Annotated in this window: 85 protein-coding genes and 1 pseudogene (1 of these 86 only partly in view); 47 read left to right on the forward strand and 39 right to left on the reverse strand. The window is 53.7% G+C overall.

All coding sequences use genetic code 11. The annotated features are described in order from the left end of the window. From ACR0DE_RS20420 to ACR0DE_RS20465, 10 genes are all read left to right on the forward strand, one after another. Positions 1-159: the final stretch of a hypothetical protein gene (locus ACR0DE_RS20420; RefSeq protein ID WP_480755077.1), read on the forward strand. 288 nt of this gene lie to the left of the window's left edge; only the last 159 of its 447 coding nucleotides appear in the window; the start codon falls outside the window, past its left edge; it ends in the stop codon at positions 157-159. Between the two features lie 10 nt (positions 160-169). Next, positions 170-295 (forward strand): entericidin A/B family lipoprotein, encoded by a 126-nt coding sequence (locus ACR0DE_RS20425; protein WP_480437183.1) that lies wholly within the window; start codon positions 170-172, stop codon positions 293-295. 149 nt (positions 296-444) lie between these two features. Beyond that, positions 445-810 (forward strand): VOC family protein, encoded by a 366-nt coding sequence (locus ACR0DE_RS20430; protein WP_480437181.1) that lies wholly within the window; start codon positions 445-447, stop codon positions 808-810. A gap of 173 nt (positions 811-983) precedes the next feature. Continuing rightward, positions 984-1,808 (forward strand): VOC family protein, encoded by an 825-nt coding sequence (locus tag ACR0DE_RS20435; RefSeq protein WP_480755080.1) that lies wholly within the window; start codon positions 984-986, stop codon positions 1,806-1,808. Positions 1,809-2,215: 407 nt separating this feature from the next. After that, positions 2,216-3,160 (forward strand): aldo/keto reductase, encoded by a 945-nt coding sequence (locus tag ACR0DE_RS20440; protein ID WP_480437177.1) that lies wholly within the window; start codon positions 2,216-2,218, stop codon positions 3,158-3,160. Between the two features lie 291 nt (positions 3,161-3,451). After that, positions 3,452-5,422: an alpha/beta hydrolase gene (locus ACR0DE_RS20445; RefSeq protein WP_480437174.1), complete on the forward strand. Its 1,971-nt coding sequence runs from the start codon at positions 3,452-3,454 to the stop codon at positions 5,420-5,422. A 27-nt stretch (positions 5,423-5,449) separates the two neighbouring features. Further along, the gene (locus ACR0DE_RS20450; RefSeq protein ID WP_170768558.1) at positions 5,450-5,746 is read left to right on the forward strand and encodes a hypothetical protein; all 297 of its coding nucleotides are present in this window, start codon (positions 5,450-5,452) and stop codon (positions 5,744-5,746) included. Positions 5,747-5,797: 51 nt separating this feature from the next. Next, positions 5,798-6,823 (forward strand): hypothetical protein, encoded by a 1,026-nt coding sequence (locus ACR0DE_RS20455; RefSeq protein ID WP_480755083.1) that lies wholly within the window; start codon positions 5,798-5,800, stop codon positions 6,821-6,823. A gap of 235 nt (positions 6,824-7,058) precedes the next feature. Beyond that, the gene (locus ACR0DE_RS20460; protein WP_480437170.1) at positions 7,059-7,985 is read left to right on the forward strand and encodes a DMT family transporter; all 927 of its coding nucleotides are present in this window, start codon (positions 7,059-7,061) and stop codon (positions 7,983-7,985) included. Between the two features lie 534 nt (positions 7,986-8,519). Beyond that, positions 8,520-10,598: an autotransporter family protein gene (locus ACR0DE_RS20465; RefSeq protein WP_480437168.1), complete on the forward strand. Its 2,079-nt coding sequence runs from the start codon at positions 8,520-8,522 to the stop codon at positions 10,596-10,598. An 88-nt stretch (positions 10,599-10,686) separates the two neighbouring features. Here the strand turns inward: ACR0DE_RS20465 and ACR0DE_RS20470 are convergent, their stop codons facing one another. Continuing rightward, the gene (locus ACR0DE_RS20470; RefSeq protein ID WP_170684154.1) at positions 10,687-11,619 is read right to left on the reverse strand and encodes an SdiA-regulated domain-containing protein; all 933 of its coding nucleotides are present in this window, start codon (positions 11,617-11,619) and stop codon (positions 10,687-10,689) included. 182 nt (positions 11,620-11,801) lie between these two features. Here ACR0DE_RS20470 and ACR0DE_RS20475 point away from each other — a divergent pair, with 182 nt between their 5' ends. Continuing rightward, on the forward strand, positions 11,802-12,560 hold the full coding sequence (locus ACR0DE_RS20475) for a DUF4956 domain-containing protein (protein WP_010443773.1): 759 nt from the start codon (positions 11,802-11,804) through the stop codon (positions 12,558-12,560). Here ACR0DE_RS20475 and ACR0DE_RS20480 read toward each other — a convergent pair whose 3' ends face one another. From ACR0DE_RS20480 to ACR0DE_RS20500, 5 genes are all read right to left on the reverse strand, one after another. Further along, complete coding sequence (locus tag ACR0DE_RS20480; RefSeq protein WP_480437163.1) at positions 12,561-13,502, reverse strand: metallophosphoesterase family protein; 942 nt, start codon at positions 13,500-13,502, stop codon at positions 12,561-12,563. It abuts the gene before it with no gap. Continuing rightward, positions 13,492-14,925, reverse strand: coding sequence for a hypothetical protein (locus tag ACR0DE_RS20485; protein WP_170684158.1), 1,434 nt, complete (start codon positions 14,923-14,925; stop codon positions 13,492-13,494). Before ACR0DE_RS20485 ends, ACR0DE_RS20480 begins: the two co-directional genes overlap by 11 nt. Before the next feature lie 1,360 nt (positions 14,926-16,285). Continuing rightward, positions 16,286-16,900 (reverse strand): hypothetical protein, encoded by a 615-nt coding sequence (locus ACR0DE_RS20490; RefSeq protein WP_171239162.1) that lies wholly within the window; start codon positions 16,898-16,900, stop codon positions 16,286-16,288. 55 nt (positions 16,901-16,955) lie between these two features. After that, the gene (locus ACR0DE_RS20495; protein ID WP_480437156.1) at positions 16,956-17,375 is read right to left on the reverse strand and encodes a hypothetical protein; all 420 of its coding nucleotides are present in this window, start codon (positions 17,373-17,375) and stop codon (positions 16,956-16,958) included. Positions 17,376-17,618: 243 nt separating this feature from the next. Further along, on the reverse strand, positions 17,619-17,918 hold the full coding sequence (locus ACR0DE_RS20500; protein ID WP_170684163.1) for a hypothetical protein: 300 nt from the start codon (positions 17,916-17,918) through the stop codon (positions 17,619-17,621). A gap of 562 nt (positions 17,919-18,480) precedes the next feature. On the opposite strand from ACR0DE_RS20500, the gene ACR0DE_RS20505 reads away from it, so the two are divergent. Further along, positions 18,481-18,996, forward strand: coding sequence for a DUF805 domain-containing protein (locus ACR0DE_RS20505; protein ID WP_170724953.1), 516 nt, complete (start codon positions 18,481-18,483; stop codon positions 18,994-18,996). A gap of 75 nt (positions 18,997-19,071) precedes the next feature. Beyond that, entirely contained in the window at positions 19,072-19,842 is a 771-nt protein-coding gene (locus ACR0DE_RS20510) for a hypothetical protein (RefSeq protein ID WP_480755091.1), read from the forward strand. 187 nt (positions 19,843-20,029) lie between these two features. Here the strand turns inward: ACR0DE_RS20510 and ACR0DE_RS20515 are convergent. After that, a pseudogene (locus ACR0DE_RS20515) lies at positions 20,030-20,483 on the reverse strand (IS6 family transposase); the annotation flags it as partial. A 276-nt stretch (positions 20,484-20,759) separates the two neighbouring features. On the opposite strand from ACR0DE_RS20515, the gene ACR0DE_RS20520 reads away from it, so the two are divergent. From ACR0DE_RS20520 to ACR0DE_RS20545, 6 genes are all read left to right on the forward strand, one after another. Continuing rightward, positions 20,760-21,815, forward strand: a complete 1,056-nt coding sequence (locus ACR0DE_RS20520; protein ID WP_480755093.1) for a tyrosine-type recombinase/integrase — start codon at positions 20,760-20,762, stop codon at positions 21,813-21,815. Between the two features lie 362 nt (positions 21,816-22,177). Next, on the forward strand, positions 22,178-23,362 hold the full coding sequence (gene repA / locus ACR0DE_RS20525; RefSeq protein ID WP_480437368.1) for a plasmid partitioning protein RepA: 1,185 nt from the start codon (positions 22,178-22,180) through the stop codon (positions 23,360-23,362). Continuing rightward, complete coding sequence (repB, locus tag ACR0DE_RS20530; RefSeq protein ID WP_480437366.1) at positions 23,362-24,330, forward strand: plasmid partitioning protein RepB; 969 nt, start codon at positions 23,362-23,364, stop codon at positions 24,328-24,330. Before repA ends, repB begins: the two co-directional genes overlap by 1 nt. 177 nt (positions 24,331-24,507) lie before the next feature. Continuing rightward, the gene (locus tag ACR0DE_RS20535; RefSeq protein ID WP_480755095.1) at positions 24,508-25,563 is read left to right on the forward strand and encodes a helix-turn-helix domain-containing protein; all 1,056 of its coding nucleotides are present in this window, start codon (positions 24,508-24,510) and stop codon (positions 25,561-25,563) included. A gap of 154 nt (positions 25,564-25,717) precedes the next feature. Then, a complete protein-coding gene (locus ACR0DE_RS20540) occupies positions 25,718-26,896 on the forward strand; it encodes an ATP-binding protein (RefSeq protein ID WP_480755097.1) in 1,179 nt (392 codons plus the stop codon). A gap of 430 nt (positions 26,897-27,326) precedes the next feature. Further along, positions 27,327-29,105, forward strand: a complete 1,779-nt coding sequence (locus ACR0DE_RS20545; RefSeq protein ID WP_480755099.1) for a caspase family protein — start codon at positions 27,327-27,329, stop codon at positions 29,103-29,105. 41 nt (positions 29,106-29,146) lie between these two features. Here ACR0DE_RS20545 and ACR0DE_RS20550 read toward each other — a convergent pair whose 3' ends face one another. Both ACR0DE_RS20550 and ACR0DE_RS20555 read right to left on the reverse strand, forming a co-directional pair. Next, on the reverse strand, positions 29,147-31,009 hold the full coding sequence (locus ACR0DE_RS20550; protein ID WP_170465212.1) for a CHASE2 domain-containing protein: 1,863 nt from the start codon (positions 31,007-31,009) through the stop codon (positions 29,147-29,149). A gap of 44 nt (positions 31,010-31,053) precedes the next feature. Next, positions 31,054-31,704 (reverse strand): DUF928 domain-containing protein, encoded by a 651-nt coding sequence (locus ACR0DE_RS20555; RefSeq protein ID WP_170465210.1) that lies wholly within the window; start codon positions 31,702-31,704, stop codon positions 31,054-31,056. Positions 31,705-31,941: 237 nt separating this feature from the next. On the opposite strand from ACR0DE_RS20555, the gene ACR0DE_RS20560 reads away from it, so the two are divergent. After that, positions 31,942-33,702, forward strand: coding sequence for a caspase family protein (locus ACR0DE_RS20560; RefSeq protein ID WP_170465207.1), 1,761 nt, complete (start codon positions 31,942-31,944; stop codon positions 33,700-33,702). Between the two features lie 136 nt (positions 33,703-33,838). Further along, positions 33,839-35,536, forward strand: a complete 1,698-nt coding sequence (locus tag ACR0DE_RS20565; protein ID WP_170465205.1) for a caspase family protein — start codon at positions 33,839-33,841, stop codon at positions 35,534-35,536. A gap of 743 nt (positions 35,537-36,279) precedes the next feature. On the opposite strand, the gene ACR0DE_RS20570 is transcribed toward ACR0DE_RS20565, so the two are convergent. From ACR0DE_RS20570 to ACR0DE_RS20590, 5 genes are all read right to left on the reverse strand, one after another. Further along, a complete protein-coding gene (locus tag ACR0DE_RS20570; RefSeq protein WP_480435938.1) occupies positions 36,280-36,912 on the reverse strand; it encodes a tyrosine-type recombinase/integrase in 633 nt (210 codons plus the stop codon). A 394-nt stretch (positions 36,913-37,306) separates the two neighbouring features. Beyond that, positions 37,307-38,260 carry a BMP family protein gene (locus ACR0DE_RS20575; RefSeq protein ID WP_480435940.1) on the reverse strand — a complete coding sequence of 318 codons (954 nt, stop codon included), beginning with the start codon at positions 38,258-38,260 and terminating at the stop codon, positions 37,307-37,309. Positions 38,261-38,349: 89 nt separating this feature from the next. Further along, positions 38,350-39,282 carry an ABC transporter permease gene (locus tag ACR0DE_RS20580; protein WP_480435942.1) on the reverse strand — a complete coding sequence of 311 codons (933 nt, stop codon included), beginning with the start codon at positions 39,280-39,282 and terminating at the stop codon, positions 38,350-38,352. A 3-nt stretch (positions 39,283-39,285) separates the two neighbouring features. Continuing rightward, positions 39,286-40,371, reverse strand: a complete 1,086-nt coding sequence (locus tag ACR0DE_RS20585) for an ABC transporter permease (protein WP_480755101.1) — start codon at positions 40,369-40,371, stop codon at positions 39,286-39,288. After that, complete coding sequence (locus tag ACR0DE_RS20590) at positions 40,368-41,897, reverse strand: ABC transporter ATP-binding protein (protein WP_480755104.1); 1,530 nt, start codon at positions 41,895-41,897, stop codon at positions 40,368-40,370. Before ACR0DE_RS20590 ends, ACR0DE_RS20585 begins: the two co-directional genes overlap by 4 nt. A gap of 163 nt (positions 41,898-42,060) precedes the next feature. Here ACR0DE_RS20590 and gcvA point away from each other — a divergent pair, with 163 nt between their 5' ends. The 7 genes from gcvA to ACR0DE_RS20625 all read left to right on the forward strand — a co-directional run bounded on the left by gcvA (position 42,061) and on the right by ACR0DE_RS20625 (position 49,812). After that, positions 42,061-42,987: a transcriptional regulator GcvA gene (gcvA, locus tag ACR0DE_RS20595; RefSeq protein ID WP_480435950.1), complete on the forward strand. Its 927-nt coding sequence runs from the start codon at positions 42,061-42,063 to the stop codon at positions 42,985-42,987. Between the two features lie 97 nt (positions 42,988-43,084). Next, positions 43,085-43,768: a DUF1989 domain-containing protein gene (locus ACR0DE_RS20600; protein ID WP_480755106.1), complete on the forward strand. Its 684-nt coding sequence runs from the start codon at positions 43,085-43,087 to the stop codon at positions 43,766-43,768. Then, a complete protein-coding gene (locus tag ACR0DE_RS20605; RefSeq protein WP_480755107.1) occupies positions 43,758-45,269 on the forward strand; it encodes an amidohydrolase family protein in 1,512 nt (503 codons plus the stop codon). The genes ACR0DE_RS20600 and ACR0DE_RS20605 overlap by 11 nt, the downstream gene beginning before the upstream one ends. 15 nt (positions 45,270-45,284) lie before the next feature. After that, the gene (locus ACR0DE_RS20610) at positions 45,285-46,172 is read left to right on the forward strand and encodes a polysaccharide deacetylase family protein (RefSeq protein ID WP_480435957.1); all 888 of its coding nucleotides are present in this window, start codon (positions 45,285-45,287) and stop codon (positions 46,170-46,172) included. Continuing rightward, the gene (locus ACR0DE_RS20615; protein WP_480435960.1) at positions 46,169-47,440 is read left to right on the forward strand and encodes an amidase family protein; all 1,272 of its coding nucleotides are present in this window, start codon (positions 46,169-46,171) and stop codon (positions 47,438-47,440) included. Before ACR0DE_RS20610 ends, ACR0DE_RS20615 begins: the two co-directional genes overlap by 4 nt. 95 nt (positions 47,441-47,535) lie before the next feature. After that, positions 47,536-48,195 (forward strand): FMN-dependent NADH-azoreductase, encoded by a 660-nt coding sequence (locus tag ACR0DE_RS20620; RefSeq protein WP_480435962.1) that lies wholly within the window; start codon positions 47,536-47,538, stop codon positions 48,193-48,195. Between the two features lie 270 nt (positions 48,196-48,465). Then, positions 48,466-49,812 (forward strand): dihydrolipoyl dehydrogenase family protein, encoded by a 1,347-nt coding sequence (locus ACR0DE_RS20625; RefSeq protein WP_480755111.1) that lies wholly within the window; start codon positions 48,466-48,468, stop codon positions 49,810-49,812. Between the two features lie 64 nt (positions 49,813-49,876). Here the strand turns inward: ACR0DE_RS20625 and ACR0DE_RS20630 are convergent, their stop codons facing one another. Together ACR0DE_RS20630 and ACR0DE_RS20635 are read right to left on the reverse strand one after the other, a co-directional pair. Next, positions 49,877-50,089, reverse strand: coding sequence for a hypothetical protein (locus ACR0DE_RS20630; protein WP_480435966.1), 213 nt, complete (start codon positions 50,087-50,089; stop codon positions 49,877-49,879). A gap of 14 nt (positions 50,090-50,103) precedes the next feature. After that, positions 50,104-51,024, reverse strand: coding sequence for an SMP-30/gluconolactonase/LRE family protein (locus tag ACR0DE_RS20635; protein ID WP_480435968.1), 921 nt, complete (start codon positions 51,022-51,024; stop codon positions 50,104-50,106). Positions 51,025-51,150: 126 nt separating this feature from the next. Between ACR0DE_RS20635 and ACR0DE_RS20640 the strand changes: the two genes are divergently transcribed. After that, positions 51,151-51,432 (forward strand): winged helix-turn-helix transcriptional regulator, encoded by a 282-nt coding sequence (locus ACR0DE_RS20640; protein ID WP_480435970.1) that lies wholly within the window; start codon positions 51,151-51,153, stop codon positions 51,430-51,432. A 177-nt stretch (positions 51,433-51,609) separates the two neighbouring features. Here the strand turns inward: ACR0DE_RS20640 and ACR0DE_RS20645 are convergent, their stop codons facing one another. The 3 genes from ACR0DE_RS20645 to ACR0DE_RS20655 all read right to left on the reverse strand — a co-directional run bounded on the left by ACR0DE_RS20645 (position 51,610) and on the right by ACR0DE_RS20655 (position 53,709). Beyond that, positions 51,610-52,518: a sigma-70 family RNA polymerase sigma factor gene (locus ACR0DE_RS20645; RefSeq protein WP_480437359.1), complete on the reverse strand. Its 909-nt coding sequence runs from the start codon at positions 52,516-52,518 to the stop codon at positions 51,610-51,612. Then, on the reverse strand, positions 52,515-52,976 hold the full coding sequence (locus ACR0DE_RS20650) for a carboxymuconolactone decarboxylase family protein (protein ID WP_480437357.1): 462 nt from the start codon (positions 52,974-52,976) through the stop codon (positions 52,515-52,517). Before ACR0DE_RS20650 ends, ACR0DE_RS20645 begins: the two co-directional genes overlap by 4 nt. A 238-nt stretch (positions 52,977-53,214) precedes the next feature. Further along, positions 53,215-53,709 carry a MarR family winged helix-turn-helix transcriptional regulator gene (locus ACR0DE_RS20655; protein WP_480437355.1) on the reverse strand — a complete coding sequence of 165 codons (495 nt, stop codon included), beginning with the start codon at positions 53,707-53,709 and terminating at the stop codon, positions 53,215-53,217. Between the two features lie 78 nt (positions 53,710-53,787). Between ACR0DE_RS20655 and ACR0DE_RS20660 the strand changes: the two genes are divergently transcribed. After that, a complete protein-coding gene (locus tag ACR0DE_RS20660; protein ID WP_480437353.1) occupies positions 53,788-54,696 on the forward strand; it encodes an EamA family transporter in 909 nt (302 codons plus the stop codon). Continuing rightward, positions 54,693-55,334, forward strand: coding sequence for an NAD(P)-dependent oxidoreductase (locus ACR0DE_RS20665; RefSeq protein WP_480437351.1), 642 nt, complete (start codon positions 54,693-54,695; stop codon positions 55,332-55,334). Before ACR0DE_RS20660 ends, ACR0DE_RS20665 begins: the two co-directional genes overlap by 4 nt. A gap of 556 nt (positions 55,335-55,890) precedes the next feature. On the opposite strand, the gene mgrA is transcribed toward ACR0DE_RS20665, so the two are convergent. Both mgrA and ACR0DE_RS20675 read right to left on the reverse strand, forming a co-directional pair. Continuing rightward, the gene (mgrA, locus tag ACR0DE_RS20670; protein WP_480489078.1) at positions 55,891-56,922 is read right to left on the reverse strand and encodes an L-glyceraldehyde 3-phosphate reductase; all 1,032 of its coding nucleotides are present in this window, start codon (positions 56,920-56,922) and stop codon (positions 55,891-55,893) included. A 320-nt stretch (positions 56,923-57,242) separates the two neighbouring features. Next, positions 57,243-57,836: a TetR/AcrR family transcriptional regulator gene (locus tag ACR0DE_RS20675; protein ID WP_170733120.1), complete on the reverse strand. Its 594-nt coding sequence runs from the start codon at positions 57,834-57,836 to the stop codon at positions 57,243-57,245. A 103-nt stretch (positions 57,837-57,939) separates the two neighbouring features. Here ACR0DE_RS20675 and ACR0DE_RS20680 point away from each other — a divergent pair, with 103 nt between their 5' ends. Next, on the forward strand, positions 57,940-58,365 hold the full coding sequence (locus ACR0DE_RS20680) for a VOC family protein (RefSeq protein ID WP_480437349.1): 426 nt from the start codon (positions 57,940-57,942) through the stop codon (positions 58,363-58,365). A 383-nt stretch (positions 58,366-58,748) separates the two neighbouring features. Further along, the gene (locus tag ACR0DE_RS20685) at positions 58,749-59,519 is read left to right on the forward strand and encodes a VOC family protein (protein ID WP_170683951.1); all 771 of its coding nucleotides are present in this window, start codon (positions 58,749-58,751) and stop codon (positions 59,517-59,519) included. A gap of 299 nt (positions 59,520-59,818) precedes the next feature. Here ACR0DE_RS20685 and ACR0DE_RS20690 read toward each other — a convergent pair whose 3' ends face one another. Together ACR0DE_RS20690 and ACR0DE_RS20695 are read right to left on the reverse strand one after the other, a co-directional pair. Next, on the reverse strand, positions 59,819-60,049 hold the full coding sequence (locus tag ACR0DE_RS20690; RefSeq protein WP_170565561.1) for a hypothetical protein: 231 nt from the start codon (positions 60,047-60,049) through the stop codon (positions 59,819-59,821). 97 nt (positions 60,050-60,146) lie between these two features. Next, positions 60,147-61,739, reverse strand: a complete 1,593-nt coding sequence (locus tag ACR0DE_RS20695) for a tetratricopeptide repeat protein (protein ID WP_170683955.1) — start codon at positions 61,737-61,739, stop codon at positions 60,147-60,149. 163 nt (positions 61,740-61,902) lie between these two features. Between ACR0DE_RS20695 and ACR0DE_RS20700 the strand changes: the two genes are divergently transcribed. Continuing rightward, positions 61,903-62,214 carry a hypothetical protein gene (locus ACR0DE_RS20700; RefSeq protein ID WP_170451072.1) on the forward strand — a complete coding sequence of 104 codons (312 nt, stop codon included), beginning with the start codon at positions 61,903-61,905 and terminating at the stop codon, positions 62,212-62,214. Between the two features lie 20 nt (positions 62,215-62,234). Then, positions 62,235-62,834 (forward strand): HdeD family acid-resistance protein, encoded by a 600-nt coding sequence (locus tag ACR0DE_RS20705; protein WP_170451070.1) that lies wholly within the window; start codon positions 62,235-62,237, stop codon positions 62,832-62,834. Between the two features lie 67 nt (positions 62,835-62,901). Here the strand turns inward: ACR0DE_RS20705 and ACR0DE_RS20710 are convergent, their stop codons facing one another. The 5 genes from ACR0DE_RS20710 to ACR0DE_RS20730 form a co-directional block, all read right to left on the reverse strand. Next, positions 62,902-63,399, reverse strand: coding sequence for a DUF6653 family protein (locus ACR0DE_RS20710; RefSeq protein ID WP_480755121.1), 498 nt, complete (start codon positions 63,397-63,399; stop codon positions 62,902-62,904). A gap of 93 nt (positions 63,400-63,492) precedes the next feature. After that, positions 63,493-63,870, reverse strand: a complete 378-nt coding sequence (locus ACR0DE_RS20715; protein WP_480755123.1) for a nuclear transport factor 2 family protein — start codon at positions 63,868-63,870, stop codon at positions 63,493-63,495. Between the two features lie 39 nt (positions 63,871-63,909). Beyond that, positions 63,910-64,566, reverse strand: coding sequence for a hypothetical protein (locus ACR0DE_RS20720; RefSeq protein WP_480755125.1), 657 nt, complete (start codon positions 64,564-64,566; stop codon positions 63,910-63,912). Then, on the reverse strand, positions 64,551-64,838 hold the full coding sequence (locus ACR0DE_RS20725) for a hypothetical protein (protein ID WP_480755127.1): 288 nt from the start codon (positions 64,836-64,838) through the stop codon (positions 64,551-64,553). Before ACR0DE_RS20725 ends, ACR0DE_RS20720 begins: the two co-directional genes overlap by 16 nt. Next, positions 64,838-65,788 (reverse strand): glutathione S-transferase family protein, encoded by a 951-nt coding sequence (locus ACR0DE_RS20730; protein WP_480437338.1) that lies wholly within the window; start codon positions 65,786-65,788, stop codon positions 64,838-64,840. The genes ACR0DE_RS20725 and ACR0DE_RS20730 overlap by 1 nt, the downstream gene beginning before the upstream one ends. Before the next feature lie 115 nt (positions 65,789-65,903). Here ACR0DE_RS20730 and ACR0DE_RS20735 point away from each other — a divergent pair, with 115 nt between their 5' ends. Beyond that, entirely contained in the window at positions 65,904-66,824 is a 921-nt protein-coding gene (locus ACR0DE_RS20735; protein ID WP_480437336.1) for a LysR family transcriptional regulator, read from the forward strand. Between the two features lie 376 nt (positions 66,825-67,200). Here the strand turns inward: ACR0DE_RS20735 and ACR0DE_RS20740 are convergent, their stop codons facing one another. Together ACR0DE_RS20740 and ACR0DE_RS20745 are read right to left on the reverse strand one after the other, a co-directional pair. After that, positions 67,201-69,726 carry a cation:proton antiporter gene (locus ACR0DE_RS20740; RefSeq protein ID WP_480755130.1) on the reverse strand — a complete coding sequence of 842 codons (2,526 nt, stop codon included), beginning with the start codon at positions 69,724-69,726 and terminating at the stop codon, positions 67,201-67,203. 269 nt (positions 69,727-69,995) lie between these two features. Beyond that, positions 69,996-70,334, reverse strand: coding sequence for a cupin domain-containing protein (locus tag ACR0DE_RS20745; protein ID WP_480437332.1), 339 nt, complete (start codon positions 70,332-70,334; stop codon positions 69,996-69,998). Between the two features lie 126 nt (positions 70,335-70,460). On the opposite strand from ACR0DE_RS20745, the gene ACR0DE_RS20750 reads away from it, so the two are divergent. From ACR0DE_RS20750 to ACR0DE_RS20765, 4 genes are all read left to right on the forward strand, one after another. Continuing rightward, positions 70,461-71,387: a DMT family transporter gene (locus ACR0DE_RS20750; RefSeq protein ID WP_480755132.1), complete on the forward strand. Its 927-nt coding sequence runs from the start codon at positions 70,461-70,463 to the stop codon at positions 71,385-71,387. Positions 71,388-71,729: 342 nt separating this feature from the next. Next, positions 71,730-74,231: a phosphotransferase gene (locus ACR0DE_RS20755; protein WP_170683969.1), complete on the forward strand. Its 2,502-nt coding sequence runs from the start codon at positions 71,730-71,732 to the stop codon at positions 74,229-74,231. A gap of 353 nt (positions 74,232-74,584) precedes the next feature. Next, complete coding sequence (locus ACR0DE_RS20760) at positions 74,585-74,890, forward strand: ArsR/SmtB family transcription factor (protein WP_370644467.1); 306 nt, start codon at positions 74,585-74,587, stop codon at positions 74,888-74,890. 220 nt (positions 74,891-75,110) lie between these two features. Next, on the forward strand, positions 75,111-75,443 hold the full coding sequence (locus ACR0DE_RS20765; RefSeq protein WP_170683971.1) for a YegP family protein: 333 nt from the start codon (positions 75,111-75,113) through the stop codon (positions 75,441-75,443). Positions 75,444-75,809: 366 nt separating this feature from the next. On the opposite strand, the gene ACR0DE_RS20770 is transcribed toward ACR0DE_RS20765, so the two are convergent. The 4 genes from ACR0DE_RS20770 to ACR0DE_RS20785 all read right to left on the reverse strand — a co-directional run bounded on the left by ACR0DE_RS20770 (position 75,810) and on the right by ACR0DE_RS20785 (position 80,044). Beyond that, positions 75,810-77,507 (reverse strand): adenylate/guanylate cyclase domain-containing protein, encoded by a 1,698-nt coding sequence (locus tag ACR0DE_RS20770; protein ID WP_480755136.1) that lies wholly within the window; start codon positions 77,505-77,507, stop codon positions 75,810-75,812. A gap of 387 nt (positions 77,508-77,894) precedes the next feature. After that, a complete protein-coding gene (locus ACR0DE_RS20775) occupies positions 77,895-79,169 on the reverse strand; it encodes a DUF2254 domain-containing protein (protein WP_480755138.1) in 1,275 nt (424 codons plus the stop codon). Positions 79,170-79,208: 39 nt separating this feature from the next. Then, positions 79,209-79,496: a sll1863 family stress response protein gene (locus tag ACR0DE_RS20780; RefSeq protein WP_171106037.1), complete on the reverse strand. Its 288-nt coding sequence runs from the start codon at positions 79,494-79,496 to the stop codon at positions 79,209-79,211. Between the two features lie 47 nt (positions 79,497-79,543). After that, positions 79,544-80,044: a Dps family protein gene (locus ACR0DE_RS20785; protein ID WP_480437321.1), complete on the reverse strand. Its 501-nt coding sequence runs from the start codon at positions 80,042-80,044 to the stop codon at positions 79,544-79,546. 211 nt (positions 80,045-80,255) lie between these two features. On the opposite strand from ACR0DE_RS20785, the gene ACR0DE_RS20790 reads away from it, so the two are divergent. Continuing rightward, a complete protein-coding gene (locus tag ACR0DE_RS20790; protein WP_152456637.1) occupies positions 80,256-80,474 on the forward strand; it encodes a hypothetical protein in 219 nt (72 codons plus the stop codon). Positions 80,475-80,589: 115 nt separating this feature from the next. Here the strand turns inward: ACR0DE_RS20790 and ACR0DE_RS20795 are convergent, their stop codons facing one another. The 3 genes from ACR0DE_RS20795 to ACR0DE_RS20805 form a co-directional block, all read right to left on the reverse strand. Continuing rightward, positions 80,590-81,921: an MFS transporter gene (locus ACR0DE_RS20795; protein ID WP_480437318.1), complete on the reverse strand. Its 1,332-nt coding sequence runs from the start codon at positions 81,919-81,921 to the stop codon at positions 80,590-80,592. A 121-nt stretch (positions 81,922-82,042) separates the two neighbouring features. Then, entirely contained in the window at positions 82,043-82,768 is a 726-nt protein-coding gene (locus ACR0DE_RS20800) for a CorA family divalent cation transporter (RefSeq protein WP_480755149.1), read from the reverse strand. Positions 82,769-83,376: 608 nt separating this feature from the next. Beyond that, positions 83,377-84,228, reverse strand: coding sequence for a LysR family transcriptional regulator (locus ACR0DE_RS20805; RefSeq protein WP_480437311.1), 852 nt, complete (start codon positions 84,226-84,228; stop codon positions 83,377-83,379). Positions 84,229-84,486: 258 nt separating this feature from the next. Here ACR0DE_RS20805 and ACR0DE_RS20810 point away from each other — a divergent pair, with 258 nt between their 5' ends. From ACR0DE_RS20810 to ACR0DE_RS20820, 3 genes are all read left to right on the forward strand, one after another. Next, positions 84,487-84,735 carry an EF-hand domain-containing protein gene (locus ACR0DE_RS20810; RefSeq protein WP_480437309.1) on the forward strand — a complete coding sequence of 83 codons (249 nt, stop codon included), beginning with the start codon at positions 84,487-84,489 and terminating at the stop codon, positions 84,733-84,735. Positions 84,736-84,753: 18 nt separating this feature from the next. Then, entirely contained in the window at positions 84,754-85,119 is a 366-nt protein-coding gene (locus ACR0DE_RS20815; RefSeq protein ID WP_480437307.1) for a hypothetical protein, read from the forward strand. Positions 85,120-85,330: 211 nt separating this feature from the next. Then, positions 85,331-85,780: a CBS domain-containing protein gene (locus tag ACR0DE_RS20820; protein ID WP_480437305.1), complete on the forward strand. Its 450-nt coding sequence runs from the start codon at positions 85,331-85,333 to the stop codon at positions 85,778-85,780. Between the two features lie 195 nt (positions 85,781-85,975). On the opposite strand, the gene ACR0DE_RS20825 is transcribed toward ACR0DE_RS20820, so the two are convergent. Together ACR0DE_RS20825 and ACR0DE_RS20830 are read right to left on the reverse strand one after the other, a co-directional pair. After that, entirely contained in the window at positions 85,976-86,542 is a 567-nt protein-coding gene (locus tag ACR0DE_RS20825) for a hypothetical protein (RefSeq protein ID WP_480437303.1), read from the reverse strand. Between the two features lie 137 nt (positions 86,543-86,679). Further along, complete coding sequence (locus ACR0DE_RS20830; protein ID WP_480437301.1) at positions 86,680-87,357, reverse strand: ankyrin repeat domain-containing protein; 678 nt, start codon at positions 87,355-87,357, stop codon at positions 86,680-86,682. A 54-nt stretch (positions 87,358-87,411) separates the two neighbouring features. Between ACR0DE_RS20830 and ACR0DE_RS20835 the strand changes: the two genes are divergently transcribed. The 3 genes from ACR0DE_RS20835 to ACR0DE_RS20845 all read left to right on the forward strand — a co-directional run. Further along, on the forward strand, positions 87,412-87,810 hold the full coding sequence (locus ACR0DE_RS20835; protein WP_480437298.1) for a WGR domain-containing protein: 399 nt from the start codon (positions 87,412-87,414) through the stop codon (positions 87,808-87,810). 471 nt (positions 87,811-88,281) lie between these two features. Further along, entirely contained in the window at positions 88,282-88,686 is a 405-nt protein-coding gene (locus tag ACR0DE_RS20840; protein WP_480755145.1) for a DUF3768 domain-containing protein, read from the forward strand. A gap of 253 nt (positions 88,687-88,939) precedes the next feature. Beyond that, on the forward strand, positions 88,940-89,701 hold a 762-nt coding region (locus ACR0DE_RS20845), incomplete at its 3' end, for a ParB/RepB/Spo0J family partition protein (RefSeq protein WP_480755147.1).

Here is an 89,701-nt window from a genome sequence, read left to right on the forward strand (position 1 = left end):
AGCAAGGACGAGAACTACACTTTGACCGTCTCCACTGACCAGATACGAACCTTCTACCCTAAAGGAACAAATTCTGATGAGGTGTCGGTTGATAGCGACGTATTCTATCAGGCGGTTGTGACGGCATTTGCTGACAACGTCGCTTCAAAACTGAAATGAGGGAATAACAATGCGAAGCCTGGCAGCACTCATAGCAATTTTGACGCTGACGGCATGTGAAACAGTTGAAGGGTTCGGGCGAGACGTATCTAACGCCGGAAACCAGATCAGCGAAGAAGCACAGGAAGCACAATAGATTTTGCCGGCGTCCCACTAAGACAAACAAGCCCGGGCTGCGCCCCGGGCTTTCTTGCATCATGCGCTGCTTAGCCCAAGTAAAGATATCCGTGGTCCATCGATTCAGTATATTTTGTGATCAGGGTTTTAAGTTGCGGAGGCAAAAAAATGGAGAAAGTACTTGGCTTTGGCGGATTTTTCTTCAGAGCGGAGGATCCGGCCGCGCTGGCAGATTGGTATTTCAAACACCTCGGTATTAGCCCAGTTCCCACCGACTACGATACGCCTTGCTGGACGCAAGAAGCTGGCGAGACGGTCTTCGCGCCGTTCGAAAAGGTCACCGAGTATTTTGGCAATCGTGAAAGGCCTTTCATGTTGAACTTCCGTGTTCGCGATCTCGATAAAATCATCGCCCAGCTGGAAGCGGAAAACATAGAAGTGCGCCCTGATCCAGATTCTCCGTATCCCAATGGAAAGTTTGCATGGCTGAACGACCCTGAAGGCAATCCAATCGAACTTTGGGAACCGGCATGACAGGCAGCTGGGCGCGGTTTTCATGTTGCTGAGAGCCCATGTGGCACCTTTGCGGCAATGCTGCTCGTTGCACTAATCCACAGACCGTTTTTTTGAATACTCTATCCATGCCGCATGACAGTTTTGGACCAGCGGGATGCCTTTGAAGATTCGAAAAGCATTGACTCAAATCAATGACCAAACAGAACAAACACCGGTACCACGCACTCATGCTGACAGGTACTGCTATGAAATCAAACAAGACGGGTCGGATTGTTTGGCATGACTTGTTTACAGCCGATGCACACTTGTCCCAGCGCTTCTACGAAAGAGTCGCGGGCTGGGGTTACGTGGTGGAACACGCAACCAACTTTGCATGGGGCGGAGGCGAGGGAGACTATATTCTAAGCTCATTGTCGAATGAGACAGGTGCCGGGATCTTGGACCCCAAAGCGTCGCACCTATGTGACTGGGTTCCGTATGTTGAGGTTGATGATGTCGACCGGGCCGCGGAAAAGTGCGCCGGCCTTTACGGCAAAGTTGTAATACCTCCCTTCGAGGTCCCAGGCGTCGGGCGTAACTGCCTTTTGTGCGATCCCAATGGAGCGTTCGTTGGCATTTGCTTTTCCCGACACGCCTTTCCGGCGCCAGCCAAGCAATTCGGTCCCGAAGTCTACCTATCGCGAAGCAATGACTATCCAGACGATTACTACGATGAGTTGTTCGGTTGGAAATGCCACTCAGAGAGCAGCCGTGGAAATTCAACTCATTCCATTATGCGAGCTGATGCCAATGTCGGTGTGCATCATACAATAGTGATCGATCTTAAGAGCCCAATGTGGGTTCCCACCGTTCGGGTTGGGAACCTCTTCGACGCGCTGGATCAAGTGCGCGAAATGAATGGATATGTCCTTGAGCAGCAGAAGTGCAGGTTTGAAAAGCATGACATGGCACTGATACGCGACACGAACGGTACTTACTCATACCTCCTTGATCTGCACGAAACCGGAAGCGGTTAGAGTTCGGTTTGCATATGCGTTGCAGGTGAAGAGCGTTTTTAAGTCGGATTCCCCATCTGTGCACGATTATCGCATCCTTGATGATTGTTCCCGGTGCCTTTGAAGAACCACCTACTGACGCGCCTTCCGGCGAATTTCGTGTTGTGGACGAGTGATAAGAACATCCATAGAGCATTCGACTGAAGCCCCGAGACGTTTCGCAGTGCCGCGCTCAGCTGGCTGTTAAGCAGAATTCAGTGAATGTCTGCATTGTGGACACTTCTACCATTCGCGAAAAAGCTTGGTGAATTTGCGGTTTGAACAATTGCGTTGAGGCCAGAGAGTAACTCCAGCGACAAGCCTGACTTGTTTTCAATAAATTACTCGCGCAACATCCGTGAATGTCCGGAACCAATTGGGAGGTTGGCATGGCAGAGCTACGCGAAATTGGTAAGACAGGGGTACGGGTCCCTCGCATCGGGTTTGGATCGACAGGGTTGGGAAGTATCCCGGAAATCTATGGGTATGAAGTTGAGGAAGACCGCGCGATTGACACCATTCGGGCAATTCTTTCGCAGCCAAATGCCTTTCTGGACACCTCCCGTTGCTATGCCATGGGACGAAGTGAAGAGCGCATAGGAAAAGTCATTCGTGAGCTTGGCGGTTGGCCGGACGGGCGGGTGCTTTCCACCAAAATCGACCGGGATATGGAAACCGGTGCTTTTGATGCTTCTCAGGCACGTAGGTCATTCGAGGAAAGTCTTGCGGCCCTAAGCGTCGACAGCGTCGATATACTCCACGTCCATGATGTCGAATATGCAAATGATCTATCTGAGGTCAAAGGACCAGGTGGCGCCATTGAAGAGTTGTTCCGTATCAAGGAGGAAGGTCTAGCAAAGGCGGTCGGAATCGCAGCGGGACGTATCGACTTGATGATGCCAATTTTGGAGGGTTGGGATTTTGATGTGGTCCTGACACATAACCGGCATACGCTGGTAAACGATAACGCGGCACCTCTGATAGAACTCGCGAAATCACGAGGCGTTTCGATATTGAACGCAGCACCTTATTCCGGAGGTGCACTTGCCCGAGGCAGCGCGATCCATCGCTTTTATGTCTATCGATCCGCAGATGATGATGTACTTGCGCCAATAGGTGCTGTTGAAGAGGTATGCGGTCACTACGATGTCCCAGTCGGGGCGGTCGCGTTGCAATACTCGTTGAAAAACGACGACATCACTTCGACGGTATGCGGAGTGACATGGCCTCAGCATGTTCAACAGGCGATGGAATGGGCAGAGTGGTCCATCCCTGAAGGCGTTTGGGACGAACTCGCCAAGCTCGAAAAAACTTCGAGCGACCCAGAAGCTTAGAGTCGATTTTCGGATAGAATACTGTTTTGCCAATTGACCGCTTTTGGCTCGGTGCAGACGTTCGCAGAGTTTTCACTAATGACCTCTCTGCGGACAAAGCTGTCGTTGGTTGTTTAGTTTTCGATCTCCGGATTCATCAGGGTGGTGCCCTTTGCAAAGATGCTCTGAAACAACCTCTCAATCCGTAGTGTTTGGATTTGAAGCGACGGAAGGACAACTTTCAATCGGTTCGCAAATGCAGTCCACTGATCTAAGGTTATAGAAAAATCAACAGCCTCATGCGGTGTGACCATGAATCCCGAACAAATATTTGCCGTCCTGTCTGCTTTGCTTGGAGAGCCTTCTGATCCGACGGCTTTTGAAGCTCAATTCGCGGGTGGAGCAGATACGCGCTATCCGGTCGAAATCACTCCGTGCACGCGCCCCGTCGTCCCCGATGAGATTGACGGAGCAACTGTAATCTGCGGTATCGTGGCAGTACCTGAGGACCACAGAGATGCTCAAAGCAGGACCCTGGACCTGAGCTTCATCGTTTTTAAGGCTCATTCGCTGGCACCCGTGGCAGACCCGGTTGTCTACCTTCACGGGGGACCGGGCGGCGGTTCAGTTGAATCTGTGCGCTCGCTCAGTCTGTTTTTTGACCATTTGCGAGGGCGAAGGGACGTCGTGGCGTTCGATCAACGCGGCGTCGATGCAAGCGCCCCGGATATGGATTGCTTCGGGACTCTGGCAAAAAACCTGGAGCCAATCGTCGATCAGTTGGGCGGGGCTGACCTACCTCAGCTGGAGACGGCACTTGTTCGCGACTGCATTTCGGAATTGACCGAACGAGGCTTCGATCTTCCGCAGTTCAACACGACCCAAAATGCTTTGGATGTGCGAGCTGTAATGTCGGCTCTTGGCTACGCTGAGTACAATATTTATGGCGTTTCATATGGCACCAAGCTCGCACTAGAAGTTATGCGCTCTGCGCCAGAGGGTCTGCGTGCAGTCGTATTAGACAGCGTCGCTCCACCCCAAATCGCGCTTTACGACACTCTGTTCGTCCCACACACCGAGGCCATTTTTAATACGTTCGCACCGTGTGAAGCGGATCCTGTCTGTGCGGAGGCTTATCCCGATATAACGCAGCGGTATTTTAACCTCCTTGAGGACTTAGAGGCACGTCCATTGGAGGCTGCGGGGATCGAGATATCCGGGCAAGTGCTTTTCAGCATTTTTTCCGGCAGAAACGATTGGTCCGACCCAACGATCCGGGGCTTCACCACGTACGCGCCCGCACTGGTCAGAGAGCTTGAGGACGGAACGGTCGACCTCATCAAACAAATCGTCAACGGTGACCTTCCACCCCAGCCCTCCGCAGAAACGTTGTTGGCGGGTACGTTGGACCTGAGCGCCGATGAAAAGGCTCTGGCGCAAGCTGCAATCAACGCCATGTCGCAAATGGAAATTGCTTCCGACACCGCGTCCTCGGCTTTGGAGCAGCTTGAAGCGGATCGCGACCGAGATCTAGAACCGGCCTCCTTGGGAGAGTTCTTTGACGATGCGCTTGAAGATGCTCTGGCCGGGTTGCCTGATCGGGCGGATCGTTTGGCGTTTGCGCAAGACTATCTAAACCTACGGTTTGAAACGCCGCGTGCTGGAGCGTTGCTCGACCTGGTCCGCGTCCATTTCAACGAAGCGACAGCAGGTCGGTTGGCCTCATTGATCGCTTTGCTCGGCCCCGAAGATGTCGAGCGCGTTTTCAACTTGATCGCAACAGATAACGCAGCTTTGCAAACCATTATGGAGGGTGAGTTCGAGCTCTTGCTCTACGCTTGCCAGGAAGATTTTGTGGACGGTTTCAACTCAGCGGCGGGATTTGGCGCTTTGGTAGCAGAGTTGGGCTACGGTCCATTGATGACAGCGGCTCTAGCTGAAATTCCGAGCCTATTTGCAGATTGCAGCGAGTTCACACCGGTACCTCGAGACAACTACCTTGAACCCGTGCTTTCCGACATCGCGGTACTGGTCTTGTCTGGTGAGATTGACACACAGACCGCATCTTCCTGGGGTGGGCTAGCGGCAGACACTTTGCCCAACAGTCAGTCGTTCCTGTTCCCGGAAACAGGGCACGGGGCCCTTGTGTTCAGTCAATGCGCCCGCGATATTGGCGAAGCGTTTCTGGAAAACCCCGGGGCAGGCATCGATGGCACATGCGTCTCGGATCTAAGGCTACCGTATTTGATGCCGGACGGCAGCATGCATAGTGTCGAGAATTGAAGACTGCGTAAGCAAATGGAGACTCCAATGAAGGCCCTGATCACAGCAACGATTTTGGCGATTGGCTTTGCATCGTCTGCCCATGCATTTGATCGTCAAACGACTGACGCGCTTCAACTGTGCCACGACTATTTGTGGGATGTACCCGAATATGCTGACCTGCCAAACGCCGCGATTTCCGTATTTCCGGGCATTTTGAACGATCAAAGTATCGTCGTTTTCTGGAATGTGTATTGGGACGACCCAACAATACGCGCGGCAGGTAACTGTACGATCATTGACGGCGCGGTGAAGGGTTTTGAAGATTATCTGGCGCAGGAATAGGACAAGACCCGTGCCGTCTATTGCAAAAACGTGGCGCGGGTCGGAGACTTCATGAAGCGGTCAGCATTTCTCTGGCTAGCGGCTGCGCTTCTTATAGCGGCGGGCACGACGTGGCTTGTATCTCGCCCTCTTTTACGGATTGAAACACTCAGAGACTTGGCGGAGGCAGTACCGCCTGAACCGGCGCTCCTGAACGCATCAGAGTTGGAGCAACGCCTTCTGGCAGTCGGCCTTCATCCGACCGGTCAGCTAAGCGATCTTGGCGTCGATGACCACCTGGCTCGGCTGGAAGCCGACAAGGTCGACGCAGCTACACTGAGCGCGTATGCCGATGCCATAGGGGAATTGTCGGCAGTCAGCGCGGATCGCGGTCAAGCCTTGCCGCCGACGCTTTGGGATGTGAGCACGCCAGCGCTTCGTGAGGCGGGCTGGACTGTATACACACTCACCGAGGCAATGGCATCAGATGCCGGAGCAATTCACGTCGCACTTCTATCTGATGCTTACGCGGCTTTTCTCGAGCGCAAGCCCAATGCATTGGAAAGCGCATTGGCGCTGCTGCCGCTTTCCCGTAACTATGTCGAAACGCTGCCAGAGAGTGCGCGAGCAGAGCGCGAACGCCATGCCAAGACAGACGGACAGGCCACTCTGTTGATCTGGCAAGCTCTGTTATCAGGCACAAGCAGGTACAATCCCTTAACGCACCGCCCCCTGTGGAGCCACGGCTACATCGGCCACTTTAGTGTGCCGCACATCCATCAATATGCAACGGGCGAAGGCCTTACCGCGAGCCAGGTTTGGGGAGTTGACGGGTTCAATCCAGCGTTCGTCGGCCCCCCTACTAATAGCAATCAAGTGGAACATTTGGGCATTAGCGCATTGCTACAGGGCGTGGCGCATGTGCCGGGCGCAGTCTTAACCGCCACTGAAGCATTCGAAGTCTTCGTCGATCACGATGACCCAGCCGCTGCCCAAGCGGATAGGGCATTGAACGACGTCGTGAGAACAGTACTTCTCCCCCGCATGGAGGAAAATCCGAACGCGCTGGTCTCTGCATTGACTAAAGCACTCCAATAGCGTTGCCACTTTGTCAAGCGGACTTTGATGCCGTTCGCCGCATTTTCGAGTTAGTCTGTTTCTTTACCCTGGGCGGCAGTCCGGAAGCGGACATTCGAAGTAGGTGCAGCAATCTGCTAGTTTGGGCTCAGTGCGGTCGCTCAGAAAAATTCAGTGAACTACCGGTGTGCGGGACAAAGCAGTCTTTCGTAGAGTCTCTGAAGACGAAGATGCAAATGGGTGATAGCTACAGATTATGGCCACGACATCTGCGCGAAATCGAACATCCATTCCTTACGCATTCGCGGTTATTGGTGTTCTTTTTGCTTCAATCTGTTTCGGCCTGGTTCCCTACTTCAGCCGCAGCCTAACCGAACAGGGCGTTGCACCCTATGCAGTCGCATTCTACCGTTACATTATTGCCGCTCTTCTTCTGCTTCCTGTTCTCATCGTGCACCGAAAAGAATGGCGAGAGATCACTTGGGGTCTTTTCGCCGGAGCCGTAATGGGGCTTGGTTGGATCGGATATGTAACGGCGCTGGAGAAGCTGCCCGCATCGACAGTGGGTGTGCTTTACATGACCTATCCAATGTTCACCTTAGTTATTGCTTGGGCTGTGTTTGGAGATGCACCCACGCGACGCGCCATGTTGGCCGCTGGTCTGATTGTGGTTGCAGCTGTCATTGCTGGCTCGCCTGCGTCAGTGGCTGCGGAATACCTACCGACGCTGCTGCTATCCCTTGCCGCCCCATTTGGGTTTGGCTTCGGAATTTGCGTCCTGGTACACAGGTTGTCACGGATTGCGCCGTTGGCACGTATCGCGTCAGTTTCTCTGGGGTCTGTACTGGGCCTCGCACCGCTGATCTTTGGTGCTGAGGTTGGAGAGCTTCTCCCAAGGGAACAGTCCGATTGGCTTTTCATTGTTGGTATTGGTCTGGTCACCTCGTTCGTGCCCCAGCTTATCTACACAATATGCTCGCCTGTTATTGGAGCTTCTCAAACTGCGGTCGTCGGAAGCATCGAATTGCCCACTATGTTTGCCGTGGGATACCTTGCTTTTGGCGAAGCCATCACTTTTCCTCAAGCTTTTGCATGTGCCTTAGTGCTGGGCGCAATCGCGATCACAAGGAGTAGAAAGACGCGCAACGTAACTATCGTGCTCGCAAAATCACCAAGGCGGTAGTACTAGCCTCGGTGCTGCCATTCTCTGAGGTGAGCAAGCTCTGTACGGGTATTTAACGAGATGACGACGGAGCGGTGCGGGTAGTTTAATCGACTGCGCGGAGACCGATGTAGTCCTTCTTGCTCATTAGGATTGTTCAATTGCCACAGAAAATTTCTTACAAAGACAAAACAAACTTAATTTTTCTCATTGAGCTTTAAGGTAGATTTGACTCACGTTTTTTGAGCGAGGATAGGGCAGATGGCAATCGGTAGGCTTGTAAGTCTAAGCCGAGTTTCACGGTGCAAGATTTTGGTGGGCTTCAGCTCAGCTATCTCAACTTATTTGATACTATCCGCCAGCGCACAGGCCCAAAGCGCACAGGGTTGCGTAGAATTGGGCTCTCCTCGGATAGAATATTCATCCGGATCTGAAAGCACTCGCGTTAATCAAACAATTTCAACGACGGAACGCACGTGTCTGCCGATCCCAAACGGACCCATAACAGGACTTACAATTGGCAACTCCTCAATTACGTCCTCAGGTGAAGTTGAGTTGTATGTTCCCGGCCAAAATACCGTTCCAACTAATGCTTCAGTGTTAACTCTTCTGAATGTTGATGTCGCCGCAGGCAGCGGAGACTTTGTATCTAGGGAGGCGTTGGCAACAAACATCAACGGGAAGCTGAGAGTGAACCTCATTGGAACTTCGATTGGTTCCGGCAGATCAATGACGTTCGCTCCCTTCAACGGCGCGAATATCGACCCCACTGAAGTTTACTTCCAGTCAGACCGACCGTTAACCTACGACAACCTGACTGTTATGGGGGCGACCGAAGTCGTTTTCGGGGCGTACTATATCCAAACTCGGGTTGCTGAGGCTTCTGATTTCACGCTGACGAATAGTTCGATTTCTTCAACCAGTGACATGGCGATTGCGGCAGGCACGACTGTTCGGCTTGATGCGGCAAGCAGTTTGAACACCGTAAACTTTGAGAATTTTGGCACGCTGGCCGGAACGGGAACCGTGAACGCATTCAACTTCACAGTTAAGAACGGAGGGGTGCTTTCGCCGGGCTTTTCAATTGGTACGCTTAACAATAGTGGCGGTATCGCATTTGAAACTGGGTCAAGGATCTTAAGTGAAGTCGATCCGACGGCCGGTCAGAAAGCCGATTTGGTGTCATCCAGCGGGCCCGTTACAGGGATTAACCGCGCCACTATACAAGTCGAAGCCGCTCGTCCCGGCCTGACTGCGCAGGACTATGCTGCTGGCAACGACTACACGGTTTTTCAAGCCTCGCGTTTCGATGGAAACTCCCCAACTCTTGTTGCCGGAGGATCTCTGCCCGCCCTATCCAGTCTGAGTATCTCAAACACGCCAACCGCGGACGGTAGAATCGACATAGCGTTTTCGACCCTCCCCGTCTCGAGCTTACCGCAGCATCCAGCAGTTGTAGGATCACCCAATGCAAGCAATCTCGCTGGTGCGGTGGCCAACACTGCAATCAAGTCACCTGGAACCATTCTGACCAACGGCACAACCTTGGGCAATGCAGTTAACACGCTTACCAATTCAGGTTTGGCTGGGTTTAATCGTGTGCACGCAGAGCCCTATTCCTCCAATTTGACCGTTGGGCTTGAGCAACTTGACCTGATAACAAACACTGTGCTGAGCCATGCTGACTGCCGCAAGTATCAAGCGGTTGGCTTCAGCAATGCGGATCAACCCGTTGCAGAAGGCGACATCGACTCGGCCCAGAGCCCAAGCGGCGCAATAGACTGCTCTGATCGGCGCTGGTGGATCGACACGGCCTATGTGAGCGGGGACGTTGATGGAAGCAATGGCCTTGGGACATTCGACTATTCGCTGGGCACGATTTTGGTCGGAGCGGATGTCGCAAGCACCGATAGAGGTGTGGTCGGCGTGTACGCAGGATTTGGGACATCCTCCATGGATGAACACGATCAAGTCGATCAGGACTTTTCGACCGACAGCTATCATGTGGGCGTCTATGGGCGCACAACAACCGGAACTTGGGAGTTCTCCGGGCTGGTCGGTTACATGTTCGGTGAAACCGACGCCAAGCGAAATAACCCTTCTGTTGATGGCTTTACGGGAGGCGAGGCAAAGTCTGATTTGGACCAAGAGGGCATCCATGCCGGTATCCAGGCACGGAAGCTGTTTAACCTGGACAGCGGTGCAAGGGTTTCTACGGTTTTTGGATTGAACTACGGGCGTATCCAACAAGGTTCAGGCACAGAGACGGGCGGTGGTGATTTCAATTACTCGATTGAAAAAGCGAACGCAGAATCGCTGGTCGCTTCTATTGGAATTGACTACCAGCGGGATTTCTTGACAGAGAATGGTGTGCTAACCCCAATCGCTTTTGCTCGTTACGAGTATGATTTTTTTGCCAACAAGGACAGTGAACACGAAATCACTGTCACGAGCCCGATATTTGGGACATTCACGCAAGTCGGACAAAACCGAGGCGCCAATGGTTTCGTTCTTGGGCTTGGGCTGGGCTATCAGATTTCTGATCTGGCGAGACTAACGGCAGGATATGGCTATTCAGTTCGCTCCAATGGCCAAGAACATGGCCTGGGTGCAAACTTAAGTGTTCGGTTCTGATTAGGGTGGACCAACGAAGAGGAGTGGTAAGCTAGCTGCAATAACTTGCGGAAGCTATTGTGGCGATGTGGGCTTCATTCTCTAGCGATCAAAATTTGGGGATACTAAAAACATAAAGCCGCGATTTCTTGGCATCGTCTGTCAGGATATAGAGAAGCCCTCTGGTCTCATCGAGAGCGATCCCTTCGGGATGTTTAACTTCCTTTTGTTTGCCATCTTCTGTGAACGTCAAACTGATAGACTTTACGGACTTGGACTCTGGATTGTAGACGAAGATTTGACGGCCTTTGTCACTCACAATCCAAAGAGAACGTGAGGACGGGGACCATGCTAGGCCACTCAAATCCAGTTCATCATCATCCACACGCTCGGAGATAAAACCTGCATCGCGGGCTAAAGGAATGATCTCAACAATTTCGTCTAGCGCTGGTGATACGACCATTAACAACCTTGGTTGTCCTTCAATGCCAATGAAGACCCTCCCGGATTCCGGGTCGACGGCGATGCCCTCAGGTCCCTTGTTCAAAGGATTACCGACGAGCAATTCAGCGGCGTCCGAGTAGCCTTTGAGAGATGTGAGAGGGATTGTAGTTAGTTGATTGGGGTCAGTCGGGTGAACGACTAGAATTGATCGATCAGTTTCCTGAAGTACTAAAACAGTCCCATCTTTTCGTGATGCGACGCCCTCCAAATCTGATCCTACCAATGCTGGTAACTTGAAAGAGTTTCCTAATACCCCGTCGACTCCGAGTAGGTGCAGTTTAGGTTCGGCATCACTTACAGACCACAAGAAGCCTTCAGCGTTAGACATTGCCAAACCGGAAGGCTCCGAAAATCCCTCTGATTTGTCTGCCACCTTAAATTTATCGACCAGAACCAAACCAGCACTTTCGGCGTAGGCAAAATCGGTCCAAGGCAAAAAGGCTGCCGCAACCAAGCTGGCCGCAAAAGCGAGTCGTCTAAGTTTGCAGAAACACCGTGAAATTTCAGCTTTTGACGAAAACACTCTGTTTTCTGTCATTGGATTCTCTCGCGCTTGGACCACATCCCTGTATCAGCGTTCGTATCACAGTCCGGATACGATGTCCGAAGAATGCACTGTAATCTCTTTACCTGATCCCGCCTGTTGCGATTGAATTGAATAGGGCACGATGTGCCTTTGGTTAAGCGTAAGCCTTTGGCGTGAGCAGGAAGGAAGACAAGTTGAATACGACCCTCACATTTGTGACCGTGTTGTTGATGCTGCTGTTGCCAGGTGCTGCGGTGTCACAAGTCGACCCTGCGACGATGCTAGCCGGGGCTTCGGGGTCGGAAATCGTTATCGAACGCCGGTGGACGCAGTTTCGTGGCAAACAGGAACTGTATTTCTTTACTCTCGATGTGATCGTCACGATCATTCTGGCTGGCTTGATCGTCTATCATCCGGTGAGACGTAAAGCCCGTAGAAGCGTCCGCGACATAGTTATGCCAAGGCTTTTCTTCCTGTATGCGCTTATCGGCATGGCGGTTGGTTTCCTGGTGGTTCAGCACGGGTCAATGATCGGTTTTGTCATATTTGGAATCGGAGCGTTGCTCAGGTTCCGCTCCAATCTCGATGATCCGGTGGACACTGTCGAAATGATAATCGTGACTGTTCTTGGTCTTGCGGTCGGTTTGGGCTTGCCGCTGATGGCCACACTGGTGGCGGTTGTATGTTGGTGTTTCATTTGGCTTGGTGGAAGAAACAAGGGTGTAGAGATTTCCCTCAAGGCCTCAGACGAAGAGCACTCGTTGAATGTCAGCGGCGCCATTGAAGCTATGGCCGCAGACGCTGGATGGAAGCTGGTCAGAAAACACCACGTCCCCGGAAAATCTCGCGTTTCATTGCTGTTCATCACCTCGGGTGGACTTTCAGAAGCTCGGATAGAAGAGATGATAAACGATCTGGTTCCTGAAAAAGTTGAACTGAAACTCAACCTCTAGTCATTTAACAAGGTCTAAACGTTTCAACACCGCGTTCGGGGATCTGATCTCTTTCGGGAGCGACTTGAAGTTTACCGACCTTTCGAAATCAGGCCCTCGATATACTGCTATCCCAAACTCTCCGTTTGGCTGGAACGTAACATGAGTGAAGCTGTGAGGTGATCTGGCTTTTGAGCCAATAAGCCGTCGCGGGCCACCCCCCAAACAAGCTTGAGAGACGTAAGCTACCCCGTCTTTCCAACCGGGATAGAAGGCATGATGGTGGCCTGACAAATGCAGAACGACACCGCTTTCCAAATAGATTTTTTCAAGTGTTGGGTCACCGATGATTTCGCGTTCGCGCTGGATCGCGAACGGCCAAAGTGGGAGGTGACTGAATGTGACAATCGGGTCTCCGACTGCACCCAGTTCCTGTAGGCGGTCCTGCTGGTCACCGGACAGGGGTCCTAGGGTTGTTGCATCCAGAGACGCAAACGTAATGCCCTGCATCTCAAATGCGTAGAAGAACGGGTAGTCATTTGAAACCAGGAAATCGACGTCTGGTTTTCTCGGAGTCCATTCCTCTGCGTATATTTTTCTTTCACGCTCGAACCCACTGTAGGCGGAGGCATCATGGTTTCCAGGCGTGACCGCAAATGGAATTCCGGCAGCCGCTAGAGGATCTGATACGGCCACGTGAAACGCATTCCACATCTCCATGACCTGTTTGTCGGACAAGTTGGGAATGCGCTGTCCCGCAACCATATCTCCGGTCGAAATAACCAGATCTGGATCAATCTCGATTATGCGCTCAATCGCCTTGTCGACGCGGGCATCGTATCTTACCGAACCATAGCTTCCATTCAGATCCGATATGACGATGACATCCAATGCCGCCGCTTTGCAGGCGAGCAGAGCGGTCCAAATGAACACCGCAATAAGAGCAGAACACCTACGGTACATAACAGTCCACAGCCTCTACCTCGGTGCCGTTTCTCAAAAAGAATGCGACAGGATCCAAGTCGAACATCAAATCGCCATTTGAACAATTGCTCTGGAGAATGGACGTTGCCAGCGCAGTATTTTTGACAACTTGTGCAATCTGACTGTCTGACAACCCAAAGCTTTGCGATAGCCAGTCATAGAATGGGCCTTGGGATTGGAGGTCACTATTCAATGCAATCAAGCGCCGATACGTGCTTGGAGAGAAGTGGCGAATTTTCTCCAGCATTTGAGTAGATTTCGCGAAGTTGGCGTATTGGACACGCCCACCAGCATCGTTGTCGTTTAGATTGCTGCGACGGATCAATAATGCGTCGTCGGGAACGTCTCCATCGTTTGGCTCATGGTGCTTGGCTTTCTTATGCTTCAGCTTTCCGTCTTCGACCCAATACCAATAGGGTGTGAAGTCTATGTTTCCTACACGGTCCTGCTGGCTGAAGATGAAGTCGAGTAGAACAATTTCGGTAAGTTCTTGCATCCAAAATGCCATCTGTTGGTCACTGACATCGGGGCCGAGATCCTTGTTGATGATCCGGTCTTTTCGGCCTTCTTTAACGCCCTCTGCAATGGCCTCTGAGATTGGTTTTGAAGACCGCAGAGCCAAAAAAGCTGGCGTTTCCTGAAAATCGAGGTTTTGGCCTTTCCCCCAACCAGATTTGCGGGTGCCGTTGATTTCCGAACCGTATCGATGCCCAGGACTATCAAGCAGTACACCGTATATTTGCGTTCGATCTGCGGTGAATAAATCATCGGTCGGTTGGTATGAGTTCGGATCGGCGTCCGCAGCTGCAAAGACCCGCCAGCCTTCATGGTTCATGCGCCCGCCATGAGAGCCACCAGAAATCGCAAGGCCAGGCTCTGCAACCTCGGAAAAATGCGCCTGGGCGTCCATGCTACGCCAAACGGCGACTGGAACTTTGACAGTCGCGTCGAAATATCTAGAGAAATGATAGTAAAGCAGCGACGAAGTGGAAAACGTTCCACTGGTGCCCTTTTGGTTCATGGTGGACTTGAATTTAGCGACCCTGTCCTTGGCCAGATCCTTCGCCGCCTTCCCCTCTTTGCAAGCGTTTCTCTCGAATTCAGAACGGTTCCCCGTGTAGGGTCCTTCCGAAATATCGTAGACTGCCATTCCTGGGCTGGTGCTCCAGGTTTTTGGGCAAATAGCAATTTCGGAGGCATAGAAATCGATCTCGCAATAGGACGTTTCTTCCTCAAGATCGCTTTTCTTATACTCGCCCGCTGGAACTTTTTCGATCCGAATACAGCGTTCAGTAACGCCGTTGGGACTATCAAATGTCGTGGCTTCACCGAGAACATCGTCGTTAGCCCACAAGACAGTGGGTGCAATTAAAGCAAGTGACCCCAGAAGATTGAACTTCATTTGGATAGTCCTCCCAATATCATTTGGGGCAAATCGCTGCCTGTTGCTCGTTGGAGATCTTCAATTTTGGGTCGACACTGAAGTTGGAAAATTTTGAGTCAATCCACTGGTCGCACCCGCCTGAACAAGGGGCTCCGTTTCGGGCATCATTCCAATATTCCTTGGCCCTTTCTTCTGTCCAACCGCAAAACTGAACGAGCGCCATCGCCGACAAAGCACCTGAGGAATGAACGCCCCACATGCAGTGCACCAGAACAGGGCCCTTTCCAGGGTTTTGAATCACCTCGTGTATGGACGCCATGACAGCATCGGGTCGGGAGGATCTGGCGCTCTGATAGTCAAAGGATCCGTTTCCGCAGATGGTGCGACCGTATTCAGTGTTTTTGCCGAAGTCGGCATAAAACCCTGTTGAAAACCCTTCACTGCACAGAGTTTCGCGTTGACCTTCACTTAGGCCAGTTCGATCCTTGTCGCCGCCCTTGAAGCCGGATCGATACAACACTCCGCTTAAGACTGGGCGAAAGAAAGCGACACCATCAATGCCTCCGTCACCACCCTTTGAAAGCATTTGACTGTTGCTTGGACCGCCATTTCGACTGGTCACGTCAGAATTCGCAGCGGTTGCGAGAACACCAATGAATATGAGGGACGCCAAAAACCGCATGCCAAATCCTTTCTATTCTTGAACCTTTAATGTTCAAACTCTTGCGACCTGATAGTCTCTCGGAAAGGCTAGTTCATGACAACCATATCAAGTGGGTAAATTGCTTTCCGCTGTGAAACTTTAGATTGGCCACACGAGATTGATGATAACGACGACTACGAAGTAGGCTAGAACAACTTTCCAGTTCCATTGGTGTTTGTTTTCTTCGTTGATCACGCCAGCCGATTTCAATGCCAGGTTAGTGATGATTAAGGCGACAACGATGACCGCCGCATGTGCCAAGTCGAAATGCAAACTTAAGCTCCCATTTGCAGATGTTTGATTGATGAAAATGTGTCAGCAGTCACCTGATGGCAGCATAGCTACATCTGAGTACCTTCCATCAGATGTCGAGATCCGAGCACATGCACCAGTATCCTTGTTAAACCAGTACGAGGTCAGCCCTTCGCTTCGGATGAGTTCAAATCCGAGACTTTGGATGCCCATTTCAGCTTGGCCCGCTCTTGCCCCTTCAAATGACGAAAGATCGCTAGAGCTGCCCACAGTTGGTGCACTTGCATCCACTGATCCGCCACTCTCATCGCATGCTGCCAGTGCAGAAATACATACCGCGCCGATCACCATTAGGACATTGGTTCTCATGTGTTTTTTTCCTGGCTGTTTTTGGAACGTGTTCAAGGGCTTCTGGTCGATCACCTATTCAATTCCGAAAATTACGTTGTAGTCGACGGAAGAGTTGCTGCGATTGATAACCTCCACAACATGATCACCAGATTGCCAAAGCTGCCCTCGATACTCCTTGTCCGCCGACATCAATCCCAACAGTTCAGAACCATCGGGGTTGCGAATAACGTAGTCCAAGGAGCCATTTCGCGGAGCAACGCGGACGTAAAGAAACTGTTCGTTTTTCGCACCAAGAACATATTGCTGCGACGCTCCGGGCGCGAGTTCACCAACGAGTTCTGCGCCAGTGGAACCAGGATCAAATTTGACACGCTGGCTACCAGTAGAACCTGCGGCACCTGCCATGGCTCCACCGCCATCATCCATCGCCTCGACAACCGACATCTCTCCAATGCTTCCATCCTTGTACGCAATGCATCGCCAAAGTGTTCCACCTGCATCACGCAGCATGACGAGCGTACCAGCTTCCGAGAACTGAGAGCTTTCAATCGTTCCGGATTGACCGTCTGGTCCACCAACCTGCCGCAAATGGTCGATACACGCGTCGTCGGCTTCTGACATTGCAAAAGCAGCTGTGCTCGCGATTGCGAACATGGGTGTGAGGAGCTTGAGTAAAACGAGTTTCATCAGATTGTTCCCTGTTGGCTTGTCCTTACTGTTTTGTTCCGTACAAAGCGGAACCTCATTTAGCTTCTCGTAACTTTGACAGAAACTCATCGCATGCCTGTGCGCTGCCGACGATCTCGTCTGTCGTTTCAATTCCTTGCAGAGATGCCATCTCGGAATTTACGCGATTGAGGATCTGATCCGCTTGCTCGGCGGTGATAAGGTTCTCGGCTTGTGCTCCTTTCAATGTGGTGCAGACACCCGCGGACAAGCCTGTCGCAACACCGACACCCACCGCGGCCCCGCCACCCAAGGTCATAACCCCAACCACGCCAAGGATGAGCCCGATCACAATTCCCAAGATCACTTTTCCCATGTTTTCCTCCCTTTTGGTGAGACAGAGGTCCGCCTTCATTTCTGGTGTAAACTGCGAGCCCACCTGCAAATGAAAACCAGCGCCAAAATGCTGAGCACCGGTGCAATCGCCGCGAACCATGGCTTGGCGGACTCCGAAACTAAGTCCGCTACAAGTATCCAAGGTAGTCCCAACGGCAGTAGGAACGCTCCGGACAAAGGGTCTCGTTCCTGTCCCAACGAGCCAAATGTGCCCGTCAAGAATGCAACCAACGCCAACAGGTACAGGACCGAGAATACGATGATGGTGGTTCTACAAACCAAGTCGAGCCTCGGCAGATCAAGCCAGTTTTGCGCAGCGGATTTCAGCTACGCAGCAGACAGGTCACAATGCGCCTTCGTCGCCCAGGAACTCGATTCCAGCTGTTGCGCCATCACTGTAAGCAATGCAATTCCAAGGAGCACGATCCTCGCCTACGCCGACTGTGACCTGTGTTCCCGCCTCGCTAAACGCGGATGAGAGCACCACGACTTGCGAGTTGTTCGTCGTGTTGGCTACATCTCGCAAACACGCCTGCTGAGCCAGCGTGAGTTCGGCGGGCGCACTTGATGTACTCGTATCGTCGCAGGCCGCAAGCAGTGCGAAACATGTCGCGCCCGCAATCATCACCATCTTGTTGGTCATCTTCTTCTCCCTCTGGTTCCCTTGAAATTAGTGAAATTGGATGCGCTTGTTTGAAGCTCTCGCGTCTGTGCAGCCAATTGAACATACCTTGATCCTGTGACTACCTTTCCCAAAACTTGCCGCGGTGGGCTTGGTCGGCGGGACGATATTTCGTTGACTATCGGGGCCGACATTAACGTGTGAAGGCCGAATGAAGTCGCTAGCAAATGCTAGAGCGAACTCTGGAAAGAGAGCGAGTACCTTAAGTCTGAGCATCGCGTCCTCCCAGCGCTCAATCATTGTAAAGTGCCTTCCGACCGCTAGCACTCACTCCAGCAGTCGAAAGGGCTCGGCACAGCGAGCAGCAACGACAACAACGGAGGTAAAATAAAGTTGTGTCGAATTCGCATGTTTGAATCTAATTTTTAATAAATCAATATTTTTTCCGCGCGTAAATTTCTCTACGCTCTCGTACGATAGGCCTCTGCGTTCAAACAAAAAAAAGTAAGTGGGAGCTAAGAGTGTGTTCCCCTGAGCGGCGAAGCGATTTGAGGCCGCACAAAAACAATGAAGGGATTGAAAGATGGGATTTGGTGAAGCCGTTAAGACGTGTTTCTCGAAATACTTCCAGTTCTCCGGTCGGGCTATACGCTCAGAATACTGGTGGTTCTTCTTGTTTGTGGTTCTCGTGAGTGCCGCTTTAGCTGTGCTGGATACGATCATATTCGGGACCAACCCCGAAACAGGCCAGGGATCTCGGGTCCTGTCCTCTGTTTTCCAGCTGGCTGTTCTCATACCCATGCTGGCCGCCGGTTGGCGAAGGCTACATGATACAGGACGACCTGGCTGGTATTTGCTGCTGCCGATGGCGCTCAGCATTACAACGCTCTTTGTTATGCTGGGTGGGGTGGCGTTCTTTTCGGTATTGGAGCAAGGGACGGATAACCCCGATGCATTGCGAGGACCCGCGGCCGCCCTGGGCGTGACCGGTATTGTTGTTGTCTCAATTCTTCAATTGGTTCTGTCCATTCTGATGATCTGGTGGCTGACACGACCTTCCCAAGAAGGCGCAAACGAATACGGCGAACCTGTTTCCTGATCTGGCTGTCCGGGCAATTGGCTGGAACTTCTGCTGAACGACAGTGCGAACCGTAACTCAATGGAGAGAAAAAAAATGAGCTGCAAAACCATTTCCATTGGAATGCTACTGATGGCAGTGGCAACCACAGCATCAGCGGAGTGGTCGTTCAGCTTCGGGCCCAACCCCAATGCGTTTATTCAGACAGGGAACATGACGCTGGAACTTCAGTGTGACCGTATTCGCTTTGCTCCGGCTGGATTCGAGGACAGCCAGGACATTGCGGACAAGCAGGGGCTTTCCATTCGTTTTTTGAAGAACGGCACCACCGAAGTAGGAGCATTTCAGGTTGGCGCAGAAAACGCTGCCGTGCAGATCGTCGACAACTATCCCGTCGAGGTCAGTTTCAATAGTCAGCCGGACTATGGTTTTGTTCTGGATCAGCTTGCGGCCAATGCATCGGTTAATCTGTCGATGATTGATCAAGATGTCAGCTACGGAATTTTTGACTTGAAAGGTTCCAGCGCAGCAATTCGGTCCCTTCGTTCTGCGTGCGATTCAGAAGTTAGCCAAGAGACGTCCTACGAAGCGCCCGAAGGCATCGTCTATTGTGGTGGCGGAGCGAAAAAACGCGTGATCGAACCCGTAATTTTGGACAATCCAGAGGGGGAGTGGAACGCGCGAGTAGCGGTTAACGGCGAGTCGATCAGAGCCATGACAGCCTACAGCTACTTCGGAAACTCTGTGCCGCCCGCCGGATTTGTCGTCGCCCTGCTTGGGGAGGACAGGTCCGAGTTTCTGATTTTTAGCAAAGGCTCGGCAAACTGGCTGGAATATGGGGACTACCGGTATGATCAGTGCAATTGATGCAGCGTTCAGTACGGCATTTTTCCGCAAGATGGGATACCCTTCTGCGCATTACTAAATGGGAAACCTACTGGAAACGGTTCCGCGGCAAAATCTTAAGAAAGCTGAGGAGATGGCTCCGGCGAGATAATTATTCCGCCCGTTTAGCAAGTTTCTGAAACTGAGAGAGTCTTTGTGTGAATTAACTTTTGCGGATTATGTTGACCAGTTCGATATCGGCGGTGTTAGCGCCGCTTTTGGCTATCACTATCTTTCTTGGGAGCTCATTTACCTCAAGCGCACATGCGAAAAACTTCGTTGCTGCAGATTTGCTCCGCCGTTTGGACAGCATAAAATCAAGAGCCTTACCGTGTTTTTCGATTGCGCGATACTAGTAGACCCACTCCCCTCTGACGCGCACGGAGGTTTCGTCCATTCCTCAGGAACGATCGTAGCATCTCTTCTTAAGACGCGCCCCGGTCGGCGGCCAGAGGTGGGTATTTGACGATCCAACGGTTCAGCGTCGCATGATCAACTTAAACACGTCGTTCAACCAGAATTCCTGTCAACTCCCGATAGGACACTGAGTAACGAAGTTAAAAGAACACTGCATGTAGTATCATGTCCCTTGGGAAATGAGCGCCGTTGAATAAAACTGTCACTGTCTGCCTCGATCAAAGTCCGAAACGCAATTGACACGAAGACGTCCTAGCCAAAAGTTTGCGACAAAGCCTGTCAGAGGGGCTGAAGCCGAACAATTTACTTACAACAGATATCAGGGTTTGAAAGAAAACAAATTGGATTAACGCGCGTAATGTGCATAATGTGAACGTTTTGATCTTTACATATGCAGAGATCTCGTGGCGGTATTATTCCTGATAAGTATCCCTTATTATGTGTGATTGATTTCCTGCAAATTTAAGCGCAGAATGATGCGTATGAGCAGCCCTGCCCCCTATCTTCCAGCCGCCTCTCCGGCCCTGTCGCAGGCAGACCAGGAGGCGCTCACCGATCTCTATGTGCGCGGCACGCCCGCCAACACGCTGCGGGCATATGAACGGGATCTGCTTTATGTCACCGCCTGGAAGTCCGCACGGTTCGCAGCGACGCTGGACTGGCCGGAATCTGAGGCCACCGCCCTCGCCTTCATTCTCGATCACGCCCGAGATCTGAAGGATGCGCCAGAAACGGATATAGCCCGCCAGACGGCAGAGGCGCTGATCGCGCAGGGCTTGCGCAAATCGCTGGCCTGCCCTGCCCCCTCGACGCTGGATCGGCGCATCGCCTCCTGGCTGGCGTTCCACCGGATGAAGAATCTCGCCAGCCCATTTGATGCGCCGCAGGTGAAACAGGCCCGGTCCAAAGCGCGTCGCGCTGCAGCTCGCCCCCCTGCCCCAAAATCGCAGCACCCGATTACCCGCGATGTGCTGGAACAGCTGCTGTCCACCTGTCGGGGGTCCCGGAGGGATTGCCGCGATCGGGCGCTGCTGATGCTGGGTTGGGCTTCTGGTGGCAGACGGCGCTCGGAGATCACCGGGTTGATGTTTGAAGACGTCTCGCTGAAGGCGTTCGACGAGAAAAGCCTGGTTTGGATCTCACTGCTGGAGACCAAGACCACCACCAAAGGGGAAACGCCGCGCCTAGTCCTCAAGGGCCGCGCGGCCCAGGCGCTGGTGCATTGGATCGAGGTGGGCGGGATCAGCGACGGCCCCCTGTTCCGACCTGTCTCCAAGGCGGACCGGGTGCTGAAACGCCGGCTCAGCCCGGATGCGATCTACCAGATCGTCAAACATCGGCTGGCACTGGCTGGGCTCCCGGCAGGATTTGCCTCGCCGCATGGATTGCGCTCGGGCTTTCTGACCCAGGCCGCACTGGACGGCGCCCCAATCCAGGCCGCCATGCGCCTCTCGCTGCACCGTTCCATGGCTCAGGCGCAGAAATATTATGACGATGTGGATATCGCAGATAACCCGGCGACGGACCTGTTGGGGTGAGATTAACGAAATCAGCCCAACTAACCCCCTACCCTTCTCTGATATCGTCTCACAATTCGTCTCGCTCATTCATGACCTAAGCTTTTGGCAAGAAATGCTCCGCTCAAAGTGGAGCTTGTATAGAAGTTTTACGCGAATGCCTGCTTGATTCGCGGAGGATCTAACTCTGATTTCTGAGTCCACAATTCTCTTCTAACGGGTTTACAACTGTAAACCGCCCTGCTCTGATACAAAGCGCATGTAGTTCATTGGTCCGCGTAGCCCACAATATAGGCGAAAATTCTTGACTTAGGGCAGTGAATCACGGCTGTTTGTCTCAAGTGGCGCGAAAATGACCACATTTTTTAATTTGAGGCAACTACATGATTCCCGTGACACCACTTACGGCAGAGCGACCATCAACACTCGCTACGGAAATTTCTGAGAGATTAAACTCGGCTATCCGAGAACATCTCCTTGCAGCGTTTGCCCCTGATAACACCAAAACACTTCGCAACTTTTCAGCCCCAGAAGCGGCTGAACTCTTAGGTGTCTCTGGTCAGTTCATGCGCAAGGTCCACGCCGAAGGAACGATTCCTGAACCAAAGGAAGTACGAAGTGGTCGGCGTTACTACACTGCCCAAGAGCTTTGGGAAACACGCGAAACGTTAGAGAAAACCTCCCGCAAAAAAGGACGCTATATTCCTCGACGCACTGAAGGAGAAAAGCTCCAAGTCTGGCAGTTGATGAACTTCAAAGGTGGCAGCAGCAAGAGCACCACAACAATTCACCTGGCTCATTATTTTGCACTTCGCGGTTACCGTGTTCTGGCCGTTGATCTGGATCCACAAGGTTCGCTTACATCCATGTGTGGCATTAGTCCCGAAATAGAGTTTGACGGGCTGACGATTTACGATGCTATTCGATATGAAGATCCGGTCGATATGGCGGACGTAGTGCTTCCGACATACTTCCCCGGTCTGTCTGTGGCACCGTCACGGCTTGTTCTTTCCGAATTTGAGACAGAGTCTGCCGTTCACTCCAACCCGGACCATCCGTTCTTTACGAGAATACGGAATGCCTTGGCCCAGGTAGAAGGCGATTTTGACCTTGTTCTGATTGATAGCCCACCTCAACTCGGATTCTTGACAATAGCCGGGATGGCGGCCGCCAGTTCATTGCTTGTGCCACTGACACCTTCAATGCTGGACGTGTCTTCGACGGCTCAATTCCTCGAACTCGCTGGGGCTTACATGGCAGTCATTGAAGATGCCGGCGCTACACTCGAATACGACAACTTCAAATTCCTAATAACGCGTGACGAGCCGACAGATGTACCGTCTCAACAACTGGCTTCCTTCATGCGAGCACTGTTTCAGGATCGCGTTATGTCAGCTACGGCCCTCAAAAGCACTGCAATCAGTGACGCCACAATGCTCAAACAATCAATTTACGAGGTCGTGCGGTCGGAAATGACACGCGCAACTTATGATCGGGCAAAGAACTCAATGGATGCGATCGGCTCTGAAGTAGAGCAAATGATCCACCTAGCATGGGGACGCAGCTAATGGCTAGAAAATCGCTACAGGAGATGTCGGGGATCGCAAACACCATCGCGCGCTCCAGCCCCAAGGCCATCGATAAAACCCCAAAACCTAATGCCCCTGCTCTTGGTGCGCTTCAGGGCTCACTTGCCGCAATCAGGGAAATTGACCCTGCTCTGATCGACGATTGGGGGCCAGCCGATAGGCTTGGTGAGTTTACAGCTGTAAACACTGACGAAGAAGATGATAGTTTTGAAAGCTTGATGTCGAGCATAAAAGACGGTGGCCAACAAGTTCCCATTCTTGTCAGAAAATCGAAATCCGACGGTCGTTACGAGGCAATTTATGGGAGGAGGAGGCTCAAAGCCTGTCGTGAACTCGGTATTAAAGTCCGCGCCAATGTTCAGGATATCGACGATGCTTCAGCGCTTCTCGCCAAAGGGCTTGAGAATGCTGCGAGGCGCAATCTTTCCTTCTACGAGAAAGCACGTTTCGCCGAGGCGATCCTGACTTCCGGACATGACACTGCAACGGTGCGGCAAGTATTGAACGTTTCGAAATCAGGGCTGTCTCACCTGACAAAAGTTACGCAACATGTTCCTGCAAAGATTGGTGACATGATCGGCGCAGCCCCAAAATCTGGCCGCCCAAAATGGACCGTGCTTGCAGAACACTTCGTTGCAGGCAAGCTGGCGGAAGATGAAGCAACCAACTTGCTTGCAACTATTGAGCCATCGATGTCGTCAGATGATCGGCTGGAAATGCTCCTTAAGGCAGCTGTCAAACGTGGTGCTCGACAAAGAGAAGGTGCAGCCGAAGTAAGCCCAATTGATGGCGTTACAATCAAATCCACCAACGGATCACTAACTGTTTCGGTCAAAAGAACCGGAGCTAACGCTGGCTTTGCTAGCTGGTTGGACAAGAACATGGCTGAAATCATCAAGCGCTCACACGCTGAGTTTACAGCTGTAAACACCGAGAAAAAGAACTGAGGACGAGCAGAAAGGAGGAAGGCAAACAAACAAAACCCCCGAAACCGGAGCTTCGAGGGCTGCTGCGCAAAGCGCAATTCTTAGATTAGACACCTAGAATCTAGCAGCACCCGAATCACCACACAAGAAAAAACGCTCTTGAGCGAACGGGTAATTTTTGTCTGCCGATAGATAATCATGAAAACACTAACAGCATTGGCTCCTAATGGAGCAAACTTGTCGGCAACGGCAGGGCAGAGGAGTAGTACGCCCAAAAAGTGGTTTCTTCTTCGCGCCGTTGAAGAGGCCAGAGAACCTCTTGGGTTGAAATCCACAACTCTCAATGTCCTGAGAGCCATGATTTCTTTTGTGGGCGGTGATCAGATTACTGCGGACCAAGATGATCATCACATCTGCTTCGCGTCCAACGCGGCGATCGCCAAACGGACGCATGTCAGCGTGCAGACAGTTGAGCGTCATATCTCGACGCTGGTTGAGCTTGGACTTATCCGCCGCGTGATGAGCGCAAATGGTAAACGTTGGGCACGTCGGAACCGACAGGGCAGGGTGGTCACTGCGACAGGGCTGTCCTTGATGCCATTGTCTGAACGGCATGCTGAGTTCATCCAGGAAGCCCAGAGGCATGCTGATCGCGTTCTTGAGTTCAATATACTCCGCGACAAGGTTTCTACAGCTCTGGCGCGCCTCAGAGACCTCGTGGCAAACGACGCCACGATCTCTGATTTGATGGTCACCGTACGCAATGCTCTACGTCGCAAACCAGATGCGAATGTGCTCAGCGAGCTGCTGTCAGAAATCTCTGTGGAAATCTCCGGGATAACACAGGCAGATACAGAAAATTTGAGGGCCAGTGACAGTGAAATTGAGGGGCACAAAGACGACTCTTTGAATCCGAAAGTTAAGAAAGAAAAATTTTCTCAGCTTCAAGTTTCCCCAGATCAAATGGAGCGCAGTTTTCCCAGGCTGTGCTCGGAACTACGCTTTGCGAAAGATCAGGCGCATTGTGATCGAATTATGGACACCATTGCAGACCAACTACATCTTGGTGACACTTGGTATGCTATGAAGACCATCCATGGCCCAGCCATACGCTTCATGATCCTGGGGTACATTACTCAAAGGGCTGAAACGATACGGTCTCACAGGGCATATCTGATTTCACTGGCAGCCAAGATTGACAAGGGCGACATGACACCCACAGCTATGTTGGCCGGCAAACCGAGCGTTCCATGACGTGGCTCAAATAGGCGTGTGTAGTAGGCTATACGCCGGCGGAATGCGAGATGGGACAGGGAAGGCAGACGATGTTTGATTGCACCGAGCTACAAGCTGATAAGGAAGTAACCCTCGAAGTTTATCCTTGTAAATCTTCCACTGTATGGAATAAATGCAAGGTATGATCGAGCGCGGTGATAGAAAATCAGTTGAAGATTCCCTGGAGAACCAGGCGGGCGTAGTCCTGCTTGGGCCGCGGCAAGTAGGGAAGACAACACTCGCGCAGGATATCGCTGAAAGCCGTGATGCTGTCTATCTTGATATGGAGAGATCTGCCGATCGCCAGGTACTCGAAGAGCCCGACCTTTATCTCGATGAACAGTTCGGCCGCCTAGTAGTGATTGATGAGGTTCAACTTATGCCGGACCTGTTCAAGGCCTTACGTGGTCAAATTGACCGACGCCGAAGGCAAGGGCATCGGACTGGTCAATTCCTACTGCTCGGGTCGGCCTCGAACACGCTTCTGCACCAAAGCGCAGAATCCCTGGCGGGACGGGTCAGTTACCACGAGCTGACGCCTTTCACCTTGTCGGAAACCGGAGCGGACTCGCTCTCCGCGCTCTGGTTGCGGGGTGGGTTTCCCGACAGCTTCCTGGCGAAGAACGACCGAACCAGCCTGGCGTGGCGCGAGGATTTCATCCGCACCTATCTGGAACGCGATGTTCCAGCTTTCGGGTTGCGCATTCCGGCGGAGACATTGCGTCGATTCTGGACAATGCTCGCCCATGAGCAAGGCGGAATACTCAACGCGGCAAAACTCGCGGGAAACCTGGGTGTCTCCGGTCAGAGCGTTGCGCGTTATCTTGACTTACTGGTTGACCTGATGCTGGTGCGTCGCCTACCGCCCTGGCATTCCAATGCCGGGAAGCGTCTGGTCAAATCTCCCAAAGTTTATATACGCGATTCTGGTCTATCCCATGCGCTTCTTGGGATCGAAACGCAGGAAGACCTGCTGGGGCATCCAGTTGTCGGCGGCAGTTGGGAAGGATTCTGTATTGAAAACCTGATTGCTGCTGCACCACGCGGAACAGAAGCAAGCTTCTATCGCTCTTCAGCAGGGGCTGAGGTGGATCTGATGTTGAAATTTCCCGGCGGCGTCCTCTGGGCCATAGAGATCAAGCGGACGACATCGGCGAAGGTAACGCGCGGGTTTCACATCGCAGCAGAAGAACTGGACGTCTCAGAACGTATCCTTGTCTATGCAGACGACAGGGAGGTTCCGGGGCAGGGGGGGGTTAGGGCAATGCCCCTCATAAACGCTATGGAACGGCTGACGTCTGCACAGACGTGAGAGAGGCAGGGCCTACGATAGCGTGTCTAAAAATGAACGTAGTAGACCACCTCTGACAGAGCATTGATGCAGCTGAAAATCATCACGAAGAGCGGGAAGCAGTCATTCGCTGCAGGTGCAGGGTTTGGTATTCGGTTACAAAAATGCTGACATACAAAGCGGAACACTACTTAGTGTCCCTATCACATGTTGAATGGATGCCCTTAAGCCAGCTGGCCGACGGTTTTGGAGAATTTGTGCCGATTGACGATGGTTTGACGCGGATCGGGTAGTCAAAGCAAGTTGGAACTCACACTAAATTATGAAACGGGAAGTTTTAGCGCAGTTAATGGGGTGAAATCGGCGACGCACTCAGCAAATTATTTTAGCCTTATCGCGGTTTGATGTGGATTATGTTAAAGTAACTACGGCTTTTGTGGACGAAGTTGTAATGCTGGTACACCTTGTTTATCTGGTTTTTTCGCGACTTAGGTCTGGCTTCATTGCTATTGTCATGTTCGGACCTGCAATTGTACTGGCGGACATATCTGATGCCAGGCGTATGGCGCTTGTCATAGGAAATTCGAAGTATGAGTACGTTACAAATATTCCAAACTCGGCAAATGATGCGCGGGATATAGCGGCCGCGCTTGGTCGGATAAGTTTTAATGTGACCGAACTATACGATCTCGACTACCGTCAAATGCGGCTGGCCCTTCGGGATTTTTCCGATAAGGCTGCGAAAGCTGACGTGGTGTTGGTCTATTTCGCGGGTCATGGCATCGAAATAGACAACACCAATTACCTGATTCCCACCAACGCGGAACTCAAAAGCGATAAGGATGTGGAATTCGAGGCTATACGGCTGGACTCGGTGCTAAATGCGGTATCTACGGCGAAAGGTCTCAAGCTTGTTCTTATTGACGCCTGCCGAAACAATCCGTTCCTTTCAGATATGGAGCGCACAACCGCAACGCGGTCCATCGGGCAGGGATTGGGCAGTATTGATCCCGGAGGTGTTCTGGTCGGTTATTCCGCGCGCGGCGGAACTCTGGCGTTGGACGGTGATGGCCGAAACAGCCCCTATGCCGAAGCCCTGCTTGAACATATCGAGGTGCCGGGGCTGGAACTTGGCAAACTGTTTCGAAAAGTACGCGACACCGTCTTTGAACTTACCGATGGTTATCAGGAGCCTTTTACCTACGGTTCATTGCCCGGGCGTGATATCTATCTGGTACCGGCGGCGGTGAGTGCCCCGTCGGTCGTGCAGGAAGCCTCGAAGGTCGCGACCGATCCCGTGAACGAGCGTCAAAGTTCGGCCGAGCGGGTTTTGCGCGAAGCCCTGACACTGGCAGACGAAACCACGAAACAGAATGCGCTGAAATTGATTGCGCAGCTCTACCCGGACACGCGCGCCGGTCAATATGCGCAAGGTGTTTTGGATGCCGCCAGCAGCACGAACCGAAATCCGGCAACGCATGTTGCCCCAAAAACAACGGAAGAACCGCTGCGGCAGGACGTGCCCGAGGACAAGACTGCTGCACGGTCAGGTGCAACATCGAATACCGAAGCCAATTTGAATCTAAGCCGCGGCGACTACCGAAACATTCAGCGCGGCCTGAATGTTCTTGGCTTCGCTGCCGGACCTGAAGACGGTATTTTCGGCCCCAGATCGCGCGCCGCGCTTGAGAGATTTCAAAGTAAGAACGGCGTGGCCAGGACTGGCTATTTGACTGCAGAAAGCGTTGCAGTTCTCAGCAGCATTCCTCAGCCGGAACGCCAGGAACCGGTTCAAAAGACAAGTCGGGGTCAGACGCTGGTTGCTCCGGAAGCGGCGTCGGCGACCTCTGCTGCGATTGGATTCAACGGCGAGTATGTCGTTAATATTCGTCGGCGACCGGACCCGCTGGGCACGGATGCCGGTTCCGGGATCGACACGGTGCTTTGGCTGAAATATCGCAAGACCGATGCTGGATTCGCGCTAGTAAATGCGGTCGATCGCTCCAAAGGGGGTGATAGCCGGTCCAAGAAATATCGGGCATCTTTGTCCGACAAAGGGCGTTTGAAAGTTTCCGGACGCACGAATTTTCTGTTCAACAGCGTTTATGTAGTACCCTTCTCGGTCACGCTGGACTTGCCTTCAACTTTGGCACCCAACGCGTCAATACGCAGCAATCAGGGGCGATTTGACAAGAATTGGTACGTCGATGTTGTTGTGACGCGAAAATAGGATTCACCACCAATTCCACGATAGAACTAATTTCGCAGATCTCACGTTGTTGGCGGTGCTTTCACCACCTGAATCTCTGTTCTGCCATCGTCATGAAAAAGCCCCGGTATGACTGGCCAGTTGCGGTCCGGATCGGTCAGCCGCGCAGTTTCCAGCGTCATGCAGATCGGACGGCATCCGTCCTTATCAGGTGGTAGAGTCTTTATCCAGCTTTCCAGACGTGCGGCGATGTTAATCGTGTCGCCAATGACGTTGTAATGCATGGACCCTCTGACGCCTAGGGTGCCCCCAATTGCGTCTCCGCTGTTCAGTGCAATGCGCAGCTTGTACGCAGGTTGGTTTTCAAGTGTTCCATTCAGTGTCGCAACGGCTTTGCGCATGGCATGGGCGCAGCGCAATGCGGCCTGCGCGTCAAATTGTCTTTGTTTGTGCGTTTCGCTGGGAATTGGCGCGCCAAACACAACCAATATGCCGTCGCCAGTGTATTTCTCGACAAACCCATTATGCGCGCGGGAAATTTCACTTAGCCGATCCAGTATGCGTGAGATCCACGCCATGAACGCTTCGGCATCCATCGAATTACCAGCAAGGGTCGATCCTTCAATATCCGCGAGCAGCGCCGTGACAAACAGTTGCCGAGATCGGGGCTTTCCACCCGACATTAGATATTTGCGTTGTTTCCAAATCTCAGCTGCCAGCTCTTCGGACAGATGAGAAGAAAACACCTGCGCGATGGCACGCCTTTGGTTGCGCGAAAAGCCTGAGATGATACCAAAGCCGCAAAGAAATCCAAAAGTCCAACCCAACAGAGATGGCGCGACGGGCATTAACAAAGCGAACTGTTGAAACACGGACAACGCAACCGTTAGCAAGAGGCCACCCATCCCAGCCAACAACACCGCATTGCCGGTAACCCTGACGAAAACAGACACGCAGGCACCTAAGAAGACCGAAGCGAGGATGATGAACGCAGGAATCTGGCCGTCCAAGGCGCGCAGCGGAGTGGCTTGGCCGTTGAAGTAGTCTATCAACTGTTGAACGATCGTGGCGTGGATTTCGGCCCCAAAGGTAAAATTTGACCCGGTTGACCGGTTGAGTGGTGTTAAAAAGTAATCTTTTACGGAATGACTGGTAACGCCGATTATCACAGCGTTTCCTTTAAAGCGATCCAGCCCAGTTTGAGTCAGAATCTCTGCGGCGGGAACACTGCGAGTGATCGGCAATGCATTTTTGTAATCAATGACGATTTGATAGCCTGACGTATCCACGTTGCGGAACAGGTTTGCACCCGTGGCCAAAGGTTTTACAACTGTATCGCCAAACATCAAATAGCGCGGATTGTCGGGAGCGCTTTTCAATGCAGGTTGCCCGGTATGGGTCGCGGCCAAATGCATAGGCAGTGACAGGGAAATACCATCGTGCGTATTTACTAACAACAAGGCGCGTCGGGCAACGCCATCAGGGTCAATTGGAATATCAGCGAACCCCGTGTGCGAGTCCTGCGGCGCGGAAATGCCAGCAGTCTCGCCGTCCTGTAGTTTCGAGATCACGAAAACTCTGGGATCGCTCAGCACCTCAAGCAAGGCGTCCCGACCTTCACCTACCGGAACGTCCCTGTAAATGTCTACACCCACCGTAGTTGCACCAGAGGCGAGCAAATTGCTTACAATCTGCGCCAATTGCAGATCGGGGACAGGCCAGCCCCATTCGCCCAAATCTTTGTCATTGATGGTAGCCAGATAAACGTCTGCTATAGGTTTATCTTCGGCAAAGGCTGATGTCGTCCAATCGTATTGGAGAAGCTCAAGTGGTTCGAGTATGCCTTTTTTTCGGAGTTCGATCAGAGGTATGCCCACAATCAGTGAAATGACACAGACCAAAACCCAGCGTTGCCAAATCGGCATGAGCGATGACGTTCTCTGCCATGCATGCCTTGGACGCTTCAATTTCACGGACCTACGCCAGCTGAATTCAGAAATTTTTCGAGTACGGCTGGGTTCGTCGCCTGCACTCGGCCGCTGAGGCCTATATCCACAAGTTCGGAGAGCGCATCGAACCACAGACCAGCTGCGGCCGGAGTGTCTGATCTAAATTCTTCCGGCAAACGCTCAATCAACCCTGACGACCGTTCGACCACCGCGTCGGTGTTTGGATCGAGCAGCTCAAGTTGCCAAAGGTAAACCTGGTCGGTATCCAGCATAAAACTTGACCTACTGAGGTCCAGACCATAATCGCCGGGCGGGAAAGGACCCATAATGTGTAGTTCTGTTGCAGTCGTCCCGATTGGGTTCAGCTTGACGATTACATTTCCTCGATGGCCGCGGGTCAGCCGCCAGATCAACGGCGGAAAGGCCAGAGTTGTTAACCCACCGTCTGCTGGAACCAGTAGCAGTAGGTCAGAAGCGGCATCCGAAGGTATAGTCCGGGTACCAGCGCCCATTCGATCTTTTGGCGTGCCGATTTCGGGAGGAATGAATACAATTTCTGAGGACTTTTCCGCGTTTTTCTCATCGCCTGAAGCCAGTGCAAAACCGCTGGGAAACAGGCCTGCAGCCAGTACGAAGACAAAAACAGCTATTGATACCCAATTCCACGACACAAGACGCCTCGCGAAGAAAATTGCAAATAAATCCGCTTTTTGAAGGTTTAGCGTAGGCTTGAAATTACGTTGAGTCCAGTTCCTGCTCTATCTCGCTTCAGCTGATCCTAAGCTCGGTTATCAAGCAATTTTATGCTAATATTAGGAACTGTTCGGTTCAGAGTTGAGTCTGTACTTATGATTCCTGAAATCAAATGGCGAAGCGGTGCCTGGTGTTTGTTGGTGGTTTGTTTGCTCTTGACCTTGCCGCTTGCGACAGAGGCTAAGGGCGAGCGCGTAGCTCTTGTTATAGGTAACTCTGCCTATCAATACGTCCCGGACCTGCGCAATCCGGCCAATGATGCCGAGGACATATCCAAGGCGTTACAGCGCGTTGGGTTTGAGGTTACACAACATCAAAACCTGAGTTACACCGATATGCGCATTGCATTGCGCGACTTTGCCGAAGCCGCAGCCAATGCGAAAGTGGCGCTTATGTATTTCGCGGGTCATGGAATCGAAATCGAGAACACAAACTATCTGATACCGGTAAATGCAGCGCTGAAAAGTGACCGGGACGTCGAATTCGAAGCCATTCGTCTGGACGCTATCGTGAATGCCATTGCTGGCTCATCCGCGCTAAATATCGTGATTGTCGACGCATGCCGAAACAACCCGTTTTTAACCCAGATGAAAAAGGCATCGAACACTCGTTCGATCGGGCGCGGTTTGGCCGCGGTTGAACCAGGAGGCGTCGTGGTCGGATACGCGGCCCGCGGTGGGACTCTGGCGCAAGATGGCGACGGTCGGAACAGCCCTTACGCGCAGGCGTTTCTGGAACATGTTGAACAACCGGGTCTGGAACTTGGCAAATTGTTCCGCAAGGTGCGCGATCGCGTGTTCGCGCTGACCGACGGGTATCAGGAGCCTTTTGTTTACGGCTCACTTCCGGGCGAGGACATTTTTTTGGTACCCAAGGTAGAACAAGCTGCATTGCCATTGTTGGGCCCTAAAGAACCTGACGCATCAGGCGTGCAACCGCAGGCAACTGAGAAGAACGCGCTGGCCGCAGCTATGAAGGTGAACACTGTCAGGGGGTGGGATTTGGTTGCCAGATCCTATCGCACAGCAACGTTATCCGAGCCCGAAGTACTGAAGCGGATGGCCCAGATCACACCTGCCTGGACCAGAAAGAGTGGGCAGTTCGATGAAATAGAAGCCGCGCTCTTGCCGAGCCCTACTCAGAAAAAGGAAATACAACAAAATCTTAACAGCGCAGGCTTCGACGTTGGTGTGCCCGACGGAGTTTTCGGGCCGCGGACACGATCAGGCATCAAGGCGCTTCAGGCCAAATTGGGGTTGGAACAATCCGGATACGCCGATCTTGCCGTCCTTTCCGGCCTTGGGATCAGGCCGCAGGCGCAGGATGGCGCGAGTTTTATTAGCAATCCCTTCGCTGTCCGACAGAATATTTCCGAGTTGAAGGTGTTAGGTGAATCTGAAGAAGTCACGCAAATTCTTGGTTGTTTGGGTCTACGTAAAAGTGTCTATGGCACGTTTCGTGGCAACCTTTACGTTGCGCTGGTCTATTCAGGCAGCGTGCAGAGTGCGCGCAGCGAGGCGCAAAAATGTGGATTGGATTTGGCCGCAATCACATCGGCTGCAGAGAATGCGTTCATCGTCAGGATGATTTCAAGCGACCCGGCTTTCTTTGAAATGGGATACGACAGCAAAACGAAAATCAGCTATAAGGCCGGACCTTATTTCGGGTTCAGAAAGGACCCCAAAGAAGACGGTGCCGTCATCGGATGGCGATGGTTCAGCGGAGAACCCGTGACCTATACCAACTGGTTGCCATCCAAGCCAAACAAAACCCACGGCAAGGGCAGTAAATCATTCGCGCAGTTTCAGTACGAAGCGCGAGGGAGACGCGATCTTGACGATGTGACCCCGACAAAATGGTTCGATGGCTCTGGATGGAATGTGCGTTCCGTGGTCTTGGAAGGCTCTCTGAAATAACGCGCTCTGCCCAAGGGGTTTCAGCGAAACCGTATGTTTTTTATGAGGATACGCTGGCAATCGGATCGGAATATTCGATTCAATAAGGTTTTGTGGTAGTGTTAAGGCGTCTCAACTTGTTCCGATCGGGGGCACTTTGTTTTACAGTTCATTTCAATATCTTTTCAGGACATTCTTATGGCTGATAGGCTTTGCGATTTGGTTCTCTGTTTCGCATATTGCGCACGCGGACACCAAACGGGTCGCATTGGTGATTGGAAATGCTGAGTATCAACATGTCGCCAATCTTCCAAATGCAGACAATGATGCCTCGGATCTTGCCGAAGCCTTGCAACGCATCGGTTTCACGGTTTGGCATAATCAGAATCTAGACTACCGTGGTCTTCGCATTGCGTTGCGCGACTTCGGTCGAGCGGCGAAAGATGCGGATATGGCCATCATCTATTTTGCGGGTCACGGGATTGAGATCGAAAACACAAACTACCTCATTCCTGTAAACTCTGAGCTGCGCAGCGATCAGGATGTCGAATTTGAAGCGATACGTCTGGACTCTGTTATCAGTTCCTTGTCGGGTGCCGATGGATTAAAGGTCGTTTTGATCGATGCGTGCCGGAACAACCCATTCCTGAGCACGATGGAAAGAAATGGCGGCACACGCTCCATCGGTCGCGGCTTGGGTCGTATTGACCCTAGCGGAGTTTTAGTAAGCTACGCAGCCAAGGGCGGAACATTGGCTCTTGATGGAGAGGGGCGTAACAGCCCGTATGCCACAGCGCTGCTAAAGCACATCGAAGAGCCTGGGTTGGAACTAGGTAAGATGTTCCGAAAGGTCCGCGACACCGTGTTTAAATTGACAGATGGGTTTCAGGAACCTTTTACCTACGGTTCTTTACCAAGCCAAGATATCTACCTAGTTCCGGTCACAGCGCCCGTTCCGACGAAAGCCAAGCGAGTCGGGCCTGAAAACCGTGAAATCTACGCTGACTTTGAGTTGGCTCGTTCACTCGGAACGCTGGATGCAATCGAGTCCTTTCTAAACCGCTATCAGGAACAGAATGATCACTTTGCGGTAACGCTTGCCCTTTCACTTCGGGATGATCTGCGTGAGAAGGCAAGGCTACAAGCTGCTCATGACAACAAACTTAAAACGAACGACACGGAAGTCGCATTTGTTGCTCCGCAGGACAAGCCGACTGAGAAAGCACTAACACGCAGCCTTGTCCGTGACATTCAGAGCGAATTGAACCGCGTCGGATGCAGTGCGGGCGCGGCGGACGGCGTCGTAGGTCCTCGCACAAGAGCGGCATATACTAGATACCGGAACGCCCGAAAAAACCTAGGGCTTCCGGCGGAAGGTCTGAACCAACAACAGACCCTCATTGCGCTTAAGAAAGAACAGGGTCGCGTCTGCAAGCAAGTTGCGGTTGCTGTAGGTTTTGACGGCGATTACGTCATCTCCATTCGGCGTAGATGGGATGATGACTATTGGCAAACTGCAACGCGCGGCGACGAATCCTATTACCCCGGAAAAATCGAACCACTCGCGTCATTGCGGATCAACCGGAAAGGCAGCAAAGTGACTCTGGTGTCCGCCCAAGCGTTTACCGGAGGTGGTCCGTGGTTCAAGGATTTCCGGGGGTCATTGGATGACAACGGTCAACTGAAACTCCGCTTCACCCTAAGTTCGCATTTTGGTCCACCGGTGACGCCCTACAAGGTTCGAATTGATGTAAAGTTGCCTCAAGGACTGAAACCCGACCGACGCCTCGTGTATGAGCCACGACGTATTGACGGCCAGTTTTTCCTGAATTTCCTAGTCAGGCGTGCAAACTAGCTTCCAACGGAATTCGCAAGATGACTAGGGTTGACAAGAGCGGCATGAATACCAAGCAGCGTGCCGATTGTGGCAAAGTTGTAGAGACCGATTTCTCCTACTTCGAAGTCGGCCGTCGGCTTGAGAGCCGTTTAAAATAGAATTTCCACTGAATCGCCTGAAGTAGTTAAATGTTGTTGTAGAATTCCGTACCCTGCGATGAGGGCGGTGATATCGGAAGGTTGTGGTCGGGATAGTACAAGACAAATAAAATTAGTGGAACTTGATGGAGATTCGCATTTGCACACAAGCAAAATACTTAAGTTTGATAGCCATTCGTTTGAAGCCAAGATGATCACCGATGAAGAAGGTTGGAATCTAATTTTCGTTGTCGATGAAATTCAAAAATAGTGAACGGCAGTATGCGCCACGAAATCCTGCGAGACGCGACGCATTACAATGTTGGCGACCCGCGCGAGATAAATGCAGGCGTGTTGGAAGAGCACATCAAGGATAGCGCAAGTTAGCGTAACTGTTTGGTCAAAACTGGTGGTTTGTGACTGAGCTCGCTACGCGACCTAAAACCAAGAAGTTATTTGACATTAACCTTGGCAATTCCTAGGCGGTTTTGACAGGCCTTTGTCATGAGGCTGATTACAGACTGTTGCACGGTACTAATGTCTGCTTTCTAGAGTGCATTTGCTGCATACGGATTGCATTTTTAGAGTCCGCTTAGGGCCGCCCGCGAGAGCGACCCGCAGGCATTAAATCTCGATGGCTTCGGCGATGGCCAAGGCATCCTCGAGTTCGACGCCGAGATACCGGACCGTACTGTCCATCTTGGTATGGCCGAGAAGAAGCTGAACAGCTCGAAGGTTGCCAGTTTTCTTGTAGATTTGGCTAACTTTCGTGCGCCTCATTGAATGGGTTCCGTAGGCGCTTGCTTCGAGGCCGATCGATGTGACCCAGTCTCGAACAATCCGCGCGTATTGACGGGTCGAAATGTGCAATCGTTCGTGGAAACGACCGGGCCAAAGGTACTCCGAACCGACCATCAGCTCATCTTCCATCCACTTTTCAACAGAGGCACGCGTGCCCTCTGATATCTCAAAGCGCACGGGTTTCTGCGTCTTGCTTTGAAGGACCGAAGCCCGTTCCTTGATCAGGCCCGATGACATGACATCTGCCACCTTCATCTTCACCAGATCGCAGCCGCGGAGCTTACTGTCGATTGCCATGTTGAAGAGCGCAAGATCGCGATGGTTTTCGGCAAGCTCGAGGCGGACTCGGATTGCCCAGACATGTTTTGGTTTCAGCGGTCGCTTCTGGCCGACGATGCGTCCTTTGTTCCATGCTGGGCGAAGAGCACGAATGGCAGGTAAGTTTGGGGTCTCCATGGTTTATCCTCCGATCCGCCATGCCCGCCCACAACGACAACCCGACGTTGACCGAAAAATTTTATCACAGCATGCTGCGCGGCTTCCAAGGTCTGCAGTGAGCCCAGTTCGACCGATGCTGCAATGCGCAGGAATGTCTGGTCACAAATTTTGCAAGGACGGTGTTGATTGAGCGTTTTGCATGGTTGGATCTTGGGCAGTCCTGGAGTTGTTTGTTTTCGGACATTGCAGAACTAAAAACCATCAATAGAAAGCACAGCGACTCCGACGAAATCGGGGGAAACACAGTCCCACGCGGTACAAGCGAAAGGCTTCAATCATTGATTTCTCTGACAAAAAAATGCCCCCAGACTTGGAGGCGAGAGTGAAAGGAGGAGCGACTATTAGGGATGCATTATTGTGGATTTACAACCAAAGTGCCTGACTTCATGGCGTCGATCAGCTTGTTGACTTCATCCACAACGTCCACCGGGATATCTGGGTGGAACGACCCGATCCGCATGGCCAGTTCATTGCCCATATCCGCCCGGTAGAGTGCACCTTCCAGTTTTCCAGCAGCTGCCAGTTCCAGGTAGGACCGCATGTTGCCTCGGACATCCAAAATAGCGGACTGCAGGATTTCCGGCCATTCGTTGATCGCATCACGATAGATGCCGATGCCATAGACACCTTTTTCCTGAACGGCCTGCATGGAGCCCAGCGTCGCACTGTCCATTGTCGGCCAGACGACATCGGCGCCTTGGGAAATTTGGTTCAAGGCAGCTTCTTTGCCCTTGGCGATGTCATCCCAGTCACCGGTCCAGGTAACCAGAACTCTGACCTCCGGATTGGCCGCTTTGGCGCCCGCTTCGTAGCCGGCGACCGTGTCGGTCGTGAATTTGAACTGCTGCGCGGCGATGATGCCGATGGTGCCTGTGTCTGACATGGAGCCCGCGACGTAGCCCATCAGATAAGCGATTTGGCTGAAATAGAAATCCGCGTTGGCAATGTTGTTTTTGGTGCCCAGTCCGTTGTTCACCATGAACATGGTTTCCGGGAAGCGTGCAGCGACACGTTCCACGGCGTCCTGGAATTCTCCGCCGTGACCGATCACAAGGTCATACCCCCGGCGTGCGTAGTCGCTCAGGACTTCGATTTGTTCCGGCTGATGCACGCTTTCGGAAAAGGCGGCTTCAAAGCCGAGCGCTTCACCTGCCTTGGTGAGACCTTCGAATCCGGCTTGGTTCCAGCCATTGTCAGAAATCGATCCGGGCATAACGATCGCGGCGCGTTCGATTCCGTCAGCAGCCGAAGACCCTGCCAACATCAGTGCCGCAAGCCCCGCCAATAGTTTGGACTTCAATTGCATTGTTGTTCTCCCATACTGGATATGTGTTGTCAGGGTGACGGGAGGATCGCGACGTGAAAAACGATGGTTTCTCACGTCACGGCTGAGATTTATCGATGCTCTCGGTCGTAAGGCAGTCCGACGCTTGCAGGTGCGCTGGCCTTGGCTCCGAGGACCACGAGTGCGATGAGCGATGCGAGGTAAGGCAAGATCAGGAAGAGCTGATAGGGAATCTCTGGCGAGGTGAATTGCAGTTTGAATTGCACCGCATCACAGAAGCCGAAGAAAAGCGCCGCGCAGATCGCGCCGATGGGCGACCAACGTCCCAAGATGATTGCCGCAAGCGCAATGAAGCCTTTGCCCGCGCTCATGCCTTCCGCAAACACATAGACTTGCGACAAGACCAGATGCACTCCGGCCAGCGCCGCGAGGGCACCGCTGACTGCAATTGCGAGATATTGCATGCCAAAGACAGGAACCCCGGCCAAGTCCGCAGCCTTCGGGTTTTCGCCAACGGCGCGTAGGTCCAGACCCTTGTGGGATTTCATCAGCCAGAACCAGGCTGCTATTGCCAATCCGATCAATAGGTAGAACAACGGATCCTGGGAAAAAAGGGACGGGCCAACGACGGGAAGATCTGACAAGAAGGGAATATCGATCTGCGAGAACCCGTCTACCCGCGCCCCTCCGGCCTGAGCCCCGAATATCTGACGGGACAGAAAAGCTGTGAGTCCGGCCAGCAGCAGGTTGAGCGCGATACCGCCAACCAACTGGTTGATGCGCAGCCGGATCGACATATACCCAAGCAGCAGGCCAGAGATCAGGCCGCAAATGATCCCGCATCCGAGCCCGATCACGGCGGAGCCCGTTGCGAAAGAACCAGCGGCAGAGCCAAGCGCTCCGGCAAGGATCTGACCTTCGAGGCCGATGTTGTACAGCCCGCCACGTTCCGCAATCACCCCGCCAAGGGCAGCAAAAGCAATTGGCGTACCCAATCGGGCGGTTCCGGCAAGGACGTCGCCCAGCAAAACAAGATCAATCATAGCCTATGCCTCGTTCTTCTGGCGTTGTGTTTGGCGGCGCAGCCGCAGGTTTTTTGCCAGGGGTTTCAGAATGGATGTGGACCTGGTTCGCGGTGTCACGAGGGCGGCGGCGACAAAAACCACAACGAGCCCCTCGACCACTTCGATGACAGAACTGTCGACTCCGACGGCACGTTGCATCGTTCCCGCCCCGGAAGAGAGCCCAGCAAGGAACAGCGCGGTCAAAGGCGCGACAATTGGGTTAAGAGCCGCAAGGAAAGCGACGACAATTCCGTCATAGCCGTAGCCATCGCTAAACAGGTGGAACAGGCGGTACTTCAACCCGATCACCTCGATAGCGCCGGCCGTGCCTGCAAGGCTGCCGCCAATCAACATAGCGCGAATGATGGTCTTTTTCTGGTCCACACCGGCATAGGCCGCAGCGCGGGCATTGCGGCCCACAAGGTCCAGTTGGAAACCCGACGGCGTGAAGCGCAGCCAGAAATACAAGATGATCGTCATGCCCAGCCCGAATACAAAGCCCGCATGGGTATCAGATTGCGGCATCAGAATAGGCAGGCGATAGTCTTCCGAGACTTCCTCCGAATAAGGATATGGCGCGCCTTCAGCCAATAGCGGCCCAGCCACGGCATAGCTGACGATGTGGATCGCAATGAAGTTCATCAACAGCGTGACGATGACCTCATTCGTGCCCCGATAGGCTTTGAGATACGCAGGAATTGCCGCCCAGAACGCCCCGCCAACGGCGGCGGCGACAAATATCAGCGGCACGCCTAATAGACCGGGCAGATCGGGGATCGCCAAAGCAAAGACGGCGCCGAACAACCCACCAATATAGATCTGCCCCTCGCCACCGATGTTGAACACACCGGCGCGCATCGGAATGATCACGGCCAGCCCGGCTAGAAGCATCGGCGAGGCTTTGACCAAAGTATTGGAGAAACCCCAGTAATTCAGGAAGGATTCCATAAACAGAACCTTATAGGCCTCAAACGGGTTGTGCCCGTCGAGCAGGATCAACACGCCGCCAACGCTCAGCGCTAAAAGTAAAGCAATCGCAATCCGGCGTTGCATGGTAAATCTGTTCATTGTACCTCCTCCGGCGCTGCGGTCATCAAGAGCCCGATGTCTTGAAGAGTTGTGTTTTCTGGATCGACAACACCCGTGATCCGGCCAAAGGCCATCACGGCGACGCGGTCAGAGACGTCGAGCACATGTTCAAGTTCAGTGGAGATATAGAGAACCCCCACGCCGCTTTGGGCGACGGCTCGGATCTGGTTCTGAACGAATTCCGTTGCGCCGACATCAAGCCCTTTCGTCGGCTGTACGACGACCAAAAGATTGCGCGCCCGGGCCACTTCACGGGCCAGAACAATTTTTTGTTGATTGCCACCGGACAAAGCCGAGGCGTTCAGTTTTGGGTCAGGGGGCCTAATGTCAAAGGCCGCGACCACGTCGCTTGCGATCTCGTGCATCGCGCGCCGGGAAATCAGACCGCCAGACATGAACCTGTCTTCGCCAATGGATCGAAAGGCCATATTTTCTTCGACACTGAGCGACAGGACCAAGCCTTCGGCATGGCGGTCCTCGGGCACGAAGCCTATGCCATCGGCAATGCGCGAAGCGATGGAGGCGCTTGATATCTCCGTGCCATTAAGGTGGATGGCGCCGCTGGTTTGCCTTTTGAGGCCGGTGATCACCTCGCTCAACTCCGTCTGGCCATTGCCGTCGATCCCGGCGATTCCGAGGATTTCGCCAGCCTTCACGGAGAGGGTCAGATCCCGCAGGATTTCCGCGCCGCCTGGATCGGTCAGGCAAACATCAGAGACAACCAGAGCGTCCGGTGCAGAGCTGGTATCGTTGCGCGCCTTTCTGGCCTTGGGCGTCTCGACCGTTTCGCTGGTCGGTTTTTCTCCCATCATAAGCGCTGACATCTGAGCCATGGGCGTGGTCGCAACCGGAAGAACTCCCTCGACACGCCCATGGCGCATTATCATGACGCGATCGGCAATTTCGCGGATTTCATCGAGCTTGTGGCTGATGAAAAAGACGAGGCAGCCATTGGCAACCAGCTTGCGCACCCCTTTGAGAAACGGCGCGACTTCGGTCGGGGCAAGAACGCTGGTGGGTTCATCCAGGATCAGGATCGATACATCGCGAAACAGCGCCTTAAGGATTTCCACCCTTTGTTTCATGCCCACAGGCATTTCCGTGACGCGGATGTCGAAATCGACGTTAAAGTCAAAATCGCTGCAAAGCTGCCGAATGCGCGCCCGCGCTTGGGCACCCCTCTTTGTGCTGGGCAAGCCGATCAGAATGTTCTCTTCGGCGTTCATCGCGCCGACCAGGCTGAAATGCTGGTGGATCATGCCGATCCCATGCTCAATAGCTTTTGCTGGGCTGGCCACCGAAACAGGTGTTCCGCCCAATTTGATTTCACCGCTATCGGGCTGATACAGACCGATCAGAACACTCGCGAACGTGGTTTTCCCCGCTCCGTTCTCGCCCAGAATCGCAATGCACTCGCCCTTCGAGGCCAGCAGATTGACGTTGTGCAGTGCGCGAACGGCGCCAAACGACTTGTCGATGCCGGTGACCTTCAAAAATGGATCCAAGACAACCTCCCAACTTTCACGCAAATTCAAGAGAGAATGCTCTATCTTCTCAAATTAGATGTTTTCACCTCACAGCTGAGAATTTTGCCCACATGTGAACTGGCAATCGGGTTAGAGTGGAGCGACGAAATAGCATCGCATCAGGAGAGCAAAGCCGCGCGTCATGGCGAAGATACCGTCGTTGAAAAGCATTCAGGCCTTCGAAGCGGCCTGCCGACATCTGAGTTTCAAGGATGCCGCCGATGAGTTATGCGTCACTCCGACTGCCATTTCCCATCAGATCAAATCGCTGGAGGATCAACTTGGGGTGCCCCTGTTTCACCGGCTGACCCGCGCCTTGAAACTGACGGAGGATGGGGCCAACTACGCGCCCCACATCATTGAGGCCTTCAAGAACATCGAAGCCGCCTCGCTTGCGCTGGAGGAAGACGACCTTGCGGGCACATTGACAATCTCAACCACCGGGTCTTTTGCCGCCAACTGGCTGAGCCCACGGCTGCGAGGCTTTTACGAGAAATACCCGGAGATTTCGGTAAGGGTTCTGTCAAGCGATCAGCTGGTGGATTTCAAGTCCAGCGATGTGGATGTGGCCATTCGGTATGGCTTTGGCGATTATCCTGACAGCAATGTGGCTTGGGTCTTGAATGACTGGGTAGCCCCTGTCTGCAGCGTTGAAAAGGCGAAGTCACTGAGTTCCGTCGAAGATGTTCTGAAGTCTCGTCTGATCGAATACCAATGGAGCGGGTTTTCCGATGCGGATCCGAGTTGGGAGCGCTGGATGGACGCGGCTGGCTTGCAGACTGGTGATGTCGAGCCCTATGTCACCTATTCCGAGGAACACATCTGCTTGCTAACGGCAAGCGATGGTCATGGTGTGGCCCTGGTCAGCCTTTTGGCCGCCGCGCGTTTTCTGGAACGCAATATGCTGGTCGCCCCCTTTGACACTGCATTGAAGAACAAGAGCTATTTTCTCGTCTGCCCGGAAACTTACGCCAATCGTGCACGCGTTCGTGTGTTCCGGGAATGGCTATTGGACCAAGCAGATGAGTTTCGCGACAGCGCCGTCGGTCAAAGATTTTTTGAAGATTAGCGCGTCCGCAACGATCTAATCCGTCGCTTGAATTTTTGTCATTTCTAAATTGCCGAGAAGCATGCGTTTCTAAACCCCTAATCAGGAGTTTTTGCGCATGCAATGTTTTGACCCTTCCCAACCCGATGGTTTCAATCAAACTCTGGACAGCGCGGTCTCTGCCGACGGCGTCCCGGTCATTGCAAAACGGTATACAGTGCCAGCACGTTGCGGTGTCGCGGTGCATTTGACAGCCGGGCAGACGTTGACCATCACCAATCCGACCGGCTGGCAAGTCTGCGATTTTTGGGCGTTCAATGCGGCAGAGCTGCAAGAATATTTGTCTATGCCGCATGTGCATACGGATCTTCTGTCTGTTTTCCCAAAGGTCGGTGACACGTTGGTCAGCAATCTGCGCAATCCTCTTCTGACGCTGACCCAAGACACATCACCGGGTGTTCATGACACAACGGTCGCCGCTTGCGATGCCAACCGGTACAAGCAATTGGGCGTCACTGATTACCACGACAATTGCGCCGACAACTTGAGGCAGGCCTTGCTTGCTATCGGGAAAAAAGCACCGCATGTGCCAGCGCCCTTCAATCTGTGGATGAACGTACCAATTCACCCCGATGGCAGCCTTGCCTGGGCTGCGCCAGTGTCAAACGCGGGGGATAACATGACATTCAAAGCTGAGATGCCAGTCTACGCCGTGATGTCGGCCTGCCCGCAAGATATCACTCCAGTCAACGGAGACGAAGGCAAACCCAGCGCGCTGGAATTTGTTGTTCATGACGGATGATGGCGGCGACATATTTTCTGCCCGTTGGATCATCGAAGATGCCTTCCACAGTCACAACGACTTCGCTCTTTATGTTCTAGACGGCAGAATAGGTGGCTTGGCGCCTCAGGCAATATTAAAGTCACGTTATCCCAGCGCAAGGGTGCACTCAGACACAAACACGGCGATCCTGCCCGGGTTTGTGAATGCTCATCACCATTGTTATGGGGTGAACCTGATCAACCAAGGGATACGGGATGACCTGTTAGAGCCTTGGATTTTCGCCTCCGCTGGCGCAGCCGACATTGCGCCGCGCCTCGCCACCGAATACGCGGCAATGCGCTTGCTGAAGAATGGGGTAACGGCTGTTGTGGATGCCTGCACCGCGGGTCAGACAGCGGCCATTGCCGAAGCGAAGATAAGGGGCAAAATCGCCGTATATAATGGGCTTGGCCTGTCCTGTGCCATCGCGCCGGGCGAGAGATGGCACAACCAGCTTGTGCATCCATATGGGCAAAGCCAGTCGTTTCTGACCACCTTGCCCGAGGTTCTGCGATGTAAACTGCAACGCCAGCACGTTGCGCGTACGCGTATTGAACCGCAAAGCTTTGTGCGGCTTCTGTCCCGGATGCATGGCGAATACGCGGCTTCTGAATGCGCTGATGTGTGGTTTGGCCCCACGGCACCGCATTGGACGGGCCGAGAGATTCTTCGCGACATCGCCAGGGAGGTCTGTGAAAGCGGCCAGCGCGTACACACCCATGCCGAGGAGTCTCGGCTGCAGCACCTGTCGGCTACAGCCTGGAGTTTTCAGGCTGCCATCGCAGAATTGGGCGAAGCTGGCCTGCTCACTGACGGCTTGTCCTTGGCGCATATGGTCTGGGCGGACGAAAAAGATCTGGCGCGAGTGGCCGAGGCGCGCGCGCATATTGTCTGCAATCCCAGCTCCAATTTGCGGCTGCGGTCCGGCATTGCACCCGCGGCATTGATGAAGCGGATGGGCATCAACCTCGCACTGGGGATGGATGGGACCAGCCTGGCAGGCGATGACGATATGTTCGCCGAAATGCGTCTGGCGCAAAGCCTTTATTGGTCAAGTGATCGGGCGAACCCTAGCCTGACCGCGAAGGATGTTTTCGACATGGCCACTTTAGGTGGCGCGCGTTTGATGGGTATGGATCACAGCATCGGAAGCCTGTCCGTCGGCAAACGCGCCGACTTTGTGATCCTGCGCCTGGACCGTCTTGAAGGTCCCTGGTTAAACCCTGGCATTGATCCGGTTGAGCTGTTGGTCAGCTCGGCAAAATCCACGGATATCCATAGCGTCTTCACCGGCGGACAACTGGCCGTTTCGCACGGCGAAGCCAAAAAGTGCGACGAAAAGACAATTCTTCAAAACATCACCGACTGCATGCAGCGCGCCGCTGATCAAAGGCTGAGCGACAGTGAATATGCCGCCGTCAAATCCGCATTGCAGCGCTGGTATGACGATTGGCTGACGAACAACGCCCCGCAATTGTGACAGAGGAGCAAAACCATGCAGAAGAAAATAATCTGGCCAAACGGCGCGCGATGCGCCTGTGCGATCACCTTTGATATCGATGCGGACAGCCTGATCCATATCGCAAAGCCGGTCGACGGGCATGATCGCCTCTATCCGATCTCCATGGGGCGCTACGGGCCGACGGTTGCCATCCCTCGGATTCTAGAAACCTACAAACGCCTCGGACTGAAACAGTCCTTTTTCGCACCCGGATGGGTCGTGGAGCAATATCCAGATGCTATGCAAGCCATCTTGAAAGATGGTCATGAAATCGGCCATCATGGCTATTTGCACGAAGCCCCGACAAACCACAGCGCGTCTGAACAAGCCTATTGGTTTGAACGCGCGCTGGAGTCGCACAAGCGGGTTCTGGGCAATGTGCCAAAAGGTTATCGCGCACCGGTTTACAATGTGACGCAAGCCGTCATCGACCTGCTGAACAAGCATGAATTCGACTATGACAGTTCGCTGATGGCGGATGATGTGCCATATCTCATGCGATCCGGCGGGCGGACTTTGGTCGAACTTCCACCGCATTGGGGGACCGACGACTGGCCGCAATTCGCCCATTTTGAGGAGATTGGCTACATGATGCCCGTCGCCGGGCCACGCGCCGGGCTGACCCCATTTTGGGAGGAATTCGAAGCCCAATACGAAGAAGGTGGCTTCTGGATCGGTATTTGGCATCCCTTCCTGACCGGGCGGTTGGCGCGGTGGCGGCAGGTGGAAGACTGGATGGAAACCATCTTGAACAGGGGTGACGTCTGGTTCGCCACTCTAGGAGAGATCGCGCAGCACGTGCGGACGCAATATGAGGCAGACCGGCAAAGCGTACGGGTTGAAGAACTGCCCTATTACAAGGCTCCGGTCCTGACGACATGAATGTCCTTCAACGCGCGCGCGACTTCCTGGCTTCGCTCGACGCGCAGCGCGAGGTATTCCTTGGCGTTGCGCCAGATAGAGTGTTGCAGGATGTCCGATCCGCCGCCGCGCGACAGGCCGCGGGGAAGCTGCTTGGCCCGTTGGACGGCCAGTTTCTTGCAGTGAAGGCCAATATCGACGTGCAATGGCTCCGACGCCATGCGGGATCTTTGGCCATCGATCCTCAACCAGCAGACACCGACGCCCCGATCGTGGCCAGGCTGCGTTCTGCGGGCGCGGTCGTATTGGGCCATGTGAACATGTCGGAGTTCGCCTTCTCGGGGCTCGGAGTTAATCCGCAATTCGGCACCCCTTTGAATGCGTTGGATAGCACACTTGTGCCCGGAGGGTCCTCGAGCGGATCGGCGTCAGCCGTTGCCTTGGGCTTGGCCGACATCGCCCTGGGCACAGACACCTCCGGCTCCGTGCGCATTCCGGCCGCCTGTCAGGGCCTGGTGGGGTTTCGCCCAACTATGAACCGCTATGAAAGCGCCGGGATTTTACCTCTGGCACCTTCCTTGGATACGCCAGGCTCACTCGCCTTAAACGTCAGTCAGATTTGCGCTGTAGATCGCGTTTTGTCGGATTGCAAAGAAACCGGGCACGCCTGCCGTCATATTCTGTGCCTGAGGGAGGATGCCCTGGTGGGATTTACCCCGGAAATTAAGGCTATGTACGAACAGGCCCAGCAGCATATGTCCGAGTATGGCGTCGAATTGGAAAGGGTTGATATCCGAAGTTTTACTCGTGTCACGGAGGTCTTCCAAACCTATGGAACGCTGGTGAGTGCCGAAGCCTTTCGTCTTCTGTCAAATCTGGTCGGAGATCAGCAGGCCAGACTGGACCCAAATGTGCAGGATCGCCTTACTCAGGCGGCTTCAATCCTTGACACAGATCTGCAGGCATTGCTGGAAATCCGGCGGGCACTCATCTCAGACTTTGGCAGGGAACTGGCAGGGAAGATGCTGCTTTATCCGACATTGCCGTCGTACCCGCCATCTGTTCAGGCCGTGACCCGCGATAAAGGGGTCTTTGCACGGGAAAACGCCCGTATCCTGTCGGTATCGATGAAAGCCGCTTTCCTCAATGCCCCTACAATTTCCATTCCATTTGGAGAACGGAGACCGGGGGTCAGCCTATCCTTGAGCGGCGGCGCAAACAGGGACGCGGATGTGCTTGCGACGGCGTCTCATCTGGAGAAGATTTTTTCAACGATTAGAGATGGCTGAGGTCAGTTCACTCTATTCAGAATTCTCTTCATTTGTACCTGTGCGTCTCTGGCTTCACCTTTGAATGGATCATTGCAAACTGACTGGGTGACAAGATGACCACAATCCTGAGAATTGACGCCAGCGTGCGGGGCACCGACAACCCTGTTGCGGCCTATAACTCCATTTCTCGCGCTTTGGCGGACAGTTTCGTGGAAGAATGGAAAACGGTTGATCCGGACGTCGAAATTATTTTGCGTGACGTCGGAATGACCCCGCCGGATTTCATTTCCAACGATTGGATCGCGTCCGTCTTTACACCGGACGAGGAACGCACTCCTGAACAGAGCCTCTTGGTCAGTTTGTCTGATACGCTGATTGACGAACTCGACCGCGCCGACATCCTGCTGATTTCGACGCCCATGTACAACTACGGCATGCCCGCAGCCCTGAAGGCTTGGTTTGATCAGATCATCCGGATCAACAAGACATTTACGTTTGATTTAGCGCGGGGTGACTTCCCTCTGGAACCGATCATGTCCGGCAAAACACTGGTGCTGCTGACATCGGCTGGCGAATTCGGCTTTGAGGACGGTGGCATTCGCAATGACTCGGGTCACCTTTCTGCGCATATCAACACATTGCGCAAGTACCTGGGCGCAGAACGCATGTTCGAAGCTGCGGCCGAGTATCAGGAATTCGCCGATGAGCGTCACAAAGCTTCGGTTGCCTCAGCTCAGGCCCAGGCACGTCATATTGCGCGTGAGCTTGCCTAACCGTTAGCAGACCGGCAACTGGAGATGTCTATGGCCACGACTACAATTCCCGGGGACGCGTCACCGGAGCGTTGCTTGCTCGACTGATCGAAAAACCTGACGCGCATTACTTTTTGTGCGTACCAGTCAGTTTCATGGGCGACGTGCAGGCTGACCTGGAAAGCCAAGGCGTTCCCGCCGAGCAGATCCACACCGAAAGTTTCGGTTCCGCCATGTGATCTCCATAGACAAAGATCCGCAATCGGAAATTAGAACGAGAGGAGTAACAATATGCGCGAGTCATATGATGTGATCATTATTGGTGGGGGCAATGCAGGGTTCGGTGTTTCATCCGTGGCACATGAAGCCGGAAAATCCATTGCCTTTATCGAAGCGCGCGATTTTGGCGGGACCTGCCCCAATCGCGGCTGCACGCCAAAAAAAGTTCTTGTGGCAGCTGCCTATGCAATGCACGAGATCGAACAAGCGCCCATCCACGGGATCGAAGTCAGCAAGCCAAAGCTCAATTGGGCGAAACTGATCGAGCGAGAGAAGAATCTGATTGGTTTCATCCCTGAAGCCATGCAGGCTCTGGCCGAAAAACGCGGGGATGTCTTTCGAGGCATTGCGCGTTTTGTCGGGCCGAACGAGGTTGAGGTCGACGGTCAGATTATTCATGGCAAGGACATCGTTATCGCAACAGGATCGAAGCCAAGGCCTCTGCCTATTCCCGGCAGCGAGCACATGATCACGTCCGACGAGGTTCTGTCCGATGCGACACTAACGAAAGAAGTTGTCTTCATTGGCGGCGGCGTCATTGCCATGGAGTTCGGTCACGTCTTCGCACGAGCCGGTGTGCGGGTGATAATCCTTGAAGCGTTGCCACAGTTGCTGCCACGTATGGACAGCGACGCCGTCTCGGCTCTGCAAGCGGAAACCGAACGGCTGGGCGTAGCGGTCAAAACCGGAGTATCGGTGACGGCAATCGAGAAGACTGCCGACGGGTTGCGCGTTGAATTCGAACATGACGGGAGAAATCAAAGTCTTTTGGCCGAGCGCGTCGTCAACGGCGCAGGCCGCGTCGCCAATATCGACGGGCTTAACCTCGATGCCGCCGGTGTCGAGCATGACGGACTGCGCATTCTGATCGACGATACGATGCGGTCCACCTCCAACTCTTCAGTCTGGGTTGCGGGCGATGCTGTCACCAGCTCCGCTCAACTTTCTCCCATCGCAACGTATGAGGGTCAGATTGTCGGCCACAACATCGTGCATGGACCAACAAAAAGGCCGGATTACAGCGTGATCCCCAGCGCCGTCTACACCGTTCCAGCGCTCAGCACCGTTGGCCTGAACGAAGCCGAAGCGCGGGAAAAGGGTCTCGATGTCTCAGTTACGGTTTCTGATATGTCCGGTTGGTTTTCCACCAAGACCTATGCGGAAACAGCAGCCTGGTCCAAGGTTTTAGTCGACAAGAGTACCGATCAAGTTCTGGGTGCTCATATTCTGGGCCATCACGGTGACGAACTGATCCATCTCTTTGCCATGGCCATGCGTCACAGCATCTCTGCCAGCGATCTCAAGTCCTCGCTTTATGCGTTTCCGACATTCGCTGCGGATATGAAATCCTTGATTTAGAGCAGCTTGATACAAGCTGATCCTTCCCAAAGGAGAGCCGCCATGAACGATAAAGACTGTCTGATTACAGGTGTCGGTGACGGAACCGAGCATCGGTTGCCCGCCGGTTTGCACGGGACGGATACCGTATTGCCTTGCTGGCCCAGAACGCAGTTAGGTCGATGTCATCAGCCATGAACACCCGCGCGTCGATTACCTGAGAGCCGAAGGTATTGGTAACTCTCAATTGTGAGCCTTGGACAAGACGAAACGCGCGGCCCGTTAAGGCCTTCAGCATAGTAGCCTCTGCCATCAGAACAGCAAAGCGCCGGTTGTTGGCAGGAGGACCGCATATACGCTTGTGGAGGCGGTAATGAACAGGCGATTGCGTTTCGGTCCGCCAAAGCAAACATTCGAGACCTCTTCTGGGACGAAAATCTTGCCCAGCAGCGTGCCATCCGCATGGTAACAATGAACGCCGTCCTTTGCGCTCGTCCAGATACGGCCTTGGGTATCGAGCCGAAATCCGTCAAAGACGCCTTCTTCGCATTCAGCAAAGACATCCCCACCTGAGAGCTTGCCGTCTGCACTAACGGAGAACGCCCGGATATGATGCTCTCCGCTTGCGTAACGCGTGCCACCACTGTCAGCGATATACAGCGTTTGCTCGTCTAGCGAAAATGCAAGTCCATTCGGACAGGCGAAGTCAGTAGTCACTTGTGTGACATCGCCGGTGGCCGGATCGAGACGATAGACATGTTCACCGTCAAGCTCTGGGTCTGCCTGAAACCCTTCGTAGTCAGACTCTATCCCGTAGGCCGGGTCACTGAACCAGATCGTGTCATCTGATCGGACCACAACATCGTTGGGGCTGTTGAACCGCTTTCCCTCGAAATGACTGGCCAGAGTCGTAACCGACCCATCATGCTCAATCCGGGTGACACTGCGCGTCCCATGCTCACAAGCCACGATCCGCCCTTGCCGGTCGAGCGTTGAGCCATTCGTGTAGCATCCGAGGCCTGAGCGGATGTCTCCGACTGCTCCGGTCAGTTCGTCCCAGCGGAGCCGTCGATCGTTGGGAATGTCGCTCCAGATCAGGCATCTGAACGTCGGAGAATACACCGGTCCTTCTGTCCATTTACCGCCTTTCCAGATTTTCTCGATCGGCTCATCCAGTTTGATGCTGCGTCTGAACCGATCATCACGGATTTCGTATGTGTCTGTCTTGGTCATTGGCAATACTGGCTCGAATCGCTACAAATTACATAGCAATATAGTGCGCTACAGAAAGTATAGCAAGTGACCAAGATACCGATACCAGGTAAGCCTGTCCGTGGTTCAAAAAGCGGCGCGCCCATAATGGCTCTGTTCGACCTGCTTGGACGGCATTGGGCTATGGGAGTCCTTTGGACGCTGAGCGAGACTGGCCCATGCACATTCCGAAAGCTGCAAGAGGAATGCGAAACAATCTCACCTGCGGCACTAAACACCCGACTGAAAGAGCTTCAAGCGGCGGGATTTGTTCACCGCGTTGCCGAAGGATATGCGTCGACTGATCTGGGAAAACACCTCTATGATCATCTCTGCCCACTCGGAGACTTCAGTAAGGAATGGGCGAAACACCTACACGCTCAGGAATAGGAGAGCGGACGTTCAGAATCATTGATTGAAAGTTCGGTTTGTCCGCAGGATGTCAGTTCGTCGGCGACCAAATCTCGTAGTTGCAGCGAAAGTCTCCTTTGACGGGCCGCAACGCAGCGATAACTGGCTCCGACCAATGTCAGGTGTGGGCCGGTGTTTTCTTCGTATGTAGTCATCCTAGTCAGATAGGCCGCCACTAATGGGCGTGTGTTCGTCGAACGACAGATGACGTGTCTTTTCCGGATTGCGAACAACGTAAACAGCGGTAATCACGTCGTATTCGATCTCCAACGACATCGTTTGCAAAAGGCCGCTCGCTTCATGGCTGAGGATCGATGGCAGATTGTTCAGGCGGCAGAATTGCCATTGCTGGACAGGTTGATCGGAGTATTTACGCGCCAGCCCAGACAATAGCCGCACCACCTTGTCTCGTCCCAAAATCGGATTGAGTGTCGCCAGCACTTTGCCGCCGCCATCCGAAACAAATCTTACGTCTTGCGCAAGCAATTTGGTAAGAACGTCGGTGTCGCCGCTTTTGGCGGCCATGAAAAATGCCTTGGCGATGGCTTCGCCTTGTTGCGGCTCAACCTGTGTTCGAGGTTTGCTGCGCTGCACATGTTTCCGCGCTCGGCTGACAAGCTGGCGGCAGGATTCAGGTGTGCGTTCCAGTGCCGATGCGAGCTCGTCATATGATTGCTCGAACACATCGTGGAGCAGAAATGCTGCCCGCTCGAGAGGTGTCAGCCGCTCCAGCGCCAGTAGGAGTGCCACTGAGACGTCACGGTCCAGTCGCTCGGTGACCTCATCTGTGATTAGTGGTTCAGGCAACCACTCGCCGGGATATGCTTCGCGTCGAGTATGTGCGGCCCGCATGTGATCGAGACATAACCGCGTGACCGTCCGGATCAGAAACCCAGTCGCGTCCCGCACACTGTTATGATCAACCTTCTGCCAACGCAAAAATGCGTCCTGTACTACATCCTCTGCGTCACTAACGGTGCCCAGCATTCGATAGGCGACCGCGAACAAGCGCGGTCGCAGATCGACAAATGTCTGGCCGTTGACGAGTGAAGTCTTGTGACTCATGCAGCCGAGGCCTCCTTGGCGGCAGGATGTGGCGTTGCAAAGCCAATAGCAATGCGGTTCCATGCGTTGATCGTTGTCACCACCAACGTCAGGGCGATCTTTTCCTGGTCTGAAAACTGAGAGGCCATCACTTTATAGATGTGATCCGGTGCACCATTCTGTTCGATACGGGTCAGCGCTTCGGCCCAGGCAAGAGCGGCAGATTCACGCTCGGAATAAAGAGACGACTCGCGCCAAGCATTCAGCAAGTGAAGCCTGTCTTCACTCTCCCCCTGCGCACGCGCGTCATGGGTGTGCATGTGGATGCAGAAAGCGCAGCCATTGATCTGCGACACGCGCAATTTTACCAACTCGATTAGACTGTGCTCAAGGCCGGATGTTTTGAGGCATTCCTCCATGTCGAGCATTGGCTGCATCAGTTGCGGGGCAACGGCGAAGTGGTTGAGACGGGATTGCATGAGCTGCTCCTGTATTCGGGTGTATAGAAACAGGACGCGGCAGACGTGGAGTTTGTGACATGGGTGCGCAACAAATCAGTTTTTATTACGTAGGGTGGACAGTTATATTTCAATCGAGTTGCGCAATGTTCACCAGTGTTTCGCGAATGCTTTACTCGACTGCAGGTGCCCCGTTTCCAAAGTGCGCCATGTTCTGAAAATGTGATGGTTTCTTGGGAGGCGCTTAATTTATCAGTATTTATTCCGTATCTTCGTCAACCGCCTCGCCCAGTGCTTTAAGCAGTCCATTCAAGTTATCGCGCTGCTCGGGCGATAAACCGTTCATAAGCCGATGTTGAGTTTTAACGTGATCTGAGACGGCATTTTCGATTTTTGAGAACCCGTCCCTCGTCAATCGGATCAAGAAGCCGCGTTTGTCTTCAGGATTTGGCACGCGCTCGACCAAGCCTGCCTTGACGAGCTGGTCAATCCGGTTGGTCATTGTCCCCGATGTCACCATGGTCAGGTCAAGCAATTCCCCCGGCGACAGGCCTTCAGGCTTTCCGGACCTGCGCAGGGTCGCCAGTACATCAAAGCTGGCGAGGTTGAGCCCGTAGACCTTCCAGGTTTTGTCCATCTCTTTTCTGAGCTGAGCCGCCAGGCGGGAAAGACGCCCAATCGTTTCCATCGGTCCCACATCGAGGTCGGGTCGGGCTTTGTTCCATTGAGAAATGATACGATCGATGTGGTCCATAGAAACATATTGCGAAGATTTATCTTGACGTCAAGAGAATACAAGATATCTTGACGTCAAGATATATGGAGACCCCTCATGAAACATCATGTCGACATCGCGCTCACTGCCATCGCGCCGCTGGTCTGGGGCAGCACGTATTACGTTACGACTGAATTCCTTCCTGCTGGGTATCCAATCACAATGGCTGCCCTGCGTGCGCTGCCTGCTGGCCTGCTATTGCTCGTTCTGGCCCGGCAACTGCCGCAGGGTATCTGGTGGATACGCGCTTTCGTTCTTGGTGCGCTCAATTTCACCGTGTTCTGGACATTGCTATTTGTGGCGGCGTACCGGCTGCCTGGTGGTGTAGCCGCAACGGTTGGGGCGGTTCAGCCTTTGATTGTCGTATTCTTGGCTGCGATGCTGATTGGTACGACGGTCAAGGTATCTGCGGTGATCGCGGCTCTGATCGGTATCTTTGGGGTTGGACTTCTTGTTCTTGGTTCGGGGGTTTCACTTGATCCGATTGGGTTACTCGCAGGTATCGGCGGCGCAGTCTCCATGGGAGCTGGCACAGTTCTGACCCGGAAGTGGCAAGCCCCCGTGCCCCTTTTGACCTTGGCGGCCTGGCAGCTTTCGGCAGGGGGGCTGTTGCTGATGCCGCTGGCATATCTGTTTGAGCCTGCGCTTCCGCCGTTGAATTCGCAAATTTTCACCGGAATCGTCTATCTCACTCTGATCGGGGCTGCGCTGACATACATCTTATGGTTCCGAGGTGTTTCCCGGATCGAGCCCGGTGCCGTTTCAGCCCTTGGTTTTCTCAGCCCGCTTTCCGCAGTCGTTATTGGCTGGATGCTTCTTGGCCAGGCTCTGACGCCCACCCAGATCGCCGGAGCCGGAGTGGTGCTCATGGCAATCTGGCTTGGGCAACGTGCCGGGCGTATCAGCCCTCCCGTTCTTTCAGAAACTGCCCATTCACACCTCAATCCAAAAGGAGAATGCTCATGAAACTTGTCGTATTTGGTGCAACTGGCGACGTCGGTTCTCGTGTCGTGACTGAGGCGATCTCGCGTGGCCATGACGTTACCGCGGCAGTTCGAAACGAGGCAGGGATCGAAAACCTGCCCAAAGGCGCCAAGCCGATTGTTGCGGATGCTGCGGACCCTGCGGCTTTGGCCGCGGCAATGGCTGGTCAGGATCTGGCCGTAAGCGCTGTGCGCGCACCAGCCGGGCGTGAGGGCGAAGTCGTTGCTCTGACCCGTTCCATTCTGGACGCCGCATCCATTGCCGATCTTCGGGTGATCATTGTCGGCGGTGCCGCGCGTCTGCATCTACCCGATGGTAGCCCACACACCGTCTTGACAGATCCCGACTTTCTGCCCGAGAGCATTGTTCCAACCGCGCGTGCATCCATGGCACAGTGGGAACTCTGTTCATCCGATGCCTCGGCAAACTGGACCTATGCCAGCCCATCCGCATTATTGCAGCCCGGTGAGCGCCTGGGTGTCTTCAGAACCGACACAGATAACCTGATTGTCGATGACGCCGGTAACTCAAAAATTTCCATGGAAGATTTTGCTGTGGCAATTGTCGATGAGGCTCAATCGGCCAAGTTTTTACGCGCCGCCTTTACCGTAGGCTATTGAAACGCGAATACCTAGTCGTTTAGGGAGAGCCCGCCGTCTGCAGTTTGCAAGCGGCGTGTTTTTCCAAATGCAGTCTCCTCACGCGACCTTACGAAAACGAACAACCTGAGCGACATTTTGTCGAATACGCTCTCCGCTTTACAGCGTGCTTACGCGGGCCGACGGGATCAACCGTTAGGACTGCAGGCACAAAGGCAATGGGCATTGTAAGGTTAAGGATTTCATCGATAGTCAATTTCCTGCGCAGACCCTTTTGGCGAATTTTCTTCTGGCTAGTTTTCAGATGGAACAGTTGAGAGGATTGCAGAGTTCGCGACGACAAAACTCACGGGCGAATGACGGCTTTGATGTGCCGGCTGTGGGTTTAGATGGCCATCGATTTCGCACTCGCGGCGAATGTTGGGAAAGCGGGCTGCGACCGCAACGGCCGAGTGTGGTAGTCAACGACTGGTTTGGGCCGTTAGTCTTGATAGTTATTTATCCGAGCTGCAGAAGCTGCAGCCGCCAATGGCCTCAAGTTCCAAATGCTCTCGGGTTTTAGCAATTATAAGATTGGTCATTCTGTTTCTGACGACCGAGCCCACAAATTGATATCTTCTTCCGAACTGATTGCATCGATCCTTGCCAACTCTTCATCACTGAAGGCGAGGTTATCGACTACGCCTGCGCAATCTACGATCTGACCCGGCCGGGACGCACCAATAAGCGCGGTCGTTACGCGTCCGCCCCTTAACACCCAGGCCAGGGCCATTTGCGCCAGAGTTTGCCCGCGTGCCTCAGCCATGTCGTTCAGAGCACGCACACTTGCCAGAGATCGCTCGTTGATCATGCCATCAAGTAGCGACTTCCCTTGTGTAGCACGGCTGCCATCCGGAATATCGCGCAGGTACTTTGACGTTAGAATGCCTTGTGCCAGCGGCGTGAACGCAATCGATCCTACCCCAAGATCGTTCAGGGTATCGAGCAAACCGTCCCGCTCCACCCAACGGTTGAGCAGATTGTAAGAAGGCTGGTGAATCAGGCAAGGTGTGCCAAGGTCGTTGAGAATCTTCACCGCCTCGCGTGTGCGTTGGGAGTTGTAGCTCGAGATACCTGCGTAGAGCGCGCGACCCGACCGTACGATATGATCCAACGCGCCCATCGTCTCTTCGAGCGGCGTGTCGGGGTCAAAGCGGTGGGAATAAAAGATGTCGACGTAATCAAGCCCCATGCGCGCGAGTGATTGGTCACAGGACGCGATCATGTACTTGCGCGACCCCCATTCTCCGTAGGGTCCCGGCCACATGTCGTAGCCTGCTTTGGAGGAAATGATCAATTCATCCCTGTAGCCCGCGAAATCAGTTCTTAGGATTTCGCCAAATGCCTCTTCTGCCGATCCGGGTGGTGGACCGTAGTTGTTCGCCAGATCAAAATGAGTGATCCCATGGTCGAATGCGGTCCGACACATTGCTCGCTTGTTTTCGTGCGTCGAGTCCGCACCGAAATTATGCCACAGGCCCAAGCTGACAACAGGAAGCTTCACACCCGACCGCCCACATCGCCGATAAACCATTCGCTCATAGCGGTTCGGCTCCGGGGTGTAAGGAATGGGTTTTGGCTTTGGTGGTCGTTGAGCTTTGGTCATGCGCTTATAATCAATGGAATGTTGGGCCTGTCAAACGGATCAACTCCGGTAAGATCGACACGAGATTCTGCGCGTCCTAGATGGGTGTTTATGGTTAGTCTTACTCCAGCACCAATGTCTTACGGTTTAATCGATTGCGTTCGGTACCGCCGCATAGACGCCGCGAAAGTCTGCAATGCGGGCTGAAACCGCAGCATCAATATGGCGGGTTGGATGTCGGCTCTGGGCCGAGTAACTCACGGAAGAAAGGGTAGGGACCCATACTGCGGGGCTTCCGAGGTCTGCTAGTTGCCCTTGAGTACTTCACCAATCAAATGGTTCATAACCTCCTTGTAGACCTCCGGATCGCCCCCATAGGCGATCTCAAGAGCGGCGCGATCAAACGCGGCCGACAACAAATTAGTCAAAGCATCGATCTGTTTTGGTGAATGCTTAGGAAGAGCCCGCGAAAGCCCTTCACGAAGTTCCTCTGTTCCATTGGCCCGGGTCAACGCGACAGCGGTGCTGTGCCCTAATACCGCTGGGGCCTCTTCCATCAGGAGGCGCACCCGACCTGGAACCAACATCGCATCAAAAAAGGCATTCGATCCTGTCACCATGGCCTGTTCGGGATCGGCCACATTGCGCGTTTCCTGGTCAATATGGTGTGAGATTGCTTTGGCCTCCTCTTCTGCGACGGCGCGGAAAAGGTCAGCCTTGTCCTTGAAATGATGATACAGCGCGCCGCGGGTTACGCTGGCCCTACGCACGATGTCTGGGGTTGCAGTATCGGCAAATCCCGAATTCACAAACAGTTCTCGGGCAGCTTCTACGAGTTTGGCACGCGTTTCGGCGCGTCGGTCTGCCTGGCTGCGTCGGGCGGGTTTTTCTGTGGGCAAATCTAGCGGCTCCGAATATCACTACAAGCACCTTACATACATCTTGCATGTATTTGCAAATCTATGATACATACAAAGTGCATGTAAGTTAGGGAGATCAAAAATGCGTGTCACTCAATATTATCCGGTCATTCAGTCTGAAACGGTTTCTGAGACGGCAAAGTTCTACAAACGTCACTTTGGCTTCCGCTCGGCATTCGAGGCGGATTGGTATGTGCATCTACAAAGTGAAGTGGATTCGTCGGTCAACCTCGCGATCGTCCAGTCGGACCACGAGACGATCCCGGAGATTTCCCGCGGTGCGTCTACGGGCATGATCCTTAATTTTGAAGTCGAGGATGTCGACAAAGTGGATGAACGACTTCGGTCGGAAGGAGTTCCGGTGGCAAAGTCACTTGTGAGCGAGCCGTTTGGCCAACGCCATGCGATATATCGCGATCCAAACGGGGTACTGATTGATGTTATCACTCAGATCCCACCCTCAGAGGAATTCCTGTCTCAATATGCAGCCGACGCGGTACCGTCGTAATTCGTGGTGCCGGATGGCCAGGTTGGTTCGAAGCAGTTGGAACGATTTGCCCGCGTGTAAAGCGACCAATTCTGGACAGATCAGTGACCCTTGCCGAGTTGGCCACCTTTGATACTGGGGCGGCCTTGTTATCTGTGCCCTTGTTCGAACGCTAAACCGAACTCGGCCGCCTGATACAACCCTTCAGTGAAGCCGTTAACGCTGGTAAATACTGCTTCGCCTAGCCTTCGGATCGCCCCGCAACGGATGCTATGGGTAAATTTGCAGAATGGCTGACCGCCAACGGAGCCACTGAATTGAGTGACTTCACGGACCAGAACCGCGCAAATTGATCTGCATCAATATTTGGACCGCAAACGAGAGTTATGGCGAACGGAAACAGTTTGGATGAAGTCGCGGTGACAAAAGAAAAAGTTGGCCGAGTTGTCTGGCACGATCTTTTCACGCCTGATGTGGAAGCTTCCAGGTCATTTTACGAAAGCGTGGCAGGTTGGAGCTATATTGTCGAACACGCCACAGATTTCGCATGGGGCGGCGGCCATCGAGATTTTGTCCTCGCAACTCTCGATGGAGAGGCAGGGGCCGGGGTCGTTTCTCAAAATCAGGTGCTCTTTGAAGGGTGGATTCCTTATGTTGAAGTCGAAGATGTAGATCAGGCCGCCAAACTCGCCGTCAAGCTTGAAGGATCAGTAGTGAAACCTCCCTTTGAAGTTCCGGGGGTTGGCCGGAACTGCCTCTTACGTGATCCGCTTGGCGCATTCTTCGGTATATCAGTTTTGCGTCACGACTATCCTGTCCCCGCTCGTCAGTTTACGCACGAACACTACCTATCTCGCGGCGGCGCATTCCCGGACAACTTCTACCACCAAATGTTCGGATGGAATCTCTCACCTGCTAGAAACGTACCTTCGTCACAGAGACCAATTAGTCTAAAAGACGAAGTGTTGGCGATATGTGCAGCGGAACCTGCAGTTCCCAACAACAACGTGGCGTGGGCGCCGGGTGTTCGCGTCGACTTTCTCGAAAACGCGCTCAGCAAGATCAACTCAGGCTCAGGTTCCGTGCTTGCTCGTCATCAGAAAAATAAAAATACTTTTGAGAAGGGTCTGGTATGCGATGCAACTGGGGCATTGTGCTGTGTCGTCCAGAATTGATGCTCGGTCGCAAGGTTCGCAGTCTATTGTCTATAACGGCATCCTCAAGTGGGTCAAAAATCTCAAATCTGACTTTAGTACAAGTGTAACCCAATTCCACTTTGCCCCGTTAGAGATAATACATTTAGCGCCAGTTTTCACAATCGCAGCGAAGGCAGGAAAGCGCGCTGCTAGCGAAGTGTGCGAGAACCATACTTGAGGTTCGGGTCGGGGCGATTGCACTTGATAGTTGTTAGAATTGTGAGCACGCAACATCCTGATGCGAAACGGCATTGTTTGGCCTTGAAAACAAGGACCGGCTATTCCAGAAATCCGTCGATGGTCGAGGCGACGTCAACGGCGGTTTTCACATCAGACATGCTGGTGTTCTCAAAGGCGCTGCCGCTTTCGACACTTGGCCTGAGCCTCTCATAAATGGATAGGATTTCCTCTTCCAGTTTGGTCGGCTTTTCTTCGGACCAGCTGGCCTTGGTTTTTGCGATATCCGTCGCAAGTTTCATCAGATCAAGGCGCTGAGGCAGAGTTAGCATTGGTTGGTTCCGGGTCTGTTTGCGATGTCAGGACCAGCCTACGCACAGTGGTCGAACGGGCAGAGTGAGTCACCGTTAAATTCCTGACGGCCGGACCTCAGTCCAGCGCCCCGGTTGCGCGCAGCGCCTCAGTCATTTTCTGTGAGATGTCAGATGGCACATGCCAGATCGCGTAGAGCGTCTGGATAAAACGGTCAACATCGGGAATGTTGGTCTTCAGGGCCAACAGGGTTGAATCCAGGTCGGCGTCCGGTTCCGTGTAAGGGATGCACATAAGCTCAAGCACTTCAGAACCATTCCACATGCCACCACCGACTTTGCGCGCCGCTGAACGCGCGCCGCTGTAATCATCTTTCATGAAACAGATCAGGAACGTGCTTGCGTGGTACCAGCCGGGCGGGTTGGGGCTCAGCTCGATCGCGCGGGCGCTCAGTCTCGCGGCCTGTTCAAGATCGCCGCGCAACGCAAAGCAGGCCGCCAGATCGGCCAACATGTCTGGATAATTCGGATTGGCCCGCAATGCTTTAGCGGCCGCTTCTTCAAAGCTTTCGAACTCTCCACGATGAAAATGGGTCAAAAACAACGCGTGCTGGCCGGTTGCGTTCAGCGGATCCAGAGCGACCGACCGCTGTGCGGCCTCCAGCGCGCGATCAAAGGGCGGGGGGGACTTGCGAAAATTGAACCCGCCGCGCAGTTCGTCGCCGTACACAATCGCGAGCATCCCCCAGGCGCCGGCATATTCGGGATCAATCTCAACCGCGCGCTCCAGCAGGTCGCGGACCTTCTTGTGTTTTTTAACCGTGGGTTCACGCCAGTATTCGGTGGCCAGCAACCTGCACTGATAGGCATCCAGCGTGTGCGTCTGTGCCCTGCGCTGCACTGCACCTGTTCGATGGATCACTCCGTGGGGTTCCGCGATTTCCGTGGCGATCCGGGCGGCGATATCGTCCTGAATTTCAAATAGGCTGTCCGCGCTCAGGTCGCGGTCATAAGTGTCCGCGGAAACCTGTTGGCCGGTTTCCGCGTCAATAAGCTGGGCGGTGACGCGCAGCTTGTTGTCCCAATGTCGCACGCTGCCTTCGACCAGATATTGGACGTCGAGTTCGCTTCCGACCGCGCGCGGATCGCGGCCGCGGCCGCGAAAGCGAAAGGTGACGTGCCGGGACAGCACGCTCACCTCGCGAAACCGGGCGATGGCCGAGATGATTTCCTCGGTAAACCCATCGGCCAGATATTCCTGCGACGGGTCTCCGCTCAAGTTGTCAAAAGGCATCACGGCCACCGCGACCCGTCCGGTTGCCGCCGGGGGCGTTTCGGCATCGGTCCGGCGTTCGGGGTCAAACGCGATCTCAAAAACCGGGGCGTAGGACCCCTTGGGAATATGTATTCGAACCGGGTCCTCGCGCCCTTCCTGAGCGTAATAGAGATCCAGCCGGCTGCGCATTTTATTGGCCTGAACCCGAACGATCGTGTCGATGGTGGGGTCGAAATCCTCGGGCTTGTCGAAAACGTCAATGCCGATTGCATAGCCTTTCAGCGTCTCGGACCGACCCGCTAGCGCTTCGCCGACAATATGCGACAGAAAGCGGTTCAGGCGCGTGGTATCCGCGAAATGCGGACTGACGAGGACGCGCTTCAACTGTTCCTGAATAGCGCTTGGATCGATGGCAGAGCTTACTTCGGCAAGCATGTTTCCCTCCGTCGCTCAACTTTGTCCGATGACGAGCAGCGCCACAAGACAGCGCGACGGTTTAACCGTGACTCACTCGGATGCGGGCCGTGGATCTGCGAGGGTCTGGGCCATGGCGCTCAAAAGAGCCCAGCAAACATATGACCCATGAAAGGACTGAACCATGACAACATTTTCCGAATTCGTACAGAAAGCCAAAGACGACTATACCCGTGTCGAGGACGAGCTGAAATCGTTCGAACAGAAGGTCAAGGACGCGGGCGACGCGACCGACAAGTGGACCCAGGAGCAGGTGACAAAGCTGCAATCCGATCTGCAGGAAGCAAAAGACAAGGTCACTGACCTTGCCGATCGCATCCAGAAAGAAGGCGAAGACGCTGTGACGGACGCGCATGATCAGGCGAAGAACCATTGGGAAGCCTTGCACGCCGCCGTTGCCGCCTATCGCGATCATCTCGACAAGTCGGTCGCTTGACCCTGATCCTGGAGGTCGACATGACTGATTCAGTTAATGAAACCGTGCCGAAACCCGCGCTCATGGAAGAGGTCGCCGGTTGGCAGCCTCGACCGGTCTGGCTGATTGTGCTCGGCGTCGCCATGCTCTGTGTAGGGCTGTGCGCCGTAGCCTTCCCGCTGATGTCCACGCTCGCTGTCGAAGCCTTTGTCGGCGTGGCCCTGCTGGGCGGAGGCATCGTCACAGCGATTCAGGCATTTGCGGAAAAGGCGTGGAAAGGGTTCTTCTGGCTGTTGGCCATCGGTGTTCTGAACGCGCTTGCGGGGCTTGTTCTGTTGCTTGATCCGTTCGGCGGCGTTCTGGCACTGACCCTTGCGCTTGGCGCGGTTTTTCTGGCCGAAGGTGTGTTGCGGATCGTAATTGCCATTCGGTCGCGTCAGGAGCGGCCCATGGCGCTGATGATTGCGTCCGGCGCGATGGCCATCCTGCTTGGCGGCCTGATCCTGACCGGTATCGTCAATGGCTCGTCCCTTGTTCTGCTGGGGGTTCTTGCCGGCCTGAACCTGATTTTCGCCGGTGTGTCCCTGATGTCTTTGGGGCTGTCGCAGCGGTCCTCGGCGCATGGGGGTCCACAAGCTTAAGCGTGTCCTGGCAGACCCGGAATGGCAGGGGCATCTGATGCTCCTGCTTTCCGTTTTCACAGCGCCGCTATTTTCCTTGCCAGGTGCTTGATGCCCGAGTGTCTTCAAACAGCCAGACCATGCGGTCCAGAAACCACAGCTTCCCACCCATAACCAGCAGCAACCCCAGAAGCGTCGGCCAGAATTGAAGCTGCCAAAGCCCCCAGACCAAGGGGCCGATTCCGACCGCGCTGACTGCGGCCAGAATAAGAGTCATCCGGCGGTGCCTTGCAGGGATCGGCGATTTCGCGCGCGCAAGCCAGATCCGTTCCCCAAGTACACCTTTGGACATCCAGTTTTCCGGATTGCCCGTTTTGCGGAAGGCGCGGGGGTTCCACCATGTCCAGAATACAACAACAACGACCGGAACAAGGCACCACCAGCCCAGCCAAACCCGGCTCCAGACGGCCAGTACGAACAGGGGCGGGATGCTCAGGCAGCTCCAGCCGCTCCAAGGGTTGGTGTGCCGGTCCCAGACGTCGTCGGACATCGTCATGAGCTGTTCCAGAATGCTGCGATCGGTCATCGAACCCTCTTCCGAAGCTGGATCGCAATTATGGCCGTTTCTGCCCGTGTCGGCCAGAGCGGCAGGCAACGCGCGCAGCCCTGGCCAAAGGCATCAAAGACCGGAGATATCCACATACACCCGGTAATCCGCGGTCCTGTCCTCGCGAAAGTTGAACCGTGCAGCAAAGCGCACGTCGTGCGTGCTTTGGTCCTTGCGCGTATAGTGAACGGTGCCGTCGCAGAACGCAGTATCGCCGCTGGACCAGATGCCGGTGATGGTATGTTGCATACCCTGGATCGTGGCAAAGAACCCTGCGTTCGCGGCTTGCACGGCTGTGCGCCCGTCAATCTGTTCGAAATTGCCAAGCTGGAACTGCACGTCTTCGGTGACATGCTCGACAACGCCGGCTTCGTCCAGCGCGTCAACAGCGGTGTAAAGGGATGCGATCCGGGGCGCGTGGGCCGCTGTGGTGGGGGCAGTGATTTGCATGTTTTGGTTTCCTTTTCTGTTTAAAAGTTATCGGTGGGTCTAAGTCTGGTTGGCCTGTGACCGACGGTGCAGGACCGGCGGGAGTTTCAGGTGACCGTTGGTGACGGCTAGCCCAAGGAACAGGATTGCGAGGGACCCCAGCAGCCCAAGGCCAAGAGGTTCCCGAAAGACAATTGCCCCGATTGCGATGCCGGAAAGCGTGGCAAAATAGCCGACCTGGGCGAACCCAACGCCATCCGTGCGCCGCTGTACTTCGAAGGTCAGCGCATAGCTGAGCGCAGTGATGGATCCGATGCCGAAGATTGCGCCAAGCAGGGCAGGGGGCACCGAGACGTCGCTGATTGTGGTGCCGCGTCCCAGTATTAGGGCGGAAATCAGCAACAGCTGTGACAGAAGCGTTCCGGTCACCAGCCCCAACGGATCGCCGCCGGGCGGGTAGGCATAACTGCGAAAGACGTTGCCGCAGGCCAGAAACAAGGGCCCCAAAAGCGACAGGGCAATCCACGCCGGCTCGACTCCCGACAGGTCAAACCCACCCATGGTGGCAAGGCTGACCCCGGCAAGGCCGATCAGAATACCAACCAGGCGGTGCAACGGCAGCATCCTGCGCGCGATCAGTGCCGTTATCGCAAAGGTAAACAGCGGTGACAGCGTGACGAGGGCGGAATAGAACCCAAGGCTCACATGCTCCAGCACCAGAAACCCATCACAGCGGGGCCGCTGACACCGAAAACTCCGGCGCCGACATTATAGGGAATGTGCCGCGCGTTGAGCGCCACGCGCTTCTGCGACAGCAAACACAACGCCAACAGCGCGATGCTGGCCAGCAAAACCTGCCAGAACAAAGCGGTCAGAGCTGATATTCCTGCCATCGAGACGAATTTGGACAAAGTGAAACTGACCCCCACCAGGACACCGATGGCCAAGATCAGCGCGGATACAGGGGATCTTCTGACAATATCAGGCATCACGCGGCCCCCATTTCCGGCACATCGGTTAAGCGCAGAGAAGCCGGGCCGATCGGGATAATTCTGCTGGGGTTGATGTGCCGATGGCTGAGGAAGTAGTGCTGACGGATATGGGCCATGTCCACAGTGTCAGCCACGCCCGGCAACCGCATGATGTCGGCCAGATAGCGGGACAGGGCAACATAGTCGCTGATGCGTTTGTAGTCGGTCTTGAAGTGGGTCACATAGACCGGGTCAAACCGCAGAAGTGTCGGAAACAGCTTCAGGTCAACCTCTGTCAGCACGTCTCCGGCTAGGAACCGGCGTTGGCCAAGCGTTTCTTCAATCGCGTCGAGGCAGGCAAAGAGCGCCGTTACGGCCTCGCCATACGCGATCTGGCTGGTTGCAAACCCGGCGCGATAGACGCCTTCGCGGATCGGTGACTGAATTTGTTCGGCGATCCGGTCGATTTCGTCGCAAAGATGGGACGGGCGAAGATCGGGTCCCGCGGCATCGGGAAACGCCGTCTGAAGCATGCGCATGATCTCGGCCGACTCGGTGCTGACGATCCGGTCCGTCACTTTGTCCAGCAGCACAGGCACGCTGATCGGGCCCGTGTAATCCGGCTTGGCGTGCTGATAGACTTCGTAAAGGAAGCGGGTGCGTTCGACACCGCTTTGGTCGTTGAACAGGGTCTGGTCGATGACCCAGCCGTTTTCCGACATGATCGGATCCATCCAGGTGATGCTGAACGCATCGCGCAGGGCCTTCAAAGTCAGAACCAGATCGACGCCGTTACACCAGGGGCAGGCTTTGGACAAGTAGAGGTGATACCGGCCCGCCGTATTCGGGAAAGGGGTGCCCGGCTGCGCGCTGATGTGGCTCCTGAATGGGCTTTGCAGGCGGTGAAAACGGCCGTCCGAGGCCGGCGGTTTATCACGCAGTGTTCCTTTGATGAGCATCTTGGGCATGTCAGCCTCCGGCGTTAACAGGACATGCCCACAACCTATTTACCTTTTATTTCGATGATAATCGTGTGATACGGAAACTTATAGGCGAGAAAAACTCGCCCAAAGGAACTTAAACATGACTGAAATTGGCGCTATCCCCGTTTTTGTTGCTGTGGCGAACCAAGGCGGGTTCGCAGCCGCCGCCCGGCATCTGGGCCTTACAAAATCAGCGGTCAGCAAGCGGATCGGCGTGCTGGAGGCCCATCTGGGAACGCAGCTCTTTCATCGGTCGACGCGGTCCATTTCCCTTACCGAGGCGGGCGAAATCTATCTGGCCCACGCGGCGCAGGCGCTTGGCGCAGCGCAGGACGCCGAAGACGCAGTTGCGGCGTTGCAGGGGCAACCGGTTGGATTACTAAGGCTCAGTACACCCATGTCCTTTGGACAGCTGCATGTTGCGCCTATGATTGCTGCATTCCTCAGGCAATATCCGGGGATCAGAATTGACCTGACGATGGATGACAAATTTGTCGATCTCGTCGAAGGTGGCATCGACGTGGCCTTACGCGCCGGAACGTTGCCGAACTCGGCCCTGATCGCACGCAAACTCGCCCCGATCCACGGCGTGATTGTCGCTGCGCCGGACTATCTTGCGCAGTCCGGAACGCCAGAATCACCTGAGGATCTTCTGGCGCATTCCTGCCTTCACTACGCCTATTCGCGCGACCCTTCGGAATGGCGCTTAACCGGGCCCGCGGGTGACATGCGCGTTCAGACATCTGGTGATCTGCGCGTGAACAACAGCGAAGCCCTGTGCACCGTGCTGCTTGACGGTCTTGGTATTGGTCGCCTGCCGACCTTTATTGCCGGAGCCCACTTGACCAGTGGCCGTCTGGTCAGGGTGCTGCCCGAATATCGCCTGCCTGAACAGGCGCTGTACGCAGTCTTCCCTGAACGAAAGCACATGCCAGCGAAAGTTCGCGCGTTTTTGGATTTCGTCGTGGAACGCATCGGGCACGACGCACCCTATTGGGATTTGGATGCAGGTCCGCTTTAGGGACAAGGGCCGATGATACTCTAACATTAAACCTGGACCGACCAAGAACACCCAAAGTGCGGGGCAGTCCGGCAATGTCTTCTTCGGGGAATGCTGTAGTGCAGAGTCGGATATTCTTGAACGGCTGGATTGGGCCGAACCTGTCACAGATCGCGTACCCATCCTTCTCATAAAGTCGCACTTTGTGGCTGATGCTCTTAGATTTGGAGTTAGGAAACTGGGGCGATTGTCCGGGATGTTGATAGCAGTGACGGTTTTTTGAGTGAGCAAGCCTTTGATAGGAGTAGACCATCGACAAAACAGAACCCGATTGGTGCACATGAGACAACACCGTTGTTTCCGCGACTCCTTTCCAATGGATGATCTTTCAAGACAATTAACTTTGTTCAGAAGGCCTTGCACGCTGATCCAGGTCCAACACCGCAGGGTCAATCATGCGGTTTGTTGCGCTCATCTTGACAGAATTCCGCATGGCTTCGCTTCGCCGGAGTAGCCGCCGGAATCGCGCTTCGTCGAGCTCAAGCAATGTCGAAGGTGCCAACGCCCGAACATTTACGCGACGGGGCCGTTTTAAGAGCATGGCCAATTGCCCAAACATTTCGCCACGACCCAACCGCGAAGTATGTCTGCCGAGCTCCACCTCGACTGCCCCGGAAGCAATGAAGAATACGCTCCGGGCGAATTCATCTTGGGCAATGATGGTGTCACCCGCGTTGGCATAACGGGTACGCAGCGCTCTACTGAGTTTCCTCAATGAAGCTTTGTCGAGATCAGAGAACAGCGGGAACTGCCGGACCAGATCGCGTCCTTTGAGGGCTATGTCCAGAACCGGACGCCCTTCAGACAAAGCGCGTCGGGTCGCAACTTCCTGCATCAATACCGAATAGAGCTCTTCGCCCACCAGGCCGTCCTCGCGCATGACCGCGTATTCACGCTCTTCCAGTCGCAGTGCCGTTCGCCGGATGAACCGCCGCTCAAGCTTTTCGGCGTAGCCGGGGTACTGTAGCCGCAAGCCGTCAAGCGCTGTCTCAACCGCCTCGGATCGACGCGCCAACAGATCATCAAGCAATTCCGCAACCCGGCGGCCGTGGATTCGGCGTATGCGGCCACGGACGAACCCATCGAGATCCCGCAGGATCAGGCGTTGCATGAGCAATCTTTCAAACCGATCCGTTGTAATGCGAGTGAGTGGGAACGAGATTTGAAGCCGGTTGTGCAGAAACACGGCGATCCGAAAAGATCTGCCGTAAACGACGGATCGATTTGCCGCGCGCTGATAGCCGATCCGACCTCCGGTTCGTGCGCCTTCAATCAACCGATCAGCGTCGGACAGGATCTTCTCACTCAGAACCGATGACATGGTGCGCTCTCGCAGTCGGGCCAACACGGAATCCCGCTCTGCACCGGCCAGCGCAATAAGGCCCAGCGTGATCCGGTCACGATCAAGGATCTGCGCGTTGTCTTCGGCGGCCTTCACAGCCTCGTCGAGGCGTTCGCTAAATTGTTTGGCTTCGTTTCTGACGATATCGTGGGTCAAATCGTAGTTTTCTGCGGTACGGGACATGTCCTCGCGAACCGATTGCAAGGCAACCGCGATCACTTGGCGTGACAGTGCCGTATCAAGCGGAGAGAGCTTGTCGAGCCCCAGTTTTGTGATCACCGAGCGCAAGGTTGTTCCCTGAACAATCAGTGTAAACAGCGTAAAGCCTGTGGCCAGTATGCCGACCAGTCGCTTGGTCTCGAGCGGGATATGCGTGCTTTCTGTGACGGCCAGCGCCAGCGCAAGAGTTACAGCACCCCGCAGCCCACCCCACAGCATCGCGGTGCGATAGGGGCGTTCCACAGCTGGCGACAGACCGATTGTCGTGAGCAAGGGCAACAAACCGTACAAAACCGCGGCTCGCGCGAGTGTTGCGGCAAGAACCACGACGACCAGCAAGACGAAATCAGAAGGCCGAACCCCTTCCAGCAACCGTGGTATCAGCAACGCGGCAAGAATGAAGATCAGCGCTCCTGCCCAATGGGCTAGAAGATCCCATACTTCTTGCAGGTTGGTCCAAGCGAACGGGGACAATCGACCGGGGCCTGTCAGATTGAGAGTAAGGCCTGCCGCCACAACAGCGATGACGCCCGAAGCACCGATACTTTGTTCAGCAACGATATAGGAGAGATACGGTAGCGCAACGGAAACTGAAATCTGCGCCATTACCCAAAGGTCTACGAAAGCCATCAGCCAAACCGCCATGCGCGCCATGAGCCAACCGGTGAGTACTCCGCCCAAGATCAACAGCGGAAATTGCCCCATGGCCTCACTGAGTAAGGGATCGGGTCTTCCGAGCATGACAAAGCTCATGAATAGCCCGAAAAGAGCAATCGCTGCAGCATCGTTAAGAAGGCTTTCGCCCTCGATTATTCGCGAAAGCCTGCGTGGTGCGGAGATGGATCGAAAAATGTTGACAACCGCCGACGGATCAGTCGTCGACACAATAGCACCAATCAACAAGCAAGCGGCCAGTGGCAACGTACTTACCCAACTGAGCGCGTAGCCAATAGAAAGTGTAGCCACAATCACTGCCACAACGGCCATCATCATGATGGGCATCCAGTCATCCAGCATCCTGCGAAGGTTCATTCCGAGTGTGGCCTGAAAGAGCAACGTTGGTAGAAAAACATAAAGAAATACGTTGGATCGGATCGGCAGATCAATGATCGCTTGCGCCCCAGGGTTAAGCGCATCCGTCAGGTCAGTGTTGAGAAAAAAGGTCGCGCCAAGTCCGATCACCACCCCCAGGACAGCGAGAATAACGCTGAAAGGCAAGCGCAACCGAGCAGCCAGTGGCTCCGCCACGCCGATTACAACAAAAAGCGAAGTGATGATGGTCGTAATGACGACTATATCCATCAATACCTATTACCTGAGAACTCGAACTAAGGGAATCCAACCTTCAAACCGGATCGACCCTTTGGGATCAAAGTGTGACCTTATACTCGTCCAGAATGTGTGGTTGCAGCGAATGTTAGGAATGACGGGTGCAGTACGACACCTGCAAGGTAAGTGAACGGCAGGTTTGGGCCGTCCGCATCTGTGTGCGATTCACAGGCTCAAAACGCTGCGTTCGCTCCTACGACGGCTCCGAGCCCTTCAGTCCACACTTTGGGAAAGGGATAGACTCATTCAAGGATATCCATCGTAAACTTGGCAGACACATGGACGCTAATGATCTCAAAGGGCCCTGTTCCTGAAGTCAAAACCTTATGCGGGGTATTAGCTGGAATTACCAAAATATCGCCTTCGTTTACAATTGCCTCTTCGTCTCCAACAATAACTCGGGCTTGCCCCTGACGCACCAGATAAACTTCATCATATGGGTGCTTGTGCAATGGCGGTCCTTTGCCGGATTCTTTCACTTCATTAAAAAGAAACGAAATGCCTGTAGCAGCGTTTTGCCCTTCGAGTTTTCCGTTCCAGCCTTCGTCTGAGGCCCAATCCGTTCGCTGAAAAATGTTCATCGTAAATAACTACTCTCCTAAGAGATGTCCCTTACTTACAAATACAGCGTTACGTCCGATTTGTCTGCATAAGCGCCACATCAATTGACGCTTTGTTTGAAATGCCAGCCATGCTCTGATGCAATCATGAAGGTGAATAGACCTGCACTGGCCTACGGGGCTTTGTTGCTTGCAATGCTGATCAGTGCCGGGAACTTTTTGTTCGGAAATTTGGCGGTCAATGAGGTTCATCCGGTTGTACTGACTTTTTGGCGTTGCTTGATTGCAGCAGTATTTGTATTGCTACTTGTTTTGAGGGGACGGACCAATCCGTTCCAGCATTTCCAGGGCAGTTGGCTCCGTATCACAGTCCTTTCCTGCATAGGCGTGGTGGCAACGCCCTGGTTTGTCTATGCAGCACTCCGATCAAATGACCTGATAGATCTTGGCGCCGGATATACCAGTGTACCTTTGCTGACGATTCTGTTTTCTACACTGCTGCTTAACGAACGGTTGCGACCTGTCCAATATCTGGGTGTCGCAATTGCACTGATAGGAGCGCTGATTTTTGCATTTCGCGGTGATTTGGAAAATCTAGTCAATTTCGACCCGCATCTCGCCTTCCTGCTGATGATTGCCTCAAACGCCTGCCGTGGGCTCTACTTAGTGCTTCTTAAGAGATGGAATATGAAACCTAAGCCCGATGAGGGCTTGTTCGTGATTTTCGTCATTGGCATCGCGGTTTTGCTGCCGTTTGCTTTGTTCGTTGAAGCAGGTACTTCTCGCCCATTCGCCTATTCTTGGAAGGTCTGGGGCTCAATCCTGTTCATTGGAGTTGGAATGGGTGCCATTTACCTCCACTTGCTAAATTTTGGCACAAGTGAAGTTGGTGCGTCGACGGCTTCCTTGTTTGCATATCTTGTGCCGATATTCGTTCCGATCGAAGCCGTGACTCTAAGGGGCATGCACCTTCAACTCTATCAAGGCGTTGGTGTTGTGCTGATTATCGGTGGAGTGCTGATTGCAACGCGGCTGCACCTTCGACCAAGCCATGCGGACCATCCGCCCCATTGATGCAGGTGTTGCTGAAGGCCATGGGTTCAGCATCGATTTAGTTAGCGCATTTGGAATTGAAGTATCTTGCTCTACTGCGCAATCCGCCACAGACGACAATCAGTCTGACAAGACAGTTTTCCATTTCTAATACCTTTGCTTCACACGTCTACCCCTCGTCGACGACGCTCACGAAGCCGTCGACCGGTGTAAAGGAAGTACTGCACGAATTGGCAGGTGTTGGGGCTGACTACCCGGCATCACTGCGGCTTGGCGCAATTTTTGGATGGTGTATTATTGCAGCCACTGCGGTCTGCATTCGGAACTGGACCGGGTGGGACGCTATTTTGCAAAGTGTGATTGATGACTGTTACCAATGACCTCAAATGGCCAGAAGAGTACAGCGAACTTTTGCCTCTGGTAACTTCTCGTTGGAAAATTTCGGGTGAGATTTATTTTCACCGACAGTTAAGCGCGGGCAAGTCAGGTGCTCTTGTATATATTGTTGATATTTCGAGTGATGTCCTCAACGGGCAGGCTATTCTCAAGCTGGACAAATGCCCGGATCCACAGTGGAACGAAAAAACCGAGGTCCAACTGCATCGTGAAGCATTCGAAGCGGCCCCGGAGTTCGCGTCGAAGCATCTTGCCCGCATTGTTGGATCGGTGGAGCACGAAGGCAAAATTGCTATTCTCTCGACTGTGGTTGCCAGAGGATTGGAGTATTCTGTTCCTTGGAACGCTTGCGGGTACGAACTGGCACTGGATGTGCTTCAAAGGCTTGCAAGAAGCCTGTTTGAAGACTGGAATGCGGATTACCAGATCGCGCAGGGAATGCATGCGCCGCAGGATTTGCTTTCTAGTTGGCTCGGATACCGATTGGATCCCAAAGAGGGGCGTCTACACCATTTTTTGTCCGAGTCATGCAATCACGATCCCCTGGAACCGTGCTTTTCTTATGAGGGTCATTGGTACCCGAACCCGCTGGCATTCGCGCATAACCGTGATCTCCCAAGTCGATTGAACATTCGTGCTGCGGAAGGTCGCCTGCATGGCGACCTTCACGGCCAAAACGTTTTGGTTCGTTCGCACCAGCAGAGCGAACCGGATTATTATCTGATTGACCTCGCCATGTATCAGGCCAAGCAGTTCCTGTTTTATGATCACGCATATTTCGAGCTGGCGTACCTTTTGGCGCGGCGCGGAAATTGCCCACCGGCACAATGGGATGCCATTCTTGACGATCTGGGGCTGTTTCATCCAAAACACCACACGTTGGGGCTTTGGCAAGATGACGTTGGAATTGCCGAATTTGTCAGAACCCTGAGAACCGAGGCTATGAATTGGGTCGAACGGCACGAGAGCCATCGCCTAAGCTTTATGGAGAGCCAATACCTATTGGCACGAGTGGCCGCAGGTCTGAACTTCGCACAAAAGAGTATTGACCTAAGTTTGCGAAGCCACGCTTTTCTGTACGCAGCCCACAATCTCAAGGATTATTTCACGCTCAACAATGTCGACTGGCCCAAAAACGGACCAGTTTTTGGGTTTGACGCCTCCGCGCACCCCAAGTCGGATCCTCCTGTCGATCCCGATGCCACTTCACCCAAGACTGAACCGCCACTGGAGAAAGATCGGCTGCGCCGCCGTATGATGACCCAACTTCCGGCTCCGCAGAAACCGGTGATCGCGGTGTTGCCTCTCGAAAATCTGAATTCGCAAAGTGGCGTTGACGCTTTCGTATCGGGTATCAACCAGGAACTCATTACCGAGCTAGCCAAAGTGGACTGGCTGGCGGTGGTCTCCCCGACTTCCACGAAGTTCCTCACACAATCAGCCCTGACAGGAGAGGAGGTCGCGCAGCGCGCCGGAGCTGACTACTTGGTTGAAGGCAGCGTACTTTATGACGACGAACGTGTTCGCATCAACGCGCATTTGGTGGACACATCCACCGGGCATGATCTTTGGGCTGACCGGCTGGTCCGGAATATCGAGGATGTGTTTTCGTTACAGCAGGAAATCGCTTCGGCGGTCGTCGGACATATTGATTGGGAACTGAGATTTGACATGCGCGAACAAGCGCGGCTGAAACGAGGTGAGGTGAGTGTATGGGATCGGGTGCAGAAAGCGCTTTGGCATCTTTACAAGTTCACGAGCGAAGATACCGAGACAGCAGGCAACATACTGTCCCGAACAATAGATTTAACTCCAGACTACTCACTAGCGCATGCGGTTATGGTGAACACGCTTTTGCGGAAACTTCTCTTTCTTCAGGTGGAGGACCGGAAAGCAACCAAGGAGCGCGCCTTGCGTCATGCTGAACGCGCAGTGGCCCTGGATGATCAAGGCAGTTTTGCACATGCCAGCCTTGCGAGGATTTACTCGGTACTGAAGAAGCACGATGCCGCGAATGCCGAGGCCGAACTTGCGGTCAAACTCAACCCAAGCTCGGCCAACGCGCAATTGGTAGTGGGGATCGTGCGGCTCGCGAACGGTCAGCCCAAACTTGCTCTTCAGAGCATCGAGACAGCGATGCGATTTGGTACAGCCGGGCCGTATTACAAGGTTAAGTTGCTCGCCAAAGCTTTTTGTCTCTACCTTCTGGAAGATGAGTTGGACCAGGCTGAAGCATGTGCAAGGGCTGCTATGGAAGGCAGGTCGGTTGAACCGTTCGGCCACTATATTTTGGCGGCAATTCTGGCACGAAAATCGCGTGAAGATGAAGCCCGGCGGATTATAGAGTTAGGCAGTTCGATCCGCCCCCGGATGACAAAGGCCCGAATGAGATTGGCATTCGAAAACGTCGAGACCTCTGATCTCGACAAGTTCGTCGGAGATCTCGAAAGGGTTGGCCTACCTGATTGATGCGTAGCGAGAATCTGAGTTCGATGTAGTTGGCGACATCCATCGCGATCTACCGGTCAGACTCTCTGATCCGAATGGAAAAAAGGGGGCAAACTATTGTAAAACATTGAACAGGGATCAAAGGAAGTTGTCGAAACACAGCACTTGCTTCGCCAAAGATCTATCGTGCGGTCTGACCAAGAAGATGGTCCGGATGTTGACTCAGTTCAGGTTACCAACTGTCCAGATAATCCCGTCAATGTACACTTGCCGCCCATTCTTCTGTAGAATCATGTCGATCACACACATTATGAAGTGCGGATAGGGGCCAGAGTTCGTGATATCAGGGTATATTGTTCATTTGGGAGCACCACTTGAAACCCGATCTCAGCAAAAACGCGCTTGAAGCGACCGACTTCTTAAAGGCCATGGCGCATGACGGCCGGTTGCAGATCTTGTGCCTGCTTCTTGGCGGTGAGAAATCCGTCAGCGAAATCGAAACCACCTTCTCCATGCGGCAGGCAGCAGCGTCCCAACAATTGTCGCGTTTGCGCCTCGCTGGTCTGGTTGAGTCAAGGCGCGACGGGAAAAGCATCTATTACAGGATTGCGGATGAACGAGTGTTGGCGATTGTTGAGGTCCTGCACGATCTCTTTTGCAGCGAAGATGCGAAAAAGTGATCTGCAATTGATGAGGACATAAAGGGGCTGGATCAAATCGGATTGACGAAAACGAGCGCTCTTTGCTTGTCTTTTCTAAGCAACTAGTTTGAGACGATGGACTCAGTACGCCAACTCATCAGCTGGATGATTTAGTTTTTTATATTTTTGCCTTGTGACCAATCGGTGAACATAGCAACGTCGTGTCGAATTTTGGTTCAACCATAAGGAGGTAAGTCACATGGCTGGAAAATTTGAAATCTTTGAAGACAAGGCAGGAGAGTTCCGGTTTCGGCTCAAAGCCGGAAATGGCGAGATTATTTTGGCCAGCGAAGGTTATGTACAGAAAGCAAGTGCCGAGAAAGGTATTGAGTCAGTGAAGACAAATGCGCCAAATGACGACCGGTACGAGCGTAAGGAGACGAAGTCAGGCGGGTACATGTTTAACCTCAAAGCCAGCAACGGGCAGGTGATCGGCACCAGCGAGAGCTACACCAGTGCAACCGCTCGGGATAATGGAATTGAGTCCGTAAAACGAAATGCGCCAGACGCGCGTGTCGAAGACCTGACCTGATTTGATAAAGACTAAGCTTCGGCTGAGAGACATGCTCACCGAAGCACTGCACTGGTGGCGAAGAATCGCACTATCATATGCACCGCGCTAGCATAAAAAAGTAGAAACAAAAGCCAAAGCTCCAGAGAGTGGTTTGGAGTACCATCCCGGATCTTTCATCCAACAGGTCGAGAACTGCTGTCGACCCACTGCGGGCATTCAGATCCAAGTTCTGCAATGTTCGAGGTGCGCAACAAACGCACCGTTCATTTTCGGGCAGCAACGGCCGCGAGCAGCCCATAGCGGCCCTTCAAATCGGAGCTTTGCAGTTTCTTAGATGCGCGATCAAGCTGCCGGTTTTGCTAGCGCAACTTGGTTCCGGCACCGCTAATCTGGCAACCCTGCCCGGCGAAGCGCCTCAAAGTAACGTTCAGCGCCTTCAGAGCCTCCGTAGTCCACGTTGCTACGCCACTTTGAGATCGTTTCACCAGGTTCCATTTGCAGCATTTGCGTCAAAGCAGCAGACGCTTCTTCAGGTTCCCCAAGCATTGCGTGAGCAGCAGCCCTCGTGCTGTGAAGTGCGGCATAGTTTTTTGAGAAGCGCAAACCTGCCTCTGCGTAGGCGATAGCATCACGGTCTCGCCCAAGCATTACGCAAGAGGTGGCGGCACCTCCGGAAGCACCAACGAATACAGCCCCATATCGGCCCAACCGAAGCGCTGTCTGAAAACAGCCCAATGCCGTTTCAGGAAACCCGGCCCAGTTGTATCCCCAACCCATAAACAAATGCAGGCGGGCATCTAATGGCGCTCTTTGCCGGATTTGCTCAAGCGCCACGGAAAGTCGATCCGCATCCCTGTCTACGTTGTAGTCAGCCACGGCGACACTCAGATCAAGCGTTGGGCTTTGACCCGCCATCTGTCGCCCGGTCTCGATCCAGTTTGGCAGCTTCTCGTAGTAGGATGACAGTTCGCATCGAAGATCATAGGTTCTCGCACCATTCATTGTCCAAATAGCTTCGGCATAGGCGGCAGCGAGGGTTGGTTTGGCTTCGATGGCCCTAGCGTGGTACGACAACGTCTCTTTATAGCTGTCAATGCTGGCCTCCGACCATGTGATCATGCCCATCAAGACGCACTGTTCGGCAGTCAGCTCGTCTTCAGGTAAAGCAGAGAGCTTTGTGGTCAGCGACTGGATCAAAATCCCGCTAACGGCATCCAACAGCTTTTCTACAACCTCGTCTTGCCAATCAAAGATAGCATCGACCAAACCGTCGAATTTTTGAGTCCAGATTTCGGAACCAGAAGAGTCATTTAAGCGGGCTTCCAGGCGCAATCGGTCGCCGTGTCCACGCAGCACGCCACGAAGTGCATATCCCTCTGAAGGCTCCGCGGAGGATATCGCTGCGTTTAACCAGTTGATCGTTTGAAAATAAGAACCGAAATCTGAAGTGAGAGCAGCGGCCATTTCCTTTAGCTCAGTGCGTTCGTCGCTGCACGTGACAGGATGGATGGATAGCTTTGGCAAGCTCGTCTCTGTGAAAGAAGGTGAGCTATGCGATGCGCCAAGTTGCGGTCCATCATGAATCCACACATCCAGGCTGCGTTGGATGTTCTTGAGCTTCTTTTTCCCAACTGCTTTGAAAGCATCTGCCAGAGCGTGTTCAAGGTTCAAGTGTACGGGTTCAGAGATAGCGATGCCACCCGACGGCGCAATGCTCTCAAGTCGGGCGGCGATGTTTACGCCGTCACCCAGTATGTCGTCACCTTTTTCTGTGATGTCACCCACATGTACACCGATGCGCATGCTGATTAACGAGTGTTCAGTCAACTGCTCTTGTAGCTGCATTGCTGCGGTTACAGCTTGCGCCGCGCTGTCAAATTGCACCAACCAGCCGTCGCCCATGCTCTTCACGACACGACCTGACTGGCCTGCAATCGTTGGGGTGACGATGTCGCTTTCCAGGTGATCAAGCATGAGAATTGTGGCTTGCTCATCTTTATGCATAAGCGCCGAATACCCAACGACATCCGCAGCTAGTATCGCCGCCAACCTTCGTTGCAAATGTTGTCCCTTGTCCGACATGCGTTCGACGATAGATGATGCGGCCTTTTACTCCAACTGCCTGAATACAAAGTTCGCTCAGGGCTCTTTACTGACGCTCTACGCCCTTGGCTTCAGCGTCAGTTGGCAGCCCGAAGCAGGCATTCACAATCACGCTCTTCAGTTTTGCACCAAGCCATTCACTAGGACATGCGCGACGTTCAGGAAATCATGTTGTCTGCTGTAGCTGAAGCACTCTCGAATGACGTTAACGCGGACAAAGTAGCCGTTTGGTTTCACCTCCCAGTGACTCCTTTCGATGAAATGAAACTAAGACCAATAGAAAAGCACTTTCCCATTAGTTGGGGGATGGCCCACTCACAAACCACCCCCCAGCCGCACTGGACTGCAATTGTCCAGGACGGTTGACTAAAATCGTTCAATTGCGGTTTCCACTTGGCCGCAAAACTTATCAATATCGCGCTTTAGCATATCGCTTTCTCGGGTCTCATCTCTGACCGCAGATAGCTCATCTACAACAGCTCGCAAATCTTCTTCTGGAGCTGCCTCCGCGATGCGCTCCAAAGCTCGAATAAGGGCGGCCGTTACGAGGCCATTACCCCGGGCAGCGCGTCGCAGAGCTGGCATCGAGTCGTGAAACAGTGCCTCAGCCGTGATGGACGGGTAAATAACCCGCACGCTTCCGTCATCATCCCGATACACACCCGTGCAGAGCTTTGACGACCACGCTCGAGCCAGAGACGCCGACAGTCGGTCGATGCAGACTATTGCGGTAAACGTGTCGTTGACACCCGGTGACAACGCCCGAAGTGCAATTTCAACGAGAAGATGGACAGAAAAGCGGATATCTCCACTAGGATCTCGTGCAGGGATCAACGGAGCTGCCGCTTGCACCAGATCATTGAGGCTCTCTTCACTATCACCATAAACATTGGCTAAAGTGTCCGTTGGAACCATGAAGTCACCTGGCTGCACATCAAAAACGATGACTGCTCCTGCCTCCTTGGCCGCACTCACCAGACCTTCGGTATTGATCGAGTTCACATATCCGGTGCCCGAAGCCAAGACTTGCCTCTTGTCTCCCTCCTCAGGGACTGCCTCTGAAGATGGAATATCTGCACTGTTTTCGATTGCGGTGCTCACTTGGCGATCCAAGGCTGCAGAAATCCGCGCCGCCTCCTGATCAATAGTTACGCGCGTCGATACTGTATGAACGAAGAGCAGCAGCAAAAGAACTGAGATGATCGAATAGACTATTCCAATCGCAACGGCCAAATTGACCGATGTGTCATCGCGTATCAGCCACAAGATCATCAAGCTGTATAAAAACGTCGCTCCAAGTGAGCCAACTGCAATCTGATTCACCCTGTCTTCACCAAAGCGCTGCAAGAGCCTGGGTCCAATAGATCCCGCTGCCAAGGTGTAGACCAGCAAAACAATGGAATAGACCATGACCAACGCGGACATGGATGCTGCCGAGATTGCGCTTAGTACATCGCTCGCAGTACGATTAGAAACGCTTAGCCAATCGGAAGCGGACCAACTCCAACCCACGAGCGCCTGCTCCGTCTTGAAGACAATCCCAGCCACCAAAAGCCCTGAAAGACTTATGGCGGCAGGGATGGTTAGGAACCCGCGAAAGTACCTCAATAATTCTCTAGGTGTTTGCATTCCGGTCCCCATTCACGACACAAGCTTTTTTGACGAACCCAGCTTGAAGCTTTACGCGAACCGGTCGGCCGCTTCTTTCAAAGCACTCTGCATATCGCCCCAAGCTGCCTCGTAGCCCTCTTTGACATCTTCCCAGGCCTCGTCGCTGGTCGACTTCAACTCTTCGAGCTGCGTTTTTGCATCGGACCTTACCTTGTAGAGCTTACTAAGCTGCTCCTCGAGCTCGAGCTTGGCGTCCGCTTCAGCCACCTTCAGCTTGGCTTCGAGAACATCAATTTGAGCATTCCAGCTATCCAGTTGCAGCTGCGCCTTTTTCTCGTACCCAACACGTGTCATCATTTTTCCTTTCTTCTCAAACGGTGGTTCAGATCGAAGGGAGCCATCCATTAGGCCGCAACAATTGCCTTGAGCATCCAGACCGCTTCCTCATGCTTCGCCATTCTGGCGTTCATCAGATCCTCCGTAGCTCCATCGCCATAACGGGCGGCGGTCGCGGCGGTCTCACGCAGGTTCCGGGCAATCGCTTCGTGGTCTGCGACCAATTGTTTGATCATGCCCTCTGCGTCTTTGACCGTCTCTTCTTCGGTCAGCTTGGCTTGGCTAACCATGTCAGTGAACGAGATCGGTGCCACCTGACCCAACGCGCGCACACGCTCGGCTAATTCATCCGCAGCCTCGAACAGGTCGCGATACTGACGCTCTGTCAGTTCATGGATCGGCAGGAATAGCGGGCCCACGACGTTCCAATGTGTGCCTTGTGTTTTCACCATCAGGACCATGGTATCGGCCAGTACTTCTGTCACCGCGTTGGCGATCCAGGCGTTTTTGTCGATGCCTGTGTCGTTGGTTTCTTCCTGAAATTCAGACTTCAAGACTTGCTGTATCATTTTCACTCCGTTTCGTTGCTTGCGGAGTAGAATCTAAGGATGAAACATTAAAATACAAATAAAAACATATACTTAATGTATGTATCCGACACATCATGCAGCGCTTCATGATCCTGGGTATCCGGTCCAACATGCCAACAATGATGTAGACACGCAGGCCCAATGCCATACATGCTTGGAGTAACTGACGTAAGCTACTGAGGTCATGCCAGTGTCTGATCAAAATCGACCGCCCAAGCGCACGGAAAAACTGCAACTAATGCTAGACCTCGAAGAGCTTAAAGCCATCGATGATTGGCGGTTCGAGAACAGATTGCCATCCAGAGCGGCCGCAATTCGAGAACTCATCCGTCGCGGTCTGATTTCCAATGAGTTCGAAGAACCACCTACTGATGCGCCTTCCGGTGAGTTTCGTGTTGTGGATGAGTGACAGGAACATTCGCAGAGCCATGTGCGAAAACCATGTTTGATTAAGGTGATGTTCAATTCTCACCTTCGCACCGGTAGTTGACCAGCCTAGCGCGCCGCGAACACATTGGGGAAGATTAGGAAGGACTGTCTTCAGAACTAATTCTTGGCGCCAGACTATCCTTCACATCGGGACTGGCTCCCAACTCGCTCTTAGCGTCAGCAAGCGAAATTGCCTCATCTTCACCGACAGCAAGGACGGCAGTTTCAGGCGTAACCACCCTTGCAGGAGCGCTGACGCGAAATGCCGTCTTCTCGCCCTCGGGAACTGCGGACTTAGATAGAATTCGCCAAATCGTAAATAGGATCATCAGGCAATGCGCTGCGACGGTTGTAAGAAACAAACCCTGTGGCCCGAATGCTGCCATGGCGAAACCAGCGATCAACGGCCCTACAATTGAACCTAAGCCGAAGACCATCAAAAGGCCGCCTGAGACTTGGATGGACGTGCCAGGTGGTGCATGGTCGTTCGCGTGCGCAACGATGATTGGATACATCGCAAAAATTGCAGCGCCGAACATCCCGACCAAAGCAAGGTTCATGACCCGCGACTCCGGTGCAAGAAGGACAAAAGCCAGATCCGAAGCAAGAGCTACGACCGCTGTAAATAGTAAGACTTTACGCCGGTCCATTCGATCACTTGCAAATCCAATTGGAACTTGCGCAAAAGCTCCGGCCAAAACCGGAATACTTGCGAACAAAGCAATTGCAGTAAGTGATAGCCCAACGCGATCCGCATACACCGCAGCGAGAGTCCCAAAAGCTGCATTTGAAATGCCGACAAGAAAGACCGCGGCAACCGCAACCGGTGAGTTTCGCCACAATGCCGGTAGGTCGAGACGCACTGATGTCAGGGGTGCGGGCGATGCCGAGGTTGACAGGGCTGTTGGTATTAGCGCCAAACAATACACCATCGCGCCAATGGCAAAGAAGATGAAACCCGTTGCATCTCCCAGTGAGATAGCCATCTGACCGGCTGTGACCGCACCTAGGTTAACCATCGTGTAGACGCCAAAGACTGTACCACGCGTATTGGGTTCAACCTTGTCGTTGAGCCAAGATTCGACGATCATTGCCGCGCCCGCAAAACAAAAACCAGAAACCGCGCGCGACGGTATCCAAGCCCACGTTTCCACTACCAAAGCCTGGAAAAGGATCGTTACGGCAGCGAGAGCACACATTACGCCGAAGGTTCGAATATGCCCTACGGCTCCAACAAGCCTTGGTGCAATAAGGCATCCTGCAACGTAGCCAAATGCCCACCCCGTTCCTAAAAGGCCCAGAGAGCTGGCGGAAAAACCTTCGAAAGAGCCACGAACGGGAAGTATCAGACCATGGACACCACCTGCGAACAGAAGAAGCCCTGATCCAAGAAGCAGCGCTGATATCGGTAAGAGCTGTCGGAACATCGGTTCCAGCCTAATGTCAAACTGGGAAATGAGAAGCTATTTTGCGCGCAATCGGGTGTTCGCGAAGGTGATCAACGCTTTCTGTGCAGCAGCTTGGTCAACCTTTGGCAATCTACTTTTGCTACAACCACTTTGAGAGTTTGAACACGACGTAAAGTGCAATTCCGATGGCAGCCGAAGCCAGTGTCAGCGCCCAAAACGCAAAGGGCGCGCTCAAGTCGGGCATGCCAGCAATATTCACGCCAAATAGACCAGTCAGAAATCCAAGTGGCAGAAAGATTGCTGCCACGACAGACAAAAGATAGCCGTTTCGAGCAAGCGCATTCGCGTGCTCGGCGTTCATTTGCTCCTGAAGCGCTGTCAACCGGTCCCGGCTTGCATCCAGTTCCTCAAGTGTACGGCGAGTGCGGTTCGCGGTTTCATTGACCAATACAGATGCGTCGCTGTGAATTACGCTACTTCTCAATGAGGCTAAAGCATCAAGCGCATCGCGTTGCGGACTGATATAGCGCCGAAGTTTGATCACCGTTTGCCGCAATCGCGCAATGCGCTCTGGTTTGATTTCATTTCCTGTAAGCCCGATCTCTTCGAGAGAGTCTGTCTCGTCTTCAAGTTCAAGCGAGACAGCCTCAATCCGCTTTGTGAGCCCCGCAGCAAGTTCTGCCAAAAATACACCGACACTTTCTGGCCCGATACCGCTTTCGGTTTTTAGACGAAGACTGTCTGCTACCCAGACTTTGCGCACACAGGCAGATACGATGGTTCTTTCCGTGGCCCAGAGCCTTAGAGAAACCATATACCGCAGCCTACCATCCCCATAATCTGACCACCGAACTCCTCTGGCCAGGCCGGAGGTGTCAAAAAAGTTTCGAACAGTTCGACGTGGACAGTGTGCAGGTTATCTACCCGCGACAACTGGCTTGAAGCCTGATGCCAGCCGCAACACACGATGCCTATTTTGAGTGGGCGACTTTCCTCTATAGTAAAACTTTTCCGCGCTTGGGCCTGGGTTATTAGTCCCGATGATCCCGGCTTCGCCGTGCGGAAACGTGGCAAGGGTTATGCTGTCGTTCCGCATCTAGATGGTTGGCTTGGTGACAGGAAGGGCAAAGCGCAATGGCGATCTCAATACTCTCGCCGGTCTCGTAGTCAAAACAATGTTCCTGTCCACAGAGTTCTAGAACCTCCCCGCGTTGGATCAGTTCCGATACCGTGGCGCCGCAATGATCACAGAACCCATTTGCGAGAGCGGCTTTGAGATCGGGCAAATCCACAGTTTGTTGAAAGTTGCACTTTCTCTTACTCATATCCTTCCAAAACCCCACTCAACGTACTCAATCATATCTCGGCGGTGTCAGACTTCAAGGTTCGGCGATGAGATTGAGGGGGCTTGTTGTCTGGGTTCTGCCCTTCCTGTGAGCTGCGTTTTGGTTTCGGAATTAATCTAACTGGTATTCAACCAACGAAGTCCGCGAGGCTGCGAAGCTGTTTTGCGGCTTGGCCCGGCAACCCATCAACGTCGCTCTCATCAAATACCGCATAGGCCGCATATGCAAAGCGCGGCGCAGCCTCTATCAATGCGAGCCAGCCTTCCTCAAGCTCTGGCATAATCACGCGCTTGGGAAAGTACCCGACAGCGGGAACTGACTTTAGATACTGAAGGCCCAGGGTTCCGATACCAAGCTGAAGGCGCGGCGTGTCAAGCTCTGGAAAATTCAACAAATGGTCTGCCCGGAACTCAGGGCCCCAATCAATAAGGACATAGTTGTCGCTGTGAACAGTTGGAAGGGCCTGCGGGCCACTGGTGACAAGTACAAACTCATCTTCAAAGAGTTGTAATGCAGAGAGACTCGACACGCTTCGCGGTCGATACATGATTGCAAGGTCAAGTTTTCCTTCTTCGATCTCGCGCGTCAGTGTTTCGGAAGAAGCGGCTGATGCTCTGATTGCAACATCGGGCAGCGATGTCATTAGATCTGGCAACGCGTTGGTGAGATACCCGTCCCAAAGGCTAGGAGCTGCGCCTATTTCCAAGGCGGCCGTCATGGAGGCTGGAAGGCTCGCATCTAGCTTGGCCTGTGTCCAGGTGCGCACCAGAACCTGGGCATGTTTCAGGAAATGCCGCCCTGCAGGTGTCAGGGACGCTCCGGATTTTCCGCGTTCGAACACAGCCTGTCCAAGTTGATGTTCAAGCGTTCGGATGCGCATGCTCACTGTCGATTGAGTGACGTGAACTTTGTTCGCTGCATCGAAGAAGGTACCCGTTTCAACTACCGCGAGGAAAGTTCGAGCAAGTTCAATGTCCATCTGCTACCTATTCGATTTTCCGATATTATCGGCGAGAAAAATTCGTTATTCAACAAGATACATCTGTGCCATATCCCCCACGTAGCGCGAAAGTGCCCCCATCAGATCAGAACGCTAATCAACAGTTCTCATTTTGTAGTGGAGATCCCGAGCTGAGGAACCGTTGCAATCTGAATCCTGTAGATTTGCCACCAACACCGGAGCGCTGCACCAACCCCACAATGGGCGAGAAGCCCATTTTCTCATGGAGAAAACAAAATGAGTCGAGTTTCTATTGTTGCTCTTCTCTCTTCGCTGTTTGCTGTTCCGGCATTCGCCATGCCCGCTGATCTTGACATGGACGGTGATGGCCTGGCGTCGCTGGCAGAGCTTCAGACCAAGTATCCTGAAGTCTCGGATGATCTCTTCCTGGAGATCGACGCAAATGCCGATGGTTTCATCAATGACGACGAATTGGTTGCCGCCGTTGACGCAGAGCTTCTCCCTAGTCCTGCAGGGGATCAGTAAGCAAAGGTCGTCACGGTTATGAGGAAGCCCATCCCACCCCATAAATGGCTGCTTGCCGCGATGGGTATCTGGTTGGCTCTGTCCCCATTTGTTCTGTTCCTTGAAGAAACTCTGGTGCAGGGCATGGCTGAACTCGAATCTCTCGCCTTCATGGCCGTTGGCATTGGTGTTCTAGTCATGTCCGGCGCTGACGGCCGGAGTCACCTTCTCGCACGGGTGGCTCCGGTATCGGTACTGGGGATCGCTCTGACCGCCGCTCCTGCGGCACTGAACTTTACCGGCCACTTTGTAGCAGTGGCCAACGCATGGCTGACGGGATCGGCGCTGATAGCGCTTGCTTTTTGGGAGTTAGTTGCGAGCCGCAGATTACGTGCAATCGCGTAAGCCGGCGCGGGGCAGGCAACTGCCCCGCGACTTCGGCCTGTGGATCGAATGGTTGAATTTCTCTTCCTATGTCAAATATCGGTACTCCACTATCTCACTACTAGGTAGTAGCTCTTGTTTTCATCCGACTGATTGATGTGCCACGAAGTTTTACCTTTTCACTAGCTCGGGCACTTCAGTTGCCCGAGCGCGCGCGAATGAGGAACAAAGAATGACGATCTCAAGTATTGTCGAAGCACAGGACCTGAAAAGACGCCCTTTCTGCGACGCTGACACAACCGTATTCGAAGCAGCGGTCACAATTGCACTGTTGGAAGTGAATGCTCTCGCCGTACTTAAGGATGAGAGGTTGGTCGGGATTATCACGGACCACGACGTGCTGCTATGCCTCGCAGATTCAGGGTCCTCCTTTTACGAGCAAACCGTGGATGACTGGATGACTGAGAAACCAATCACATGTGCGGCTGGCTCAAAGCTTTTAACTGCTCTCAATCTGATGGCGAAACACGACATCCGAAACTTGGTCGTCACTAAACGCGGCGAGCCGCATTCCGTCGTGAGCAGCAAAGAGATACTGGCACGGATTCATGAGGAAGACGAATTGGAGCTGAAAGTGTTGCGCGACGAGGCGCGCAATTCACCTGATCGATCTGTTGTTTGAGACGTATAGGCAATAGCGGAATTGAGCAAAGCCCGAACGCCCGCCCAAATGACAGGTAATCAGTATGCGCAGGCTGCTGCGCTTCCCTTTCGGCTGTCTAAACACTCAAAGCCCAAAGTTCTCTTGGTGACATCCAGAGACACTGGACGCTGGGTTCCACCTAAGGGCTGGTTGATCAAAGGAAAGAAACCCTGGTCAACGGCGAAAATCGAGGCGCGGCAAGAAGATGGTGCTATCGGTGCAATCTCCAAGACACCGCTTGGAACCAATGGTTATGAGAAGCTTCTGGACGACGGTACGACCGATGATTGCCACGTCAAGCTCTACCCTATGTTTGTTCGAAAACTCCACAAACAATGGGACGAGAAACACGAACGCAAACGACGCTGGTTTTCCCCAAAACGTGCCGCCCGGCAAGTAGATGAACCTGAGCTCAGCCAAATGATCCTGATGCTCTACAAGCCAGACGATTGGATTTGCGAAATGGTGCAGAAACAAGGGCGAAGTTAGGGGTTTTTCGGCCCGTGAGGCGGTGCGGTTCCGGCAAATTGTCGTTCTTCGATCCGTTTCAATCAGCACCTTTTCACTGTTCTGAGTGTTTTCCGTTGCGGTCGGATTTGTATCAACTGAAGAGGTGCCAATAACCACATCTGTGCGCATACGAAGATTGCGTCGGGGGTAGGGAACTTCAATACCGTTGGATTTGAACTTGTTCCACACCCGCAGCATGACCTCGCTTTCCACATTTCTGATCTTGTCCATTGTGCCGTTACCCGTGAGATGTGTTCAACTCTGTCACCGCTCCACTAAGAGAAGAACTTGATTTGAGGTTGGTCTCATCCAAGCTGCCATCGGCACCTGTGAGGTGGAACGCTCCGCTTCAGCCTGCTGGACTGGTCTCAGTCATCTTTTCTTAGCCGTTCTGCCATCTCAGAAAATCCTCGTAATTCGGCGTGTTCGAGTGGTGTAGTTCCGTTTCGATCGGCAAGCGATCGGTCAGCACCCGCTGCCAACAGTGCATCCAGAACTGCAAGATGATCCGGGCCGCCGTCGCCAAGCACAACGGCTTCGATAACTGCTGTCCAGTGCAGGTTGTTCACATGATCCAGAGGCGCGCCAGCAGCGATTAGCCGCCTGACAATCTCAACATGACCGAGATGCGCGGCCGCAATCAGAGCCGTTCCTTCATAAGGGCTGGTCGTTAGGCCTGGATCGTTGCCCAATTCGATTGCGAGTGTCATCAATTCTGGATCATTTGCAACGGCCGCTATCGTGACCACGTCGTAGGCCTGACCCTCAAGTGCGTTCATGTTGGCGCCAGCCTCAGCCAGTATACTCAATGCCTCGTCCTCTGAAGCAAACGCGGCCACATGGGCTGGTGTGCGGTCCCGCGAGTCCCGCGCGTTGACGTTTGCCCCTGCCGCAACGAGTTGCCGGATCATTTCTTCGTTGCCGGTGTGAGCGGCTGCGAAGAAACCGTCGTATTGCGCGACCTCATCAGCCGAAGGCGGTGCCTGCGCCGTGCTTGCGCTGGCGGCAAGACCCATCACGAAGGCAAATAGTAAAAAACGAAACATGGCCGATCCTATTACCTACATATTGGTCACCTATAGTAGTAGCGGAAGCATTCGATGTCATTTTCCATTCAGGATCAGAATCCTTTCACGGGAATTGATTTCGCAAAGTCATTGGACAGACGGGCTGAGTTTGCCGACAGTCGCGTCATGGAACTGACAGACACCACACCTGTCCACCTGATCCACGTGGACCCTGACGTCAACATGGCGCGGTTCTACGGAATAGAGCTGCAGCCGACACTGTTTGGGGAAGTCGCGGTTCTTCGTACCTGGGGACGCATTGGCACAAACGGGCAAGCCATGATGGTGACTTACGAAGACGAAGCCGAGGCTGCCGAGGTGCTCCAAAAACTCGAAAACCAAAAAAGCGCCGTCGAGGGTATGTCCCGGTCGGTGAGTGACTTCAGGTTGCAATCTGTTTCCGTAGCAAATCCCGAGCCTGTCGTCTCGTGACCGGGCTCTAGTTTCAGCCGGCATATCGGCTTCCACCCAGAACACCCCAGCATGATCTCCCTGACGCAATAGCCCCTGAACCGTCTCAAGCGAGCCGGGGCAGGGGCTTTGGGTCATGGTCGGTCCAAGCCGAGGTGATCTGCCCGTTCGGGTGACGATCCCTTTTGCGCTCCCGCAGGATCAAAGATCCTTTGGCTTCTTTTGTTGGTCAGGCGGGATTTGGACAAGCCAAACGCCACCCGACGTCAGGGGGAAGGCGCGGCCTCCCCCCTCGGACAAGACAAATAGACAAGACCGTGTCCTCGCGCGGGGCGCTGCGGGCCGCACCACTCTTGTCGATTTGTCCTGTCTCGCCCCTCTCCGCGTTCGCCACGGGGCAGGTTTTAGAGACGACGCCCTTTCAGGGCTCGGCTCAAAACCAGCACCAAAAGGGATCAGCCCCGAAGGTCTCATCACAAAGGAGAGACGGTTTTGAATATCGAAGCGGAAAAAGACATTGAGAATGACACGAGCCTTCAGGCGACAGAAATCGCGGCCCAGAATGACCTGTTTCGGAAAGCCCTGATCGACCCAAATGCGGCGATTGAGATGCAGTCCAAGGGCATTCAGGGACAGGTGTTCGTCACGCCCGGCGTGTCCGGCGAAGGGATGGAGTTCCAGGCCGCAGCTTTGAAGGCTGTGGCATCGGATGACCAGTTTGACGAAGGCAATGACCCTTACGGCGATCACACATTTGGAACGGTGACAATCAGCGACCAAAAGCTGTTCTGGAAAATCGACCTCTATGACGCGGATTACAAATACGGGTCCGACCGCCCGTTTGACACGGCAGTGACGCGCCGTGTCCTGACCATCATGTGCCCCAGCGAATACTGAGACCAGCCCTGTCCCAACCGGGCAGGGCCTGCATGCGCAACCCGCGCAGGAAAGGAGGTGAGTTTATGCCTGCAAAGATTATCGAACAGCGAACACGTGAAGCTGTGGAATTGCTCAAGAAGGGAGGCCTGTCAGCCAACATCGCGCTCCGCTTCTTGAAACAACACGCAGCCGCCTAAGCGGCCCCGCTCTACCCCGGAAGGGGTAGGGCACCCTTAACACGAAGCGAAGCACTCAAACAAGGATTTGCCCCATGAGCAAAGTCGAAACATTCACCGCACCGGAAACCATTGAAACCATCGCCCTGTCCGATCTCTACCTGTCCGATCTGAACCCACGACAGGACGTTGCCGAGGAAGGTATCGCCTTGCTGGCTGACAGTCTGATCATGTGTGGCCTGATCCAGAACCTCAGCGGTCTGCGCGATGCCGATGGCAAAGTCGCCATCGTTGCCGGTGGCCGCCGTTTGCGGGCGCTGAATATCGCTGTGACCGAACGTGCCGATCTGGCACAGGTTCCCGTGAAGGTCACGGATAATCCCTTTGTGGCCGAGCAATGGGCCAATGCGGAAAACACCGCCCGTGAGGAACTGGACCCGGTGGACGAAGTCCGCGCCTATGGCAAGATGGCCGAGAAATCCCTGTCTGTTGCCAAGATCAGCAATGCGTTTGGCGTCACCGAAGCCCATGTGCGCCGCCGCCTTGCACTGGCGGGGTTGCCCGCCGCCGTTCTGGACGCGCTCAAAGCCGGTGAGATCAGCATGGGTCTGGCGAAAGCTATGACCGTCAGTACCGAAGACGAGAAAATTCTGCAGGTGCTGGAACAGGCCAAGGAGTGCCGTTGGTTCAGTGAGCATGATGTCAAACAGGCGCTTACGTCGGAGGCCGTCAGCAGCACCAACCGCAAGGCCGTGTTTGTCGGGCAGGGTGCTTATGTTGAGGCGGGTGGCACCGTCACCGCTGATCTCTTTTCCGATGAAACTCTGTTCGACGAAGGCGATTTACTGGATCATCTG

The sequence above is a fragment of the Ruegeria sp. C10 genome (assembly GCF_056537805.1).

Excerpts from the sequence above, each read along its gene's own strand:
- ACR0DE_RS20575 (WP_480435940.1), bottom strand. The coding sequence starts at position 38,260 with ATGCAATTGAAGTCCAAACTATTGGCGGGGCTTGCGGCACTGATGTTG.
- ACR0DE_RS20735 (WP_480437336.1), top strand. The coding sequence starts at position 65,904 with ATGACTGAAATTGGCGCTATCCCCGTTTTTGTTGCTGTGGCGAACCAA.
- ACR0DE_RS20615 (WP_480435960.1), top strand. The coding sequence starts at position 46,169 with ATGAATGTCCTTCAACGCGCGCGCGACTTCCTGGCTTCGCTCGACGCG.
- ACR0DE_RS20785 (WP_480437321.1), bottom strand. The coding sequence starts at position 80,044 with ATGATACAGCAAGTCTTGAAGTCTGAATTTCAGGAAGAAACCAACGAC.
- ACR0DE_RS20455 (WP_480755083.1), top strand. The coding sequence starts at position 5,798 with ATGAAGCGGTCAGCATTTCTCTGGCTAGCGGCTGCGCTTCTTATAGCG.
- ACR0DE_RS20680 (WP_480437349.1), top strand. The coding sequence starts at position 57,940 with ATGCGTGTCACTCAATATTATCCGGTCATTCAGTCTGAAACGGTTTCT.
- ACR0DE_RS20795 (WP_480437318.1), bottom strand. The coding sequence starts at position 81,921 with ATGTTCCGACAGCTCTTACCGATATCAGCGCTGCTTCTTGGATCAGGG.
- ACR0DE_RS20705 (WP_170451070.1), top strand. The coding sequence starts at position 62,235 with ATGACTGATTCAGTTAATGAAACCGTGCCGAAACCCGCGCTCATGGAA.
- ACR0DE_RS20430 (WP_480437181.1), top strand. The coding sequence starts at position 445 with ATGGAGAAAGTACTTGGCTTTGGCGGATTTTTCTTCAGAGCGGAGGAT.
- ACR0DE_RS20710 (WP_480755121.1), bottom strand. The coding sequence starts at position 63,399 with ATGACCGATCGCAGCATTCTGGAACAGCTCATGACGATGTCCGACGAC.
- ACR0DE_RS20725 (WP_480755127.1), bottom strand. The coding sequence starts at position 64,838 with ATGCCTGATATTGTCAGAAGATCCCCTGTATCCGCGCTGATCTTGGCC.
- ACR0DE_RS20820 (WP_480437305.1), top strand. The coding sequence starts at position 85,331 with ATGACGATCTCAAGTATTGTCGAAGCACAGGACCTGAAAAGACGCCCT.
- ACR0DE_RS20495 (WP_480437156.1), bottom strand. The coding sequence starts at position 17,375 with ATGGTTCGCGGCGATTGCACCGGTGCTCAGCATTTTGGCGCTGGTTTT.
- repA (WP_480437368.1), top strand. The coding sequence starts at position 22,178 with ATGATTCCCGTGACACCACTTACGGCAGAGCGACCATCAACACTCGCT.
- ACR0DE_RS20825 (WP_480437303.1), bottom strand. The coding sequence starts at position 86,542 with ATGGACAAGATCAGAAATGTGGAAAGCGAGGTCATGCTGCGGGTGTGG.
- ACR0DE_RS20700 (WP_170451072.1), top strand. The coding sequence starts at position 61,903 with ATGACAACATTTTCCGAATTCGTACAGAAAGCCAAAGACGACTATACC.
- ACR0DE_RS20605 (WP_480755107.1), top strand. The coding sequence starts at position 43,758 with ATGACGGATGATGGCGGCGACATATTTTCTGCCCGTTGGATCATCGAA.
- ACR0DE_RS20425 (WP_480437183.1), top strand. The coding sequence starts at position 170 with ATGCGAAGCCTGGCAGCACTCATAGCAATTTTGACGCTGACGGCATGT.
- ACR0DE_RS20490 (WP_171239162.1), bottom strand. The coding sequence starts at position 16,900 with ATGAAACTCGTTTTACTCAAGCTCCTCACACCCATGTTCGCAATCGCG.
- ACR0DE_RS20815 (WP_480437307.1), top strand. The coding sequence starts at position 84,754 with ATGAGGAAGCCCATCCCACCCCATAAATGGCTGCTTGCCGCGATGGGT.
- ACR0DE_RS20830 (WP_480437301.1), bottom strand. The coding sequence starts at position 87,357 with ATGTTTCGTTTTTTACTATTTGCCTTCGTGATGGGTCTTGCCGCCAGC.
- ACR0DE_RS20570 (WP_480435938.1), bottom strand. The coding sequence starts at position 36,912 with ATGGAGACCCCAAACTTACCTGCCATTCGTGCTCTTCGCCCAGCATGG.
- ACR0DE_RS20650 (WP_480437357.1), bottom strand. The coding sequence starts at position 52,976 with ATGCAATCCCGTCTCAACCACTTCGCCGTTGCCCCGCAACTGATGCAG.
- ACR0DE_RS20765 (WP_170683971.1), top strand. The coding sequence starts at position 75,111 with ATGGCTGGAAAATTTGAAATCTTTGAAGACAAGGCAGGAGAGTTCCGG.
- repB (WP_480437366.1), top strand. The coding sequence starts at position 23,362 with ATGGCTAGAAAATCGCTACAGGAGATGTCGGGGATCGCAAACACCATC.
- ACR0DE_RS20480 (WP_480437163.1), bottom strand. The coding sequence starts at position 13,502 with ATGTACCGTAGGTGTTCTGCTCTTATTGCGGTGTTCATTTGGACCGCT.
- ACR0DE_RS20695 (WP_170683955.1), bottom strand. The coding sequence starts at position 61,739 with ATGCTTGCCGAAGTAAGCTCTGCCATCGATCCAAGCGCTATTCAGGAA.
- ACR0DE_RS20745 (WP_480437332.1), bottom strand. The coding sequence starts at position 70,334 with ATGAACATTTTTCAGCGAACGGATTGGGCCTCAGACGAAGGCTGGAAC.
- ACR0DE_RS20545 (WP_480755099.1), top strand. The coding sequence starts at position 27,327 with ATGCTGGTACACCTTGTTTATCTGGTTTTTTCGCGACTTAGGTCTGGC.
- ACR0DE_RS20740 (WP_480755130.1), bottom strand. The coding sequence starts at position 69,726 with ATGGATATAGTCGTCATTACGACCATCATCACTTCGCTTTTTGTTGTA.
- ACR0DE_RS20640 (WP_480435970.1), top strand. The coding sequence starts at position 51,151 with ATGGCTCTGTTCGACCTGCTTGGACGGCATTGGGCTATGGGAGTCCTT.
- ACR0DE_RS20805 (WP_480437311.1), bottom strand. The coding sequence starts at position 84,228 with ATGGACATTGAACTTGCTCGAACTTTCCTCGCGGTAGTTGAAACGGGT.
- ACR0DE_RS20445 (WP_480437174.1), top strand. The coding sequence starts at position 3,452 with ATGAATCCCGAACAAATATTTGCCGTCCTGTCTGCTTTGCTTGGAGAG.
- ACR0DE_RS20730 (WP_480437338.1), bottom strand. The coding sequence starts at position 65,788 with ATGCCCAAGATGCTCATCAAAGGAACACTGCGTGATAAACCGCCGGCC.
- ACR0DE_RS20610 (WP_480435957.1), top strand. The coding sequence starts at position 45,285 with ATGCAGAAGAAAATAATCTGGCCAAACGGCGCGCGATGCGCCTGTGCG.
- ACR0DE_RS20645 (WP_480437359.1), bottom strand. The coding sequence starts at position 52,518 with ATGAGTCACAAGACTTCACTCGTCAACGGCCAGACATTTGTCGATCTG.
- ACR0DE_RS20600 (WP_480755106.1), top strand. The coding sequence starts at position 43,085 with ATGCAATGTTTTGACCCTTCCCAACCCGATGGTTTCAATCAAACTCTG.
- ACR0DE_RS20630 (WP_480435966.1), bottom strand. The coding sequence starts at position 50,089 with ATGCTGAAGGCCTTAACGGGCCGCGCGTTTCGTCTTGTCCAAGGCTCA.
- ACR0DE_RS20440 (WP_480437177.1), top strand. The coding sequence starts at position 2,216 with ATGGCAGAGCTACGCGAAATTGGTAAGACAGGGGTACGGGTCCCTCGC.
- ACR0DE_RS20620 (WP_480435962.1), top strand. The coding sequence starts at position 47,536 with ATGACCACAATCCTGAGAATTGACGCCAGCGTGCGGGGCACCGACAAC.
- ACR0DE_RS20585 (WP_480755101.1), bottom strand. The coding sequence starts at position 40,371 with ATGAACAGATTTACCATGCAACGCCGGATTGCGATTGCTTTACTTTTA.
- ACR0DE_RS20520 (WP_480755093.1), top strand. The coding sequence starts at position 20,760 with ATGAGCAGCCCTGCCCCCTATCTTCCAGCCGCCTCTCCGGCCCTGTCG.
- ACR0DE_RS20660 (WP_480437353.1), top strand. The coding sequence starts at position 53,788 with ATGAAACATCATGTCGACATCGCGCTCACTGCCATCGCGCCGCTGGTC.
- ACR0DE_RS20835 (WP_480437298.1), top strand. The coding sequence starts at position 87,412 with ATGTCATTTTCCATTCAGGATCAGAATCCTTTCACGGGAATTGATTTC.
- ACR0DE_RS20780 (WP_171106037.1), bottom strand. The coding sequence starts at position 79,496 with ATGATGACACGTGTTGGGTACGAGAAAAAGGCGCAGCTGCAACTGGAT.
- ACR0DE_RS20770 (WP_480755136.1), bottom strand. The coding sequence starts at position 77,507 with ATGTCGGACAAGGGACAACATTTGCAACGAAGGTTGGCGGCGATACTA.
- ACR0DE_RS20635 (WP_480435968.1), bottom strand. The coding sequence starts at position 51,024 with ATGACCAAGACAGACACATACGAAATCCGTGATGATCGGTTCAGACGC.
- ACR0DE_RS20625 (WP_480755111.1), top strand. The coding sequence starts at position 48,466 with ATGCGCGAGTCATATGATGTGATCATTATTGGTGGGGGCAATGCAGGG.
- ACR0DE_RS20535 (WP_480755095.1), top strand. The coding sequence starts at position 24,508 with ATGAAAACACTAACAGCATTGGCTCCTAATGGAGCAAACTTGTCGGCA.
- ACR0DE_RS20550 (WP_170465212.1), bottom strand. The coding sequence starts at position 31,009 with ATGCCGATTTGGCAACGCTGGGTTTTGGTCTGTGTCATTTCACTGATT.
- ACR0DE_RS20775 (WP_480755138.1), bottom strand. The coding sequence starts at position 79,169 with ATGGGGACCGGAATGCAAACACCTAGAGAATTATTGAGGTACTTTCGC.
- ACR0DE_RS20450 (WP_170768558.1), top strand. The coding sequence starts at position 5,450 with ATGAAGGCCCTGATCACAGCAACGATTTTGGCGATTGGCTTTGCATCG.
- ACR0DE_RS20665 (WP_480437351.1), top strand. The coding sequence starts at position 54,693 with ATGAAACTTGTCGTATTTGGTGCAACTGGCGACGTCGGTTCTCGTGTC.
- ACR0DE_RS20435 (WP_480755080.1), top strand. The coding sequence starts at position 984 with ATGACCAAACAGAACAAACACCGGTACCACGCACTCATGCTGACAGGT.
- ACR0DE_RS20460 (WP_480437170.1), top strand. The coding sequence starts at position 7,059 with ATGGCCACGACATCTGCGCGAAATCGAACATCCATTCCTTACGCATTC.
- ACR0DE_RS20470 (WP_170684154.1), bottom strand. The coding sequence starts at position 11,619 with ATGACAGAAAACAGAGTGTTTTCGTCAAAAGCTGAAATTTCACGGTGT.
- ACR0DE_RS20715 (WP_480755123.1), bottom strand. The coding sequence starts at position 63,870 with ATGCAAATCACTGCCCCCACCACAGCGGCCCACGCGCCCCGGATCGCA.
- ACR0DE_RS20485 (WP_170684158.1), bottom strand. The coding sequence starts at position 14,925 with ATGAAGTTCAATCTTCTGGGGTCACTTGCTTTAATTGCACCCACTGTC.
- ACR0DE_RS20655 (WP_480437355.1), bottom strand. The coding sequence starts at position 53,709 with ATGGACCACATCGATCGTATCATTTCTCAATGGAACAAAGCCCGACCC.
- ACR0DE_RS20540 (WP_480755097.1), top strand. The coding sequence starts at position 25,718 with ATGCAAGGTATGATCGAGCGCGGTGATAGAAAATCAGTTGAAGATTCC.
- ACR0DE_RS20580 (WP_480435942.1), bottom strand. The coding sequence starts at position 39,282 with ATGATTGATCTTGTTTTGCTGGGCGACGTCCTTGCCGGAACCGCCCGA.
- ACR0DE_RS20690 (WP_170565561.1), bottom strand. The coding sequence starts at position 60,049 with ATGCTAACTCTGCCTCAGCGCCTTGATCTGATGAAACTTGCGACGGAT.
- ACR0DE_RS20750 (WP_480755132.1), top strand. The coding sequence starts at position 70,461 with ATGAAGGTGAATAGACCTGCACTGGCCTACGGGGCTTTGTTGCTTGCA.
- ACR0DE_RS20505 (WP_170724953.1), top strand. The coding sequence starts at position 18,481 with ATGGGATTTGGTGAAGCCGTTAAGACGTGTTTCTCGAAATACTTCCAG.
- ACR0DE_RS20810 (WP_480437309.1), top strand. The coding sequence starts at position 84,487 with ATGAGTCGAGTTTCTATTGTTGCTCTTCTCTCTTCGCTGTTTGCTGTT.
- gcvA (WP_480435950.1), top strand. The coding sequence starts at position 42,061 with ATGGCGAAGATACCGTCGTTGAAAAGCATTCAGGCCTTCGAAGCGGCC.
- ACR0DE_RS20755 (WP_170683969.1), top strand. The coding sequence starts at position 71,730 with ATGACTGTTACCAATGACCTCAAATGGCCAGAAGAGTACAGCGAACTT.
- ACR0DE_RS20510 (WP_480755091.1), top strand. The coding sequence starts at position 19,072 with ATGAGCTGCAAAACCATTTCCATTGGAATGCTACTGATGGCAGTGGCA.
- ACR0DE_RS20500 (WP_170684163.1), bottom strand. The coding sequence starts at position 17,918 with ATGACCAACAAGATGGTGATGATTGCGGGCGCGACATGTTTCGCACTG.